The following is a 115,077-nucleotide window of genomic DNA, read 5'->3' on the forward strand; positions in this document are numbered from 1 at the left end:
GATTCTCGCCACATGCTGAGCTTAATCAAGTACCCGGGGCCTCATAGGCGAGGCCCCAGTCTCCACGGATTTGATCAAGAACTCTGAGCACTCTTTAAAAAACTGACAATGAATGCCCTAGCGTTCGCTTAGATTAGCCAGCCGCTTGAGTTCGCTCATGGCAGCTAGGGCAGCGCCGCTAGCGACTTGCAACCAAAGGCGCCTTGAGGCTAACGTTGCTTATCCATAGGGGGATGAGCAATGGAACGCTCGCATTATTTTGTTGATCGCAGCCTATACGGCGATGAAGTGGTAGCTCGAGCAGCTCACCGCTACACGGGCATTTACGACGTAGAAATGCGGGTGGAGGGCGACTCACTCATGGTCGCTTTTTCGAGCAAAGACGACGCCGCTGTTGCACCTGGACTTCATGCTCAGTTTTCTCGTGATCTACTCGATGAGCGTTTGCGCGCGCTGGTCCGCACCGAAACGCAGGGCTTGCAGCAGGAACTAGTCCGTGTCGCATTGAACCAAGCCCAACCGCTGACGCGTTCTAATGTCGAGGTTTAAGCCCAGGCAGGCCTTTGGCCACGCATCCTCATACAAGTTGCTACCACTTCGGTTTCGGCGCCTGCCGTGGGATGAGACCCGCGCGTTCGTGTCATCTATGGCCGGCGACTGGCTCCTCATGGACATGGCCGACCTTCAGCGGTTTGTCTCCCATGAGCTCTCTGCAGACTCTCCTTTGCTCGCAGATCTACAGGCTAGGCACTTGGCGATCGTGGAGACCGACCGCAGCAGCCTATCGCCGCTCCTGAGTCAGATCCGCACCCGGAAGTCCTACATGGTGGGTGGGCCAGCACTTCATATTTTCGTTGTGTCTTTGCGGTGCCACCACACCTGCAGCTATTGCCAAGTGTCCCGCCAAGCAACAACTGCCACCGCCTTTGATATGACTGGCTCGCATGCGGAGCAAGCGGTCGAGCGGCTCTTCGAATGGCCCAGCCAAGAACTCACTATTGAATTCCAAGGTGGGGAGCCCCTGCTCAACTTTGAGCAAGTCATTGGCATCACGAAGCTCATCGTCAAGCGCAACGTTTACGAACGGAGAGACCTACGATTTGTCTTGGCTTCGACTCTTCATGACCTCACCGAAAGCCAACTGGCATTTCTGGCAGAGCACCGCTTTAAGTTATCCACCTCTTTAGACGGTCCAGAGTGGCTCCACAACGCGAATCGCCCGCGACCTGGCCGCGACAGCTATCGTCGCACCCTAAACGGCATCGACCTGGGGCGGCGCTGGCTTGGGGAGGATGGGGTTTCGGCTCTGACAACATTGACCAAGCTGAGCTTGGAAGTCCCAGAAGCGATCATCGATGAGTATCGGAAGGTAGGACTTCACTCCATCTCGTTGAGGCCTCTTAGCCCCTACGGATTCGCGAATCGGACGGCTCGCCGAACCGGCTACTCAACGGAAGACTACCTGGCCTTCTACATACGAGCCTTTGGCCACTTGATAGCGGTCAACCGCTCCGGTTATGCATTAGAAGAGTCGTATGCATCGCTGCTGCTCTCGCAGCTCTTCACTTCGTTTGGTCATGGCTATGTCGATCTCAGGTCGCCATCTGGTGCAGGCCTTGGGGCCGTCATCTATGACCACGACGGGCGGGTCTACCCTTCTGACGAGGCAAGAATGCTCGCAGCAATGGGAGATGACCAGTTCGCGCTTGGAGACGTTTCACAACCGGTGACCGATTGGCTTTCTTCTCCAGTCATGGCGCGACTCTTGGAAGCTGGCGTAGCTGAGGCATTGCCCACCTGCTCCGATTGCGCATTCGTGCCGCTGTGCGGCGCGGACCCGATTGAGCACTACGCACGTCAGGGAGACACCGTCGGACATCGCCCGACTAGCGACTTTTGCAAGAGGAACATGGGCTTGTTCGATCTCTTGTTGGAGCGCTACGAGGCGTCTGACCGGTGGACCCAAGGCCTGATGCGATCCTGGGCGGCTCCCAAGGCAACGGAGGAAGTTTCCAATGTTGCCGCTTGAGACCAAAGCACTGCTTGCGCCATCCACCCGCGCATCCTTACTGAAAGTCGTTGGCTTGGCAGATTTTTCGCAATCCCCACTGCCGTTAGAGCGGATGGCTTTGGATATAAGGGGCTTGGACCTGCATCGGCTGAGCGAATCACTGTTAGGACTGCCCTGGGGCGCTGTCCTTGCACCTGAAGAAGCGGTGTGGTTCGACGCTCTCCCTATCGTTCGTTTCAAGGGATCGCCGGACCTCTGTAAACCAGGCGACGTCATTGAACTCAATCCACTTCAAAGCAAGGTTGCCATTCGCTACCGGCGGGGCGACACAGGAAACGTGCTGTTCGCCACCGAGCGTTGCAACAGCTACTGCCTGATGTGCTCGCAGCCACCGCGTGAGGTAGAAGACGCTTGGCGTGTCCAACATCTGCTGGACTTGATTGACCTAATCGACCCGAACGAGCCCTCTCTCGCTATCAGTGGAGGCGAACCCACGTTGCTGGGAGATGGCTTGGTCCAGGTCACCCAGAAGTGTGCGGATGCGCTGCCGAATACCCACATCCACGTCCTCTCGAATGGACGGCTTCGCGACCCAGCGCTGCCTGCAAAGTTCGCGGGTATCCACCCCAATCTAAGTTGGGGTGTCCCGCTCTATGGCGATCACCACGCCCTGCATGACTATGTCGTTCAGAGCGAAGGCGCCTTCGCCGAAACCTTGCGGGGCTTGTATGCCCTAGAGGCCGCTGGCCAGAGAGTTGAGATCCGCGTCGTGCTGGTGAAGCCAAGCTTCGAGCGACTGGCACAGCTCGCTCGCTACATCTGGCGCAATCTTCCCTTCGTGGAGCACGTGGCGCTGATGGGCATTGAGCCAATCGGATTTGCGAAGGCGCATCAGCAGGAACTATGGGCAGACCCAGCCGATTACGCAGCAGAGCTTGGGGAAGCGGTTGAGACGCTCGCAGAGGGAGGAATTGCCGTTTCACTCTACAACTTGCCGCTTTGCACCCTGGATCGCTCTCTTTGGCCGTATGCAGTTCAGAGCATCTCGACTTGGAAGAACGACTACCTTCCCGCATGTAACGCTTGCTCAGTTCGAGAGCGTTGCGGCGGGTTCTTTTCGTGGGTCACTCCGGCGTGGACCAGTCGCGCCGTATCACCAATATTGGAAGCCTAGACATGTCCAACGCCTTGATGATTATCGGCTCTGCCACTTTTGGCAGCTTGGCCACTGAGCCGCCCAAGGGACAGTCTGATCTCATGATGCTTTCTGAGATGGACGGGAAATACGCCACAGTCCTGAGCACCTCCTTGAACGCCGGACGGCACAACCTCTACGCTGGGCACCGAAGTCACAGCTCCCACCGTTCGCATAGCTCGCATCGGTCACACTCTTCCGGCTCAGGAAGTTCCTATAGATCCTACTCATCCCCACCGGCGACGACCTACACGCCGCCAGCGAGCACCTACGCTCCGTCGTCAACGTCAAAGAGCACCGGCAGCACCTCGGGCGCGTCGTATGGCCAAAGCTTGCAGCCGACTGGCCCATCAACGACTTCAGCAAACCAGAGCATTTCGCAATCGCTCTCGTCGACCTCGACCACCAAGCTTGCCTTGGAGGGTCGGGATGCGGACGCCCTGAAGCTACTCATCATGCGCGTCCAGGCTGCCCTTTACTCGAAGGGCTACGACCCCGGTGCCATTGATGGGACCCTGACGCCTGAGACGAAGTTAGCCCTTCGGCTGTTCCAGCGAGCCTATGGACTCAAGGCGACCGGCACCATGACCACACCGACGCTCGATGCATTAGGAGTTCGGCTATAAATCGCCCCCACTTTTTGATTTCGGCGTCCGCCACGATCCCAAGTTTTGAACCGCAGCGCCCAAACGCAGTTCAGCAAGCGCTTTCCGGCCCGTCGAATGGTGTTGCCCAGCCGCTCCACTTCGAACGTCACGACGCAGAAGCGTAAACGACTGCCGTTCCGCTCTCGCTGGCCTTTTTTACATACCAGAACACCCGCCGGCGAGCTCTGGTGACGCCAACATACGCCAATCGGAGCGCTTCATCGGCGCTGGCGTCGTCATAGGTGTAGCCTGAATACATGCCACTTGCAGCGTAAAACATGTTTCGGATGGGGTAGGAATCTCCTGGAGCGCAGTCGCCCACCATGATGGCAACGTCTGCCTCCAGGCCCTTTGCTTGGTGGTAGGTGCAGACCCTCATGCCTGGGTAGCGGCTTTGCGGAAATGCGCCATTGAGCCTATCGCGCATGTCACCGCTGCGCGTCATGACGATCACCTTTTCCGTTGACTTTAGCTTCATCGCCAAGGCCGACTTGTAAACAGAGCTAATCTCAGGGAACAGGAACTTAACTTCCTCTTCTCTTGACATAATTCCCTCCTTGGTCCCGTATTGCTTCAACAGCACACCATGGTCACCAGACAGTTGAGCCACCTGAGGTTTGCAGCTCTTCACAACCTTGACGCTTACCCGATCAATGAGACGCTGCGCATCCATCACAACCGCAGGAACAGAGCGGAAATTGGCCGTTAGAACGAGCTCAGCTGGCGGTCCAAGCGCTGCGTGTATTGGAAAGTAGGTTGCGAACTTGATGAAGAGCTGCGGCGCGCTGCCCCGCCAACCGTAAATGGATTGCCAGTCGTCACCGATGGCCATGATGCTGACCGGTTTGCTCTGGTTGTCCGAAAGCAGCCGTCTTTGCATCGCTTTCAACCAGTTCGCGATCTGCGGAGAGATGTCTTGGAATTCGTCGACCAATAGGTGGCGCAGGCTACCTAACCTTAAAGAATCAAATCGCACGATGTCTGCCACGCCTGTCAGGGTCAGAAACGCCTGATTGAAGGTATGTAGCTTTTGTCGTTCCATCTCCTTGCGCAGATGCGGCCAGAAAAGACAAAGTGCCGACAGAAAGTGAATGTTGACGTCAATAACCTGTGGTGCCGGTAAGCGGTCAATCATCTGAGTTACTTCCTTGCCCAAGGTCTCTATAAACTCACCTTGAGAAAAGAGTGCTTCGTAGATCAATGCCTCCTTCATCTCCCCGTCTAGCTTCACTGGAAAGACCGGGGCATCAACAGGCAAGCAATCATCGTAGGACTTACCAATAAACTCTTGACGCAGCAAGAATTTCTTCAGATCAGATTCCGACTGTATGAAAATATATGGACGCTCAGCATACCTCGACAGAATCGTCCTCTTCTCCCATTGGGCTTGGCCTAAGGTGAAGTCGGAAACCCCTTTGGCGACCACGGGCAGCTCTCGCTCGCGCTCATCGGAGAACGGTGGAAATCCCAGGACAACCAGTGTACCGGTAGCCTTCTCGACACCGCTTGCATACAGTTTGTGTGTGCCGAGAGAAGCTGGAATTTCAACGGGCCCAGCCTCGATGCCATCAAACGGCCAGCCATGGCTTTCCCAAAGGCGCTCGAGCATCGTCCTAACGACATCATCACGTTTCGCAGCATAGTAGATTCGCCCTTGCTTGAGACCCTCTCCCGACCTATCGGGGCTCACAACGGCAAGCTGCGATCGTAGGATTGCTAAAGTGCTGGAGCGAAAATCTTGGCTCTGGCTAAACAAGGAGCCATAGGCCTCTCTTAGCACAGCTGCTTGCGCATCATTGAGTTGAGAGCCGGTCATGGGGTTGTCTACATCCGCCTCCCCAGCCTCCGACGTCGGGTCCGTCTCCTCACCAAGAAACGTGAATAACTTTCGACCTGGCAACGACGTCTTGGCGAGACCGCAGAGGACTGAATGGAACGTCCTCACACGACGATCTGCCCACTCCTCTGAAATCTCAGAACCTCGCCAGAATCCGAGCACCTTCCTCAGCGACTGCCGCAGATCTTGGCAGGACGCTCGGGTGAAGGAGATGACGGTGATCTCCTCATCCCGCACCCTCAGGTGCTCCAGCATGAAGACCACGCGCAACACTAGGGTTGTGGACTTCCCTGAACCTGCGCCGGCGGATATGCACGTAGCAGGATGATCAGAAAGAATCATCTGCCACTGCTCATCCGTGGGCGGTCGAACGATGTCCGCTGCCACTGCAGCTGCAACTTGGCTGCGCATCATGGCCTCGACTGTCGCTACTGCAAATCGAGCGGGTCCGTAGATCCCAGGATCCAAGGCCTTAGGCGGTTTCGCTGGAGCTTCCTCCACCTTGTATACGAGCTCCCCCTCCCTTAGCCCCTTCGAGAATCCGTCCTCTCGCCCGTCAGCAAAGCCTCTCCTACGACCTTCCTGGAACGCATGATCAGTGACATCCTGAATATGATCTCGTATCAGCAATGCCATGAACTTTACTGCAGTTGACTGTAACCATTCCCAGCTTTTAGCTATTGCAGACGACATCGACCAGAGAACTCCCGAACTTTTGGCCGAGCGTAGCAAATCAAGAATGCGAACCCAATGCCGACAAAATATTGACGCAAGATTGCAAACGAAATGCCCCAGCAGGCGTTGCGGAGTTCGCTTAACGCGGCTGTCAGCAGCCTCAGATGATGCCCCACACTAATTTATCAGAACATTCGCCGATCACAGAGGTCTGTGACAGACTCCAGCTACCGGGCTTTTCCGGCATTGAAAGGAAGCAAACGTGTCCGAAATGAATGCAGACATGGCAGGAGATATCCGCGATGCAGCGCGGTCAAGCGGAAGCATCGTCGAGCTTCGGAAGCACGTGGACGGAGAGATCAAGAATCACGCAAAGCTTGGGCTGAGTGGCTTCGACATGTTTCACTCTCCCGTATATGGAGAGGTCCTTTATACGGCCCTGATTATCCAGCTGAAAGAAGATGGTTTTGGCGTGGAGACCAAGAGCTCAAGCGTCAGCCGGGTCACTTGGTAACTTCCGCTCTTATGTCTGAAAAGAGCCCTGTCTTGACGGGGCTCTTTTCACGTCGATCCTCGCCGAACATGAGCAACTGCTGCGATGCTGATCCCTGCTCGGTTTAGCGGAAGGATCCACTCGTTTTTCCCCACACTATCTTTTGAGCCTTTTGAAACGCGGAGCCCAATGGCGGCGTCCGCCGACGCCACTGCCCGAGCGTGTCCAGATGGACGCCCAGGAATCGAGCCGCTGCCCTGCTGCTTACGGATGGCGTCAGACCGACCTTGGCCCGTTCCAGTTCGCTGTCCAATGCAGCATCGGCCAGCGCGCGGTATTCCTCCTCGCTGCGGAATGTATCAAGTGACACACTCATTACCGCATCTCCCAACCAACCCTAATCCGACTCCCGCAGAGAGAGCACAAAAGAAATTCGCTCAATACCTTCTATGTGACTTTTTTATATAGCCAATTACGATACCCTTCGCATCCACAACAACCACATACCGCGCCCCCCTATCGAAAATGTTAACAATATTAGCCATATCATCACTTTCGCCTGCCAAAACATGGTTATTAGACATTGCAACGGTCTCGACGACCTTCCCCAAAGTCTCATCTCCAAAATCCAATAGGCTCCAGTCCTCGGACAGCCCAACCATGAAACCCCACAGGTCCCCGCCATCAATCACCGCCAGAAAACGATTACTATCATCTAGAACCATGCATGGCACCGTTAGAGGAATAGGCAGATTTTTGAGCAAATCGCCCTTCGATGCCACTGTGAATTTCTTATCACACCGCTCCCCCAATGCTCTAGATTGAGGCGCTCCCTTAGGCGCACTACGCATTGCATTGTGAACGGTGCTATGAGCCTTCAGCCAATCATGCGCAGAGCGAGAGACAAGGCCAAGAATGAAATATATTCGCGCCAACTGCTCTGTAACGTTATCATTCAAAATTGATTCGTGATGCGCAACCCTGTTTCGTAATGCAGTAATACTCTTGAATCTAGCGCACACATCAGAAAAATCAACCTCACCAGGAAATATATTAGAAATATATAAGCGCCAAAGGGAAGTTTCATACTCCGGCCGAAAGAGGTTTGACCAGAAATCAAGGGTCAACATCGGCACAAGATCATTGGTAAGGACAGTGTGTTTGCGCTGCCGCCGCTTAACCGCCCTGTTTAACGTCTCCCTCGACTCGGCTGTAAGCAAATCCAAAAAGGCCGGATTTCTCCACCACGCATCTGAAAAATGGCGAGAGATAACTTCATTAATGCAGTTCCTTAAAGTAACCTCAAATACGTGCAAAGGAAACAGGAGTGACTTTGAAAGCCGCACATTGTATAAATAATATTCGAACGCCAGCTCATCGTTGAAGCCAGCTCTTATCCTAAATGGATTAAACCTCGGGTCAGACAAACACCGCTGCAGCTCAGTGATGTGTTCAGGTTCGTAAGGAAATGGGCGTTGACACTCGGCCATGTTTCACCTATCGTTCGCGTATCAGAAGCGTGATGGATGGGCTGCGGTAGAGCCTGTTATCAGGCAACTGTACTTAGAGCCCCGGGTCAGGCATAGCCTCGCCCGGGGTTTCGCTTTTGGCTGAGGCCTTCTTGAGAAGGCGCGATCTCGGGCCATTGGGAACCGAGTTGAACGTTGTGTTCGCATGACACAGCGATCACCGAACGGCCCCGCCGTCGCAGCTGGCAACTTCGTAGCCTGACTCACTAATGCGCTGTTCTCGAGCCTAAAGCTGGTCGCTGTTGCGCCTCCTGCTGGGCCAACATTTTGACTATCCATAGCTATCCTTTTCTCCGCATCTGAATCAATTAGTCAGTGCGATCCTTCGGTTCCTGGTAGCAAAGATGGCAGCGGGTTCGCCGTTCACCTCGTCCAAGCGCGGCCGATCCGTCCCCTTAAGCAGGTTCCAAACCCTTGGGCTCGTGGCAATCATGCTCTCCTCTACCCGCCCCATGGCCTCCCGGAGCTTGGACCACTCCTGCTCAGTGTAGCGTTCGGAGACCGCAGCCATGCGATCCGTCCCGGGCCCTGGCGTGTGATGGTGAAGCAACTGCGAGACGATCCGGCTTTCGCCAAACAGCAGAGCTGCGTAGCGGCCGAGGGTTCGCCGGAAATCGTGCGGCGTCAGCCCGATGTCATTGTCCTTGCTGAGGTTCAACAGGCCCGCATCGCGCCGGACGTTGGCCACGATGCTCTTGCTGTCTGACTAGTGCCCCGATCGGCTGCGGCTTGAACGTGCAGGGAAGACGTAGCGGGTTCGGTCAAACGTGCGGCGCGCTTTCTCCAACTCCACCTCCAATCCTTGGCTGGCACCCTTGGCTTGGCAGCTCGAAGCAAGCCTTCCGTGGTCGCCACGTCCTTCTTCGCTCCGGTGCTTGGTCATCGTCCACGCAGGCGATGTCATCGGAGGCCCCAAACAAGGGACGTTATGCCTGGTGAATGCGCACCGAGTCCGCCTAGCTTCTCCACCGCTGTGAAATAACGACTATAGGTCGAATGATGCTCGTCATCGAGCTCATGACCAACGATCTGCGCGCGGAGTTCTGAAACCACCCCCGCTCCCTGTAACTCTTGAATGAAAGTCTTACGAAGCGAGTGGAAACCGCGCTTGGCCGGCGCCCAGCCTTTCCCAACCTCGGCCAGGTGTCGACTGAAGGCCTTAGTGATCCAGTTGCCCTGCCCGTTTACCGCCGTTGCTTTAGCTGCAGGGAACAACCTGGTTTCGCCAGCTCCACGCTTGCCATCGACCCACTTGAGAAAACCCATCTTGATTAGCTCTGGATGGAGGGGGACCGTGCGAAGGCTCACCTCAGTCTTCACCTTCTGGTGCTCGCCTTCGTCGGAGATGCGGATGCATGGGATGCCGTCCTCTTCGAACACGTCCTTGACGAGAAGCTGGCCGACCTCAGAGGCCCGGGCACCGGTATAAAGCCCAATGAGCGAGGCCCACCGCGCCGATTCGGATAGTCTGGCCAGCGCCTCAGGCGCGAACAGCGCCTGGATCTGGGCACGGTCATACGCTTTAAATCCCAGCTTCTTCCGGGCCCGCTTCTCGCGCTGGGAGTAGCTCACGTGGCCGCTCGCCGGGTTATCGCCTCGCGGGTAATGGCCCGACGCCATGGCCCATTCGAAAAAGCCTCCTCGCCCGCCGATATAGCTCTGCTTGTTGGTGAGCGTGGGCGTAGATGCCCCTTTCTCGCGCATGTCCTGATACCAGCGAGCCAAGTCCGAGCGCGTGATGGCATGGACCTTCATCGTCGGCCCAAGAAACGCCACGAGCGCCTCGATGGCCGTTTTCTTGATCGTGAATGTCTTAGGCAGTGTCGAACCTTTGAGCGTCGCCAGGAATGCGTCTCGAGCCTTGCCCAGCGTCATCGTTTCGATGGCCGACGCAGATGACTGCCTACTCGGGCCAGCGTGCGTTGAGCCAAACATGGTTGGCACGGCAACCGGGTGGGCCCGAGCCTGCAAGGCAGCGCCGGCCATCGCCTCCAGCTCCATCAGCTGCCTATAGAGCTTTAGGTCTTTGGGACTGTCGATCTGCCACTGCTCTGTCACCGTCCCATCCGGCTGGCGGGTGCGGTTAAGCGTCAGGTCCTGAAGATTTTCTGCGCTCGTCAGACGCGCAATGAGCAGATCCGCGTCCGACTTGCTGAGCTTGGCCACGCGTTGATCCTTCAACTGTGCGAAGAGCCGAGCATATCCCGCGCCCAGCACGACCGCACGCACGTGGGCCTGTGCCAAGTCCTTCGTTTGCAGGGTGCGTTTGATAAGTCTGCAGCCCATCACGGTTTGCAAATTGACGGGCACACGTTGGACGAACGACCAGCGGCCGGTGGACGACCGGCTCAAATGATGAGGGATGCGCATGCGAGTTTTTCCTCTGCATGCTTCCTGCCTCCAATCAATTTGCCTAAAAAATTAGTGATTAAAATCAATAACTTAGACGTGATTGGCGGAGAGAGTGGGATTCGAACCCACGGAAGGTTTGACCCTTCGCCGGTTTTCAAGACCGGTGCCTTCAACCGCTCGGCCATCTCTCCGATGCTGCTTTGATTCTGCTCTGCGTGGTCGCCGATGGCATCGGTGTATCACGCAGGCGCCACGCGCTTTGCGGGTGACGCTGATGGTGACCACCACTTGTGCGGTGTCACCCACCCCCGGGATCGCTCCCGGGCGCGCATTCTCGCATGCCCGGGCGCGCTTTGCTTGGTTGCACCGCACTGCCTTTTGGCTGGCGCAGCCTGCTGCGCCGTCACTCGCGGCAGACCACTGCATGTTACCGGCCGGCCGCGAGCACCCGACCAAGGATGCAACCTGCCGAACGTTGAAGCGAGCTGACTACCGAGAACGAGCGACTGCCGAAACGCGTGTCAGCCGGCCTCGACGACCAGACGCAGCGCTTAGCCCGCTTCGGCCACAACCAGACGCGGTGCAGTGCCGGCCGCGCGCTTGAGTTTTTCAGCCAGCTCCGCGCAGTTGCCGCCGCAATCCAGACGCGAGCGTTCGATCTCGCGCGGCAGGTGCTCGGCCAGGAAGTCGATGAACACGCGCACCGCTGGCAGCAGGCCGCGGCGCGAGGCGAACACCGCGTGGCAGATGCCTTGCGGCAGCGACCAGTGCGGCAGCACCACTTCCAGCTCGCCGCTGCGCACCGCTTGAGCGCACACGGTCTCCGGCAGCATGGTGATGCCGAAGCCGTCGCGCGCCATCGACTGCAGCAGCGGGAAATCGAAACCGGCCAGACGCGGCTGCAGGTCTACGCGGCGCATCTCGCCGTTGGGGCCGTGCAGTTCCCAGCGCTGATGCGCTTCGTCTTCGCTGGTGCTCATGGTGGTGTGGTTGGCCAGCTCGCTCGGGTCCTTGGGGCGCCCGGCACGGTCCAGGTACTTGGGGCTGGCGACCAGCAATTCCTGCACCTGGCCGAAGCTGCGCATCACCAGGCTGCCGTCGTCGTCCAGGCGCGAGCGCACGCGCAGTGCGATGTCATAGCCCTCGTTGATGACGTCGACGCGGCGGTTGCTGATGTTGAGCTGCAGCCGCACCTTGGGGTACTTGGTCAGAAATTCCGGCAACAGTTTGGGCAACTGGATCTGCGCCAGCGACACCGGAACGCTCACGCGCACGAGGCCGCGCGGCTCGGCGCTGAGACGATCCACCACCTCGCGTGCGGCCTGGGCTTCGGCCAGCATGGTCTGGGCATGGCGATGTACGCTGGTGCCGACGTCGGTCACCGCAAAGCGGCGCGTGGAGCGCTGCAGCAGGCGCACGCCCAGGTCGGTTTCAAGCTGGCTGATGCGGCGGCTCAGGCGCGATTTGGGGATCCCGAGCGCACGCTCGGCCGCAGCGAAGCCGCCGTGGTCCACCACCATCGCGAAGTAGTACAGGTCATTCAGGTCGTGCATGGCGCAGGTATCCATGGATAGAACGATAAGTGATATTTAAGCACCTTTATCCCAACAGGGCAACGACCGCGGTCGCATCGGGCTCCCGGTCTGGCGAGCTTCCGGGATATGGAGTGATTGGCGTCGAGGACCTCTCGTCTTGCCGCGAAAGCGCGCAGCGCACCGGCGTTGGCGCCAACTGGGTCGCACCCGCAGGATCCGCAAGGTGGTCTGTACAGACGAAGCGCATGAGCTCGTCACGTAAAAACGCAAACGGGGCCAGTGACGGCCCCGTTTTCTTCAATGTTTTGGAAGCGGCCAGGTCGCGTACATCTGTCGGCTGCACGGTCGTACCGGCAGCGGCACTTGGAGTAGCTAGCAAAACGTAGCGAGCACTCGTCGGTGAGTACGGACATCCCGCTCAAAGTGGCGTGCACGCGTGGCGCTCGCTGCTTCCGAGCAACGGCCGCGCCCGCCTAGCGATGAGCGCAGCCCGCTTTCAGCAGCTTTTGTCAGCCGCGCTTAGCCGATCCGCTCGATCCCGCCCATATACGGGCGCAGCACTTCGGGCACATCGATCGAGCCATCGGCGTTCTGGTAGTTCTCCATCACCGCGATCATTGCGCGGCCCACGGCGGTACCCGAGCCGTTGAGCGTGTGCATCAGCTCCGGCTTGCCGCTGGTCGGATTGCGCCAACGCGCCTGCATACGCCGCGCCTGGAAATCGCCGCAATTGGAACACGACGAAATCTCGCGATAGGTGTCCTGCGAAGGCAGCCACACTTCCAGATCGTAGGTCTTGATCGCAGCAAACCCCATGTCGCCCGTGCACAGCAGCACCTTGCGATACGGCAGGCCGAGTTTTTCCAGCACCACCTCGGCGCAGCGCGTCATGCGCTGATGCTCGGCATCGCTGTCTTCCGGCGCGCAGGCGGTGACCAGCTCCACTTTTTCGAACTGATGCTGGCGGATCATGCCGCGCGTATCGCGGCCGCCGCTGCCGGCTTCGGCGCGGAAGCACATCGAATGCGCGGTCATGCGCAACGGCAAGCGCTCGGCATCGACGATTTCGTCGCGCACGATATTGGTCAGCGGCACTTCCGAGGTGGGGATCAGATAGCGGCGCGACTCGCCCACTTCGGTCTGGAACAAATCGTCCTCGAACTTCGGCAACTGCCCGGTGCCACGCATCGACTCGGCGTTGACCAGCAAGGGCACATTGGTCTCTTCGTAGCCATGTTCGCCGACATGCAGATCGAGCATGAATTGTGCCAGCGCGCGATGCAGACGTGCGATCGGCCCGCGCAATACGGTGAAACGTGCGCCCGACAACTTGGCGGCGGTTTCGCCATCCAGCCAGCCATGCGGCGCGCCGAGTTCCACATGATCCTTGACCGCGAAATCGAACTGGCGCAGCGTGCCCCAACGCGATTGCTCGACGTTCTCGCTCTCGTCTTTACCGTGCGGCACATCGTCGGCCGGCAGATTGGGCAGACCCAGCGCGATGGTTTCGAGTTTGGCGCGGATCGCATCCAGCGCGTCTTCGGAAGCCTTGAGTTCGTCGCCGAACCCGGCCACTTCGGCCATCAGCGCGGTGACATCCTCACCCTTGGCCTTGGCCTGCCCGATCGCCTTGGATTTGGAATTGCGCTGACTCTGCAGCTCCTGCGTGCGCACCTGGATGCGCTTGCGCTCGCCTTCCAGCGACTCCAGTTCCGCGGTGTCAAGGGCGAAACTGCGCGTGCTGCGCAGGCGCTCGGCAAGGTCGGCGGGATGTTGGCGAAGCAGGGCCGGATCTAGCATCGGAAGTCTGTGTGAGTCAGTAGGAAGCGCGAGATTATCGCCTGTTCCGCCACCTGCTGCGATCGATTCACTGCCGCTATGCCAGAATTGGCCCGATCCTTCAGGTGAGCCCTATGCCCGCGCCCCGCCCTGCGTCCGATCGCCAGATCGTTCTACGTCTGCCCCGCCACACCCTGAAAATTGCCGGTATCGCCTTCGTTGCCGGGCTGCTGTTGTTCCTGTTGGTGTGGGCCACCGGCCGCAAGGACGACTTCTACAAAGCCTCGCCGGCCCAGCCGAGCGCAGGTGCGCCAGCCACCGACGATATCCAGCCGCTACCCGCGCCGCTGCCGGCCCAGGACGGCGCCAGCGACATGCCGCAGGCCAAGCCGCCCGAAGAAACCCCGACCCTGGTGGACACTGCGCCGCCTGCCACACCCGCGCCGATGCCCTTGCCCGAAGACGCAGGTGCCGGAGCGCCCGGCACCACAGCACCCACAAATACTGCGGCAGCCGCAGGCGGCGATCGCCCGGTACCGATGCAGGGCCAGATGCCGCCGCCGCGCTATCCCTCGGCCGCGTTGCGTCGTGGCGATGCCGGCGATGTGGTGGTGCGGGTGGACGTGGACGCAGCGGGCAAGCCCGGCGGCGTGACACTGGTGCAGCGTAGCGGTTCGCGCGATCTGGACCGCGCCGCGATGGAAGCGGTGCGTCAGTGGCGCTTCCACCCGGCGCAGCGCAATGGCCAGCCGATTGCCGGCAGCGTGGATATCCCCTTCGAGTTCAAGCCTGCGCAGTAAGACCTGCGGACAGCACCGTCGCAGATGGTCATCAGATGGCCACGCGCAAGGCGTTGACGCATCAGCGCATGCATCGGTATCTGGTCTGCCGGGCACACCAATCCGGCAGCGTCACAGGTGATTTGCCAGTTCGACAAAGCTGAACGCCTGCCGAGTTTTAGCCCTTCATTGGTCCCCTGCCTTAGCTCCCCCTCAGGCAGCGCCGACCAGACTGGCCGTGTCATCCCACAGATGCGCCAGGAGGCCGGCCATGTCCTTCACCTCGAATCCTTCTTCACACCAGACGCAATCGCTGCCGCAACAGGCCGCGCACATGCGTGAGCGTGAGCGTGTGCGCGAAGACGATGCAGATGGCGCATCGCCGTGGTTGTGGGCCACCCTGCTGGCGGTGCTGGTGGTGGTACCGACCTGGTGGTGGACGCGGCATGGCGACGAATCGTTTGCGCAGGACATGCGCCCCTTGCCGGCGGCAAGCCGCCAGATCCTGCCGACCTCCGAAGGCCCGCGTGCGATGACCATGATTGCGCATCAACCGCTGCGTGCGCCGCTCAGCAGCGAAGAAGCCAAGCCGCTGCCGGGCAACGCCATGCCGCGCTATCCGGCCGATATTGCGCAGGCCGGCATCGAAGGCAGCCGCACCGCGCGTCTGCAACTGGATGTGCAGGGCCAGGTGAGCGATGTCACTATCGTCGATCGCAGCGGCAATGACGACCTGCGCCTGGATGCGGCAGTCATGCAGAGCCTGAGTCAGTGGCGCTTCGAACCAGCCACGCGCGACGGCCACGCGGTCGTCAGCAGCGTGCAGGTGCCGGTCGAATTTACCTCCGAACGTTGAGCCCGAACCCGGCGCCCTGCGCCAAGGTATCGAAACCTGGAAACGATGTCGCGACATTGGCGACATCGTTCACCTGCACGGTGCCGGTCGAGAGCTGACCGGCAATGGCGAAGGCCATCGCAATGCGGTGATCGCCGTGGCTTTCGATCACGCCGCTGCCGATGCTGCCGCCGTGAATGGTCGCACCATCCGGCGTTTCGTCGACACGCACGCCCAGGATGCGTAGACCGGTGGCCATGGCCGCCAGACGATCGGATTCCTTGACCCGCAATTCGGCCGCCCCAGTCACAACCGTCTGCCCGTTCGCCGCCGCAGCAGCCACGAACAAGGCCGGGAATTCGTCGATCATGTCCGGCACCAGCGCTTCGGGAATCTGCACGCCCTGCAGCGGCGCGTAGCGTACGCGCAGATCGGCCACTGGCTCGCCACCATGTTCGGCGTGGTTTTCTTCGACGATATTCGCGCCCATCAGCCGCAATGCAGCGAGCAGCCCGGTACGACGCGGATTCAAGCCCACCGCACGCAGCACCACGTCCGAGCCGGGAATGATGCTGGCGGCAACGATGAAGAACGCTGCCGAGGAGAAATCCGCCGGCACCGCGATATCGGTCGCACGCAGACGCTGACCACCGCGCAGACGCGCCTTGCCTGGCGAGAAATCGATCTCCACACCGAATGCGGACAACATGCGTTCGGTGTAATCGCGCGTTGGGTGCGGCTCGGTCACCGAGGTGTCGCCCTTTGCATACAACCCTGCCAACAAAACGGCTGATTTGACCTGAGCGCTGGCGACCGGCGAGACGAAGTCGATGCCATGCAAGGCTTGCGCGCCATGTACGCGCAGCGGCGGCGTGCCGTCTTCTTCGGTGTCGATGCGTGCGCCCATCTGCGCCAGCGGACCGGTCACGCGCCGCATCGGGCGCTTGGACAAGGAGTCGTCGCCCACCAGCACGCTGTCGAAGCGCTGCGCGGCCAGCACGCCGGCGAGCAGGCGCATGCCGGTGCCGGCGTTGCCACAGTCCAGCGCCTCGCTGGGCGGCTGCAAGCCGTCCACGCCCACGCCGTGCACGATGCGCTGCGAGGCCGACGGCGTATCAATGCGCACGCCGAGCTTGGCAAAAATGGCCGCGGTGGAACGGGTGTCTTCGCCTTCGAGAAAGCCATCGATCTGCGAGATGCCGTCGGCCAAGGCGGCGAACATCACTGCACGATGCGAGACCGACTTGTCGCCGGGAATGGCCAGGCTGCCCTGCAATGCGCTGCCGCGCTGCGCGATCCAATGTTGCGTACTGCTGCTCATGCGTGTGATCCGATTGCTGCGGCATCGCCATGCACGGCGCTGCGCTTTGAAGAAGGGTGTGGTTGCGCCGTCGCCTTGCAGATGGCGGCGCGCCAGCTGTTACCGGCTTAGAGGAAAAGCGCTTACGGAATCGCCACCGGATACGAGCCCAGCACCTTGATCTGCGCCGAGTGCGCTTCCAGTTCGGCCAGCGCCTGCTTCATCGCTTCGTCTTCCACGTGGCCGGCCAGATCGATGAAGAAGCCGTACTCCCACTTGGCCTGATGCGAGGGCCGCGACTCGATGCGATTCATGCTGATGCCATGCCGCGCGAACGGGCTGAGCACGTCGAACAATGCGCCCGGCTTGTCGTGGATGAACACCAGCACCGAGGTGCGGTCGTGCCCGGACGAGGGAAAGATCTGACGGCCGATCACCAGAAAGCGCGTGGTGTTGTCGTCGTCGTCTTCGATCGACTTCATGATGACTTTCTTCAAGCCATACACGTGTGCTGCGCTCTCACCACCGATCGCCGCGGCATCTTCGGCATTGCGGGCCCGGCGCGCGCCCTCGGCATTGCTGGAGACGGCGATTTTCTCGACCTTGGGCAGGTGCGAACGCAACCAGCCGGCGGTCTGCGCGAACGATTGCGAGTGCGCGTAGATACGCTCGATATCTTCCAGCCGGCCATTGCGCGAGAGAAGGTACTGGTGCACGCGCAGCTCGACTTCGCCGCAGATCTTCAGGTTGGAGGTCAGGAACATGTCCAGCGTGACCTGGATGGTGCCCTGCCCGGAATTTTCCACCGGCACCACGCCGAAATCGGCGTTGCCGGCTTCTACTTCCTGGAACACTTCTTCGATGGTCGCCATCGGCAGGCCCACTGCCGAACGACCGAAATGCTTGAGCACGGCCTGCTGGCTGAAGGTGCCTTCCGGGCCGAGATAACCGATCTTCAACGGTTCCTGCTGGGCCAGGCACGCAGACATGATTTCGCGGTACACGTGCACCAGCACTTCGTCGCTGAGCGGGCCTTCGTTGCGGTCCACCACCATGCGCAGCACCTGCGCCTCGCGCTCGGGCCGGTAGTAATCCACCGCTGCGGCGAGCTTGCCCTTGGCCTTGCCGACCTGATGGGCGAAGTTGGCGCGCTCGGCAATCAGCTCCTGGATGGTGCGGTCGATCTGGTCGATCTTGGCGCGCACGTCGGCCAGTACCGGTGCGGCGACCGCCGGCTTTGCAAGCTTGCCTGCAACTTTTTCCGCAGATTTCTCTACCGATTTACTCGCCGGCTTGGTCTTGCCGCCAGTCGCGGTGGTGGGCTTGTTGGACTTGGGAGCCATCGCTGGGCATTCCTTGAATAACGGCGCATGCGCCTGCGCGGCAGCTGCCGCGGTCGAAGAGAAGACTCAGCCGTGCCGCTGCTGGAAGTCGTGCATGAAGCTCACCAGCGCCTGCGCGCCTGCCACCGGCATCGCGTTGTAGAGCGAGGCACGCAAGCCACCGACGGCCTTGTGCCCCTTCAATGCCAACAGGCCGGCCGCCTTGGATTCGCTGACGAACAACGCGTCCAGCTGCTCATCGGGCAGAAAGAACGGGATGTTCATGCGCGAACGCACGGCGGGCTTGATCAGGTTGCGATAGAAGCCGCCGGAGCCATCGATGGCGCCATACACCAGCGCGGCTTTTTCGGCATTGCGGCGCGCGAACTCGGCCACCCCGCCCTGCTCCAGCATCCACTTCACGTTGAGGCCAAGCAGATACCAGTTCCAGGTCGGCGGCGTGTTGAGCATCGAATCGCGGGCCGCGTGCGAGGCGTAGTTGAAGATATCCGCGCGCGGCTGGCCGGCACGTTCCAGCAGGTCGCGCCGCACGATCAGCACCGAGATGCCGACCGGCCCAAGATTTTTCTGCGCACCGGCGTAGATCAACCCGTAGCGCGAGATGTCCAGCGGCTCGGAGGCGATCGACGAACTGAAGTCGGCGAACAACGGCAACGTGCCCACATCCGGCGTGTCGCGAAACTCCACGCCATGGATGGTCTCGTTGGCGGTGATGTGCACATAGGCCGAGTGCGGCGACAAGGTCCAGCTGGCCACCGGCGGGATATCGGTGAAGCCTTCCGCCTGGCCGTCGGCAGCGATCCGTGCATCCACATACGGGGCCGCCTGCTTGATCGCGGTCTTGCCCCAGTGCCCACTGATCACGTAATCGGCGGCCTGACCGGGCGCGGCGAAATTCAGCGGCAGCAGCGCCTGGATGGTGGTGGCGCCACCGGCGGTGAACAGCACCGCATAGTCGTCGGGAATCGACAACAGGGTGCGCAGATCGGCTTCGGCCGCGGCCGCCACGGCCATGAAATCGGCGCTGCGGTGGCTGATTTCCACGATCGAGGCGCCGACGCCATTCCACTCGACCATCTCCGCCTGCGCCTGCCGCAGGACCGATTCCGGCAATGTCGCAGGGCCGGCACTGAAATTGAACGCGCGTGTCATGGCACACCTTGTCGAGCTAGCCTTCTAGTATGCCGCAGCGCATCGGCCTTGGCAGCGTTGCAGAAAAGTTGCAGCTGCATCCTTCTCACCGACGCCGACGTATGGTGTTGCAGCGTCCATGGGCAGCACCGTCACCGTGGTCCGTTATTCTCATCTGCAGCCACTGTCAGGAGCGAGCCATGTCCCTTCGCGATGTCTTGAAGACGCCGTCCAGCGAGATCACCGATGAGGCCGTTTACCGCGACCGGCGCCGGCTGCTGCAGCTGTTCGCGCTGACCCCGGCGTTGGGCGTGGCCGGGTGCGCCGAGGCCGACCCGCCGCCTCCGCCCAAGACCGTGGTGACGCCGGCGCAAGCGCGCAGCGGCTTCCGTACCGCCGAAGAACTGACCCGGCTGGAAGACGTCACCAGCTACAACAATTTCTACGAATTCGGCACCGACAAGACCGACCCTTCGAAGGCCGCCAAGACCTTGAAGCTGTCGCCGTGGTCGGTGAAGGTCAGCGGCGAGTGCGAAAAGCCCGGCAGCCTGTCGCTGGACGAATTGCTCAAGGGCATCCCTGCCGAAGAACGCATCTACCGGCTGCGCTGCGTGGAAGGCTGGTCGATGGTGATTCCGTGGACCGGCGTATCGCTGGGCGAGGTGCTCAAGCGCTTTGCGCCGACCTCCAAGGCCAAGTACGTGGCGTTCACCACGCTGGCCGACCCGCAGCAGATGCCCGGCGTACGCTACCGCTCGATCAACTGGCCGTATCGCGAAGGCCTGCGCATCGATGAAGCGATGCATCCGCTGACCTTGCTGGCCACCGGCCTGTACGGCAAGCCGCTGCCGCAGCAGAACGGCGCGCCGTTGCGGCTGGTGGTGCCGTGGAAGTACGGCTTCAAGAGCATCAAGTCGATCGTGGAAATCCGCTTCGTCGAGAAGATGCCCGAGACCGCCTGGCACGATCTGCAGCCGTCCGAATATGGATTCTTTTCCAACGTCAATCCGGCGGTGGACCATCCGCGCTGGAGCCAGAAGACCGAGCGCCGTATCGCCGGCACCGCCAGCAAGTTGTTCGCCGAGCGCATCGCGACCAAGCCGTTCAACGGCTATGCGGATCAGGTCGCTTCGTTGTACGCGGGGATGGATTTGAAGAAGTGGTTCTAGGCAACAAACGATCTGATATCGACCTATCGTAGGAGCACACCTGGGCGCGACGGGCTTTCCTGGTAATGCCCGTCGCGCCCAGGTGCGCTCCTACGATGCATGCATGGCACCCGCGCAGCACGCTCCCCTCTTCGAGATCGCATGGCCAAGACATCCACCTCCCTGATCGCTGCCAAGACGCTGCTGCATGCGGCCGCGTTGGCGCCGATCGCATTGCTCGGCTGGCAGTTCTGGCAGGTGTGGCAAACCGGCAGCGATGCGCTGGGCGCCGATCCGGTCGCCGAGATCGAGCACCGCACCGGGCTATGGGCGCTGCGCTTCCTGTTGATCACCTTGGCAGTCACGCCACTGCGCCAGCTCACCGGCCAGGCGGTACTGATCCGCTTCCGCCGCATGCTCGGGCTGTACGCATTCTTCTACGCCAGCGTGCATCTGGCGGCCTACCTGAGCCTGGATCTGCGCGGCTTCTGGACGCAGATTTTCGAAGAGATCATCAAACGGCCCTATATCACCGTCGGCTTCACCGCCTGGCTGTTGCTGGTGCCGTTGGCGATCACCTCCACCCAGGGCTGGATGCGTCGGCTCAAGCGCAACTGGGGCCGCCTGCACATGCTGATCTACCCGATCGGGCTGTTGGCGGTGCTGCATTTCTGGTGGCTGGTGAAATCCGATATCCGCGAACCGGCGCTGTACGCCGGGATTCTTGCGGTATTGCTGGGCTGGCGGGTCTGGAAAAAACTCAGCGCGCGCCGAACCACAGCAAGGCGCTCAGCGCCGCCGCCAGCAACACCGCGCTGAGCAGCAGCCACGGCCAGCGCGCGACCTTGACCGGCGCACGCGTCGGTTCGGTGGTGGCGCGCGGCGGCGGCAACGGCTCGGTGTCGGGGATATCCCAGGTGGTGCCGTGATGGGTGCGCGGCACCTCGACGACAAACCGGTGGCGGGCATCGAATACGACCTGGTCGCCGGCCTGCAGCCAGCCATCGCGCACCTGCACGCCATTGATCCAGCTGCCTTCTTCCGAGCCCAGATCGCGGATCAGCACGCGGTCGCCGTGGCGTTCCAGGCGCGCATGTTGCGCGGCAAAGGCCGGGTCGTCGATGACGATGTCTGCGGCCGGGTCGCTGCCGACCAGCCGTGAGCGATCCAGCGTGAAGCTGCGCCCGTGATGACGACCACCCAGCCCGCGCAACAACAGGCAGACCTCGCTCAGGCCGGCGTCGTCCTCTGGCACGTCGTTGGCCGGCGCGCTCGAGGGCGCACTGCGCAGCAGCATCTCCACGCCGTCGGCGTAGATCGCATCGCCGGGGCGCAGCAGTGCCATGCGGCGTACCGGGCGTCCGTTGACATGGATGCCGCGGATTCCGTTGGCCACCTGCAGCCATAGGCCGCGCTGGTCCAGGCAGAACTGCGCCAACAGCAACGCGCCCTGGGCATCGTCCACCACCCGCACGCTGCCGGAGGCATGACGGACGATCCGGTGGACGCCGGGCTTGAGAGAATGATCCGGCTGCTGCCGGTGAGTGAAATGAACTTGCAGATCGCGCACCCGCCGTAGCCTAGCAGGTCTGCCCCTTGCAGCGGCCAACAACGTGACCGGCGTCCGCCCAACAGGCGCGGTGTTTGCCAGTCGTTCCTGGTCCGCTGCAAGCATCCGCACTTGGAGCCTGGCCCGCGCATGCGCACAATGCGCGCTCCTTTCGTCTCACCTATCCACGCCATGTCCAGCATCGATATCCGCCACGACCATTCCTTGACGCCAGCCCAGGCCCGCGCAGCGATCGAAGAGGCGGCACGCAAACTGACCGATCGCTACGGCATCGCTTCGCACTGGGAAGGCGACACCTTGCGCATCGCGCGTGCCGGTGTGGACGGGGCGATCGCCTTGTTGCCGCAACAGGTGCATGTCACCGCCGAGCTTGGCTTTCTGTTGTCGGCGGTGCAGCCGATGGTGGAATCGGAAATCCGACGGCTACTGAGCGAAAAACTCGCCTGAGCAGGCCGGTTTGATCGTTCTTGCCCCAAGCGGGCCAGGCCTGGGGCCTGCGAACTTGAGCAGGCCGCGCTGAAGGTGCCGGCCCTTCAGCGCAAGGTCACCCGCATCACGCTGGATGCGCGGATGCTTGAAAACGCGTCTCGCGCACACATGACCTAGATAGACGCCAGCAGGCAATGCTTCACCTGCCCGATGCAGCGTCGGCACTAGGGTGAAGGCAACGTCGCTTTAGCAACCTACAGGAGCATCGCATGACGACCGGATACGATCAGAACGGCAACCGCAACAACGCGGCCCATGGGTTCCAGGCGCAGGCAGAGCAGATTTCGCGCCGGCTTGGCGAATCGGCACAGACGGTGTGGTTGGCCGGGCTCGGCGCGCTGGGTCGCGTCCAGACCGAGGGCGGCAAATTGTTCGACTCCCTGGTTCGCGAGGGCGCGGCCTATGAGCGCACGGGTCAGCAGAAGGCCAGCGAAAGCGTCGACGAACTGCGCGAAGAGGTGGAGACCCAGTTCGAGCAGGCACGCGACACCGCCGTGCGTGGCTGGGACCGGCTGGGCAAGGCCTTCGACGAACGCGTCAAGGGCGTGCTGCGCACCCTCAACATCCCCGAACAGGACGAGCTGGAAAACCTGCGTCGAGAAGTGGAATCGTTGAAAGCCCAGGTGCGCGCCAATACCGCCGCCACCAAGCGTGCCAACCGTACCGCCAATCAAGCGGCGCAGGCTGCCAGTAGCGACACGGCCGGCACTGGATCGTCAACCACACCTGGCAGCGCCTCGACCGGAAACACGGCTGCGTTCGACGACGAATAAGCCTGGCAGCCGGCGAATGTTGCAAAGCAGCATGATTTTCCACACAATCGAGAAGGACCCGCCAGTCCTGTAACACGAAGTCCGTTTGCTCCCCTCCCCTCACGGCTTCGGACTGGCGGGTCTTTCGCTATCTGGATCACGGCTCGTGAGTTCGCCGCGCGCGATCCATTGACGAATCTGCCGCGAGGGATTCTTCTAGGCGCACCATTTCGTTATACGCGCCATAACTTCGTTTGATGCTCATGCCTTCCTGGATTTTGGCGCTGTTGGCCGCCCTCTTGCTGTGGCTGGCGGTGTGCGCTTATGTCTGGCTGGTGCGGCGTCGCGCCGACGAAACCACCGAGGGCGTGCGCGCCCTGGCCGCGATGCACTGGCGTGATTTTTCCGCCCTGGTGCTGCGCGTGCTGCAGGACCAACGCGGTTGGAAACCGACCCGGTTGCCGCAGGACGGGCTGCCCACCGCCGATTTCATGATGCAGACCGACCACGGCACCCGCCTGGTTGCGTGCAAGCACGGGCGCGGTTATCGCATCGGCGTGGCGGCGGTCAACGAGTTGGGCGCGATGGCGCGGCTGGCCGGTGCCGGCGGCGGCGTGATGGTGACCGAGGGCCGCATGGAGCGCGAAGGCATTGCGGCTGCCGACAAGCAATCGATCGAAGTGCTGGATGGCACGCGCCTGTGGCCACTGCTCAAACCCTACCTGCCCGGCGATATGGAAACCGGCGTGGTCGGCATGGCAAGGCGCCGCGCGATCCGCCACAGCGTCATCGCCGGTGTGGCGTTGGCAACCTTGGCGCTGGTCGCTGTGCTGGCACTGCAGCCGGCGCTGCCGGAAGCGGCGCTGACGCAGACTGTAATTGCACCTACCCCACCGGTTGCCGCACCCGTGCGTGCTGCGCCTTCCGCTGCCCCGGCTACTGCTACTGCTACGTCGCAGGCAGCGCCCACAACGGCATCGACCCCGGCAGCCATGCCAGTCGCAAGCGGCAAGGAACCGGATGCAGCGACCATGCAGGGCTATCAACGCGCCGTTTCCAAAACGCTCGCACAGACGCCCGGTCTACTCCGCGGGATCTGGATCACCCAGGCAACGTTGGCGGTGGACCGCACGGTCGAAGATGCCGCCGCATGGCCGCTGATCTGCCGCGAACTGGAACGCTACCCGTACCTGCGCACCGTGCGCGTGCAACTCAACCCGCGCGCAGGCGTGGACGAGCCGGTGCGCTGGCGTCAATGCACGACGATTTGAGTGGGTGATTGGCGCATTGGTGAGCCGCTGCGAATCTCAGCGCATTCCCGGCGCAAACCGCGCCACCAGATCGTACGAGCCGCCGAGGAACCATTGGCGCACGTAGGTAACCGGTTGATCGCCGCGCCAGGTGTGGCGATCGATGACCAGGCACGCAGCGCCATCGTCCACCTGCAGGCGTTCGGCTTGGGCGGCGTCGGCATTGACCGCGCTGATGCGGTGTTCGGCGCGCGTCCACGGCACGTTGCGCAACAGCCAACTGCCCGGCGCGACATCGGTGAACGATTGCAATAACGCCTCCGGCACCGTGGTGGTATCGATCACGCGTTGCTCCAGCGCGAACGGGCTGCCATCGGCCAAGTGCACGCTTTCCAGCGCCAGGACCTTGCCGGTACTGCCCAGGGCGCGTTCCTGCGGCACGCGCTGACGCAGGCTGCGCAGTCGCCGCGACAACAACGAAAACCGATAGGCATGGCCGCGCGTGGTCATCTCCACTTCGATATCCGGGATCGACAGCGCCACCTGTTCCAGATGCGGATGCGGCCGCGCCACGAACGAGCCGGTGCGGCGGCGACGTTCGATCATGCCGGCGTCGGCGAGCAGCCCGAGCACCTTGTTGACCGTCATGCGCGAACAGCCGTACTGCGTCATCAACTCGTGTTCGGGCGGCACGCGGTGACCGGGCGGCCAGTCGCCGCTGTGGATGCGCTGTTCCAGATCCTGACGGATGCGTTGATGCAGGGTGCCGGGCGCGGCGATGGGGTGGGCGGTCAAAGCAGGTCTCCGGTCAGACCCGCATTGTGCGCGCATCCGCTCAGTTGCTCAGCAGCGATCGCAAAACGCCGGCAAAACGCGTGGCAATGCGCGCGCGATCCACATGCTGCCCGTCGCGCACCACCTCTTGCCCGGCGCGCCAGACAGTGCGCACGGCGCTGCCGCGTGCGGCGAACAGCCAACTGTCGAGCAAGGCATCGTCGCTGCGCGCCAGTAGTGCCGGATGGGTGAGATCCAGCTCAAGCAGATCGGCCGATGCGCCGACACGGATGCCGCTGTGCGCAATACCCAAGGCCTGCGCCGCGCCATCGCTGGCTTGGTCGAACAACCATCGCCCGCTGGAAACGCCGCCTTGCGCCAGCACATTGCGCGCCTGCAGGTGCAGGCGCTGGCCGTATTCGAGCAGGCGCAGTTCTTCGGCCGCATCGATCAAGACATTCGAATCCGAACCCACGCCGAAACGCCCGCCTGCGGCGGCAAATGCCTGCATCGGGAACAGCCCGTCGCCCAGATTCGCCTCGGTGATCGGGCATAGCCCGACCACCGCACCGCTATCGACGATCGCCTGCAGTTCGCTCGCATCCACATGCGTGGCGTGCACCAGACACCAGCGCGCATCCACCGACGCGTTGGCCTGCAGCCACTGCACCGGGCGCATGCCCGACCAGGCCAGACACGCATCGACCTCGCGCTGCTGCTCGGCGATATGGATGTGGATCGAGCCATCGGTGAGCGGCACCAGCGCGGCCAGTTGTTCTGGCGTGACCGCGCGCAGGCTGTGCGGCGCCAACCCGAGCACTGCATCGGGCAAGGCTTTGAGGCTGCGCGTGCAGTCGTCCAGCAAGCGTGCGAAACCGTCGATGTCGTGGATCAAACGACGCTGCGCTGTACTCGGCGCGACACCGCCGAAATCCGAATGCGCATAGAACACCGGCAACAGCGTCAACCCGATGCCGGTGTTGGCGGCGGCGGCGGCAATGCGCTCGGACATTTCGCCGGCCTGCGCATACGCAGCGCCGCTGGGGCTGTGGTGCAGATAATGGAATTCGCCGACACGGGTGAAGCCGCTTTCGAGCATTTCCACATAGGCCTGTTCGGCGATCGCCTGCAGGCTGTCCGGGTCCAGCCGATCGACGAAGCGATACATCAACTCGCGCCAGCTCCAGAAACTGTCGCCGCTGCGTCCGCCCACTTCGGTCAGGCCGGCCATGCCGCGCTGGAACGCGTGGCTGTGCAGATTGCCCAGCCCGGGCAGCAGCACCTCGACACGGGTATCGGTGGCGGCCACCGCAGTATCGGTCTGCACCGAGGCGATGCGCCCCTGTGCCAGCGCGATCCGCACACCGCTCGCCCAGCCATCGGGCAAAAGCGCCCGCGCTGCCCACACCGCCTGCACCTGTTGGTCTGCCACTGGACACCCTCGATTGCCGGTTTTATTGTATATACATATCAGACACCACGAGCCTGCGCCATGCATTGCGACGTCCTCTGGCACAACGCGCAACTGATGACCCTGGACGCCGCCGATGGCGGCCTGGGCATCGTGGGCGATGGCGTGATCGCCTGCCAGGACGGCCGCATCACCTATGCCGGCCCAGCCACACAGGCCCCGGCGCTGGAGCCGGACACCACGCACGATTGCCAGCGCCGCTGGATCAGCCCCGGCCTGATCGATTGCCACACCCATCTGGTGTACGCAGGCAACCGCGCCAACGAATTCGAGCAACGCCTGCGCGGCGCCACTTACGCCGAAATCGCAGCAGCCGGCGGCGGCATCGTGGCCACCGTGTGCGCAACCCGCGCGGCCGACGACGCAGCGCTGCTGGCCGCCAGCCTGCCGCGCCTGGACGCCATGCTTGCCGAAGGCGTGACCACGCTGGAAATCAAATCCGGCTACGGGCTCACGCTGGAGGACGAAACCAAGCAGCTGCGTGTGGCACGCCAGCTCGCTGCGCTGCGCAAGGTCGAAGTGGTGCCGACGTTTCTTGGCGCCCACGCGGTGCCACCGGGCGGCGATGCGCAGACCTATATCGACGCGGTCTGCACGCAGATGATTCCGGCAATCGCCGCGCAAGGTCTTGCCGAGGCTGTGGACGTGTTCTGCGAGCATCTGGCGTTCTCGCCCGCGCAGGCTGAACAGGTTTTCATTGCCGCGCAAGCGCACGGCTTGGGCATCAAGATCCATGCCGAGCAACTGAGCAACCAGCACGGCGCAGCACTGGCCGCACGCTATGGCGCGCTGTCGGCCGATCACATCGAATATCTGGACAGCGACGGCGTTGCCGCGATGGCCAGCGCCGGCACGGTGGCGGTGCTGTTGCCGGGCGCGTTCTATTTCACCCGCGACACCCAGCTGCCACCGATCGCCGCGCTGCGCGCCGCCGGCGTGCCGCTTGCCCTGGCCACCGACTGCAATCCAGGCACCTCGCCGCTGACCAGTCCGCTGTTGGCGATGAACATGGCCGCCACCTTGTTCCGCATGACCGTGGACGAATGCATCGCCGGTTTTACCCGCGAGGCGGCACGTGCGCTCGGACGCAGCGAGCGGCTTGGCCGGCTGCGCGCCGGCATGCACTGCGACCTGGCGATCTGGAACATCGACGCGCCGGCCGATCTGGTCTACCGCATGGGCTTCAACCCACTTCATGCCCGCGTCTGGCGCGGGCATTCCTGCTGAATCCGGAGTCGTCATGAGTTCTGTTGTCCTGCAGCCCGGCCAGGTCACCCTGGCGCAATGGCGTGCGTTGTATCGCGGCGCCGAGGTCGTGCTGGACGACGCCTGCGCGGCCGCCGTGCTGCGCAGCGCGCAGACGGTGGAGGCCATCGTTGCGCGCGGCGAGCCGGTCTACGGCGTCAATACCGGCTTCGGCAAGCTGGCCAGCGTGCGCATCGAGCGCGAGGACCTGCAGACCCTGCAACGCAATATCGTGCTGTCGCACGCGGCCGGTGTCGGCGAGCCCACACCCGTACCGGTGGTGCGGCTGATGATGGCGCTCAAGCTCACCAGCCTGGCCCAAGGCGCCTCCGGCGTGCAGCCGCAGACGCTGGCGCTGTTGGACGCGATGTTGCGTCTGGGCATCACGCCGGTGGTGCCGTGCCAGGGCTCGGTCGGCGCCTCCGGCGATCTGGCGCCGTTGTCGCATCTGGCCGCTGTGATGATTGGCGTTGGCGAAGCCTTCGTCGGCGAACAACGTTTGCCTGCCGCCGAGGCGCTTGCACAGGCGCAGTGGCAGCCGCGCGTGCTCGGCGCAAAGGAAGGCCTGGCGCTGCTCAACGGTACCCAGTTTTCCACTGCCTGCGCATTGGCTGGCCTGTTCGAGATCGAAACCGTGCTGCAGGCCGCGCTGGTTACCGGCGCCTTGTCGGTGGAAGCGGCCAAGGGCTCGGATACGCCATTCGATGCGCGGATCCATGCATTGCGCGGGCAGCCTGGGCAGATTGCCACCGCTGCAGCGCTGCGCGCGCTGATGGCCGATTCGAGCATCCGCGAATCGCATCGGCTGGGCGATGTACGCGTGCAGGATCCGTACTGTCTGCGCTGCCAGCCGCAGGTGATGGGCGCGGCGCTGGACATCATGCGCCAGGCTGCACGCACGCTGGAGATCGAGGCCAATGGCGTGTCCGATAATCCGTTGGTGTTCAGCGATACCGGCGAGGCCTTGTCGGGCGGCAACTTCCACGCCGAACCGGTGGCGTTTGCGGCCGACATGCTGGCGATGGCGGTGTGCGAAATCGGCTCGATCAGCGAACGCCGCACCGCGATGCTGGTCGACCCGGCCTTGTCCGGCCTGCCGGCGTTTCTCACCCCGCGCCCGGGCTTGAATTCGGGTTTCATGATTCCGCAGGTCACCGCTGCCGCCTTGGTGTCGGAGAACAAGCAGCGCGCGTATCCGGCCAGTGTCGATTCGATTCCGACCTCGGCCAATCAGGAAGATCATGTGTCGATGGCAGCGCACGGCGCACGTCGCTTGTTGGCGATGGCCGAAAACGCCACGCACGTGATTGGCATCGAGTTGCTGGCTGCGGTGCAAGGCTGCGATTTCCATGCGCCGCTACGCTCAAGCGCCGCGTTGGAAGCCGCACGTGCGTTGCTGCGTGCGCAGGTGCCCATGCTGCAAGACGACCGCTATTTCCATCCCGACATGCTGGCTGCCAGCGCGTTGGTACGCTCGGGCGCACTGGCGCGTGCGGTGGCGATGGCATTGCCGGGCGTGGAGCAGGACGCATGAATCGGCAGGCCGACAAGACGCAATCGCGTTATCAAAACGTCTGGACGATTGCACTGATGCAAGGCACGCAACGATGAGCGCCCTGCCCTGGCTCGAAGTTCACCGCGGCGATGCGCCACTGATCGTCAGCTTCCCGCATACCGGTACCGAGCTGCCGGACGACGTGGCCGATCAATTCGTGTCGCCGTGGCTGGCGCGCCGCGATGCCGATTGGTGGGTGCACCAGCTGTACGACTTCGCGCAATCGCTCGGTGCCACCACTGTGCGTACCGCGATCTCGCGCTCGGTGATCGACGTCAATCGCGACCCGAGCGGCGCATCGTTGTATCCGGGCCAGAACACCACCGGTCTGTGCCCGCTGACCACCTTCGACAATCAGCCGTTGTACGCAGACGGTGACGCACCTGATCAGGCGCAGATCGAGCGACGCCGTACCCGCTGGTTCGATCCTTATCACGCTGCGCTCGATACCGAGATTGCGCGCCTGCGCGCGCAACACCCAAAGATCGTGGTCTACGACGCGCATTCGATCCGCTCGCATATTCCACATCTGTTCGACGGCGAGTTGCCGCAGTTCAATATCGGCAGCAATGACGACCGTAGTTGCGATCCAGACCTAGTCGATGCGGTGGAACGGCTGTGCCGCAGCAGTGGCTCCAGCACCGTGCGCAACGGGCGCTTCAAGGGCGGCTGGATCACCCGCCACTACGCGCAGCCCGAGCGCGGCGTGCATACGCTGCAGATGGAGCTGGCCTGCCGCGGTTATATGCGCGAGCCCGACGACATCACCCCAGACACCTGGCCAACGCCGTGGCAGCCCGCGCACGCAGTGGCATTACGCGCCGTGCTGCGGCACGTGCTGCTGACCTGCCTGCACTTCGCCAACGCAACACCCCCCTCCTCCGACACCGCGCCGCCTGCGGCGCACCGTTGATTGCAAGGAACCCGGCATGACCCGTCACGATGCAACCCGCGTCATCCGCGCCGCCACCGGCACCACGCTCACCGCCAAGAGCTGGCTCACCGAAGCGCCGCTGCGCATGCTGATGAACAACCTCGATCAGGACGTGGCCGAGCGCCCGCAGGAACTGGTGGTGTATGGCGGCATCGGCCGCGCTGCGCGCGATTGGGAATCCTTCGATGCGATCGTCGCCGCACTCACTCGCCTGGACGATGACCAGACCTTGCTGGTGCAATCCGGCAAGCCGGTCGGCGTGTTTCGCACCCATGCCGATGCGCCGCGCGTGCTGATCGCCAACTCCAACCTGGTGCCGCGCTGGGCCACCTGGGACCACTTCAACGAACTCGATAAAAAAGGCCTGGCGATGTACGGCCAGATGACCGCCGGCAGCTGGATCTACATCGGCGCGCAAGGCATCGTGCAAGGCACCTACGAAACGTTCGTGGAGATGGGCCGCCAGCACTACGGCGGCAACCTGGCCGGCAAGTGGCTGTTCACCGGCGGCCTCGGCGGCATGGGTGGCGCGCAGCCGCTGGCCGCAGTGATGGCCGGCGCCTCGTGCCTGGCGGTGGAATGCCGCCGTTCCAGCATCGACATGCGCCTGCGCACCGGTTATCTGGACACCTGGACCGACTCGCTGGACGAAGCGCTGCGCCTGATCGAGGAATCGTGCACGGCGAAGAAGCCGCTGTCGGTCGGCCTGCTCGGTAACGTCGCCGACGTGCTCGACGAGCTGCTGCTACGCGGGATCAAGCCGGACCTGCTGACCGACCAGACCTCCGCGCACGACCCGGTCAACGGCTACCTGCCGCAGAGCTGGAGCGTGGAAGAATGGGACGCAAAGCGCGTGAGCGCGCCCAAGGAAGTGGAAGCCGCCGCGCGCGAGTCGATGGCCAGCCATATCCGCGCCATGCTCACCTTCCACGCGCTGGGCGTGCCCACCGTGGATTACGGCAACAACCTGCGCCAGATGGCACTGGAGGAAGGCGTCGACAACGCGTTCGACTTCCCCGGCTTCGTGCCCGCCTACATCCGGCCACTGTTCTGTCGCGGCGTCGGCCCGTTCCGCTGGGTCGCGCTCAGTGGCGATCCGGAGGACATCGCCAAAACCGATGCCAAGGTCAAGGAACTCATTCCCGCCGATGCGCATCTGCATCGCTGGCTCGATATGGCCGCCGAAAAGATCGCCTTCCAGGGCCTGCCTGCGCGCATCTGTTGGGTCGGCCTGGGCGATCGGCACCGGCTGGGTCTGGCCTTCAACGCGATGGTGCGCAGCGGCGAATTGAAGGCGCCGGTCGTCATCGGGCGCGACCATCTGGATTCCGGCAGCGTCGCCTCGCCCAACCGCGAAACCGAAGCCATGGCCGACGGTTCGGATGCGGTGTCCGACTGGCCGCTGCTCAACGCCCTGCTCAACACCGCCAGCGGCGCCACCTGGGTCTCGCTGCACCACGGCGGCGGCGTCGGCATGGGGTTCTCGCAGCACGCCGGCATGGTGATCGTTTGCGACGGCAGCGAAGCCGCCGACAAGCGGATCGAACGCGTGCTGTGGAACGACCCGGCCACCGGCGTGATGCGCCACGCCGATGCCGGCTATGCCATCGCCACCGATTGCGCGAAGGAAAAAGGGCTGGATTTGCCGGGAATTCTTGGCTGAGTTCGCCCTCCGACAGCGCGGTATACCGCACGCTGTCGGCAGGCTGTGTGCACTGCTCGCACATGCACACCGACCATTTTGATTGGTCCTTGCCTGCCCACCGTCGCGAGACCTTACGCGGCATGGATGCCGCGTAAGAGCCTACATGGATGTACTTGCGGCGTGTCCCGCGGTGGTGGACGGGCAAGGGCCCAACAGCCAAGCTGCAGACATCAGCTCTACAACTGATCTATCCGCCACACTGTTCAACCACTCCAGGGACAACCGAGATTTAGGTCGCGGCGGCGGTTAAACGCAGTCAAAAGCTGGGTCAGTCGAGGGCGCGATGTCCTCACCGCTCGCGGGACACGCCGTGAATCCATCCGTGGAGGCTCGTTGGCGGCATCCATGCCGCCAACGGTCCCGCAATCGGCGAGGACACCGCACCAGACAGTTTGCTGGTTGCTTTGAGAATAGCTATGCACACCGACCATCCTGACGGGTCCTTGCCCGCTCACTGTCGCGGGACCTTACGCGGCATGGATGCCGCGTAAGAGCTTACAAGGACGTACTTGCAGCGTGTCCCGCGATGGTGGGCGGGCAAGGACCCCACAGCCAAGCCACAAATCAACCGCTCTACACGCGTTTTGTTAGCCGCTCTAATCGGCTTTGGTTTCCATCCCTATCTGCTTGCAGGCCGATGCAGCAGCCGCCAGCAATGCGCTGTCATCGAGCAGCGGCACCGCCCCGCTTGCCGGGTAAGAAGCTGCGATCGCCTTCGCCGCGCGATCGGCATCCGCCTGGATATACCACTGCGACGCCATCGGCAACGCACGTCCACGTACCGCGTGTTCGAATCGATACTGTCCCCAGTAAATCGCCAATGGCTCTTCCAGCGCGTTGAGCGGGTTACGCAAGGTGGCCGAACTCGGACACAGCCGCAAGAAGTTCGCAGCGAGCATGCGTTTACGCGCGGATGGCTGCCCCGCAGACAAGTAATGACTCAACTCGTGCAACAGGATCGGTGCCCAGTCCATCGATGCCGTGCCGGTGAGCGCATCGTGCTGCGAATAGAGCAGCATCGTGCGTCCACGCACTTTGGCCTGGGTGGTATCCATCTCCGGCCACCACACGAATCGTGCCTCGAATACCGGAGGTTCCGGCACCGCAAAGAAATCACGCATCTGCAATGCCAGGCGGGAAACGGCCGGTTTGGACAGCTCCTCGCTCAGCACGCGCATCTGTTGCTCGAAACGGGGTGCAACTGCGATCAAACGACTTGCACGCGGAACGAACCGCGCAAAATACGCACGCAACAGTCTCTGATCATCTGCCGACTGCTCTGCAATGGCGGCGTTCGCTGAAGCTTCGAAGTCTTCGCTCCCCAGGAAATGTCGGGAGAACGGATCCGCCTCACGGGTGACGTCTGGCGCAAAGACTCGGTCGACCACCTCCAGATCGTAGTCTTTTGCCAGCCCCGAGATGCGGCGGCGGAAATCCGCATAGGCGGCAAGCGCGGCACGGTCCGCCTGATCCAGCCCGCCATGGGCTTCCATATAGCTGCGGTAGACGGGCACCGTAAAGCCCGGCAACCAGTCCGACAGGTTATCCAGCAGGTTGAACAGATCCGTCGCTTCGCTGTAGCCCACCTGGATGTGCGTCGATGACGTCGATGACGGTGTGGGTGGCGCGGCATGCGCAGTGGCGCACAGCAATATCCAGATCAGTGCGACTGCGCGCATGTTCCGCAGTTTGGTCGGCCAGCAATCACTCCATCTGCGCATGCGGAACTCTGGGCTGGCGAGTACGTTAATTCGAGCATGCAGGAATGCCGCTCGCAACGTGTCTTTCGTCAGGGGTGCGCGGACCTGCACGCCGGCGGCCTGCTTTGACGGCAAAACCACCGTAGCCCGTCACATTCTCGACAATTGCCCTCAAGACTGCCGGGATCAGGCCGACAAGGTATGCAACGTTTCGAGGAGCCTCCATGGGCATCCTGATCTACCTGGTGCCTGCATTCGCACTCTGGGCGCTCATCGCCAGCGGGCTGGCGTTCGTGCGTGGCCGGCAACTGCGTGCCGAGTCCGGCCAGCTTGCGAACACCCAGGACAGTCTTGCCCGCTACCAGGCTGCGCTGTCGCAATTGAAGGCACGCGCGGCCGCCAGCACGCTGGAGCTGGAATCGCTGCAGCGCAGCTACGCGGTGCTCAAACAGTCACTGGAGCAGCAGGAACAGAACGCGGCCGAGCAACAGGCGACCACGGCCCAGGTGATTCCGATGGTGATGGTGCAGCAATTGGACATCGCCAACGAAATCGGCACCTTGTTTGCGCACGTGGCACGCGTTGCGCGCAGCCTGCGTCGCTATAGCGCCTACAGCCGCGGCCATAACGCGCCCGAGCCGAGCACCGCCCGCTACGACCTGCATTGGTTGGCCGATTGCCTGCACAGCTTCGACCAGATCGGCCATGCGCTGGTGCGCGGTAACATCGCCGCGTTGATCACGGCCTGCCAGGACCTGCTGTCAATGTACGACCACTATCTCAAGGACGGTTCCGGCTACAACAGCCGCGACACCTTTCAGCGTCTGAGCAGCGATGTGCCACTGTCCGATGCCACCGACGCCATCCGCTCGATCATCGTCAAGGCCACGCTGGCGCAGGACGCGCAGGATGCGGTGATGGAAGAAGCAGTTGCGGCGAATGTGGCTTGATTCGGGATTCGGGATTCGGGATTCGCAAGAGCGTGGGCGCGGTGTTCTGTTAGATCAACACGTAGATGCATGGCTGTCTGACAGCGTATCGATGAGCATCGTTGGCTGAAACGTACTTGCGACTGCTCATAAAAAAAGCGCACCACTTACGGTGCGCTTTTTTTGTTTCAAGCCTTAGGAACGGCTAACGAACTCTGGCGAGCAGGTTCGAGAACGGCTCAAATCAAGGCGTTTTCTGCGGCAACGCATACGCCACTACCGCATCGCCCGCAGGCGTTTCCATGAAGTGGTGGCCGCCGGCCATGATCACCAGATACTCGCGGCCACCGTAGGCATACACCATCGGGTTGGCCTGACCACCGGCCGGCAACTTGGCGTGCCACAGCTCCTTGCCGGTAGACAGATCGATCGCGCGGATCAGGTCGTCGGTGGCTGCGGCAATGAAGATCAATCCGCTTGCCGTCACTACCGAACCGCCGTTGTTCGGCGTGCCGATCTCGATCGGCAACCCCGAGCGGATACCGAACGGCCCATTGCCGCGCGCACTGCCGAACGGGCGGTCCCATAGCGTCTTGCCGCTGGCCAAATCGATCGCGCGGATGCCGCCATAAGGAGGCTCCTTGCACAGCAACTTGGTGAACGGCAAGCGCCAGCCGGCATTGACGTTGATCGCGTACGGCGTGCCAGCCTGCGGGTCGCCCGCACCTTCCGCACCGCCCGCATCGCCACGCACTTCGTCGCGCGGTGCCCAGCCCAGTTTGTCGGCCTTGGCGCGCGGCACCAGCAGGTTGTAGTTGGGCATGTCGTTGTAGTTGGCCACGATCACGCCGCGCTGCGGATCCACCGCCACGCTGCCCCAATCCGACCCGCCGTTGTAACCGGGATATTCGATCGAATGCCGGTCGGCTTCCGGCGGTGTGTAGATGCCCTTGTAGCTCGCCTTGCGGAACTGGATGCGGCACACCAGTTGATCGATCGGCGTCATCCCCCACATGTCGCGCTCGGTCAGATCCGGCTTGCGCAAGGTGTGATACAGCGAGAACGGCTGGGTCTTGGCGCGTATCTGCGGCTCCACACCGCCGCCAGGCACTGCACGTTCTTCCACGCCCACCAGCGGCTTGCCGGTGCGCCGGTCCAGCACGTACAACTCACCCTGCTTGCTCGGCAACAAGACCGCCGGCACGTTGACCCCGTCCTTGGGGAAATCGATCAAGCTCGGCTGCGACCCCAGATCGTAATCCCAGGCATCGATATGCGTGGTCTGGAAATTCCACACCGGCTTGCCGGTGGTGACATCCAGCGCCACCAGCGAGGTCGCATAGCGATTCTCCTGCGGCGTACGCGCGCTGCTCCAGTAATCGGCGGTGGAATTGCCCATTGGCAGATACACATAGCCCAACTGTTCGTCGGCCGCGGCGGTGGTCCACATATTCGGCGTGCCACGCGTCCAGCTCTGGCCCGCCGGCGGTGCGCCGTTCCAGTCCGGATGGGTCATGTCCCAGGCCCAGCGCAACTTGCCGGTCACCGCATCGAAGCCTTCGATCACACCGGACGGCTCGTAACGCTTCTGTCCATCCAGCACCTGATGCCCGGTGACCACCACCCCGCGCACGATCGCCGGTGGCGAATTGATCGACACATAGCCCGGCGGGGTCTCGCCCATCCCCACGGTGATGTCGACCTGGCCGTTGTTGCCGAAGTCCACGCACGGCTTGCCGCTGCGTGCATCCAGTGCGATCAGGCGGCCATCCAGCGTACCTTCGATGATGCGTGTGCGGCACAGTGCTGAAGCATCCGCTGCCACCGCTCCTGCGCCATCGTTGGCTACCGCCGGCATCTCGTAATACGACACGCCGCGGCAGGCGGCCGTATACGGAATTGCCTCGTCCTTGACCTTGGGATCGTAGCGCCAACGTTGCTTGCCGCTGGATGCATCCAGCGCGATCACCTGATTGCGCGCAGTGCACACATACAGGCTGTCGCCCACTTTCAACGGCGTGGTTTCCGCGCCCCAGCGCTTGCTTGGCAGGTCGCCGGTGTGAAAGAGCCAGGCCTGCTTCAATTGCGCAACGTTATCGCGATTGATCTGCTGCAGCGGCGAATAACGCAGCCCGGCCTGGCTGCGTCCATACGCGGCCCAGTCGTCATCGGCAGGCGCATTTGCCGGCTGTGCGCCAGAGGACGCAAGCGACGCTGGAACGTTGCGATTGACCAGGCTCGCGGCAACACCGGCTGCATGCGCCAACGCGCCATCGGCCTCGGTCACCCCAAACGGCACGAACGCCAGCGCGAAGGCCACCACAAACACCGCCGCCAGTACGCCGGCCACGCTGCGCGACAGCGCGCGCGACACCGGGCGCTCCAACTTGGGCAGCAACAGCGCCAGCACAAACGCCAGGCCGACGATCAAGCCCGCACGCGGCACCCAACGCCAGTAATCGCTGCCCGATTCCCACCATGTCCACAACAACGACGCCACCACCACTGCAGCAAACCACCACGCGCCCGCATTGCGACCGCGAAACAGCAGCACGCCGGCAACCAGCATGGCCGCGCCCGCAGGCGCGTAGTACCAGGAGCCGCCCAGCGCGGCCAACCACACGCCGCCTGCAAGCAGCACAGCACCCAGCACTCCAATCACGCCTCCCAATGTCGCCAGCGCCCAATGGCCGCGACGGGAAGGACGATGCACGATCGTCATCAGTTGTTCCTCTTCGATTCTGCGGCGACGCAACGCCGCCGCACCGCCAACCACCTTCGACCCGCAACGGTGAAAGAGCCGCGTTCTTTGCGGCATCCGTCGAAAAACACTGCGTTGCAGATGTCACCGCGTGCAATAAAAAACGCCGGCTGTGCGCCGGCGTTTTTCTTTAACTGCGTTACTCGCTAAGCGCGATCACGCTTCGGTCGGCGGCAACTCGCTGGTGCTTGGCGCCGGTGCGACGGCTGCGTCGTCCGCCACGTCTTCCACTTCATCCAGCGAGGCATCCAGACGTTCCACCGCCTGCAGCTTTTCGCCCTTGGACAGACGGATCAGCGTAACGCCCTGCGTGTTGCGACCCACGCGCGAGATCTCCGAACCGCGGGTGCGCACCAGCGTACCGCCGTCGGAAATCAGCAGCACTTCGTCGGTGCCGCCCAGCAACACCGCACGCACCAACTTGCCGTTGCGTTCGGTGGTCTGGATGCCGATCACGCCCTGCGTGCCACGTCCCTTGCGCGGATACTCGGCCAGCGGGGTGCGCTTGCCGTAGCCGTTCTCGGTGGCGGTGAGGATGTAGGCCGTGTCGTCGTTTTCGGCGACCTCGATCACTGCCGCATCGGCCACGTCCGTGGTCTCCACAACGTCCTCAACGCCCTCTTCCTCGATATCGCCTTCGACACCGCCGGCACGCTCGGCCACGATCAGGCTGACCACCTCTTCACCCTTGGTCAGACGGATGCCGCGCACGCCGGTGGCAGTACGGCCCATCGAACGCACGGTAGATTCGCCAAAGCGCACGGTCTTGCCGTTGGAAGCGAACAACAGCACGTCGCGATCGCCATCGGTCAACGCCACACCGACCAGCGCATCGCCCTCATCGAGGTTGATGGCGATCTTGCCGCGCGCCAGGCGGAACGCGAATTCGCTCAACGGAGTCTTCTTGACGGTACCGTTGCGCGTGGCGAAGAACACATAGCGGTTATCGGCGTATTCGCGCACCGGCAGCACCGCCTGCACCCGCTCGCCGGGTTCCAGCGGAATCCAGTTAATGATCGGACGGCCGCGCGCATTGGAGCCGGCCTCCGGCAACTGATACACCGGCAGCCAGAACACCTTGCCGCTGCTGGTGAAGGTCAGCAGCGTGTCGTGCGTGTTGACCAGCCACAGCTGATCGATGAAGTCCTCTTCCTTGGTCGCCGCAGCAGAACGACCACGGCCGCCACGGCGCTGCGCGCGGTACGCACTCACCGGCTGGCGCTTGGCATAGCCCGCGTGCGAAAGCGTCACCACCACGTCTTCCGGCGAAATCAGATCGAGAATATCCAGATCTTCTTCGCTGTGACGGATTTCGGTGCGGCGTTCGTCGCCGTACTCTTCGCGGATATTGATCAGCTCGTCGCGGATCACCTGCAGCAGAACGTCGGGATTTTCCAGGATGCGGATCAGGCCCTGGATGACCTCGAGCAACTGCTTGTACTCGTCGGTCAGCTTTTCCTGCTCCAACCCGGTCAGGCGATGCAGACGCATTTCCAGGATCTGCGAGGCCTGCACTTCGGTGAGCTGGTAAAAGCCCTTGATCAGGCCCACGCCCGGCGGCAGATCTTCCGGCTTGGAGGCTTCGGCACCGGCTGCGCCCAGCAAGGCGCCGACCAGACCCGGTTCCCAGGTCTTGGCCAGCATGCGCTCGCGCGCTTCCTGCGGATTGGCCGAGGTCTTGATCAGCTCGATCATCTCGTCGATGTTGGCCAACGCGACGGTCAAACCTTCCAGCACGTGCGCACGCGCACGCGCCTTGCGCAGTTCAAAGATGGTGCGGCGGGTGACCACTTCGCGGCGGTGGCGGATGAACGCCTGCAGCATCTGCTTGAGGTTCATCAACTGCGGGCGGCCGTCGATCAGCGCCACCATGTTGATGCCGAACACCGACTCCATCTGGGTCTGCTGATACAGGTTGTTGAGCACAACCTCGGCCGACTCGCCGCGCTTGACCTCGATGTAGATGCGCATGCCGTCCTTGTCGGACTCGTCGCGCAGCTCGCTGATGCCTTCGAGCTTCTTTTCCTTCACCAGCTCGGCGATCTTTTCGATCAACCGCGCCTTGTTCACCTGATACGGGATCTCGGTGACGATGATCGCTTCACGGCCGTTATCGGCCACTTCCACGTCGGCCTTGGCGCGCATGCGCACCCGGCCACGTCCGGTACGGTAGCCGGCGGCAATGCCGGCGGTGCCGTTGATGATGCCGGCAGTGGGGAAATCCGGGCCCGGGATGTACTCCATCAGGCCTTCGACATCCAGCTCCGGCGTGTCGATCAAGGCGATGCAGGCGTTGATCGCCTCGGTCAGATTGTGTGGCGGGATGTTGGTGGCCATACCCACCGCGATACCGGCCGAGCCGTTGACCAGCAGGCTCGGGAACCGGGTCGGCATGACCGTCGGTTCCAGTTCCTTTTCGTCGTAATTGGGCTGGAAATCGACGGTTTCCTTGTCGATGTCGGCCATCAGCTCATGCGCCAGACGCGACATGCGCGACTCGGTGTAACGCATCGCCGCGGCGGAGTCGCCATCGACCGAACCGAAGTTACCCTGGCCGTCGACCATCATGTAGCGCAGCGAGAATGGCTGCGCCATGCGCACCAACGTGTCGTACACCGACTGGTCGCCGTGCGGGTGGTATTTACCGATGACGTCGCCGACGATACGCGCCGACTTGAAGTACGCCTTGTTGCTGTGCGCGCCCAGCACGTGCATGGCAAACAGCACGCGGCGATGCACAGGTTTGAGGCCATCACGGGCATCGGGGAGTGCGCGGCCCACGATCACGCTCATCGCGTAATCGAGATAGCTCTTGCGCATCTCGTCTTCCAGATTGACCTGGATGATTTCCTTGGCGGTTTCTGCCATTCGGGTTCCGTAATTTTGAGGTGGCGGGCGAGCCGGAAAGCCGCGTCGGGAGCACCCTGTAACAGGCTGCCGGCCCCACGCTCCCGCCGATCGATTCAAGCGCCGGATTGTACCACGAAGGGGCAGCCCGATGCCGCCGGTTTACCAGCCAGAAACAAGCACTTGCAGGGCGTTTGCGCGGTGTTGGCGACGTTATCGCACCGCGCCGGGCTCAGGCGCCGAATGCGGCCTGCATCTGCGCCAGGTCGGGCTGCGCAATCACCCCACGCTCAGTGACGATCGCATCGATCAAGCTGCCGGGGGTGACGTCGAACACCGGGTTCCAGGCATGGATGCCATCGGCCACCGTTCTGACCCCGCCCACCCCGAACAATTCGCCCGGGTCGCGCTGCTCGATCTCGATCTGCTCGCCGCTGGCGGTCGCCATGTCCACCGTGGACGACGGCGCCACCACCATGAACTTGACGCCGTGGTGGCGCGCGGCGATGGCCAGCTGATAGGTGCCGATCTTGTTGGCGGTATCGCCATTGGCGCAGATGCGGTCGGCGCCGACGATCACCCATTGCACCAGGCCGGATTTCATCAGGTGCGAGGCGGCCGAATCGGCGATCAAGGTCGCGTCGATGCCATCCTGCTGCAGCTCCCACACGGTCAGCCGCGCGCCCTGCAACCACGGCCGGGTCTCGCCGGCAAACACCTTGCCGATGCGCTGCTGCGCCATGCCGGCACGGATCACGCCAAGCGCGGTGCCGAAACCGGCGGTGGCCAGCGAGCCGGTATTGCAGTGGGTCAGCACGCCACTACCCGGCGCGATCAGCGCAGCGCCGAGTGCGCCCATGTGCCGATTGGCTGCCAGATCTTCATCGGCGATGGCCTGCGCCTCGCGCGCGATCACCGCGCGCCAGTCGGCGCCGGCAGCGCCCAGCACGCGACGCATGCGCATCAGCGCCCAGGCCAGATTGACCGCGGTCGGACGCGCGGCATTGAGCCGCAACAGCGCCGGTTCGAGCTTCTGCAATGCCGCGCTGCCGTCATCGGCATCGATGTCGCGCGCGGCCAACACCACGCCCCACCCGGCCGCAATCCCGATCGCCGGGGCGCCGCGCACCGCCAGCGAATGGATCGCCTCGGCCACCGCATCGCTGCTCTCGCAACGCACATGCTCCACCACGAAGGGCAGCTTGCGTTGGTCGAGCAATTCCAGGGCATCGCCGGTCCACAGCAGTGGGCGGATGTGGTCGTAGCGGGCGTAATCGATGTGGGCGCTGTCGTTCATGGCGCTATTGTAAGGCGCGCGGGCAGCCCAGTCAGTGGACCTGCCGTGCTCAGCCTGGGGTCAGCGCAACAATGCCTCAAGCGCGTGCTAGGCGAAGGTATTTAGAGCGGCTAAAAAACGTAGCGAGTAGTTTGGATGCAGTCAAAAGCCTGGTTGGTCGAGCGCGCGGTGCCCTCGCCGCTCGCGGGACACGCCGCAAGTACGTCCATGTAGGCTCGGTAGCGGCATCCATGCCGCCACACGGTCCCGCAATCGGCGAGGGCACCGCACCAGAGAGTTAGGTCGGCTATTGGGTGAAAAGCGGCCGTCTAGCGGGTGCTTTAGCGTTCTGGTGCGGGGCATACAACTTCATGAGAGCAAGCCAATAGAAGCAGCTAAAGCATTGCTTGCACCATGCACACCGACCATTTCCACTGGTCCTTGCCCGCCCACCGTCGCGGGACCTTACGCGGCATGGATGCCGCGTAAGAGCCTACACGGACGTACTTGCGGCGTGTCCCGCGATGGTGGGCGGGCAAGGGCCCTGCAGCCAAACCGCAGATCAGCCGCCCTGTGCAGCGAAAGCCAAGATCCACCGCTCTGCAATAGACCAATACGCAGCAGGTTCGTCAGCCGCTCAGTCGACGATGAACTCGGCACGGCAGCCATCGTTCACCCACACCCCATCGCGGCTCCAGCCCCAGGTCTGGCCTTCCACGCATTCTTTTTTGGAGATCTGCCGGCCCACACGCACCTGGCGCTCCACCGACACCCCACAGGTGCGGCGCGAGCTCTTCTTCGATTCGCAGGTGATCATGCGCGGCACGGCCACAAAGCCGGAACCATCTTCGGCACCGACTTCGAACTCGCCATCGCAACCGCGCGAGACCCAGATTTCGTTACGCCGGGTGCCCCACGTGCGGCCCTCCTTGCACGGCCACATCGAGCGCTGACGCAACAACCGCACCGGCGCACCGCGCAGGATCACCGGGCAGGCCACTTTGCCGCCGTTGGAGTCGCAGCGCACCACCCGGCGCATCTGCGGGGAGGCTGACACGCGTGCAGAGGCAAACTCCGCACGGCAGCCCTGCTCGACCCACACGCCGTCGCGTTCCACATCCCACTCGCTGCCGCGAATACAACTGGTTTCGGACAGCTGGCGCACCAGTTGCACGCCGTGTTCGGTATCCATCGCACAGTGTGTGCGCGCCATGTCCTTGGACTCGCAACGCAGCACGCCGGAGGCGCGATCCGAGGCGCGCGCATCGGCGAGCATCAGCAGCGGCAAGCACCACAAACCGCATAAGCTGACCAGCCACTTCATGCCGACACTCCTCACCCAAACACACTCTGCGCCGCGCCCCCGTGGACGTGAGGATGAGAGCATCATCGATGTGAAGAAAGCAATACGGTGCCGATGACAACTGGATGGCACTTCGTGCCTGCGATCCGCCATGGAGTCGGCGGCACAGCCCGAGCAGGCTGCGCCGGCGCTAGGCGCGGGCGAACTCGAACGCGAGCACATCCGCTATCTGCGCGGTGCCACGCAAGGCCATCAACAAGCGGTCGACGCCGACCGCCACACCGGCGCAATCGGGTAGCTGCGACAACACCGCGAGCAAGCGTTCATCCAATGGCAACTGCTGTACCCCGCGCGCGGCACGCACCGCGTTGTCGCGCAGGAAACGTGCACGTTGCTCCTGCGCATCGTTGAGCTCGTGATACCCGTTGGCCACCTCGTAAGCACCCAGATACAGCTCGAAGCGCTCGGCCACCGGCGGGCTGTCGTGGCGGATGCGCGCCAATGCGCACTGGCTGGCCGGCCAGTCGTGCACCACAGTCAAGGTGTCGTCGGCAAAGCTGGGCTGGATGCGATGGGTCATCAGCAGGTCCAGCCAGTCGTCGCGGGTCAGGCCGTGTGGATCGATGGCGATGTCGTGCAACGGCGCGCGTAGCGTTTCGATCGGATCGAGCAACGGGTCGATACCCAACTGCTGCAGAAACAGGTCGCGATAGCTCAGCACCTGCACGCGCGCTTCGCGCTCGACCAACGCAAGCGCCTGCTGCACCAACGCGGTGGTCTCCTGCGCCAAGGCGCGATCGTCCCAGCCCACCCGGTACCACTCGAGCATGCTGAACTCGGGATTGTGGCGGCCGCCGGCTTCGCCATTGCGGAACACCCGCCCCAGCTCGTAGCAATCGCCCACGCCGGCCGCGAGCAGGCGCTTGAGCGGATACTCCGGCGAGGTGCGCAACCAACGTAGCGGTGCGCCGGCATCCACATGCCCGCTGAAGCGCGTGCTGAAACTGTCGATATTCGGCTCGGTGTTGCCGGCCTCCGAGAGCACCGGCGTTTCCACCTCCAGCACGCCACGCTCGGCGAAGAACGCGCGGATCACGGCGTTGAGCCGCGCGCGCAACTGCAACGCGGCCAGATCGATCTGAGCCGCACTCATGGCTGCTGGCCGTGCTCGCCGAGGAAAGCCAGCAAGCGCGCTTCGTCCCAGATCTCCACGCCCAGCGACTGCGCCTTGTCGAGCTTGGAACCGGCTTCTTCGCCAGCCACCAGAAACGCGGTTTTCTTGGAGACGCTGCCGGCGACTTTCGCGTCCAGCGCTTCCAGGCGCTGCTTGGCGGCATCGCGCGTCAATGCGGCCAAGGTGCCGGTGATGACCACGGTCTGGCCGTCGAGCGGGCCGGTCTGCAGCGCATCGGCTTCGGGCAGGCGCGAGAGCACCGTTTCCATCGCCTGTTGCGCTGCGCTGGCCAACGCCGCGTTTTCTGGCCGCTCCAGCCATTGCTGCACCGAAGCGACGACCGCCGCAGGCACGCCGGCCTGCAGCAAGGCATCGGCACCGGCGCCGCGCAACGCATCGAACGAGTCCACCGCCGCGGCCAGTTGCTGCGCACGCACCGGCGTCACCTTGGGGATATCCATGTCTTCCAGCACGCTGGCAAAACTCAGCGCGTCGCGCAGCTTGGGTGAAGGCGGATGTGCATCGCCGATGCGCACGCCACGTTGCAGCAGATCGTCGATGGCCTGCTGATTGCCGGGCTGATCGAGAAAGTGCCCGAGCGAGCGCGCCACTTCGCCACCGATATCGGGCACGCGCTTGAACAGCGGCCACGGCAGGTGGCGGATCAGTTCCAGATCGCCGAACCAGGCCGACAACGCCTTGGCCGTGCTCTCGCCGACATGCTCGATGCCGAGCGCGAACAGGAAGCGCTCCAGCGTGGTATCGCGCGATTGCTCGATCGCCTCGATCAGGTTTTCCGCCCACTTGGTGGCGATCTTCTTGCGGTTCCAGTCGAACGCCGGCAGCCCGGCGCGCAACAGATCGGCCTGCCAGGTTTGCGGCGCCTCGCGCTCGCCGGCCAGGTCCACACCGATGCCGACCACGGTGTTTTCCAGCTGGCCGTACGCACCGCTGGCCAGATGCTCGCGCGCCTCGCGCAGGAACGCGTGCGGACTCTCGGCGGTGCTGATCATGCGCAATTGCAGCAGCTGGTCCACGTTGAGCAGATACAGATCGGCCACGCCCTGCACCACGCCGCTGTCGACCAGCACCTCGATGAATTTTTCGCCCAGGCCATCGACATCCATCGCGCGGCGCGAGACGAAATGCCGGAACGCTTCTTTGCGCTGCGCCGGGCAGGTCAGCTCGCCGGAGCAACGCCATACCGCCTCGCCCTCCTCGCGCACGATCTCCGAGCCGCACACCGGGCATTGCGTGGGCATCTGCCATGGCTGCGTGCCGGGTGGCCGTTGATCGGCGACAACACCAGCCACTTCCGGAATCACATCGCCAGCACGCCGCACGATCACCGTATCGCCCACGCGCACATCCAGCCGCGCGATCTGGTCGGCGTTGTGCAGCGTGGCGTTGGTAACGATCACCCCGGCCACATGCACCGGCTTCAGCCGCGCCACCGGCGTGGCCGCACCCGTGCGGCCGATCTGGATCTCGATCGCCTCCACCGTGGTGGACTGCTCCTGCGCCGGGAATTTATGCGCAATCGCCCAACGCGGCGCGCGCGAGACAAAGCCCATCTCGCGCTGCCCGGCCAGATCGTCGAGCTTGTAGACCACGCCATCGATATCGAATGGCAGCCCGTCGCGCGCGGCACCAATGCGCTGGTAATACGCCAACAGCCCGTCACTGCCCTGCACTACCTCGACCAGGGCGCTGACCGGGAAACCCCATTCGCGCAATTGCGCCAGGATGGCCGAATGCGTCTGCGGTAATGCGCCCTCGCTCACTTCGCCAATGCCGTAGGCAAAGAAACTCAATGGGCGTTGCGCGGTAATACGCGCATCCAGCTGCCGCAGCGAACCAGCGGCGCCGTTGCGCGGGTTGGCCAATACCTTGCCGCCATGCAGCCGCATCTGCGCGTTATAGCTTTCGAATGCGGCGCGCGGCATATACACCTCGCCGCGCACTTCCAGAATTTGTGGCCACCCTTCGCCACGCAGACGCAGCGGAATCGCCTTGACGGTGCGCAGGTTGGCGCTGACATCCTCGCCGGTGGCGCCGTCGCCACGCGTGGCGCCCTGCACGAACTCGCCGTTTTCGTAGCGCAGGCTGATCGCCAGACCATCTAGCTTGGGCTCGGCAGAAAACAGCGGCTGCTTGACCTCGAGCCGCTCGCTGATGCGCCGCACGAACTCGGCCACTTCCTCATCGCTGAAGGCATTGCCCAGCGACAACATCGGCAAGGCATGCCGCACTTCGGCAAAGCGCGAGGCAGCCAGATGGCCGACACGCTGGGTTGGCGAATCGGCACTGGCCAGCTCCGGATGCGCGGCCTCCAACGCCTCCAGTTCGCGCATCAGGCGGTCGTAGTCGACGTCGGCCATCTGCGGCTCGTCGAGCACGTGATAACGGTAGTTGGCGTCCTCGAGACGATGACGCAGGGCGTCGATACGCTGCGCGGGATCCGGGCTGACAGTCATACGATCGCTGGGCTGGCTTGAGGGGCCGCCTATTCTAACGGGCCGTGCCGATGTGCAAGAGCTGGCCCGGCCACTGCCGCGACCACGCAGGCGCCATCGATAGCAAGCCCTACGGGTATTTCCCGATAGGCAGACAAGCACAAACCCGATAGCGTGGCGCCCTCTGCCGCCCACCCGTCTGGAGTTCACCCGTGTCGTTGCCCGTCTCGCGCCGTTCGTTTCTCAGCCTCGCCAGCGTTGGCGTGGCGGTGTCCGCATTGGGACTGGCACCCGCCGCCGAGGCAGCCCGCAAGCGCGCAGCCGCAGCGGCAACGCCCAACGTGGCGCCGGCCGCCGGTGCGGTGTATCTCAACCTCAACGAGCATCCGCTCGGGCCGGCGCCGGCCGCGCTGGATACCGCGACGCGCTCGCTGGCGCGTTCTGGCCGCTACCTGTTCGAGATGGAGCAGGACCTGCGCAATCTGATGACCGGCGAATTGCAGCTGCCGGGCGACCATCTGGCGTTGTTTCCCGGTTCCAGGGACGCATTGAATCGTGCCGGCAGCCTGTTCACCTCGGCGCGTGCCGGGCTGGTGGTGGCCGACCCGAGCTTCGATCCCATCGTCGACAGCGCAAACGCGCGCGGCGTGCCGGTGCGCAAGGTGCCGCTGCGGGCCGATGGCGCGCACGACGTCAAGGCGATGGCCAAGGCCGACCCCACCGCCGGCCTGATCTATCTATGCAACCCCGGCAACGCCACCGGCGCCATCACCCCGCGTGCCGAGATCGAGTGGCTGCTGACCAACAAACCGGCCAGCGCGGTATTGGTGGTCGACGAGGCCTATATCCACTACAGCAACGAACCGTCGGTGGCCGATCTGGTGCGTCAGCGCCAGGACCTGATCGTGTTGCGCAGCTTCTCCAAGCTCTACGGCATGGCCGGCCTGCGCCTGGGCGCTGCGTTGGCGCCGCCGGGGCTGCAGACCAAGCTCGCCAGCTTGGGTAGCAACCCGTTGTCGGTCCCGGCAATGGCCGCCGGCATCGCCAGCCTGCGCGACCCGCAACTGGTGCAGACCCGTCGCGCGGAAAATGCGCGCGTGCGCGACGACACCATCGCCTGGCTCAAGACCAAGGGCTACACCTGCCTGCCCACGCAGGCCAATTGCTTCCTGCTCGACGTCAAGCGCGACGCCAGCGTGTTCGCCGATTCGATGCAGAAACAAGGCGTCATCGTCGGCCGCAGCTGGCCGATCTGGCCCAAGCGCGTGCGCGTAAGCGTCGGCACCGAGGCAGAGATGCTGCGTTTTCGCGAGGCGTTTGCCAAGGCGAAGCGTTGAGCACCAAGCACTGAGTGGCAATCCCTTCTCCCCTCGGGAGAAGGTGCCCCGAAGGGGCGGATGAGGGTGCGAGCGAAGCCTAGTGCCGCCCAGCCGCGCGGGGGCTTCGCCTCCGTACCCTCACCCCAACCCCTCTCCCGCAGGAGAGGGGCTTTGATTCCCTCTCCTGCGGGAGAGGGGAATCACCAGCGCGGCGACTTGGTCAGCGGCGGCGCCTGATGCTGGCGGTCGTAGGCGCGCAGCTCGTCGCGGATATGCGCCACGCGTTGACGGCCCAGCGCATTGCGGCTGTCGTCCAGCACCACGCCATCGAGCAGTTCGGCCATGCGCTGCACGGTCGGCAGCATTTTTTCCCAGGCATCCAGCGCAGTCATCGGCGCCGGCAATGTGAGGAAAAACGCAATCGCCGGGGTCTGCATCTCGCGGATGTTGGCCATGTCGAAACTGCCGGGCTTGAGGATGCTGGCCATGCTGAAGATCGGCCCGCGCTCCGGGTGCCCTTCCACCAACCGGTGGAAGACATTCATGTGGCCGAACACCAACCCGGTCTTCTCTGCAGCCACCACCACGTCTTCGCCACGCAGCACCTGTCCGGCCTTGGCCGCGACGAACAGCGAGACGATCTTGTCGAAGTCCTGGTTGGGACGCTTGCCGACATCGTTGCCGCCGGCCGCATCTGCATCGTCCAGATTGAGTTCGCTCTGCTCGGCACCTTCAGTGCGCTCGAACGGGTCGCCCTCCACGCCCGGCTCGCCGGAAATCACCGGCTCGCGGCGTTCGCGCGGCTGCCCGTCGTCCTTGTCGACCCGGCGCCCTTGCGGCGATTTTTTCGGGCGACCAAACAGAAAGATGGCCGCGACCAGCAGCAGTCCAGCGATCAGGATCCCGATCCGGATCATGGCCATGTCGGACATTCAGCGTGCCTCCGCATAAGAGTGACAGGTGTCGATATTCCGACAAGCATGGCACGTCATGCCGCACCCGCCAAACGTGCGGCTTCTTCCAGGTCAACGCTGACCAGACGGCTGACGCCCGGCTCGCGCATGGTCACGCCGGAGAGCTGACGCGCGGCCTCCATCGTCGCCTTGTTGTGGCTGACGAACAGGAACTGCACTTTCTCGCTCATTTCCCGAACCATGTTGGCCAGGCGGCCGACATTGGCTTCGTCCAGCGGCGCGTCGACCTCGTCGAGCAGGCAGAACGGCGCGGGATTGAGCTGGAAGATCGCAAACACCAGCGCCACCGCGGTCATCGCCTTTTCGCCACCGGACAACAGCGAGATGCTGGACACGCGCTTGCCCGGCGGGCGCGCCATGATGGTCACGCCGGTGTCGAGCAGATCTTCGCCGGTAAGTTCCAGATAGGCATGCCCGCCGCCGAACAGCCGCGGATACAGCGCCTGCACGCCGGAATTGACGCGGTCGAAGGTGTCCTTGAAACGGCCGCGGGTTTCGCGGTCGATCTTGCGGATCGCCTCTTCCAGGGTTTCCAGCGCGGTGTTGAGATCCAGGTTCTGAGCATCGAGATATTCGGAGCGTTGCGCCGCTTCACCATATTCCTGGATCGCGGCCAGGTTGACCGGTTCCAGCCGCCGCATGCGCCCATCGATCTGGCCGACCGCCGCTTCCCACTCGGCCAGATTGGCCGATTCGGGCAAGCCGTTGACCACGTCTTCGAGCACGAAGCCGGCCTTCACCACCGCAGCCTCCAACTGTTCGGCGCTGAGTACCAGGGCTTGCTGATCGAGCTTGCGCTGCGAGATGCGCTCGCGCTGGCCCAGTGCCTGTTCGTCGCGCTGCTGACGGGTCTGTTCGTAGCTGCGCAGTTCGCCGTCAACACTCTCCAGCATGGTGCGCGCTTCGCTCAGTACGCGCTCGGTGCGCACACGCTCGCTCAAGGCGGCCTGATGCTCGTGCTCCAGCGTTTCCACCGGCGAATCGCCTTCGCTGAGCTGGGCGACCAGATCTTCCAGGCGCGTATCGAGCTGGCCACGCTGGCTGTCCATGCGCTCCAGCGTCTGGCTGAGCGAGGTGATTTGCGTGCGTTGCGATTCAAGCGTAAGCGCCAATGCGTGCATCGCATCGCGCACGCCACGTGCGGCGTCACGGGCCTGGTCGCGTGCATCGGTGAGCTGACGGCGTTCGTTTTCCAAAGCCGCACGGGTGCCCTGCAGATCGCCCATGAGGGTCACCGCGTCTTCGAGTTTGGCGCGCGCTTCGCGTGCCTGCTCACGGCTGGTGTCCAGCGTTTCCAGCAGCTGCGACAACTCGTTTTCGATGCGTTCGATGCGCGTGCGTGCGGCATCGACCTTGCCTTGCTGGCTCTGCAATTGACCGGCCAGCTCGGAGACGCTGCGATGCGCCATGTACAACTGACGCTGTGCATCTTCGCGTTGCTGCTCGGCGGCCAGCAGTTGTTCGCGGAAGCTGCCCAGGCGCTGCTCAAGATCGGCTTCGCGCTCCTGCAGCGTTTCAATCTGCGCGCGCAGTTCCTGGATCTCGCGCTCGCGCAACAAGGCGCCCTGCTTGGCGGCGCCGGAACGCGACACGCGCACCCAGCCCTCGCCCAGCCGCTCGCCATTGCGGGTGATGACCGAATCGCCCTCGGGCAGGCTGCGTTGCAGCGTGCGTGCGGCATCCAGATCCTCGGCCGCATGCAGGCGCGCGAGCAGGCGACGGATCGCGATCGGCCCCTGCACCTTGGCCGCAAGCGAGGTCGGTGCGAAGGTGGCGTTGTCGCTGGCACTGGATACCAGCGCGATGCGGCCGTCGCCCAACTCGCCCAGCGCGTCGACCAGTTGCTCCGGCGCATCCACCAGCACGCCTTCGATCAATTGCCCCAACGCACCTTCGACCGCATTTTCCCAGCCGCTTTCGACCGTGATGCGTTCGCCGACACGCGCGGCCGAATCCAGCCCGCGCGATTTCAGCCACGCCACCGCCGCGCCCTGCTCCTGACCGAGCGCGGCCTGCTGCAAGGTTTCCAGCGACGACAGCCGACCACGCGCGGCCTGCGCCTGCTTGCGCACCTCGGCCAGCTCGCCCTGGCTGGCCCGCTGTTGTTCCTGCAGCCCGCCGAGCGCGTGCTTGCGCGCTTCGACCTGCTCGGTCAGCCCGTCCAGCGAGGTCTTCTGCGTTTCATGCCGCAGCTCGATCTGCTCGAACGCTTCTGCCAGCGCATCCAGATCCAGCCCGGCGCGCTCGTTGACCAGTGCTTCGCGGCGGCGGTCGGCTTCCAGCGACTGGCGATCGAGATAATCGACACGCGTGCGCTCCACTTCGCCGGCACGCGAGGCTTCGCCGGTGTCGCGGTTGTGGGTTTCCCAGCGCTGCTGCCAGTCGGCCAGGCGCGCTTCGGCTTCGCGTAGCGATTCCTGGCGGAATTCGTGGTCTTCGCGCAGCTGTTCCAGCTGCGGTTCGGCCGCGTCCACCGCCTCGCGCAGCACCGCCAATCTGGCCGAGTCGCCGCTGATATGCTGGGTCAGTTCCTGCAGCTGGCTCTGCGCCTCATCGCGCGCCTTGTGCAGGCGGTGCGAGAGTTCGCGCTGATGCTGGATCTGCTGCTCGATGCGCGCCAACGCACCACCGACCTGATAGACATCGGCCTGTGCCTTGGCCACCGCTTCGGCGGCTTCCTCGCGACGCACGCGGCCGGTTTCGATCCGCGCTTCGGCATCGCGCTGTTCGGCGATCAGCTGCTGCAGGCGGGTCTCTTCCTGATTCAATTTTTCGCGCAGGCCTTGCAACCGGCCATCCAGGCCGCGGTATTCCAGCGCCTTCCATTCGGCGTCCTTGATCCGACGCTCTTCCTGCAAGGCCTGGTACTGCTCGGCTTGGCGCGCCTGGCGCTGCAGATGCGCCAGCTGCTTGGTGATTTCTTCGCGCAGATCGCCCAGGCGATCGAGATTCTCGCGGGTGTGGCGAATGCGCGTTTCGGTTTCCTTGCGGCGTTCCTTGTACTTGGAAATGCCGGCGGCCTCTTCCAGATACACACGCAGATCTTCCGGGCGCGCCTCGATGATCTGGCTGATCATGCCCTGCTCGATGATCGAGTAGCTGCGCGGCCCCAGACCGGTGCCCAGGAACAGATCGGTGATGTCGCGGCGGCGGCATTTGGTGCCGTTGAGATAGTAGGCGCTGCTGCCGTCGCGGCTGACCAGGCGCTTGACCGAGATCTCGTTGAACGAGGCGAACTCACCGGTGATGGTGTGATCGGAGTTGTCGAAGATCAGCTCCACCGTCGCCTGCGACACCGGCTTGCGCGCCGAGGAGCCGGCGAAGATCACGTCGGTCAGCGAGTCGCCGCGCAGGCGGCTGGCCGAGCTTTCGCCCATCACCCAGCGCACCGCATCGATGATGTTGGACTTGCCGCAACCATTGGGGCCGACGATGCCGGTCATGTTGGTGGGCAGGTGCAACGTGGTCGGGTCGACGAACGACTTGAAACCGGACAGTTTGATCGTGGACAGGCGCATGGGACTGGAGGTTCCGGGCACCGCACGGACGAAGCCGGCAGGCGCTTTTTCCTGTGAAGCCAGTCCCTAAACCCTTGATCCATAAGATCAGCAGGCCGTGGAACCGGCAATGGAGCATGAGTATAACGGGCCGGCCATCGCTGGCGGCGGCGCCATAAAGACGAAGGGCGCCTAACAAGGCGCCCTTCGGGTACAGCATGACGCGTGGATCAGGCGTCGGATTCGACGATGACCTTGACCGAGGTTTCCACATCGGCGTGCAGGTGCAGCACAACGTCGTATTCGCCGACATTGCGGAATGCGCCTTCGCCCAGGATCACTTCGCTCTTTTCCAGCGGCAGGCCGGCGGCGGTGAACGCCTCGGCGATGTCGCGCGGGCCGACCGAACCGTACAGCTTGCCTTCGGTGGACGCATGCGCACCGATGGTGACGCTGGCGCCTTCGAACTTGGTGGCGCGGCTCTGTGCATCGGCCAGGATGCTGTTGGCCTTGGCTTCGTAATCGGCACGCTTGGTTTCGAACGCTTCCACGTTGGCAGCGGTGGCCGGCACGGCCTTACCCTGCGGCACGAGGAAATTGCGGCCGTAACCCGGCTTGACGCTGACCTTGTCGCCCAGGTTGCCCAGGTTGGTCACTTTCTGCAGAAGAATCAGATCCATGGTGGTGCTCCGTTATTCGTTAGCGCCGGCGCTTTGGCCGACGCAACGTTTGCTGTCCGAAAAGACGGGGATTCGGGAATCGGGATTTGGGAATCGCAAGAGCACGATCAACACCGCATCTCGAATGACCGGCCTCTATATTTTAATAACCCGCACATGGATGTGCGGGCTCTTCCGAGGGACTCGGATTAGACGTCGTGATTGTCCGTGTACGGAATCAACGCCAGGAAACGCGAGCGCTTGACGGCCGTCGCCAGCTGACGCTGGTACTTGGACTTGGTACCGGTCACGCGGCTCGGCACGATCTTGCCGTTCTCGGTGAGGTACTGACGCAGGGTGTTGAGATCCTTGTAATCGATCTCTTTCACGCCTTCGGCGGTGAACTTGCAGAACTTGCGACGACGGAAGAACTTGGACATGACAGCGCTCCTTAAGCGGCTTCGGCGTTGTCGCCGTCGGTATCGGTGGCGGCAGGTGCAGCATCGCCCTCATCGTCATCACGACGACGACGCTCGCTACGCTCGGGCTTGTCGCCCTTCTCGTCCTTGCTCTTCATGATCAACGACTGCTCGGTGTCCGGGCCATCGCGCTTGACGACCAGGTGACGCAACACCGCATCGTTGAAGCGGAAGCTTTCCACCAGTTCGCTCAGCACGGCCTGGTCGACTTCGATGTTGAGCAGCACGTAATGCGCCTTCACCAGGTTCTGGATCGGGTAAGCCAGCTGACGACGGCCCCAGTCTTCCAGACGGTGGATGGTGCCGTTACCGCCCTCGATCAGCGACTTGTAGCGCTCGATCATGGCCGGGACCTGCTCGCTCTGATCCGGGTGGACCAGGAACACGACTTCGTAATGACGACTCATGTTTGTTATTACCTTTCGGATGTGGCCACGTGGGCCGGACAGCTCCCCGGTAAACCGCGCAAGGCGGCCGGTGGAGCAAGGGTTCCCGGCCGGAACCGGACAGGAAGCAGGAAAGTATGGCAGTTCAGGTGCTTAGCCGCAACTGGGCCATACCAGCAGCCAAGCTTACGAGCGTGATATCTGCGCGGCGACTGCTTAAGCCCCTCTCCCACCGGGAGAGGGGTTGGGGTGAGGGTACGGGGCAAAGCCGCTGGCAACGTCCGACCGCGCTTGGCTTCGCTCCGTACCCTCATCCGCCCTTCGGGCACCTTCTCCCGAGGGGAGAAGGGATCAACGGTGCTCGGCTGCCGTCGTGAAGCTCTCCCCACACCCGCACTCGGCAGTGGCATTGGGATTGCTGAAGGTAAACGTCTCGCTCAGCCCGTGCTTGCCGAAGTCGATGCAGGTGCCATCGACCAGCGGCAGGCTGGTGGGGTCGACGAAGATGCGCACGCCGTCCTGCTCGAATACCGCGTCGTCATCGCGCTGATCGCGCGCCAGGTCGGTGATGTGGCCCCAGCCGGAGCAACCGGTCTTGGTCACACCGAAGCGCAGGCCCAGCGTCCCCGGGGTCTGCTGCACGAAACGCTGCACGCGCTCCAGCGCGGCGGGGGTGAGGCTGATGGCCATGGGAGGTGCTCCGAAAAACAATGGTGGCAAGTATAGCGAGGCCGCAACACCTTCGGCGGCGCCCTCAGCTGCGGCACCTCCCTCAAATGGGGGCACAGCAGGCCTGCGACAAGCACCTCGACCCGCAAGCGGTTCAGATGCTCGCGCCAGCGCGCCCGCAGCCAGTAAACTCGCAGACCATTCAAAGTCGCTACGGCGAGGACAAGTCATGACGGTGGTCAGCGTTGAACATGCGCTTGCGGGGAAACTCCCCGAAGGCGGCGAAGTCACGGTACGGGGGTGGGTGCGCACGCTGCGCGGATCTGCCGGACTGGCCTTCATCAACGTGACCGATGGCTCGTGCTTCGCTCCGATCCAGGTGGTGGCGAATGACACCCTGCCCAATTTCGACGAGGTCAAGCGCCTGACCAGCGGCTGCTCGCTGATCGCCAAGGGCGTGCTGGTCAAGTCGCAGGGCAAGGGCCAGTCGTTCGAGATCCAGGCCAGCGGTGTCGAGATCGTCGGCTGGGTCGAGGACCCGCTGACCTACCCTATCCAGCCCAAGCCAATGTCGCCGGAATTCCTGCGCGAGGTAGCGCATCTGCGCCCGCGCACCAATCTGTTCGGTGCGGTCACGCGTATCCGCAACTGTCTGGCGCAGGCGGTGCACCGCTTCTTCCATCAGAACGGCTTTAACTGGATCAGCACCCCGATCGTGACCACGTCCGACGCCGAAGGTGCCGGGCAGATGTTCCGCGTCTCGACTCTGGACATGGCCAACCTGCCGCGCAACGACAAAGGCGAGGTCGATTTCAGCCGCGATTTCTTCGGCAAGGAGACCTTCCTAACCGTGTCCGGCCAGCTCAACGTGGAGGCGTATTGCCTGGCGCTGAGCAAGGTCTACACCTTCGGCCCGACCTTCCGCGCCGAGAACAGTCACACCACGCGCCATCTGGCCGAGTTCTGGATGATCGAGCCGGAAATCGCCTTCGCCGATCTGGCCGAAGACGCGCGCCTGGCCGAGCAATTCCTCAAGTACCTGTTCCGCGCGGTGCTGGACGAGCGCGGCGACGATCTGGCCTTCCTGGCCGAGCGCGTGGACAAGAACGCGATCAGCAAGCTGGAAGCCTTCATCAATGCCCCGTTCGAGCAGATCGACTACACCGAGGCGGTGAAGCTACTGCAGAACTCGGGCAAGAAGTTCGATTTCCCGGTCGAATGGGGCCTGGACCTGCAGACCGAGCACGAACGCTGGCTGACCGAAGAGCACATCGGCCGCCCGGTGGTGGTGACCAACTACCCCGAGCACATCAAGGCGTTCTACATGCGCCTGAACGACGACGGCAAGACCGTCGCGGCGATGGACGTGCTGGCGCCGGGCATCGGCGAAATCATCGGCGGCAGCCAGCGCGAAGAGCGTCTGGATGTATTGGATGCACGCATGGCGCAGTTCGGCCTGGATAAGGAGCACTACAGCTGGTACCGCGATTTCCGTCGCTACGGCTCGGTGCCGCATGCCGGTTTCGGCTTGGGGTTCGAGCGCCTGGTGGTGTACGTGTGCGGGCTGAGCAATATCCGCGACGCTATCCCGTATCCGCGCGCACCGGGCAGCGCCGAGTTCTGATGTGACCACTGCTGCGTCCCTGGCGACTAGGCACCGTCCACCAGGGACGCAGACGTTCGTGGCCCACCTCACTGCACGCATCAGCCGCTTCGACGCCCCGCCCCAGGAGCACTCCGCATGACGCTGTTCTTCGCACTGTGTTTTGTCGGTGTCGCAGTGGCCGGGCTCACCGCCTTGCTGATCTTCTGGCCGCTGACGCTGGTGCACATGCGCGACCGTCATCCGGAGGCATTGGCCAGCTTCGGCGACCCGGCCTTCATTAGTACCACGGCGCTGCGCTGGTTGCTGACGCGGCGCTACCGCAGCCACCGCGACAGCGCGCTGTCCGGTCTGGCCACTCCCGCCTGGCTGTCGCTGCTCACCATCTTTTTCGGCCTGGGCATGGCGGCCCTGCTCGGCCTGCTTTCCAAGGTAATGCAATGAACACGTACGAAGACCCTGCCCAGGGCGAACAGGTTTCCTGGTGGCTGGCCACGATCGGCCGCACGCTGATCTGGGCACGCCTGCGCGTCAATGAGGCAGGCACCGCAGAGGTGCTGGACAGCGACGGCAAGACGCTGCCCTACGACAGCGAAGACAGCGCCCGTGCGGCCTTGTTCGATGCCGAATTCGTCTCGCTCGACGGGCTGGACGAAGAAGACGCGCTGATGCGTGGTTTCTCGCTCAACGAAATCTCGCCGCCGCGCGGCGAAGACGATGCGGATCTGCGCGAACGCATGGTCGTGACCCTGGGTGGTCGCGCCTGACATGTACGCCCCAAGCGCGTTTGTGCAGACCGATCTGGCCTTGCTGGACTGGCTGATCGCGCGCGACCCGTTCGTCACCCTGATCAGCCAGGGCGAGGACGGCCAGCCGGCAATCACGCATCTGCCGGTGCTGTACCAACGCGATGCGCAGGCCGTGATCATCGAAGGCCACTGGGCGCGCCCCAACCCGCAGGCACGCCAGTCCGGCGATGCGGTGATGGTGGTGCAGGGACCGCACGCCTACGTGTCGCCCAGCTGGTATCTGGACAAGGAAGCGGCCGCACGCGTGCCGACCTGGAATTACGCGGTGGCGCATCTGCATGGCCGTTGCAGCCAGATCACCAATGAGCGGGAAGTCGGCGATCTGATCGGCCGCATGAGCGCGCATTTCGAACAGCGTGTGGGCAGCGATTGGTTGTTCGAGATGGAGCGCGACAGTCACCGCCGGCAACTGCGCGGCCTGGTCGGTTTTCGCTTCGTGCCCAGCCGCATCGAGCTCACCTTCAAGCTCAGTCAGAACCATCCGGCCGGCAATGTCGCTGCGGTCAGCGCTGCGCTGGAACAACAAGCCTCCAGCGAGTCACGCGAGCTGGCCACGCTGATGCGCGATGCCTTGCGCGCACGCGATGGCGCCGCCTGACCGGCACGGCACACAGTCGATTTCTGCACCACCGCTTTATGGCTCCTCTCTCGAACACACCCTGCCCTCTTTCCTCTGGAATACTGTGCGCATGAACGAGCTCAACCATTTACTCGCAAACAACCAGGCCTGGTCCGAGCGCATCCGTCGCGAAGACCCGGAATTCTTCTCCAAGCTGTCCACCCAGCAGACCCCGGAATATCTGTGGATCGGCTGCTCGGATTCGCGCGTGCCGGCCAACCAGATCATCGACATGGCGCCGGGCGAGGTGTTCGTGCACCGCAATATCGCCAACGTGGTGGTACACACCGATCTGAATTGCCTGTCGGTGATCCAGTTCGCGGTGGACGTGCTCAAGGTCAAGCACGTGTTGGTGGTGGGCCATTACGGCTGCGGCGGCGTCTTCGCCAGCCTCACCCAGAAGCGCATGGGCCTGGTCGACAACTGGATCCGCCACGTCACCGATGTGGCCGACAAGCATGAAGTCTGTCTGCACGATGCCGGTGAATTGCCGGCGCAGCACGCGCGGCTGTGCGAGCTCAATGTGCTCGAGCAGGTGGTCAATGTCTGCCGCACCACCATCGTGCGCGATGCATGGGAGCGCGGCCAGGAGCTGTGCGTGCATGGCTGGGTCTACAGCCTGCGCGATGGCCGCGTGCACGATCTGGGCATGTCGATCGACCGCTCCGAGCTGCTGCAGGAGCGTTACGACACGGCGCTGGCGCAGATTCAGGCCGATCACACCGAACGCTGAGTCGCACCTCGCGCCTCACCCACCATGGCGGCGCCCATCGGCGCCGTCGGTTGGCTATGCTGGACGTCTTCTTTGCCGAGGAACGTCCATGCTGGTCCCGCCGATCAACCTGCATGCCTGGATCGAACAACACCGCCACCTGCTCAAACCGCCGGTGGGCAACAAATGCATCCAGCAGGACGGCTTCATCATCATGATCGTCGGCGGGCCGAATGCGCGCACCGATTATCATTATGACGAAGGCCCGGAGTGGTTCTTCCAGCTCGAAGGCGAGATGGTGCTGAAGGTGCAGGACGAGGGCGTGGCGCGCGACATCCCGATCCGCGCTGGCGAAATCTTTCTACTGCCGCCGAAGGTGCCGCACTCGCCGCAGCGCGCGGCCGGCTCGATCGGCCTGGTGATCGAGCGCGAGCGCTTGCCCAACGAGCAGGACGGCCTGCAATGGTATTGCCCGCAGTGCAATCACAAACTGTACGAGGCGATGTTTCCGCTGCAGAACATCGAAACCGATTTTCCGCCGGTGTTCGATCATTTCTACCGCTCGCTTGCGCTGCGCACCTGCACCCAGTGCGGGCACGTGCATCCGGCGCCCGAGCGTTATGCCGCAACTGAGGCGTAAGTGGCGCAGAGGGTGACGATGCAGAACACGCGAAGCGGGAGACGCTCGACAGCGCTCGAACGACAGTGGCCGTTGCGCGCGCCATGCGGCGAGGTTGCAATGGCAGGCGACGCAGCGACCGCACGCCGGCCAACAACACGCCTGTCTGTCATCCGCGCAACTGTCATCCGCGCACACGCGCGACGTGCATGCGGCTCGAACGCACTGCCAGCGATGCCATGCTGCGCGCACTGATCGACCTCAAACCGCGCGACGTGCCGCTGCGCGTTGCGCTGCGCAATACCGCCGCAGTGGTGCTGCCGCTGGCGGTGGGCGTGGCCACCGGGCATGTCGCTGCGGGTCTGGCGGTGTGCACCGGCGCGCTCAACACCATGTTCACCGACCAGCCCGGCCCGTATCGCGCGCGCTTGCAACGCATGTTGATGGCCGCGCTGGCCGCCGGTGCGGCCGCGTTGCTGGGCATCTGGGTCGGCCACAACACCCCTGCCCTGGTGGTCGCCGGCTTGTTGCTCGGCCTGGGCGGCGGGCTGCTGGTGGCGCTCGGCCCGGTGGCCGCGCGCGTGGGCCTGACCAGCATGATCCTGCTGGTGGTCAGTGCCGATATGCGCTTGCCGATCGCGCAGGCACCGGGCGTGGCCGCGTTGATCTTCGCCGGCGGCCTGCTCCAGGTCGTGCTGGCATTGGCCGCGTGGCCGCTGCAACGCTATCGCCCGGAACGCTTCGCACTGGCCGATCTGATGCGCCAGCTGGCAGGCATCGCACGCCAGCGCCCGGAAGCCAGCGCCGCGCCGCCGGCAACGCAGGAAGTGCTCGATGCGATGGTGATGCTGCACGGCGAACATCGCTCGCGCGCGATCGCCGTGCAGAGCTTTCGCATCATCGCCGAGCTCTGCGATCGGGTACGGCTGGAGCTGCTGTCGCTGGCCGATGCCGACACCCGCCTGACCGACTCGCAGGCGCGCCCGGCCATCGAACGCGTGCTCGAACGTAGTGCCATCGTGCTGGAACAACTCGCACACGCAATGACGGTGGGCGAAGACCCGTTAGCGGCGGATGCCTCGATGACCGGATTCGACGATCTGGTCGCGGCACTGGCGCAGTTTCAGCACGACAACGCCGATACCCGCGAACGCCGGCTGGTGCGTGTGGCGGTGGCGCGCGCGCAAGGCCTGGGCGGCCAGTTGCGTGCCCTGATCCGCAATGCGCACTGGGCCAGCAGCCGTGGCGAGATCCAGGCGCAGTTGGCCGAAGCGCGCTTGCCGGCAGCCTTGCGGCCAGCGGCGACCTTGGCCACCTTGCGCGCAAATCTGGATCTGTCCTCGGTGGCGTTTCGGCATGCATTGCGTTGCGGCGTGTGTCTGGCACTGGCGATCGCCTTCCAGCGTTGGCAGCAGATTCCGCACGGCTTCTGGATTCCGATGACCACCGCCATCGTGCTCAAGCCGGATTTCGGCGGCACTTTCAGCTTCGGCGCCTTGCGCGTGGCAGGTACCTTCGTCGGCTTGTTGGTGGCCACGTTACTCGCACATTTTGCGATGGATGGCGCCAGCATCCGGCTGGCGTTGCTGGCGCTGTTTTGCCTGGGTTTCCGCTTGTTGACGCAGGTGAATTACGGTATCGGCGTCGCGTTTCTGACCGGCATGCTGGTGCTGTTGCTGTCGTTCGAAGGCGTGGCGCCCGGCGACGCCATCGGTGCGCGTCTGCAGGCAACGGTAGCCGGAAGCGCATGGGCGTTGATCGCCTACGCGTTGTGGCCCACGCGCGAACGCCGGCATATCCGCGCATCGCTGGCGCAACTGCTCAGCGCGTATCGCGATCATCTGCGCCATCTGTTGCTTGGCCAGATGGAGGGTTTAAGCGATACCCGCGCCGCCGCACGTGTGGCACGCACCAATGCGCAGGCCTCGATCGAACGGCTGCGCGGCGAGCCACGCAGCCGGCGCAATCTGCACGAACTCAAACTCGCCGAATCGCTGCTGGCCAACGGCAACCGGCTGATCCGCGCCACCTTGTCGCTGGAAGCGGTGCTGCGCGATGGCCACCCCTTACCCACGCTGGCGGCATTGCCCGCATTTGCGGAACAGGCCGATCAGGCGCTGACGGACCTGATCGACTGCCTGATCCACGGCGGCATCCCCGCAGCGGCCACCTTGCGCAGCGCCGAGCGCCGCCTGTCCGATGCGTTGGCCGCACTGCCCGACAGCTCGCCGACCACCGCTGCACTGGCCGACACAGTCGACCGCATCACCGACAGCATCGGCACGTTGACCCATCTGTTGCGCCCAGCCCGACCAGCGTCAGCCGGTGCCTCTGCAGAGGCACCGGCCGTGCATGACGGCGCACCCACTGCCGGCGGGTAAACTGACCTCACCGACCCGCGCTGCGAGCCTTGACGATGACCGACCCGCTGTCCCGCGCCCATGCCGTTGCACTGGACACCGCCGACCCGCTACGCAGCCTGCGCGATGCGTTCGTGTTCCCGCAGCATGGCGGCCAGGATCAGACCTATTTCGTCGGCAATTCGCTGGGCCTGCAGCCGCGCGCAGCGCGCGCGATGGTGGCCGAGGTACTCGACCAATGGGGCGCACTCGCGGTGGAAGGCCACTTCACCGGGCCCACCCAATGGCTGACCTATCACCAGCTGGTGCGCGATGGCCTGGCGCGCGTGGTCGGCGCGCTGCCCGGCGAAGTGGTCGCGATGAACACGCTGAGCGTCAATCTGCATCTGATGATGGCCAGCTTTTACCGTCCCACGCCCGAGCGCGGCGCGATCCTGATCGAAGCCGGTGCTTTTCCGTCCGACCGCCATGCGGTGGAATCGCAACTGCGCCTGCATGGGCTGGATCCGGCCACACACCTGATCGAAGTGGAAGCCGATGAGCCCAACGGTACCTTGTCGATGGCGGCAATTGCCGAAGCCATCGCATTGCATGGCCCGCGGCTTGCGTTAGTGCTGTGGCCCGGCATCCAGTACCGCACCGGCCAGGCCTTCGCGCTGGGCGAGATCGCGCGTTTGGCGCGCGCGCAAGGCGCCGCGGTGGGTTTCGATCTGGCGCATGCGGTCGGCAATATCCCGCTGACGCTGCACGACGATGGCGTGGATTTCGCGGTGTGGTGCCACTACAAATATCTCAACGCAGGGCCCGGTGCGGTGGGAGGTTGTTTCGTGCACGAACGCCATGCCAACAGCGACCTGCCGCGCATGGCCGGTTGGTGGGGGCACGAACAGCAGACCCGCTTCCGCATGGACCCGCAGTTCGTGCCCTCGCCTGGTGCCGAAGGCTGGCAGCTGAGCAATCCGCCGGTACTGGCGCTGGCACCGCTGCGTGCGTCGCTTGATGTGTTCGACCAGGCCGGCATGCCGGCGTTGCGTGCGAAATCCGAACAGCTCACCGGCCATCTGGAACAGTTGATCCACACACGCGTGCCGCAGGTGCTGCAGATCGTCACCCCGGCCGACCCTGCGCAGCGCGGCTGCCAGCTGTCGCTGCGGGTGGCCGGCGGGCGCGCGCAAGGGCGCTCGCTGTTCGAGTATCTGCAGTCGGTCGGCGTGCTTGGCGACTGGCGCGAGCCGGACGTCATCCGCATCGCACCGGTGCCGCTGTACAACCGCTTCTGCGATCTGCACCGGTTGGTCGAGCAGGTGGAAACCTGGGCCGCCGCCTGAGCACGTACGACACAGACTGTGCCATCGAACAGGTGTGCGCGTGAGCCGGAACCGGCACACGCGCACGTACACTCCAAGCCCGCACCTGGCTGACCGGCTTGCGCTGTTGCCAGCCGCTTCATTTTCTCCCTCTCCGCCGGCACCCGCGTCCGGCCGCTGCCGGATACCGCATTGAGCGCAGTCTCTCCTCGTTCCCTGACCCTGATCGGCGCCGGCCTGGCCGGTTGCCTGCTGGCTATCCTGCTGTCGCGTCGCGGCTGGCAGGTCACCGTCTACGAGCGCCGCGGCGATCCGCGCATCAAGGGCTACGAGTCCGGCCGCTCGATCAACCTGGCGCTGGCCGAACGCGGCCGCCACGCGCTACGCCAGGCCGGCGCCGAAGATGCAGTGATGGCCAAGGCGGTGATGATGCGCGGGCGCATGGTGCATCCACTGGTTGACGAGCCGCAGCTGCAACGCTACGGGCGCGACGACAGCGAAGTGATCTGGTCGATCCACCGCGCCGCATTGAACGTCGCATTGCTGGATCTGGCCGAACAGGCAGGTGCACGTGTGCATTTCTACCGCCGCCTGCACACCGTGGACTTCGATGCCGGCTACGCGCGTTTCATCGACGACCGCGACGACCAGCCGCACGAAATCCACTTTCAGAGCCTGATCGGCAGCGATGGCGCCGGCTCGGCGCTGCGCGCGGCGATGCAGCGAAAATCGCCGCTGGGCGAGCGCATCGAATTTCTGGATCACTCGTACAAGGAACTGGAAATTCCGCCGTTACCAGGCGGTGGTTTCCGCATCGAACGCAACGCGCTGCACATCTGGCCACGCGGGCGTTACATGTGCATCGCGCTGCCCAACGATGGCGGCACCTTTACCGTCACGCTGTTTCTGCCCAATAGGGGCGAGCCAAGCTTTGCCACCACGCGTACCGGCGACGAAGCGCTGGCCTTGTTCGCGCGCGATTTCCCGGATGCCTTGCCGCTGATTCCGCAGCTCAAGGAGCACTGGGAAGAACATCCGCCCGGGCTACTCGGCACCTTGACGCTGGACCGCTGGCATCTGGACGGCCGCGCATTGCTGATCGGCGACGCCGCGCATGCGATGGTGCCGTTCCACGGCCAGGGCATGAATTGCGCCTTCGAAGACTGCGTGGCAGTGGCGGAGCAGCTGGACGCGCACGACGATCTCGAAACCGCGTTTGCCGCGTTCGAAGCGGCGCGCCGCGACGATGCGGCAGCGATCCAGCAGATGGCACTGGAAAACTATCTGGAAATGCGCGACCGCGTCGGCGATGCCGCGTTCCTGCTGCAACGCGCGCTGGAACAGGAACTGCAGACACGCTGGCCCACCCGCTTCGTGCCGCACTACACGATGGTGACCTTCCTGCGCACGCGCTATTCGATCGCCCTGGCGCGCAGCGAGATCCAGCGCGAGATCCTGGTCGAAGCCACGCGTGGGCACACCGATCTGTCGCGCATCGACTGGGCGGCGCTGGAAGCGGTCGTGCATGCGCGTCTGCAGCCGCTGGAAGGCGCGCACTGATCGTCGCGCACAGGCCGGCGTCAGCGAGCCGGCGTGCGGATGAGAGATACTAGCCAGCACTGGCGGCGCCCTCCGCAGCGCGCCGCGGATCTGGATTTGATACGGCATGCCTGACAGCTTTCTCTTCTACGACCTGGAAACCTTCGGCCAGGATCCGCGCCGCACGCGCATCGCACAGTTCGCCGCCGTGCGCACCGATGCGCAACTGCGCGTGATCGAAGAACCGATCAGCTTCTTCGTACAGCCGGCCGACGATCTGCTGCCCTCCCCGTACGCGACCATGGTCACCGGCATCACCCCGCAGCACGCGCTGCGCGAAGGCGTTAGCGAGGCCGAGGCGTTTGCGCGCATTTCCGAACAGATGAGCCGGCCGCAGACCTGCACGCTGGGCTACAACTCGATCCGCTTCGACGACGAGTTCGTGCGCTGCGGTCTGTTCCGCAATTTCTACGATCCCTACGAGCGCGAGTGGCGCGGCGGCAATTCGCGTTGGGATCTGCTCGATGTGTTGCGGCTGGTGCATGCCCTGCGCCCGGACGGCATCGTCTGGCCGCAGCGCGAAGACGGCGCCACCTCGTTCAAGCTCGAACACCTGGCCGATGCCAATGCGGTGCGCGAAGGCGATGCGCACGAGGCGCTGTCGGACGTGTACGCCACCATCGGCATGGCGCGCAGATTCCAGCAACATCAACCGAAATTGTGGGAGTACGCGCTGCGTCTGCGCGACAAGCGCTTTGCGGCGACGTTGCTGGATGTCATCGCCATGCAGCCGGTGCTGCATATTTCGCAGCGCTATCCCGCCTCGCGCATGTGCGCCGCCGCAGTGCTGCCACTGACGCGCCATCCGCGCATCGACAGCCGCGTGATCGTGTTCGACCTGGACGGCGACCCGGAGGTGCTGTTGCGCCTGAGCCCGGATGAGATCGCCGACCGGTTGTATATCCGCGCCGCCGACCTGCCCGAAGGCGAGCAGCGCATTCCGCTGAAAGAAGTGCATCTGAACAAGTCGCCGGCGCTGGTGGCCTGGCAACACTTGCGGGAAGCGGATTTCCAGCGCCTAGGCATCGACCACGACGCGGTGCTGGCCAAAGCCGCGCGCCTGCGCGAACTCGGCCCCGAGCTTGCCGAAAAAGTGCGCCAGGTGTACGGCAACGAACGCGCTGCAGCGCCAGCGGTCAACGACGCCGATGCCTCGCTCTACGACGGCTTCCTGGCCGAAGGCGACAAGCGCCTGCTGGCGCAGGTGCGTGTCAGCGCGCCGGCCGAACTGGGCGCGCTGGAATCGCGCTTTCGCGACCCACGCCTGATCGAGTTGCTGTTCCGCTACCGCGCGCGCAACTGGCCGCAAACGCTGTCGTTCGAAGAGCAGGAACGCTGGAACGTGTATCGCCGTCAGCGCCTGCTAGAAGACCGTGGTTTGGGCGAAGTCACGCTCGACCAGTTCCATGCGCAGATCGCGGATTTACGGCTTGCTCACCCCGACGATGCTACCAAGCAAGCCCTACTCGACCAGCTCGCCGCCTGGGGTTCGGACCTCCAACGCACGCTATGACCACCTATTTTTCCGATGCCAGCTTCAAGTTTCTGCGCGCCCTGGCCCGCCACAACGACAAGACCTGGTTCAACGACCACCGGCATCAGTACGAGGCGCACGTGCGCCAGCCGTTTTTGCAGCTCATCACCGACCTGCAGCCGGCGTTGGCCGAGGTCAGCGAACACTATCGCGCCGATCCCAAGACCCAGGGCGGCTCGCTGTTTCGCATCTACCGCGATGCACGGTTTTCCAACGACAAATCGCCGTACAAGAACTGGCAAGGTGCGCGCCTGTTTCATGAGCGCCGCCGCCAGGTGCCGGCGCCATCGTTTTACCTCCATCTGCAGCCGGGCGAGAGCTTTGTCGGTGCGGGGCTGTGGCATCCGGAACCGGATACCCAGCGCAAACTGCGCCAGTTCATTTTCGACAATCCCGCCAACTGGAAAGCGGCCGCATACGAACCCAAACTGCGTCGCAAGTTCGCGCTGGACGACAGCGAAAAACTGGTGCGTGCACCGCGCGGATTTCCAAACGATTTCGAGTTCATCGACGATCTCAAACATCGCAACTGGGCCTATCTGCGGCATCTGGACGACACCATCATGACCGGCCCGCGCCTGCGCCAGACCATCGAAGCGGATCTGGTGGTGCTGGCGCCGTTTGTCGATTATCTGTGCGCCGCCTTGGATCTGGAGTTTTGATGCAGCGTGCGGCGCAGGCAGCGATGCAAGCTGCAGCGGCCATCGGCGTGAGCTGGCGGTTTTCCACTGCGCTGCGTTGTATCTCGCAATCTCGCCTGCCACCACCAGCAATGGACTGCGCACCATGAAAAAACGCTGGTTGCTAGTGCCTGTGCTGGCCGTGCTGCTATTGGCCAGTTACGTGGTGGCAGGCCCGTATCTGGCCATTCGCGGCATCAGTGAGGCAGTCGCCAATCGCGATGCCGGGCAGCTGGAACGCCACGTGGATTTCCCCAGCCTGCGGGTCAACCTCAAGGCGCAACTGGACGATTATCTGATCCGCCAGGCCGGCACCAGCATGCAATCAAGTCTGCTCGGTGGGTTCGCCTTGCAGCTTGCCAGTGGCATCAGCGGCGCCGGCGTGGACACGCTGGTCACCCCGCTCGGCATCGGTGCATTGCTGCAAGGCCATAGCGTGTGGAATCACGTCACTGGCGAGACCGTCAGCCCGGATACGTATGCGGCGCCAGCGCCGGCGCGTCCGCTGCAAGGCGCCGAGCAGCGCTTCGAATCCACCCGCCGCTTCACCGCGACCACGTACACCGCGACCGGAGCGCCGGTGGTCTTCGTGCTGACCCGGCAAGGCTTGCGTTGGCGGCTGACCGATATCCAGTTGCCGCTGGCTGACGCCGGGAATCCGCTCACCCCGTAACGGTGCGCTTGCAGGCGCGCCTGTAGTTTCCTACATCACGCCCGCTTGCAACGAGTGTCAAACCGCCCAGCTAGAGCGGCTTACGCATACCGCCAGGCCCGCTCCATCCATGCCGCCTGCAGCCGCAGCATCGCCGGCCGCAACTGCCGACGCGCCGCCCACGGCAACGACGCCAATGCCTGTTCCGCCGTGCCAGGCGTGCGTTTGCCATTCCAGGCGTACAGCACCTGATTGCGCAGATCCGGCTCGGGCAACAGCAGCACCCGCCCATCGAAGACATCGCGCAGCTTGGCCAGATGCCCGGCAAGCGGCACCTGGAAAAGGTTCAACGCCAGCACACCGCTGGGTGTCAGCGCAGCGCGGCAATCGGCGTAGAACTCGGGCGTGCACAGCGCGGGCGGAATGCCGTCGGCATCGTAAGCATCCAGCAGCAACAGGTCGTAGCGCCCGGCACGCGTGCCGATCCACTGCGCACCATCGCCGTGCGTGACCTCAAGCCGGGCATCGTCGCGCGGCACGGCAAACGCATCGCGCAACGCCAGCACCTGCGCATCGGCGTCCACCGCCTCGATACGCGTGCTGCGCAGATAACGATGGCAGAACTTGGCCTGCGCGCCGCCGCCAAACCCAACAATGCCGATGCACTCGGGGCGCGGCTGCAGCCACAACGCGGCCAGCATGCCGCGCGTGTACGGCAGCATCAGCCGAGACGGCGCCCAGCGCGACATGCGGGTCTGCACGGTGTCGTCGGCGAAATACAGCTCCAACTGACGCCAGCTGGAGCGCAGCGCGGCGCGTGCAGACGGCTTCGATGCGTCGCTCACCTGCTCGGCGGATCGTTGGCCACGCCGTGCGGCACATGACCGGCCGCCACATGCTGATGCTGGCGCGCACTGTCGATGTTGTGCTGCGAATCGTCGAAGAAGATATCTGCGCCAAACGCCTCCAGGAACGGCCCCTTGTGGCGCCCACCCAGGAACAGGGCCTCGTCCAGACGCACGCCCCACTCGCGCAAGGTGCGGATCACCCGCTCATGCGCCGGTGCCGAGCGCGCGGTGACCAGCGCGGTGCGGATCGGCGAGGCCTCGCCGGGCGGAAATGCCGCCTGCAGCGTGTGCAACGCAGACAGAAAATTGCGGAACGGCCCGACCGACAGCGGCTCGCGCGCGCGTTCGCGCTCGTGGCGTCCAAACGCCTCCACGCCCTGCTCGCGCGAGATGCGCTCGCTCTCGTCACCGAAGATCACTGCATCGCCGTCGAAGGCGATACGCAGCTGCGTCGGCAAGCGGCTCTCGTCGTTGTCCACGATCGCCGCTGCGGCTTCGGCGCGTTCGCCCGGCGCGCGCGGCATGATGGTCGCCGCCGCAATGCCATGGGTGAGTGCACGCCGCACCGACTCCGGATTGGCCGACAGAAACAGATCGGTGCCGAACGGCTTCACGTACGGCCAGGTCGGCTGCCCGGAGGTGAAGGTCGCCCGCACGATGCCCAGGTTGTAGTGTTGGATCGAATTGAAGATGCGCAAGCCGGTATCGGCGGAATTACGCGAGAGCAGGATCACCTCCACCCGCGGCGCGTCTTCGGGCACATCGTGGTTGAGCGCCAGCAGCTTGCGCACCACCGGGAATGCCACGCCCGGCTCCAGGATGTCGTCCTCATGCTCACGCTGGAACGCCGAATACGCCTCCACACCATCGGCCTCGAACAGCGCGTGGCCTTCTTCGAGGTCGAATAGCGCGCGCGAGGTGACCGCGACGGTCAGGAGCCTGGGGGAGTTGTCAGTCATTGTGGGGCCGGGATTTGGGATTCGGGATTTGGGATTGGTTTGAAGCAGGAACCGTAGGTCGGGAGTTGATCGCCCATCCGCACAGCATCGTAGCGCGTGCGAGCGATTCCAAAGACGACGTGCCGCGCTGCTGCCGTTGCCAATCCCGAATCCCGAATGCCCAATCCCCGCCCCTCACACCGCAAACTGCTCGCTGAAAATGCGCTCTTCCAGATTGTGTTCGGGATCGAACAGCAGCGTTACCTGGCGCTGGGTGGATTCGCGGATGGTCACTTCGATCACGTCGCGGATCTCGTGCGAGTCGGCGGTGACGCTGACCGGGCGCTTGTACGGGTCCAGCACCCGGAAGCACACTTCAGTATCGGCCTTGAGAATGGCGCCGCGCCAGCGACGCGGGCGATACGGGGCGATCGGCGTCAGCGCCAGCGTGTGCGAGCCCAGCGGCAGAATCGGCCCGTGCGCGGAATAGTTGTACGCGGTGCTGCCGGCTGGCGTGGCGACCATCACCCCGTCGCCGATCAGCTCGGCGATGCGGGTCTGGCCATTGAGATCCACGCTCAGATGCGCGGCCTGGCGGGTCTGTCGCAGCAGCGAGACCTCGTTGTAGGCCAGCGACACCGTGCTGGCACCGGACTCGGTCTGCACCTGCATTTCCAACGGGCGCAGATGCGCCGGCTCGGCACGTTGCAGCCGCGCGAGCAGGTCGTCTTCGTCGTCGCGGTACTGATTCATCAAAAACCCGACCGAGCCCAGCTTCATGCCAAACACGGGCTTGCTGGCCGCGCCATGCCGGTGCAGGGTCTGCAGCATGAAACCGTCGCCGCCCAGGGCGCAGACGATGTCGGCGGTGGCCAGCGGATGATCGCCATAGCGCTGCACAAGATGGGCGCGCGCGGTCACCGCCGGCTCGGCGTGACTGGCGAGAAAGGCGATGCGGGGTGGTGCGGTCATCGTTGACTCCAAAGCATGCGAATCAGCATACCGCAGCGCTGTGCCGGGCTTGTTGCGGCCACGCCCTGCCCTCGCATGCCCGGCCGCGATTGCGCCTGCGTGATCAGGCGCCGCCGCTGGTGCGGCGCACGGCAGCCAGCCGAGCGCCGGCGATACCAGACGCGCAATGCGCACACCGCCCGGTCAGACGCGACCGGGCCACTTCATCACGCCGTCAACCGCCACGCCCGATGGATCCGCGCATGCCGTTCGAAATCCGGGTCGATGGTGCGCGGGCTGATTTCCTCGCACTGCGCAAACTCGGCCACCAGTTCCTCATCCAGCTTGAAGCGGCGGAAGTTGTTGGAGAAATACAGCACCCCGCCCGGCGCCAGACGCGCCACCGCCGCGCGCAACAGCCGCACATGCTCGCGCTGGATATCAAAGTCTTCCGCGCGTGCGGAATTTGAAAAGGTCGGCGGGTCGCAGAAGATCACGTCGAAATGCGCGCGCTCGGCTTCCAGCCAGGCCAGCGCGTCGGCCTGCACCAGCTTGTGCTTGCTGCCGGCCTGGCCGTTCAAGGCCAGGTTGTCGGCGCACCACTGCAGATAGGTACCGGACAGATCCACGCTGGTGGTGGAGCTCGCACCCGCCACCGCCGCCTCCACGCTGGCCACGCCGGTGTAGCAGAACAGATTGAGGAAGCGCCGCCCCTTGGATTGCGTGGCCATGGTGCCGCGCAGCGGGCGATGATCCAAAAACAGGCCGGTGTCCAGGTAGTCGAACAGATTCACCCGCAGCAGCGCACCGTGCTCGCGCACATTGATGACCTCATTGCGCTGCTCGAAGCGGCCGTACTTGCTGCCGCCCTTGCCGCGCTCGCGCGATTTGAGCGCCACGCGCTCGCCCGGCACCTCGAACACCTCGCGTGCAGCGGCCAGCAGTTCGCCCAGACGACGGCGCACATCGGCTTCGGGAATCGTCGCCGGCGCGGCGTATTCCTGCACATGCAGAAACACGCGGCGATCGCCATCGGCTTGCTGATACACGTCGATGGCGGCGGAATATTCCGGCAGATCGGCGTCATAGACGCGGAAGCATTCGATGCCTTCGCGCGCGCGCCACTTCTTGAACTTCTGCAGATTCTTGCGCAAACGATTGGCGACCATCTGCCCGCCTTCGCTGAGCGCGGTCGGTGCGGCCAACGGGGTGCGCCGCGGCACCGCGATCGGGTCGCAGACGATCAACGCGCACTCGATCGCGCCGTTGAACAACTGATACTTCTTGCCCGCACGCAGGCCGGTGGCATACGCGAGCTCCGCGTTGCCGCACAGCAGGCTGGCCCGCCATTGCGGCACGGCGCGCTGCAAGGTATCGCCCAGGCGTCGATACAGCGCCGCATCGGCGGCCAGACGCTCGTCGTAGGGCGGATTGCACACCACCACGCCGGTGGCCTGCGGCGGGGTCTGCAGATCGCCCACCTCGCGCACGCCGAACCAGATCGCCTCGGCGACACCAGCCACCTGCGCATTTTCCTTGGCCGCGCGGATCGCATGCGGGTCCATGTCGCTGCCGTGGATCACCTGCTTGAGCGCGGCGCGGCCGAGGCTGTCGCGCTCGCGCGCTTCGCTCACCAGCTGTTGCCAGCCCTCGCGGTCGAAACCGCGCCAGCGGCTGGGGATATCGCTGCCATAGCGTTGCAGGCCGGGTGCGACATCGGCCGCCATCAGCGCGCCTTCGATCAACAAGGTGCCGCTGCCACACATCGGATCCAGCAGGCCGCCGCCATCGGCGTAGGCGCGCGGCCAACCGGCGCGCAGCAGCACGGCCGCCGCCAGGTTCTCCTTCAACGGCGCTTCGTTCTGCGCCATGCGCCAGCCGCGCCGATGCAGCGGGCCGCCACCCAGATCCACCGAGATGGTGGCGCGGCCCTTGCGCAGCGACAGGTTCAACCGCAGATCCGGGCTCTCCAGATCCACCGACGGGCGCTCCAGGCCCTGCCGGCGCATGGTGTCGACCACCGCGTCCTTGATGCGCTGCGCCGCATAGCGGGCATGCGTGATCGCAGTGCCGGAGACATGCGCATCCACCGACAGCGTATGGCCGACAGACAGATGTTCGTCCCATGGCAACTCGGAAACGCCGGCATACAGCGCGTCCTCGTCCGGGCAATCGAACTCGTTCAACGGCCACAGCACGCGGCTGGCCAGGCGCGACCATAGGACGGCGCGCTGCGCGTCGCGCATGTCGCCTTCGACGTTGACGCCGGAGATGGTGGCAGTGGCCTTGCTGGCACCGAGCGACAGCAGCTCGTCGGCAAGCAGGTATTCCAGGCCCTTGGCACAGGATGCGAAGAATTTCACGTAGGCAGGTATCGATGGAGACGCCGGCCGTGGTGGCGAGCGTGAGAGCAGGACGCTGGGCCGGCGCCGTGGAGGGCAATGCCGTGGCCGCTGCGGGCGGGGCGCAAATGGTCGGCCATCGGCGCCGGCTTTACCAGCCCGGCGGCCGCATCGCCCGCTGCGCGGTTCACCACGGTGCCAGCCGCCACTGCGCTTGCGCGGTATCCAGGCGCTGCTGCAAACCCAGCCGCTGCAGGAAGGCGGCATCGTGCGAGGCGACGACCAGCGCCCCCTGGTAGCTGCGCAGCAGCGCCTCGATCGCCTCTACCGAGGCCAGATCCAGGTGATTGGTCGGCTCGTCCAGCAACAGCAGCTGCGCCGGCTGCGCCCGGTACAGCGCGCAGGCCAGCGCTGCCTTGAGCCGCTGGCCGCCGCTGAGCTGGCCGGTGGGCAGATCGGCACGCGTCTGGTCCAGCCCCAGCAGCGCCAGCCGTAGCCGCTGTGCGTGCGCTGGCGCGCCCGGGTCGGAAGCGTGCAGTTGCGCGGCGGCCGAGCGCGCCGGGTCCAGCAGCCCCAGGTCCTGATCCAGATAGGCCACCGGCACATGCACCTCGCAATGTCCTGCGCTCGGCTGCAGGTGCCCGGCCAGTAGCTGCAGCAACGAGGATTTGCCGCTGCCATTGGGGCCGACCAGGCCAATCCGCGGCTGCCCATGCAACAACAGATCCACCCGTCGCCCGCCCAGCCGCCCGTCGGCCAGTTCCACCTGCTCCAGCGTGGCCAACCGTCGCGATGCGCCGGCTGGCGATGCCGGCGCCAACACGGCGATCTCGGGATCGGCCTCCACCTGCGCTGCGGCCTGCACCACCGCCTCGCTCAGCCGTGCCTGTCCGGCCTGACGCTGCTGCTGCAGCCGCCCGGCGCTGTTTTCGCTGCGTTGCTTCTGCCCGCCGAGCAGGATCGCCGCTTGATTGGCCTGCCCGGCAGCACGCGCGCCGCGTGCCTGGCGTTGTTGCTGACGCTGCTGCTGCTCACGCAGCGCCTGCTCGCCGCGTGTGCGTGCGTGTTTGCGCTCGGCCAGCAGATCGCTGGCCGCCTGCCGTTCCAGCGCGCGTTGCCGGGCATAGAACGTGTAATTGCCGCCATAACTGCGCAGCCCGTGCGGCGACAGTTCCAGGATGCGCTGCATCGCCTCGAGCAAGCTGCGGTCATGGCTGATCACCACCAGGCCACCGCTCCACGCCTGCAGGTGATCCATCAGCCGCTGGCGTTGCGGGCCATCCAGATGATTGCTCGGCTCATCCAGAATCAACAGGTCCGGCTGGGTCAGAAACGCACCGGCCAACGCCACGCGCATCGCTTCGCCGCCGCTGAGTTGCGCCGCCAGTGCATAGGGATCGCGCCCGCCCAAGCCTTGTCGCTCCAGTTCTGCGGCAAATTGCGCATGCGCGCTCCAGCGCTCGCCAACCAGGTCGAAATCGGCTGGCGCCACGCTGCCAGCAGCGATCCTGTCCAGCGCGTCCAGCAGCGGCGCAAGACCCGCCAACTCGGCAATGGTTTGTCCAGGCGCAACGCGCACCCGCTGCGGCAGGTAATGCACGCTACCGCTACGCACGCAGCGCCCGGCACTGGGCAGCAACTCACCGGCCAACAGCCGCCCAAGCACACTCTTGCCCACGCCATTGCGCCCGACCAGGCCAGTGGGGCGCTGGTCGATGTGAATCGTCAGATCGGAAAACAGCGGGCTGCCATCGGGCAGCAGATACGCAACGCTTTCCAGCGTCAGCGACGAACAGGTCATACGTGTCTCCATTGCATGCCAGCACACGCGCCGATCCAACCGGACCAGCAGCGGGTAAGGCCGTCCTCACGACGGCGGCATCAATGGCGCATTGGACCAATCCTCAGACAGTGGACAACGCCGCGGAGTGTAGGTCAGCGCGCCATGCAAACGGAACCCCGGGCAGTTCACGATGTTGCCGACTCATCGACCCAATGGCTTCTGCGCCATCACCGTCGGAAATATGCTGGCGGCGTCGTCGATAAACCGGATATCGGTAAACCCGGCGCTTTCCAGCTGCAGACAGGTGTGTGCATGGGTCCGGAACGAGGCCCAGCGCGCTTGTACGATCTCGGCGAATATCTGGTTCTGCAGGGTCAGTGCCTCCGCGTCGATGTTCTCCAACTTCCACGGCGACTCGGCAGAGATGCTCGGCGGCGGAGTCAGAAAACTTGCGACCAGCACGCCACCTGGCGTCAGTCGATCGAAAAAGGCGCGATACAGCGCGATCACGCGCCCGTCGTCCGGCTCGTAGATATTCAGACCATTGCTCGTCAGCACATCCACCTCATCGCCAGGGCCGGGTGTCCATGCGTCCTCAAGACGCAGCGAAAGCTGCCCCTCCAGCCCATGCTGCCGTGCGAGTTGGAGCGCCCCTTCCAAGGCCTGCGGATCCAGGTCGATGCCGATCAGGCGCACGTCCGGGCACTCACGGTAGTCCAGCGTCAAGAGCTCCCCCATCCATCCACAGGGCACCGATGCCAGCGTCATGCCTGGCCGCAGCAGCCCCTGCAGCTGCTGCCTGAAGATGCCGAACCGTTCGCGGGTAGCCAACGCCGCAGGCGCTTTCTCGAAAATATGGCGTTCCATCGCCGACATCGAATCGTTTGGCTGTGCATCAGGGCGATACGTCACCATCTGATGGGTCCAATAGGCATTCAGCCCACGATTTCTGAGCAGAAACCGACCGAACTCGATCGACCAGAGCGCATCGACCAGACCGATCAAACGTTGAACCACCGCATCGGATCGATCGCCGGTCTGACGCAGACGCGATTTGATCGATGCCAGCAAGTCGGCATCGTCCTGGTGATCGCCACCGTGGGAAATCAGTCGGCCCGCCTGCGCGGCCTGACCCAGGTCTTCATCATCGCGTTGCATCTTCCACCTCGACAGGAGAGCGCCATTGCAGCTCTCGCAATGCTGCGATCACTGCCGGCGTCCTGACGTCTCGATAGCGATGGAAGATGCCGCCGAGCGAACTGCACTGGCGCAGATCTCGGCAACGGGGCGACAGAGGCTCGACTCAACCCAGCCCGAAGGCCGGGTGATAAGACACATCGGCCAGCGGCAGCAACCGATCGCCGAAAGCCAGCGCCTGCAGCTCGGACACAGGGACGTCGGGCAACACCAGGCCCGGTTCCACCGCAAACCCCAGACGCTTGAAAAACGCCGGTTCGCCCAGCGCCAGACAACCGGCCGCACCGCGCTCGCGCAAGTTCGCCAGTGCAGATTGCACCAGGCGCGTACCCAGGCCCTGGTGCTGATGCCCCGGCCCGATCGCCAGCGGACCCAGCGCGTACCAGCCTGGCGAGTCGTCCGACAACGACACCGGCGATACCGCCAGATGCCCGACCACATAGCCGTCGTGGTCGGCCACCAACGACAACGCCAGCGCGCCGTCGTTGCGCAACGCGGCAATCACGTGTTGCTCATCATGGCGGCTGTGGTCGGAGCGCATGAACGCCACCATCGTCAGCAGTTCGATCGCTGCGGCATCGCCGTCGCTCGCTTCGCGGATCAACACATCCATCGGCAACTCCGCACGCAGCACGCAATCAGGTGCGGACGCATCACAGACTCTGCAACAGTTCGGCAAATGCACGCGCCGACGCGTCCACATGCGCCGCCAGCCGATGTTCGTCGTCGACCAGCAACAAGCGCGCATTGCGCGCCTGCGCCCAGGCGATCACATCGGCAGCAGGAATCAATTCATCGCGCCAGGCATGCACGATCGAAATCGGCACGGCCGCCGCATCCAGCGCCGGCAACGGGCCCATCCTGGTCGGCGGCACCATCAAAAACAGCCCGCGCGTTGGCACCTGCAACGACACCTGGGCAGCGATATACGAGCCCAGGCTGGAGCCGACCAACACCAGCGGCCCCTTGTCGGACGCCGCACGCGCGATCTGCAGCAGACGCTGCAACCGGCCTTGCACATCACCGAGCGAGCTCACCTCGCGGCACGCGTCCAGATCGGTGTAATCCGGGCGCTCGTGGGTCCAGCCCAACTGCTCGGCGACGTCGGCCAGTGCGGTGACTTTCAGCGCGTCGGGGCCACTTTCGAACCCGTGCGACAGAATGCAATGCCCGCGGCTCATAGCGCCTGCACCGTATCGCCGATGCGCAGCACGCCGCCACGCAGGATGCGCGCGCACAGCCCGCCATGCCCGCGCATCGCGTTGTAGCCGCCCGCGCCCAGCGCATCTTCCATGCGCGAGCACGGGTCGCAGGGATCGGTGCCTTCCAGCTCGACCTCGCCGATACGAAAGCGCCGCCCTTTCAAGGCGATCAGCGGGATACCGGACACCACCAGATTGCGCCGCAACGTAGCTGGCGCGATTGACGCGTGACCGGCCAGGGCGGCGATCACCGGCAGATGCTCGGCCTGGATCAAGGTCAGCCCACGCTTGCCGCTGCCGCCTTTATAGCGGTCGCCCACCAGGCCAATGCCGGTGGTGGCCTGCGCCGCGTCTACCTCCAGCATGGCCACATCGCGCGCCGGGCGCACGCCGATCCAGGTCACCTGGCCGGTCTGCGGCAGCGTTGCCATCAATTTGCCCAAAGGGCTGTCGGGATTCAAAGCCATCGTCGAATGCTAGCATCCGCTTCATGTCCGATGCCGTCCTGCCGTCTCCGCCGATCACCTACGCGCCGTTGTCCTACGAATCCCGGCTGGCGCGACGCGCGCTCACACAGATCGACATGGTGGTCATCCACTGCACCGAATTGCCCGACATGGCGATGGCGCGCGAATACGGCGAGCGCGTGCTCTACGACAGCGGCACCGGCAACAGCGGCCATTACTACATCGACCGCAACGGCAGCATCCAGCAATACGTGGCGCTCGAGCGCGTGGCACATCATGTGCGCGGCCATAACCCGCATACGCTGGGCATCGAATTGGTCAACACAGGCCGCTATCCGCATTGGCTGGACTCGCGTCATCAGGTCATGACCGAGCCCTATCCCAACGTGCAGATCGTCGCGCTGATCACCCTGCTGCAATGGCTGCAACAGCAGCTGCCATCGATCAGCCGGATTGCCGGCCATCAAGCACTGGACACAACCCAGGAAGCGGCCAGCGACGATCCATCGCGCAAGATCCAACGCAAGCTCGACCCCGGCCCCATGTTTCCATGGCCGCACATCGAAGCGGCCGTGACGTGGTCGCACGCACCCCGCTAAGCGCGGCGCTCAGCGCTCCGGCGCGCGATAGGTTTTCTCGCCTGCATTCACTGCGACATCCAGCCGATTTTCCGGTGGCGCGATCGGGCAGACCACGTGCGGCGTCAATGCGCAGGGCGGATTTTCGGCCAGATTGAAGTCCAGCACGATGCGGCCGTCGCGCGGCGCGGCGGTGTAGAGATAACGCGCACCGCCATAACTTTCCTTGCCGCTGGTGCGGTCGGCGAACAGGAAAAACAGGCCTTCTCCGCCCTCCTGCGCCAGCGCCTGCAAGCGGTACTCGTGGCCATGGCGCGAAAACACCGCCTCGCCCGGTATATCGACCGTGAGCGGGGTGCCGATCGAGGTCAACAAGGTGGTCGTGCGTGGCGTGGAATAGGCCTCCCAGCGCGCCTGGAGGCGCCACCGCGGATCGGTTGGGAAATAGTCCAGCCCATCGACTTGGGTCAGCGCCGGCGCAGCCGGATCGCGAAAACGCCAGCCGAACAGACTGCCGGTCTGCACCAGATAGAACTGCCGGCCCCCCACGTCCAGGCGATCGCCGCCTTGCCCTGCACGCTCCGGTTCCAACATGACGCGATCGATGCGCTGCCCGTTCAATGTCACCGGCGCGCCGGCGGCCGCTTCAAAGTGCACACGGCCATCGGTGTCCAGCGTCAGCTGCCCCAACTGCGCGGGACCGGCCGGCAACACGATGTCGCTCTGCGGATCGCTGCCCACCCGGTACTGGCCAGCACGCACGCGACCGGAGCCGGTGTAGCTCAACCAACCGTCGGGGGCCCGCAACTGCGTCAAACGCTGTGCACGCGCACGTTCAAGCGCAACCTGATACACCGCCTGCTCATCGCTTTGTCCACGACCGGCCAGACGCGCATCGTTGACGCCAGTGGTCGACCCCGCCGAGCACGCAGCCATCGACCACGCCGCGACGCAGAGTGCGCCGATCTGTAACTGCAACCGCATGAGTCACCCAACACTGCGAGAAACTGCGCTCCGCGCAGCGAACCTGCGTCCCCACAGGTCACCGTTCCTGTCGCTATTGTGCCTGCAATCGGTCAGGCAGTGGTCGCGACCGGACGTGCCGGGTCCTGCAACCAGCCGCTCCAGGAGCCGGCGTAGACACGCGCGCCAGACAGACCGGCCACTTCCAATGCCAGCAGCAAATGGCAGGCAGTCACGCCCGATCCGCACATCACCACCGCGTGCTCGGGTGGAGTTGCACCCAGCAGCGCAGACAGCTCCGCACGTAATTCGTCTGCCGGCTTGAAACGGCCATCGCGCAGGCTCACACCCAATGGGCGGCTCACCGCACCAGGCACATGCCCGGCCACCGGATCGACCGGCTCCACCTCGCCGCGAAAACGCTCGCCGGCACGCGCATCCAGCAGCCATCCCGGCGCCTGATCCAGACGCGCCAGAAGTTGCTCGGGCTCGACCACCGCAGCGTTGTCGAAGCTGCCCGGATACGCCGCGCCAGCGTGCAATGCAGGCGGCTCGATACTTTCCGGCAATCCGGCAGCGCGCCACGCGGCCAATCCGCCATCCAGTACCGCCACGCGACGATGCCCCATCAATCGCAGCATCCACCACGCACGCGCGGCGGCCATGCTGCCGTCGGCAGCGTCGTAGACCACCACCTGACTGTCCGGATCGATGCCCCATTCGCCCAGCCGCTTGGCGAAGGCCGCGCTGTGCGGCAGCGGATGCCGGCCTTGACCAGGCCGCGACAGATCGGCCAGATCATCGTTGAGATCCGCGTAATACGCGCCTGGCAGATGTCCCTGCGCATACGCGTTGCGCGCTGCATCCGGGTCCGGCGCAGTCGGCGGTGCGGCGCGGGCGTCCAGCAGCCGTAGCTGTGGATGGTGCAACGCGGCCGCCAAGGTGGCGCTATCGACCAGCGCGGTCCAGTCGGGATTGGCACTCATGCAACCTGCTCCAGGCGACGACGAAGATTGAGAAGAATGGCAGCGGTGGCGCCCCAGATACGCTGGCCCGGCCAATCGTACTCGAGCACACGGCGTGGCCGGCCGCGGAACTCCAGCTCTACGCTGCGCAGATTGTCCGGGTCCATCAGATACGCCAACGGCACTTCAAACACATCGGCCACTTCGTCCGGCTGCGGCACCGCCACAAACGCCGGGTCGATCACCGCAACCACCGGGGTCACGCGAAACCCGCTCACGGTCAAAAACGGATCTAGATAACCCAATGCATGCACTTGATCCGCGCCGAGCGCGATCTCTTCGCAACTCTCGCGCAGCGCCGCAGCCGCCGCATCGGCATCGGAAGGCTCGATCCGCCCACCGGGAAAACTGACCTGCCCGGCGTGATGGCGCAGGCTGTCGGTGCGTCGGGTCAACAGCACCATGCTGCCGTGCTCGCGTGGAATCAGACCGCACAATACCGCCGCTTCGGCAGAGGCGCCGCCTTCGGTCAGATCGATCAATTCGGCATGGTTCCAACCCGGCCCATCGGGCGCGGTGTCCAGCGGATACAACGCACGCTGCAGCTGCGCGCATTCGGGCAGCCGCGCCGCCAATGCGCGCGCAGGCAGAACCGTCTGCAGATATGTCTGGCGTTCGGCGTCGCTCATGCTCATCCAGCGTGCAATTTCATCCAGGCTGCGCAGGCAGCCGACACAGTGCGACTGCGCGTCCAACGAACATACACCGATACATGGGCTGGGCAGACTGCCGCCGTTCGCATCCTTGTCGGTCATCGCTCGCTCCTGCCGCCCCGCATCGTCAAGACCTCCAACCGACTTTTGCGCTCGCGCATGTCCGGTGGACCCAAACGACAACGCCGGCCTGGTGGCCGGCGTTGTCACAGCAACATCAAACGCAATTACTTGACGCTGACCAGCTTGATCTCGAACTGCACGGCCACGTTCGGCGGGAACGGCGTACGCGGGTCGGCACCGTAGGCCTTCTCCGGCGGCAGGGTCACTTCCCACTTCGAGCCAGCCGGCATCTGCAGCAGCGTATCGCGCATGGCCTGCATCTCGACTTCGCTGACCTTGATGGCCGGAATCTGCTGCGCCGGACGTGCCTTCTCGCGATCGCCGAAGGGGAACGGACCGGCCACTTCCAGCTGCACGGTGCTGGCCTGGGTCGGCTTGGCGCCCTTACCGGCTTCGATCACGCGGTACTGCACGCCGCTCGGCAGCGTCTGCACGCCAGCGGTGCCCTTGTTCTTGGCCAGGAACTGGTCGCTCTTGGTCTTGTTGGCAGCGGCAGCCTTGTCGTACTCGGCCTTGGCCTGCTGGGCACGGCCCTGCTCACGCTTCTGGAACGCCTCGACGGCCGGCTTCAGCTGATCGGCAGTGATCGACGGCTGCTTTTTGGCATAGGCGTCTTGCAGCCCCTTCACCACCGCATTGATGTCGAGCTGCTCGCCGCGACCAGTGAGCTCGGCAAGGTTGTTGCCGTAGTCATAGCCGAAGTAGTAGCTCAACTTGCCTTTCTCGGACGTTGTGTCCTGGGCCAGTGCATTGCCCGTCAGGGCCAGGGCCGCCACAGCGACCGCGATAGAACGCAACTTCATCAAACAATTCTCCAGGGTGGTGGCACAGGACGGGTCTGCCGCCTGAGATGACGCGCTAGGATAGCGGCCGCGATACCGAACCGCTACTTATCACGAAAGCTATGACCAGCAAGGCTTTCGGAAGTTCCGTATTTACTAATTTTTTACGTTCGTAAGGATTTCCATGTCCAATCACGTCATTCTGATCGCAGACCACGCCAGTGTACGGACGATCACGGTCAATCGACCGGACAAACTGAACGCCTTGAACCAGGACACGATGCGGGCGCTGGATCAGGCGTTCCAGGATGCCGCCAGCGCGGATGACGTGCGCGTGGTGGTTCTCACCGGCGCGGGCCCAAAGGCCTTCGTGGCCGGCGCGGATATTGCCGAAATGCGCGATCTGTCGGCGATGCAGGGGCGCGAATTCTCGCTGCTCGGCCAGCAGCTGATGCGCCGGATCGAACGCATGCCCAAGCCGGTGATCGCGATGATCAATGGATTTGCGCTGGGCGGCGGACTGGAGCTGGCCATGGCCTGCCATCTACGCATTGCCGCAGCCACCGCGCGCCTGGGCCAGCCGGAAATCAATCTCGGCCTGATCCCCGGCTTCGGCGGCACCCAGCGGCTGTTGCGCCTGACCGGTCGTGCTGCTGCGCTTGAACTGTGTCTGCTTGGCCAGCCGATCGATGCAGCGCGCGCATTGCAGCTGGGCCTGCTCAACCGCGTGGTCGAGCCGGAGGCGCTACAGGAAGAAACACTCGCCTTGGCACAGCGCCTGGCCGCTGCTGCACCGCTCGCATTGCGCGGCATTCTGGATGCGGTGGTGTTCGGCGGCGAATGCGCGATCGAAGAAGGTTTACAGCTGGAAACCGCATAGTTTGCGCTGTTGTTCGCCAGCGACGACATGCGCGAAGGCACCCGCGCCTTTCTCGAAAAACGCCCCGCACACTTTCTCAATCGTTGATCGATTCGCCATGACGTCTGACCCCATACCGGTATCACGTCCCCTGCCGCTGCAACTATTCGACTGCGTGCAAGCCGACGATCTCGACGGCGCGCTGGCGCTCGGCCTGATGGAGTACCTGCCCGATCCACGCGACGACCTGCTGGATGCGGCCTGCCCGCAGGTGCGCGTGGTATTGCTCGCCGCACAACAGCGCCTGCGTGACGCCTGGGCCGCTCGCGAACGCTACCGCGCACGCGCCGCGCGCCTGCAACGCCGCGCTGCCGAACGCGATGCTCGCCGCACGCCCGCACCAGCACCCAGCCAACCCGTCGCTGCCGCATTGCCGCCGTTGGCCGCCGCCATCCTGGCGCGCGCCAAGGCCAAGGCCGCAGGTGGAACACAGCCATGAACGCGATCCGCCCCACCCCGCCGGCACGTCGCGGCAGCATCCTGCGCAAGCCCGAAGTGCAGGAAATGTTCGAGCGCCTGCGCGAACTCAACCCGCACCCGACCACCGAGCTGGAATACACCACCCCGTTCGAGTTGCTGATCGCCGTGCTGCTTTCGGCGCAAGCCACCGATGTCGGCGTCAACAAGGCCACGCGCAAGCTGTATCCGGTCGCCAATACGCCGCGCGACATTCTCGATCTCGGCGAAGAAGGCCTGAAGCGCTACATCGCCACCATCGGTCTGTTCAACGCCAAGGCCAAGAACGTCATTGCCACGTGTCGTATTTTGCTCGAGCAATACGCTGGCGAAGTCCCGCATGATCGCGCGGCGCTGGAAGCATTACCCGGCGTCGGCCGCAAGACTGCCAACGTGGTGCTCAATACCGCGTTCGGCGAGCCCACCATGGCGGTGGATACGCATATCTTCCGCGTAGCCAATCGCACCGGACTTGCGCCGGGCAAGGACGTGCGCGTGGTCGAAGACAAACTGGTGAAGGTCATTCCTGCGGAGTTTCTGCACGACGCGCATCACTGGCTCATCCTGCATGGCCGCTACGTCTGCAAGGCACGCAAGCCGGATTGCCCGGGCTGTGTGATCCATGACCTGTGCCGCTATCGCGACAAGACCGTGGCGTCTGCCGAGCGGCCAGCACCTTTGCGCAGCTGACGCACTCCCACTCAAACGTGGCTGAGACGATCTAGCAAGACCATCCACGACTGCGCAGCGCCCAGCCGCGCCACTTGCACTAGTTGCATCGTATCGGCAACGCAAACCCAGGCTTTTTACGAATCTCCAATCCCAAATCCCGAATCCCGGCCAAAAAAAAATCGCGACCGGATGATGCGTCTTACGGCGCCATGCATCATCCGGCCACGACAGGGGTCACCCGGCGCGAACGCCGGGCGGTTTGCAGCAGGTTTACGCCGCCTTGGCTTGTTCGACGCGCTGTTCGACCAACACGCTTTCCACCGTTGGCTGACCTTCCACGCGTCGATCCAGCTCGTTCCAGTCCACCACCAACTCGCAGCCGCGCGAGGCCGCATTCCGGCTCCAGTCGCGCAGCAACTCGATGCAGGCGTGGTCGACATGGTGCAGCTTGGCCACGTCCAGATGCAGTGCGGTATTGGGCGGCACGCTTTCCAGCGTACGCGCCATCGCCGGCACCTTCAGGAACGTTGCCGAACCCTGCAGCGTCAGATGCATCTCGTCCTTCTTGTGCTCGTGCTCACGCACGTCCACCTTCAGGCGCGAAGAATGCAGGGCCAGACGGAACAGCGACAGACCAAAGCCGATCAACACACCGGTCAGCAGGTCGGTGGCCACGATCGCGAAGGTGGTGGCCAGATAGATCGCCGCGGTGCCACGACCATAGGTCGCCAGCTCCTTGACCTGACCGATCTTGATCATCTTCACGCCCGTGTAGACCAGGATGCCGGCCAGACAGGCCACCGGCGTCATCCGCAACAGCCACGGCAGCAGCATCGCGAACACCAGCAACCAGCCGCCATGCAGCACCGTGGACATGCGCGTGGCTGCACCGGCCTGCACATTGGCCGCACTGCGCACGATCACGCCGGTCATCGGCAATGCGCCGAGGAAGCCGCACAACATATTGCCCACGCCCTGCGCCGCCAGTTCACGGTCGTAGTTGGTGCGTGCGCCCTGATGCATGCGATCCACCGCTGCCGCCGACAGCAAGGTTTCTGCGCTGGCGATGAAGGCAAACGTCACCGCAGACACCAGCAAGGTCGCGTTGAACACGCCGAAGATGTCCGAGATGCTGGGGATGCTGATCGCAGAGAACAGGTTGGTCGGTACATCGACCTTGGCGACGTTCAAACCCTGCAACTGCACTGCAGCCGTGACCGCCACCACCGCGATCAACGCACCCGGCAGGAACCGCAGACGCTGCGGACGCAGCTTGTCCCACGCCAGGATAATGCCGATGGTGGCCAGACCCACGAACAAGGCGGTGCGGCCGGTGCCTTCGCTGATCGCCTGCCACACCACGGCCGGCAGTGCAGCGAAGTTCTCCAGACCGCGCGCCTTGGGTGCGGCATCCATCAACACATGCGCCTGCGAGGCCACGATCAGGATGCCGATACCGGACAACATGCCGGCCACCACGGCCGGCGATGTCATGCGGAACCACACGCCTGCACGGCACAGACCGGCGACCAACTGAATCGCACCGGCCAACAAGATCACCGGCCCGAGCGCGGCGATGCCGTGCTCCCGGACCAGTTCGAACACCAACACAGCCAGGCCGGCGGCAGGCCCACTCACCTGCAACGGAGAACCCGCCACAAAGCCAACGACCAGACCACCGATGATGCCGGTGATCAGACCTGCGGCCGGCGGCATGCCGGATGCGATCGCGATGCCCATACACAACGGGAGCGCGACGAGGAAGACAACGACAGACGCCAATAAATCACGCCCGAACAGTCCCTGACGGAAATATCCGCCGATACCTGATGTGTTCATGATGTGCTCCGTCAGGCCAGTTCAGCGCGCACGACTTGCTGCAGTCGCGGACGTGGGGTGGCTTCGGGGGTGTTTTCCGCCAACAACGGACGGAAGCCACCCTTCTCGGCATCGAAGGCACGGATCTCGCCATGGGCGATGTCATAGATCCAGCCGTGGATACGCAAGGTGCCAGCGGCCAGACGTGCCGCAACTACCGGCTGCGTCCGCAGATGGTCCAGCTGCGAGACCACGTTCTCTTCGGTCATGCAGTCCAGCGCATCCTGACTGTGCGGATCGTGGCCATGATGGGCGGTGACATGGCGCGCCGAATCGGTGTGCTTGAGCCACGCCGCCACGGACGGCACATCTTCCAGCGATTCCGGCTTGAGCACCGCCTTCATGGCGCCGCAATCGGTATGGCCGCAGATCACGATATGACGCACACCCAGCACGGCGATGGCGTACTCGATCGCAGCGACAACGCCGCTGACGTGTTGCGAGTAAGGCGGCACGACGTTGCCGATGTTGCGATAGACGAACAATTCGCCAGGTTGGGCGGAGAAGATCAGCTCCGGCATGACGCGCGAATCGGCGCACGTAATGAACAACGTGTGCGGACTCTGGCCACCGGCCAATTCCTGAAAGCGCGCACTCTGGCGCGGATACACTTCCTTACGGAAATGACGAAAACCATCTAGCAAGCTTTGCATGGGAGATACCTCTAGGCAACGGATGGCAATCCACGGCGCAAACCGCGAAGTGCAAAGACGAACAAATCAAATAAGTCCGGTGCGCAGCACCGGTTGACGCGACAAACGAAGGATCAGGCGCGCAGTGCGTTAGGAGGACGCAGTTGCGGGATCAGGTCGCGTTTTTGAGATGCCGGCGCGTAGTGCGCGTACCAAGAGGGAAAATAGCGTGCGACCACCGGCCATGCTTGGGAGAGCAAGGGGATGTCGTCTGCAGAATGGGTATCGACCTGGGTCTGTGCGTCCCCGTCGTCCTGCAGATCTTCGGCTGCGTCACGTTCTTCGCCAGCATCCACCATCACCGCCAAGCCGTCGCCCACAAGCGCATCGTGGATGCGATCGTGCGCATTGGCTGCCGACCACGCGGTGAGCGCGAGCAGGCAGACCAACAGCAATTGGAGGAATCGAGGAAACATGGCCTCGAAACTAACAATTTAGAACGCGCCTGCGCAAGTGGTGCGACGCACAAAGCGCTTGATTGGCCGGCATTTCACGGCATCGATTCAGGTCGCCATAAGCTTGAGCCCGCCAGCAGCAGGTAAAGGCGCGCTATCGCAACTGTCATAAACCGGCCGTCGTTCAGACTTATGACACACACTGACAAAGTTTAAACACGCGTAAATCTTTGTCTTTATTGGCAAAAATCAAATTGCGATGCAGTCCGAAGTTGTCACATTAACGCAACTTTCACGCCCTAGCCTGCGCTCACTTTCTCGTCAGGTCGCAAGGCACCCATGAAACTTTCTCCTACCCTGCTCGGCTCGGCCTTGTTGCTGGCGCTGGCCGCGCCCGCTGCGCATGCCGAAATCGCCATCGATGTGATCGGCGGCTCCGAAGTCTCGCTGGAAGGCCTGGTCCAGGCCGACGGCAACTGGTTCCACAACGATGTGCAGGACCTCAATGGCCCGATCGGCGCCAACGGCGACAATTCCGAATTCAGCATCCGTCGCGCCGAGCTGGTGCTCAAGGGCAAGGGCCCGGGCAACTTCGAGTGGGTGGCCGGGTATGACCCGAGCGTGCTGAAGGAAGTCACCATCCGCGGCACCACCATCCGCAGCACCGGGCGCTTCCTCGACAACAACATCAAGTACAAGTTCGCCGGCAACGCCAACAACTACCTGCAGATCGGTCAGTTCAAGCAGCCCAACAGCCTGGAAGAACTCTCCAGCACCAAGAACAACGATTTCGTGTCCAAGGCCGCGGTGACCAATACCTACGGCATCTCGCGCCGGCTGGGCGTGGCCTACGGCATGGGCGACAACAACTGGAGCATCACCGCCAGTGCGTTCGGTCGCGAACTGACCCGTAATCAGGCTCATGGCAGCGGCTACGGCGCGCGCGGCACCTGGGCGCCGATCAACGAAAGCGGCAATGTGCTGCACTTCGGCCTCAGCTATCTGGGCTACGACACCGACGACGACACCCTGCGCCTGCGCGCGCGTCCGGACGCCGACCTGACCACCATCCGCCTGATCGACAGCGGCGCCATCACCAACGTGGACAGCGTGGGTGTGGCCGGTGCCGAGGCGATGTGGATCACCGGCCCGTTCAAGCTGCAGAGCGAATTCTTCCAGGAAAACGCCAAGCGCATCGGCAACAACGCCAACGATTACAAGAGCGATGGCTGGTACGTCAGCGGCGTCTGGAACATCACCGGCGAGACCTGGGGCTACAAGGCCGGCGTGCCGACCACCCCGCTGCCGAACGCGCCGGCCTCCGGCCTGTGGCAGCTGGCGGTGCGCTACGACACGCTGGACCTCAACGACGGCCACCTGGTTTCCAATGGCAGCACCCCGTTCGTGGACGGCGTGCTGGGCGGCAAGATGGATGTGTGGACGATCGGCGCCAACTGGTACTGGCGCTCCAACTTCAAGTTCGCGCTGGACTACGCGAAGGTGGAGAGCACCCGTTACAGCAGCGCCACGCGTGGCCTGGTCGACGACAACCCGTCGATCATCGAGGCACGTGCGCAGTTCTATTGGTAAGTGAGCGACGGTTCGGCCGCCGTGGCGCGCTCGGCTGAGCGCGCGGCGGCGGCAACCGCCTTCGCCAGACCCGGCAAAGCGCGCCAGCGCAACGCCGTCATGGTCATGTCATCTCTCCGACATCGCGCGGTCATGCCCCTGCCCTGCAATGGCATGCACGCGGGACGTCCTTATCCCTTCGCTACAGGAGCTGTTCCGTGATCCACTCTTTGAAGACCCGTCTGGCCGTGGGCGTGCTTGCCGCCTCGCTGGCGCTGTGCGCCCAGGCCGCCGATGTCACAGGTGCCGGTGCGTCGTTTATTTACCCGGTGATGTCCAAGTGGTCGGCCGACTACAACGCGGCCACCAAGAAGCAGGTCAACTATCAATCGATCGGTTCGGGTGGCGGCATTGCCCAGATCAAGGCGGCCAGTGTGGACTTCGGCTCGTCCGATGCGCCGCTCAAGCCGGAAGAACTGGCAGCGGCCGGTCTGGCGCAGTTCCCGTCGGTGATCGGCGGCGTGGTGCCGGTGGTCAACGTGGCGGGCATCGCCCCCGGTGCGCTCAAGCTGGATGGCAAGACCCTGGGCGACATCTTCATTGGCAAGGTCAGCACCTGGAACGATCCGGCCATCGCCGCGCTCAACCCGGGCGTGAAGCTGCCCGAGGGCAAGATCACCGTGGTGCATCGCTCGGATGGTTCGGGCACCAGCTTCAACTTCACCAACTACCTGTCCAAGGTCAACCCGGACTGGAAGAGCAAGGTCGGCGAAGGCACGGCGGTGCAGTGGCCGACCGGCATCGGCGGCAAGGGCAACGAGGGCGTGGCCGCCTACGTCAAGCAGATCAAGGGCGGTATCGGCTATGTCGAGCTGTCGTATGCGCTGCAGAACAAGATGGCCTACACCGCGATGAAGAACGCCGCCGGCAAGTTCGTGCAGCCGTCCGATGAGACCTTCGCCGCCGCTGCCAACAGCGCAGACTGGGCCAATAGCAAGGACTTCTATCTAGTGATGACCAACGCCGCCGGCGACAACGCCTGGCCGATCACTGCCACCAACTTCATCCTAGTTCAGAAAAAGCCCAAGAGTCCGGAAGGCCTCAAGAACACGCTGGACTTCTTCCGTTGGGTCTACAGCAAGGGCGATGCGCAGGCCAAGCAGCTGGACTACGTGCCGCTGCCGGACAGCCTGGTGACCCAGATCGAAGGCTACTGGGCCAAGAATCTGCCCAAGTAAAGAGAGAGCCATAGCAACAGGAACGACGCCGTCTCTCTCCCCGGCGTCGGCACCGGGACGCGGCCCTTTCGGGGTCGCGTCTTTTTTGTGATGCCTTCGCCAGAAGGCACTGTCATGCGTGTGTAACAAAAACATCATTTCATAGCGTCGTCTGCCGGACACCCGGCCAATCCAGCCTCGGAGCTTCCATGAAACTGCAGTCGGCCAGCCTGACCGCCCTGTCTCTCACCATCGCCCTCGCCCTGGCCGCGTGTTCGCCCGGCGGCAAGGATGCGCAGTCCGGCGACACCACCAAGGGCGCTCCCAGCGCAGGCGCCACCGCCGGGGACAGCAAGATCGCTGAAATCTCCGGCGCCGGTGCCTCCTTCATCTACCCGCTGGTGTCCAAGTGGTCGGCCGATTACAACGCCGCCACCGGCAACAAGGTCAATTACCAATCGATCGGCTCCGGCGGCGGTATTGCGCAGATCAAGGCCGGCACGGTGGACTTCGGTTCGACCGACAAGCCGCTGGACAGCGCCGAGCTTGCCCAGGCCGGTCTGGGCCAGTTCCCGTCGGCGATCGGCGGCGTGGTGCCGGTGATCAATCTGGAAGGCATCGCCCCGGGCAAGCTGCGTCTGACCGGCGCGCTGCTGGGCGACATCTTCCTGGGCAAGGTCACGATGTGGAACGACGCGGCGATTGTCGCGGCCAACCCGGGCGTGACCCTGCCGGCGACCAAGATCAACCTGGTGCATCGCTCGGATGGCTCGGGCACCACCTTCAACTTCTCCAACTACCTGTCCAAGGTCAGCCCGGAGTGGAAGAGCAAGGTCGGCGAAGGCACCTCCGTGCAGTGGCCGGGCGGCGTCGGCGGCAAGGGCAATGAAGGTGTTGCCTCGTACGTGCAGCAAATCAAGGGTTCGATCGGTTACGTCGAACTGGCCTATGCCCTGCAGAACAAGATGCCCTACGCCTCGCTGCAGAATGCAGCCGGCCAGTGGGTGGAGCCGAATGCGGAAAGCTTCGCCGCCGCAGCCGCCAGCGCCGACTGGGCCAATGCCAAGGACTTCAATCTGGTGATCACCAATGCACCGGGCGAGAAGGCCTGGCCGATCACCGCCACCAACTTCATGCTGATGCACAAGCAGCCCAAGGATGCGGTGCGCAGCAAGGCAACGCTGGAGTTCTTCAAGTGGGCGCTGGAAAACGGCCAGACCCAGGCCAGCGAACTGCATTACGTGCCGCTGCCGCCGGAACTGGTGAAGCAGATCCAGGCCTACTGGGCCAGCGAGTTCAAGTGATGCCCTGCACCCGCTGTTGTGGCGGGTTGCGCTGCGGTGAGGTGCCTGCGGGCGCCTCACCGTTCCTGTTGTCTCACGCTCCCGCGATTGCGCGGGTGACGAGTCCAATCGAATGAATGCCACCGCCATTCCCGAAGCGATGACCGCACCACGCGGCCGCGATCTGCGCGATGCGCGTGCCGATCGCCTGTTCAAGCTTGCGTTGGCCGCCACGGTCGTTTTCGTCCTGCTGGCGCTCGGCAGCGCCGCGCTGTCGATGCTGTGGGGCGGACGCCATGCCTTGCAGATGCAGGGCCTGAGCTTTTTCTATTCCGCCGACTGGAATCCGGTGGAAAACAAATACGGTGCACTGGCGCCGATCTACGGCACCCTGGTCACCGCGTTGATCGCGATGGTGATTGCGGTGCCGGTGAGTTTCGGCATCGCATTCTTCCTCACCGAAGTGGCGCCGCGCTGGTTGCGCGGTCCGGTCGGTACCGCGATCGAATTGCTGGCTGGCATCCCGTCGATCATCTACGGCATGTGGGGCCTGTTCGTGCTGGTGCCGGTGATGACCGAGCACGTGACGCCCTGGCTCAACGATCACATGGGCACGCTGCCGTTGATCGGTCCGTTGTTTCAGGGCCCGCCGCTGGGGATCGGGTTGCTGACTGCAGGCTTCGTGCTGGCGATCATGGTGATTCCGTTTATCTCCTCGGTGATGCGCGAAGTGTTTCTGACCGTGCCCACGCGTTTGAAGGAATCGGCCTACGCGCTGGGCTCGACCAAGTGGGAAGTCAGCTGGGACATCGTGCTGCCGTACACCCGCTCTGCGGTGATTGGCGGCGTGTTTCTGGGCCTGGGCCGGGCGCTGGGCGAAACCATGGCAGTGGCATTCGTGGTCGGCAACACGGTGCGGCTGTCGCCGTCGCTGCTGGAGCCTGGCACCACCATCGCTGCCTTGATCGCCAATGACTTCGGCGAGGCCACCGAAACGTATCGCTCGGCATTGTTGCTGCTCGGCTTCGTCTTGTTCATCGTCACCTTCATCGTGCTGGCGATTGCGCGCTTCATGCTGATGCAGCTGTCGCGTCGGGAGGGCAACTGATGTCCTCGGTCTCGCAATCCCTCTACAACCGCCGCCGCGTGATCAATGTGGTGGCGCTGCTGCTGTCGTGCGTCACTGCGTTGTTCGGTCTGTTCTTCCTGGCCTGGATCCTGTGGACCTTGTTGTCCAAGGGCGTGCCGGGCATCGACCTCAATTTGTTTACCAAGATGACACCGCCGCCGATGCAGGAAGGTGGTTTGCTCAACGCCTTCTTCGGCAGTGCGGTGATGTGCGGCCTGGCGCTGGCGATCGGCACCCCGCTCGGCATTGCCGCCGGTACCTGGCTGGCCGAATACGGCAATGCGCGCAAGACCGGTTTGGTGGTGCGTTTCGTCAACGACATTCTGTTGTCGGCGCCGTCGATCGTGCTCGGCCTGTTCGTCTACACGCTGTACGTGATGCAGACCGGCGGGCGCTTCTCGGCGTTTGCCGGTGCGTTGTCGCTGGCCTTCATCGTGCTGCCGGTGGTGGTGCGGACCACCGACGAAATGTTGCGTCTGGTGCCGGCGCAGATGCGCGAAGCGGCGTTGTCGCTCGGCATCCCGCAGTGGAAGGTCACCGTGCAGGTGCTATATCGCGCCGCCTCGGCCGGCATTCTCACCGGCATCCTGCTGGCGCTGGCACGCATCAGCGGCGAGACCGCGCCACTGCTGTTCACTGCCTTCGGCAATCAATACTGGAACAGCAATATCTTTCAGCCGATGGCCAGCGTGCCGGTGATCATGAATCAGTTCGCCGGCAGCCCCTACGAGACCTGGCAGACCCTGGCCTGGTCCGGCGCACTGGTACTGACCGCGTTCGTGTTGTTGGTGAGCCTGGGCGCACGCGCGCTGCTATTGCGCAACAAGATTTCCAATGACTGACCTTTCCTTCCGGACACCCGACATGAACGATCTCCAAAACGCCAAGCCGATGCATCGCATCGCTGTCCCGGCCGCCAAGGGGGCGCCGACGGCGCAGGCGCCGGTGAAGGTGGCCGCACGCAATCTGGATTTCTATTACGACAAGTACCACGCGCTCAAGAGCATCAACATCGAGATTCCGGAAAAGCGCGTCACCGCGCTGATCGGGCCTTCGGGTTGCGGTAAGTCCACCTTGCTGCGCATCTTCAATCGCATCTATGCGCTGTATCCGAAGATGGAAGCGCGCGGCGAAGTGCTGCTGGACGGTGAAAACATCCTGTCGCCGAAGTACCCGATGAACCGGCTGCGCAGCAAGGTCGGCATGGTGTTTCAGAAGCCGGTGCCGTTTCCGATGACGATTTTCGAAAACGTCGCCTACGGTATTCGTCACCACGAAAAACTGTCCAAGGCCGACATGCAGAACCGCGTCGAGCAGGCGCTGCGTCAAGGTGCGCTGTGGGACGAGGTCAAGGACAAGCTGGGGCAAAGCGCGCTGGGTCTGTCCGGCGGTCAGCAGCAGCGGCTGTGCATCGCACGTGCGGTGGCGCTGCGACCGGATGTGTTGCTGCTGGACGAACCGACCTCGGCGCTGGATCCGATTTCCACCAGCCGTATCGAGCAGCTGGTGGAAGAACTCAAGCGCGAATACACCATCGTGATCGTGACCCACAACATGCAGCAGGCCGCGCGCGTATCGGACTACACCGCTTTCATGTACCTGGGCGACCTGATCGAACACGACCGCACCGAAACGATCTTTTCCCAGCCGTCCAAGCAGCAAACCGAGGATTACATCACCGGTCGTTTCGGTTGATGTAGGGCCAGACATCGCAACGCCGCATTGACGCAGCTCCGCCGCACCGCCCGGCACGACATCAACATCACGTGCGATGTCGCCAAGGTGACGGCGGACATCCACCACTGCCACGAATCGAGATCACGATGAACCAGCACCTCAACGACCATATCGTCAAAAGCTACGACGAGGAGCAGCACCGTCTTGTCGCCGAGATCGTGCGCATGGGCGACACGGCGGTGGCGCAGCTGGAAGCCGCGCTGGATGTGGTGGAGCGTCGCGACGACAACGCCGCACATCGCATCGTGGTCAACGACGAAGCGATCGATGCGCTGGAGCATGCGATCAGCCACGACGTGATGCGCCTGGCGTTGCGTGGTCCGATGGCGCGCGACCTGCGCGAGATCCTGGCCGGCCTGCGTATTCCTGCCGACATCGAACGCATCGGCGATTACGCGGCCAACGTGGCCAAGCGCTCGATCGCGCTCAACTCTGCACCGCCGCTGCCACAGACCGTGGGCCTGCGTGCGCTGGGCCAGATGGCCGCGCATGCCGTGCGCGAAGCCGTGCAGGCCTATCGCAACAAGGATGCCGATGCGGCGATTCGCGTACGCGATGAAGATGCACGCCTGGACGCGCAGTACACCGCGCTGTTTCGCGAATTGCTGACCTACATGATGGAGGATCCGCGCAACATCACTCCCTGCACGCATCTGCTGTTCATGGCCAAGAATCTGGAACGCATCGGCGACCACGCGACCAACATCGCCGAGAACGTGTGGTTCCTGGTGCATGGCGAACAGCCGCTGCCGCCGCGAGTGAAGCGCGACGACACTACCCGCGTCATTTGATTCAAGACGCGTGCCGGCAACAGCCATCGATACGCTGAAACCAGCCGAAACGCTTTATTTCATTACGTATTCAGCTAATCAAGCCTAGTGTGAAATTACACAGGCCGCTCCTGTGACGCAGGAGTACGCAGATGAAACGCATCATTGGATCTCTCATGGCTTTGTCGCTGCTGACCTCCGCTGCAGCGTTCGCTGCGCCTCAGCAACACGACGACCGCGATCATGATCGCGACCACACTGCGCAGCGTCACGATGATCGCGGCAACGACCGCCGCGACGACCATCGTGATGACAGGCACGACGACAAGCGCGACGATCGCCGCAGCACCCACAACGACGATCACCGCAACGACCGCCGCGGCCCGCCTTACCGGCGTGGCGAGCGCCTGGCGCCGGACCATCGCGGCAATCGCGTCGCCGATTACCACAGGCATCATCTGAACAAGCCGCCGCGCGGTCACGAATGGCGCCAGGTGGATAACACCTACGTGCTGATTGCAGTGGCCACCGGCCTGATCGCAAGCGTGGTCGCCGGTCACTAAGCGAACCGTCAGATGCGTCGTCAAACTGGCCCGATCCGCGGCAACGCGGGTCGGGCTTTTGTTTGCCGGAGCGCTGCGCGCGCAGGGCATGTGCGGCCGGCACCTGGCTACGATCGAGCACGGCGTGCGACCTGCTAGGCTATGCCGATGAACGAACCGGTCGACCTGCAGCCTGCCTCCTCCTTCTTGCCCATGTCGCGGCGCTTTCGCGGCTATCTGCCCGTGGTGGTGGATGTGGAAACCGGTGGATTCGACTGGAACAAACACGCGCTGCTGGAAATCGCCTGCGTGCCAATCGAAATGGATGCCGAAGGTCGCTTCTTTCCGGGCGAAACCGCCAGCGCACATCTGGTGCCGGCGCCCGGCCTGGAGATCGACCCGAAGTCGCTGGAAATCACCGGTATCGTGCTCGACCACCCGTTCCGCTTTGCCAAGCAGGAGAAAGACGCGCTGGACCATGTGTTCGCGCCAGTGCGTGCGGCGGTGAAGAAGTACGGCTGCCAGCGCGCGATCCTGGTCGGCCACAACGCGCATTTCGATCTGAACTTCCTCAACGCTGCGGTCGCGCGCGTGGGCCACAAACGCAATCCGTTCCATCCGTTCAGCGTGTTCGACACCGTGACCTTGGCCGGTGTGGCGTACGGGCAGACCGTGCTGGCGCGGGCGGCACAAGCCGCAGGGCTGGACTGGAATGCGGCCGATGCGCATAGCGCGGTGTACGACACCGAGCAGACGGCGCGGCTGTTTTGCAAGATTGCCAATGCCTGGCCGGGGCCTGTTTGAGCCGGAATTAGGGATTAGGGATTCGCAAAAGCATGTGGCCCTTTGCTTGAAAAATTTGCATTTGGCGGCGCCATTGCGTGCGGCCGTACCCTCATCCGCCCCTGCGGGGCACCTTCTCCCGTAGGAGAAGGGAAGCGCTAGTTAGCTCGCTTTTGCGAATCCCTAATCTCCAATCCCGAATCCCGGCCCTAGCCCACGCAGATCCGGTCGCGCCCTGCACTCTTGGCTTCGTACAAGGCGTGGTCGGCGCGTTGCATCAGTGATGAGCCGGTGTCGTCATCGCGCAGCTCGGCCACGCCGGCACTAAAGGTCACTTGCAGGCCGTCCACACCGCCCCAGTCTTGACGCGCATGGAACAGCGCGCGGATACGCAGGCATAGCGCCTGCGCCTCTTCCAGCGAAGTGTCGGCGAGCAGCAGGGCGAATTCTTCGCCGCCCAGCCGGGCCGGCAGATCCGAGGCACGTGCGGCGGCAATCAGTAGCACGCCCACTTCGTGCAGCACCGCATCGCCACTGGCATGCGAGTAATGGTCGTTGATGCGCTTGAAGTGATCGATATCCAGAATCGCCAGTACCAGCGAGCGCCCACTGCGGCGTGCGCGACTGATGTCGCGCGCCAGCGCTTCGTCGAAGTGGCGACGATTGGGGAGCCCGGTCAGTGCGTCTTCGTGCGCCTGGCGCTCGAACACGTCGGACTTGATGCGTAGCCGCGTCAGCAGCTCGCTCTTTTCCTGGTTGGCCTGCAGCAGGCGCTGCGCCTGCAATTGCAGATCTTCGGTGCGTTTGCGCACCAGTTCGGCCAGGCGTGCGTTGTGGGTCTTGTAGCGATGCAGCAGCAACCGGTACAACAAGGCGAGCGCAAGCAGCGCAGCCAGCACTGCCGCAAAACGCACGTCGTGGCGTTGCCACCACAGCGGCAAGACCTCGAACGCCCACACCGCCTCGTGCGGACTCCACGCACCGCCAGGGTGCCGGGCCGCCACATGCAAACGATAGCGGCCGGGCGGCAAGCCGATGAATTCCACGCTGCGCTGCCGGCCACGTTCGGTCCAGTCGCTGTCCAGGCCTTCCAGCCGGGTGCGGTACTCGATCCGCTCAGGCAACAGAAAGCTCATGCCGACGTAGGACACGTTCAAGCGATGCCCGCCGGGCAGCTTTCCCTGCTGCCGCCAGGCCAGCGGGCGGCCATCCTGCTGCACGCTCTCGATCAATGCAGGCGGCGCGCGGCGCTCACGAAAGCGCTGCAACCGCGATGGATCGACCGTGCTGATGCCGCCTGCAGTGACCACCCACACCGAGCCGTCGGCGCGCGCGATCATGCTCGGGCTGGAACTGCCATTGGCCTGCGCGTTGCCCATGCCATCGATCTCGCCATAACGTTCGATGGCGAGCTGGCCGCGTCCATCGGCAACCGCGTCGAGTGTGCCGAGTTCGGTGCGCAGGACGCCGCGATTGCTGCTGATCCACGCGTTGCCGAGACGGTCCTTGACCAGCTGGAACACCGTATCCACCGGCATGCCCTGCGCGTGCCAGCGCGCCCTGGCGCACGCAATACAGGCCGCGGTCGGTCGAGATCCAGACAGCGTTGCCGATGCTCTGAAAACCGAACACGCTGCGGGCGCCGCCAAGTCGCTCCAATCCCAACTGCTGCAGCTTGCCGTCGCGCAGCACTGCGGCGCCATCGACCGACCCGATCCACAGCGCACCATCGATGCGCGCCAGCGCGGTCACCACACCATCGGGCAGGCCGTCGATCGTCAACGCCACTCGCTTGCCGTCCACCAACTTGACCACGCCGCGCTGCGTGGCCAGCCACACCACTGCCTGGTCGACGGCGTGGTCGTCGATCACGATGGCGCGTATATGCCCGCTGGGAATGCCCTCGGCCTCGCCGTAGTGCCGCAGCACGCGCCCGTCGCGCAACACGAAGACGCCATCGGCATAGGTGCCCACCCACAGGTCGCCGTGCCGATCCAGCGCCAGACTCAGCACCGAGAGCTTGCGTCCGGAGGGAGTGGCAACCGGCACCGGCACGATGCTCCCGTCCGGCAGCATGCGATCCAGGCCTGCGGTGCTCGCAATCCATAGACTGCCGTCGCGGTCTTCCAGCACCGCGCGGGCATAGTCGCCACTCAGACCATCGCGCTGGGTGTAGCTGCTGAACAAGGTTTCGCGCAGCCGGAACAGGCCGCCATTGGCGCCGACCCAGATGCTGCCTTCGGCATCCTCGCGCAGGCTGACGATGCGCCCGCTGGGCAGGCTACGGCCGGCTGGCAAATGCTCCACCCCATGACTGCCAATCCGCAGCAACCCCTGGTTTTCACTGCCCAGCCACAGGTCGCCATGGCGATCCTGCAGCATCGCAGTGAAGTGTCCCTGCCCCGGCACGCGATGCACCAGCTCGGCGCGCTCGCCCTGCAGGCGATACAACTGCTCGCCCGCGACGACCCACAGCGTGCCGTCCGGGGCGCGGTACGGCCATGCCAGGCCAGGCGACAGGCCGAACGCCGCAGGTGCGCGATGCATGTGTCCATCCAGTTCGCGGTAGATCAACCCGTCGAGCGTGCCGATCAGCAACCGCCCCTGGTCGTCAAACAGCATGCGCGGAAAGCTGCTCTGCAGCGGCACGCCATCGCGCGGCGGGAAATACTCAAAGCGCCCATCCGGCCACAGGCAACCAAGCCCGTGCCCTTCGAACAACAACCACATGCGACCTTGCGCATCCATGGTCATGGCATGGATCAGCGCTTGCGGCCATTGCCCCCGTCGCTCCCAGCGCCGCCATTGCCCATCGGCGCTGTGACGTACCAGATTGCCGCGTGCATCGCTCAGCCACAGTGCGCCGTCGCGATCGACATACAACGCACCGACGCCGTTATCGGGCAAGCCGGGGCGCGTGCTGCGATCGATGACGCTGAATTCCAGCCCGTTGTAGCGCACCAGTCCTTCCCAGGTGGCGAACCACAGGTAGCCGTCGTGGGTCTGGGCGATATCGCGCAGCGAGTTGTGCGGCAATCCGTTGCGCGAACTCCAGCTATCGATCGCGTAGTCGCGCAATTGCGCCGTTGCAGCGGGTGCGGCAGCCGCGGCGAACGCGCATAACGCCAGCAGCAGGCAGGCTCCGGCATTGAGCCAGCGCTGCCACTGTCTATCTTCTCGTGCCGGCGCCCTGACGGCGCACGTGCTCTGGCCTGTACGACAGGCGCCCACCCCATGATTCATCGGACACAACACGCCGTTTGCTGACGATATGGTAGGCAATAACGCATGCGCGCGTCGGTAATCGATAGGCGTGTTGTCGAAAGTGCTGATGCACAAGCGTTATGTCTGCGATCGGCAACGCATCGCGATCGACATCTGCGCAATCGTGCGCGCAACTGCACGATTGTTGCGCGTGCGTGTTGAACGAGACGGCTTCGGGCTGGCGATCAATCCGCGCGCATATCTCTAGGCGCGAATGCGATTACGCGCCCAGGCGCTGGCGCACGGCTTCGAACAAGGTCACACCAGCCGCCACCGACACGTTGAGACTTTCGATATCGCCCGGCATCGGAATCTTGACCAGGCCATCGCAATGCTCGCGCGTAAGCCGGCGCAGGCCATCGGCCTCGCCACCGAGCACCAGCCCGACATTGCCGCGCAGGTCCACGCTGTACAACGACGCCTCGGCTTCGCCGGCCAGACCGTACAGCCACACGCCCTGCTTCTGCAGATCACGTAGGCACCGCGCCAGATTGGTCACCGCCACCACCGGAATCCGGTCGGCCGCACCGGCCGAGGTCTTGCGCACGGTGGCATTGACGGTGGCCGATTTATCCTTGGGAATCACCACCGCAGTGACGCTGGCGGCGGCAGCGCTGCGCAGGCAGGCGCCGAGATTGTGCGGGTCCTGCACGCCATCCAGGATCAGCAACAGCGCACGTCCTTCGGCGGCCGTCACCAGGGCTTCGAGCTCGTTTTCTGCCCACAGCCGCGCCGCTGCGTACCGCGCGACCACGCCCTGGTGGCGGACCTGCCCACCGACGCCATCGAGCGCCTGCGTGTTGACGCGACGCACCTCGATGCCCTTGCGGCGCGCCTGCTCTTCGATCTCGGTCAGGCGCGGGTTTTTGCTACCGGCCTCGATCAACACCTCGCGCACGTTGTCGGCGTCATTCTCGACCGACGAGGCAACGGCGTTGACGCCGACGATCCACTGATTCTGTTTGCTCATTGCGCGGGCATACGAAGAGATAAAGGGGAATGGTAGGGCCTGCGGCCTGCCACGTCACGGCCGGGGCGCGGATGGCGGTGCCGACGAGGAGCTCGCGGTGGAGCGGATCGCGATGAGCCAAGATCACGCTCGCACCGTGGTGGTGCTGCCGACACCTACGCTCGCTGGCCGTCGCGAACCGGTGCGAGGTGCGCTCATGCCAGCGGGCGCGAACTCACACCGGCCACTGCTCGGTATCGTGATCCGGATGCTGCCTTGACACGAGGTCGGCCAGAAACGCCAATGCAGCCACATCGTCCTCGGTGGTACGCGCCGGCAGATCACCCAATGCATCGACGAAGGGCAGCTTGCGCTCCACACCGTACTGGATCAGCGGTGGCAACCGTTCGGGCGTATCGAACGCACCGGCGGCGATGGCGATGCCATCCGGCGCCTCATAGGTCAGCGGCGTGCCGCATTCGGCACAGAATCCACGCGACACCAGCGAGGAAGAAGCGAAGCGTTTCGGCTCGCCACGTGTCCAGCTGAACTCGCTGCCGCGCACGGAAACCAACGGCGCGTAGTAGGCACCGAAGGCTTTCTGACACATGCGGCAATGGCAGATCGAAGCGTCCGACAACCTGCCGCGCACGCGGAAACGCACAGCGCCGCATTGGCAGCCACCGCTGTACTCGAGTGCTGCGTCCATCGTTGCCTCAGCCCTGTTGAACACGGATGACCGGAGATCGTTGCGAGCTTGTGACTCGCAAGGACCTGTAGCGTCATATCTTGCGATCCGCACGCATCGCGAGCCGCCGCCAGGCAGCAACTCGCGATGGTGTCGTCGCGCTTAGTATTGCTTTTTCTTGCGCTTGGCCGGCTTCTCGCGCTGCGGCAACGGCGCTTCGGGCGCTGCGCCATCTTCGGCCAGACGGAAGTCGATCTTGCGCTCTTCCATGCTCGCCTTGAGCACCAGCACACGCACCGGGTCGCCCAGGCGGAAGGCGCGACCGCGGCGTTCGCCACTGAGCGTCTTGCGGATCGGGTCGAACTGGTAATAGTCCTGCGGCAACTGGGTGACATGCACCAGACCGTTGACCTTGGATTCGTTCAATTCCACAAACAGGCCGAAGCCGGTCACACCGCTGATCACGCCATCGAACTGGCCGCCGACATGCTTTTCCATCCACGCGGCGCGATAACGCTCGTCGACCTCGCGCTCGGCTTCGTCGGCACGCCGTCCGCGCTCGGAGCACTGCAGCGACAATGCCGACATCTGGCGTGGGGTATAGATATATTTTTCCGGGCTGGCGCCGGTCAAGGCATGCTTGATTGCGCGGTGCACCAGCAGATCCGGGTAACGCCGGATCGGCGAGGTGAAGTGCGCATACGCCTCCAATGCCAGACCGAAGTGACCGTTGTTGTCGGGCGAGTACACCGCCAGGCTCTGGCTGCGCAGCAGCACCGATTCCAGCAACGCGGCGTCGGGGCGCGCGCGCACCTTCTTCAGCAGCTTGGTGTAATCGCCGGGGCGCACCTTGCTCCAGGCCGGCAGGCTCAGCTGGAATTCCTTGAGGAACTCCAGCAGGTCTTCGAACTTGCTCTCCGGCGGCCGCTCATGCACGCGGTACGGCGCCGGCACATGCATGCTCAGCAGATAGCGTGCGGCCTCGACGTTAGCCGCGATCATGCATTCTTCGATCAGCTTGTGCGCATCGTTGCGCACCAGCATGCCGGCCTGAGTGACTTCACCGGTGTTGTCGAGCACGAAGCGCACTTCGGAGGTCTCGAACTCGATCGCGCCGCGATGCGTGCGCGCCTTCGACAGCACGTTGTACAGCTGATGCAGACGCTGCACCTGCGGCAGCAACGGGCCGATAAAGGCCTTGGTGTCGGCATCGTCTTCGCCGACCGCCTTCCACACCTGGTTGTAGGTCAGGCGCGCATGCGAGTTCATCACCGCTTCGTAGAAGCGCGAGCCGGTGACTTCGCCATCGCGGCCCACCTGCATGTCGCAGACGAAGCACATGCGGTCGACCTTGGGCATCAGCGAGCAGATGCCGTTGGACAGCGTCTCCGGCAGCATCGGCACCACGAACCCCGGGAAATACACCGAGGTGGCGCGCTTCTGCGCTTCGTCGTCCAGCGGCGTGCCCGGACGCACATAGTTGGAGACGTCGGCGATTGCCACCACCAGACGGAAGCCGTCGGCGTTGGGTTCGCAATACACCGCGTCGTCGAAATCCTTGGCGTCTTCGCCATCGATGGTGACCAGCGGCATCTGCCGCAGGTCCACACGCCCGCCGATCATCTGCGGCTCGACCACCAGCGGCACCGCGGCGGCCTCGTCCAGCACTTCCTGCGAGAACTCGTGCGGCAGCTCGTGGCCGTGGATGGCCATTTCCACCACCAGCGACGGGGTCAGCTTGTCGCCGAGCACCGCGATGATCTTGCCGATCGCGGGACGACGCGCATCCGGCGGCGCGATCAGCTCGCACACCACCAACTGCCCTTCGCGCGCTTCACCGATGCCGTCCGGTGCGATCTGCACATTGCGTTGCACGCGCTTGTCGTCGGGGTCGACGTAGGCCACGCCGTGCTCGTAGAAGAAACGCCCGAGCATGCGCGACATGCGGCGTTCGAGCACGCGTGCAATCGCGCCTTCGCGACGGCCGCGGCGGTCGATGCCGGTGACGTTGGCCAGCGCACGATCGCCGTGCATGACCTTGCGCATTTCGTACGGCGGCAGGAACAGGTCGTCGCCGCCTTCGTCCGGCTTAAGGAAGCCGAAGCCTTCCGGATTAGCGATCACCACGCCGGCGATCAGGCTGGTCTGCTGCACCGGCGCGTAGCCGCCACGGCGGTTCTGCACCAGCTGCGCTTCGCGCACCATCGCGGAAAGGCGCTTGCCCAACGCGTCGATGCGGTCGCTCAGATGCAACTGCTCGGCGATTTCTTCGGCGGTCTGCGGGCCGTCGCAGGCTTCGAGCAGCTGCAGGATGGCCTCGCGGCTGGCGATCGGCTCGGCGTAGCGCAGTGCTTCGCGATCGGCGTGCGGATCCTTGAACTCAGCGGCGGCAGCGGGAGAAGCAGTGACAGCTGCAGGCTGGACGGACTGCAGGCGTTCCGGCGGCGGCGCAGGCGGGCCGCTCTTGCGCGGATGCGGTGCGCGCGGAGCCGGCGGCTCAGGCAGCGGCGGCGCTACTTGCAGCTCTGGCGAGGCTTGCGCGGCTTTATCGGCAGCGCGCTTGTTTGCGGACTTGGTCGAGGCGCCAGCGGCGGCGCGAACCAGGAAGTCAGGCATCCACCCCGGCAACTTCTGTTTTTCGGCGGTGGTGGGCTCGCCAGTGTTGGCGGAATTGCGGCGACTCGGCCGATCGGAATCTGGGGTGTTTTTCTTGGTCATTGCCATCATATTACCCCGTGCAGCCTCGATGTGGGCTGAAAGCCGGCCCGTCCAGGCGTAGATCGCCGTGTTCACCCGTTGACAAGGCCGCCAGGAGCCTGCAAAATTCGCGGCTCACCTTGCCCAGGTGGCGGAATTGGTAGACGCACTAGCTTCAGGTGCTAGCGGGGGCAACTTCGTGGAGGTTCGAGTCCTCTTCTGGGCACCAGTTTAAAAAGACCTCCGAGCGATCGGGGGTCTTCTGGTTTCTGGGGTCTGAAAAATGCTTGAGTGCTGCTACACGGCTTGACCGACAGCAGCCTCATTCGAAGCTGCTGCTGACATTATCGTTACGGCAAGGCCGTAACGCCCGCCTCGCGCAAGGCCTTCGCCCAGATCGCATAACCGGCCTCACTGGGGTGCGTGCCGTCGGGCATCAGCGCCTCGGGCAAGGTCCCGTCGGGTTGTAACAGTTGCTTGCCGATATCGACCAGACGCACTGACGGATCCTTGGCATAGCGCGCGGCCAGCAAGCGGTTGGTCTCGGCGATCGGTGCGCGTTGCGCGTCACCCGCCTGGCGGCCGCGCGGCATGATCGCCATCAGGATCAGCTTGCTGTTGGGCAAGCGGCGATGCACTTCGTTCACCACCGCCTCCACGCCCAGGGCAGCCTCGGCCGGCGTGCTCGCGCGCGACTGCGCGGTGCCGGTGAGGTTATTGGTGCCAAGATGCAGCACCACCCATTGCGGATCCAGACCGTCGAGCTCGCCCTGGTGGATCCGCCACAGCACGTTCTGGGTGCGGTCCCAGCCGAAGCCCAGATTCAGCACCGGCCGCGTGCCGTACAACCACTGCCACGATTGCGCGCCACTCACGCGTGTGGCCTGCGGTGGGCCAGCCCAGAAATGCGTGATCGAGTCGCCGATCATCACCACGTCCGGCTTCAATGTGTGCGCTGCGGCGAGCGCTGCATGGTGGCGGGCGTACCAGTCGTACGAGTCTTGTTCGAGCCAGTCGACCGGAATCAGCGAGGTCGCAAACTCGCGGCCGAGTTCGGCGACCGGCTTGACCGGCGACTCGCCCAGCAATCGGGCCAGGGTCGGTTCGATCGCTTCGGCGAGCATGCGCTGGCCTTGCGTGTCCGGATGCAAGGCGCCGGCTGGCGGCCGGAAGCGCGTGTCGTAAAACAACTCGGTGCGCAGCTTGCCGTCGCGCAGAAAGATCGACCCCACATCCAGATAGGTCACCCGTGGGTTGTCGCCGTAACGCAATGCCAGCCCTTGATTGACCTGCGCATCGCGGCGCGATTTTTCGCTGGAAATATCGCTGGGCAGCACGCTCACCAACAGGATGTGCGTGCGCGGCAGTTTTTGTTCGATCGCCGCGACCACCGCATCGATACCCAGCTGGGTCTGCTCGGCGGTCTGGCCGAGATGGCCGGTGTTGTTGGTGCCGATCAGCACCAGGGCAACCTTGGGTTGCAGCCCGTCGACCTCGCCATTGGCCAGCCGCCACAACACGTTCTCGGTGCCGTCGCCGCTGAAGCCCAGATTGAGCGCGCCGCGGCTGCCGTAGAAGGTCTGCCAGGTCGGCTGGAATTCTTCGTCCGGCGCCTTCGATTTTTCGTAGTTCTGGGTGATCGAATCGCCGATCAACAGCAGCGGCGTGTCGGCGTGCTGTTTGACCTCCTCCAGCACCTGCGCGTGTCGTTGCGCCCACCAGGCTTCCTGCAAGCGGTCGGTAGGCACGATCGAGGGCGGTGGCGTTTGTGCACTTGCCACGCCGCAGACCAGCAACAGCCCCCAGCACACCAGCACGGGCGCAATGGCAGACAGTGGAAGGCGATGAAACACAGCGTGCAAAGAGCGGAGCATGCGCGCACCAGAGGCTGGAGAAGCAGCGATTGTGATCCGCGTGCGCCGCACCCGACAAGCGCGGACGTAGCCATCCGCTCTGTAGCGATGTGAAGTACTTGCCGTCTGCCGGCACCAGGCCACTGACACGGCACACCTGTGATGCCAGGCCGCTCACGCTTGCGTAGGAGCGCGCTTGCGCGCGATGAAGCCTTATCGATAGTGCTTCATCGCGCGCAAGCGCGCTCCTACCCGGCGATGCGAAGCAATCGCCTACACCAACACGTTGCCGGATCGACCACTACACACCTTGGGTCGGTGGCGTTGCCGCATCCAGCGGCAGCGCCGGAGTGTGGCCGGCTTCAGCGCAGGCCGGTCTCGGCGCGCGCAATCACCAGGCGCTGGATTTCCGAGGTGCCTTCGTAGATCTCGGTGATCTTGGCATCGCGGAAGTAGCGCTCCAGCGGCATTTCCTTCGAGTAGCCCATACCGCCATGGATCTGCACCGCCTGATGGGTGATCCACATTGCCGCTTCCGAGGCGGTGAGCTTGGCCACCGCCGCTTCGGTGCCAAACTTCTGGCCCTGCCCCTTCAACCAGGCCGCGCGCAGCGTCAGCAGCAGCGCTGCATCCAGCTTGCACTTCATGTCGGCGATCTTGGCCTGGGTCATCTGGAAGGTGCCGATGGCCGCGCCGAACGCCTTGCGCTCTTTCACGTAAGCCAGCGTGGCCTCGTACGCCGCACGCGCGATGCCCACCGCCTGCGAGGCGATGCCGATGCGCCCGGCGTCGAGCACGCTCATCGCGGTCTTGAAGCCCTCGCCCTCCACGCCCAGTACTTCATCGGGCTGCGCGATGTAATCGGCAAACTCGATCTCGCACGTGGCCGAAGCACGGATGCCGAGCTTGGGTTCGGTCTTGCCGCGATGGAAGCCGGCCCGATCGGCGTCGACCATGAAGGCGGTGATACCGCGCGAGCCCCTGTCCGGCTCGGTCACCGCAAACAGCACGATGTACTTGGCGACCGGGCCGGAGGTGATCCAGCTCTTCTTGCCGTTGATCACGAAGCTGCCATCGGCTTGTTTTACCGCGCGGCAACGCATCGCAGAGGCATCCGAACCGGACTGCGGCTCGGTCAGCGCGAACGCACCGATCTGCGCACCTTCGGCAATCGCACGCACGTACAGCTGCTTCTGCGCCTCGCTGCCGTTCTTCAAAATACCGGTGCAGAACAGCGAATTGTTGACCGACACGATGGTGGAGTGCGCGCCGTCGGCGGCAGCAATTTCGATCATCGCCAGCGCGTAGCTGATCGGGTCCATGCCGGCGCCACCGTACTCGGCCGGTACTTCGATGCCCATCAGGCCGTTTTCGCCGAGCAGGCGGATGTTGTCCAGCGGGAACTCGCCACTGCGGTCGAACTGTTCGGCGCTGGGGGCGATCTTTTCCTGGGCGATGCGGCGCGCCACATCCTGGATCATCAATTGTTCTTCGGTAAAGCTGAAATCCACGTCGCATCCCTCCAGGCCTAGGCTGAGCACCCATTGTAGCCACAACCATTCGCATGCGTATGTAGTTGACCCCACACCCTGCCGGGCCGAAAATATCTCCATATCGCGATATAGAGATATTCATGGATCTGGAAGACTGGTCGGCGCGCCTGAAGGTGTTTGCCGACGCCACCCGAGTGCGCCTGCTGACCTTGCTTGAGCAGGAAGAACTCACCGTGGCCGAGCTGTCGGCCATCACCCGTCTGGCCCAGCCGCGCGTGTCCACCCACCTGGCCAAGCTCAAGGAAGCCGGGCTAGTACGCGACCGCCGCGCCGGCGTGTCGGCCTATTACCGCTTCGACGAGGTGTCGCTGGACCCGGCGCAGCGCGCCTTGTGGCTGGCGCTGAGCACCGGCAGCGACGACCCACTGTTGCGCCAGGACGCTGAGCGCGTGGCCGCCGTGCTGGCCAACCGCGCCGCCGACCAGAACTGGGCCGATTCGGTGGCTGGCGATATGGAGCGGCATTACTCCCCGGGGCGCACATGGGAAGCGCTGGCGCGCACCGCCCTGCCCTTGTTGGAAACCGGCGACGTGCTCGACATCGCCTCCGGCGACGGCGTGCTGGCCGAGTTGGTGGCCCCGCACGCCACCCGCTACATCTGCATCGACACCAGCGCGCGCGTAGTCGCCGCCGCCAGCGAACGCCTGCGCAAGCTGCGCAATGTGGAAGTGCGCGAAGGCGACATGCATGCGCTGCCGTTCCCGGATGCCAGCTTCGACCTGGTGGTGATGATGCATGCGCTCACCTACGCGGCCAAGCCGGCGCAGGCGGTGGCCGAATCCGCGCGCGTGCTGCGCCCCGGTGGCCGCTTGCTGTTGTGCAGCCTGGCCAAGCACGAACATCGCGCCGCGGTGCATGCCTATGGCCACGTCAATCTCGGATTTGCGTCCAAAGAATTGCGCAAGTTCGCCGAGAAAGCCGGGCTGGACGTGTCCAGCCTGGAGACGGTGACGCGCGAGAAGCGCCCCCCGCATTTCGAAGTGATTTCGTTGATTGCGATGAAGCCGGGAGTGGTGAGCCGGGATTCGGGATTGGATGAAAGCAAAAGCATTGACTCGCGGAGAACTGGATCATGACGCCTACGCCAATCCCTAATCCCCAATCCCCACTCTCGTTCTCACTGCCCTGGCTGCATCCCGAGCGCGCCGAAAAACTCAGCGCTGCGTTGCGCGAGCGCATCCTCATCATCGACGGCGCAATGGGCACCATGATCCAGCGCCACGACCTGCAGGAACAGGACTATCGCGGCACGCGCTTTGCCGACGGGTACGACAGCACGCAGGTACACGTGCATGGCCCGGGCTGCGATCACGCGCACGCGCCGCAAGGCCACGACCTGAAAGGCAACAACGACCTGTTGCTGCTGTCCAGCCCCGAGATCATCGCCAGTATCCATCGCGCCTATCTGGATGCCGGTGCTGATCTGCTGGAAACCAATACCTTCAACGCAACTTCGGTGAGCCAGGCGGACTATCACCTGGAGCACCTGGTGTACGAATTGAACAAGGCTGGCGCGCAGGTCGCGCGCACGTGCTGCGACGAGGTCGAAGCGCTCACTCCGCACAAGCCGCGCTTCGTGATCGGCGTGCTCGGCCCCACCAGCCGCACCGCATCGATCAGCCCGGACGTCAATGACCCCGGGTATCGCAACACCAGTTTCGATGCGCTACGCGAAACCTATCGCGAAGCCATCGACGGCCTGATCGACGGCGGCGCCGACACGCTGATGGTGGAAACCATCTTCGACACGCTCAACGCCAAGGCCGCGCTGTATGCGATCGAAGAAGTGTTCGAAGCACGCGGCGGGCGCTTGCCGGTGATGATCTCCGGCACCATCACCGACGCCTCAGGTCGCACCTTGTCTGGCCAAACGGCAGAGGCGTTCTATGCCTCGGTCGCGCACGGGCGGCCGCTGTCGGTGGGCTTGAACTGTGCGCTTGGCGCCAAGGATCTGCGCCCGCATGTGGAAACGCTGTCGCAGATCGCCGATGCCTACGTCAGCGCGCATCCCAATGCCGGCCTGCCGAATGCCTTCGGCGAGTACGACGAAAGCCCGGAAGAAATGGCCGCAACCCTGCGCGAATTTGCGCAAGCCGGCCTGCTCAATCTGGTCGGCGGTTGCTGCGGCACCTCGCCAGATCACATCCGCGCGATTGCCGAAGCGGTGGCCGATCTGCCGCCACGGCAGCTGCCGGGTGCGCAGGAGCTGGCGGCGTGATGCAGCACGTGGGCCCTCATCCGGCGCTGAGTTCCACCTTCTCCCGCTCGCGGAAGAAGAACGGCACATTGCTCGGCACGTGGACGAAAGGTCCCTTCTCCCGCGAGCGGGAGAAGGTGTCCAAAGGGCGGATAAGGGCCATCGCGATCCGCGCCCTGCCGACCACCAATCATCATCGCCTCGCCTGGACATTCGCTACGTCCGACGCCCACCAGAGCATCGCATGAGCACTCCCCGCTACACCCGCCTGTCCGGCCTGGAGCCGTTGGTCATTACGCCGGACCTGCTGTTCGTCAACGTCGGCGAGCGCACCAATGTCACCGGCAGCGCGCAGTTCCGCAAGCTGATCAAGGAAGAGCGTTACGAAGAGGCGGTAGAGGTCGCACGCCAGCAGGTTGCCAGCGGTGCGCAGATCCTAGACGTCAATATGGACGAGGGCCTGATCGATTCCGAAAAAGCGATGACGCGCTTTCTCAACCTGATCATGTCCGAGCCGGATATCGCACGCATTCCGGTGATGGTGGATTCGTCCAAGTGGAGCGTGATCGAAGCCGGTTTGAAGTGCCTGCAGGGCAAGAGCGTGGTCAACTCGATCTCGCTCAAGGAAGGCGAAGCGCAATTCATCGAACAGGCGCGCAAGGTCCTGCGCTATGGCGCAGCCGCAGTGGTGATGGCTTTCGATGAAGTGGGCCAGGCCGACACCTGTGCACGCAAGGTCGAGATCTGCACGCGCGCCTACAAAGTGCTGACCGAGCAGGTAGGTTTTCCGCCGGAAGACATCATTTTCGACCCGAATATCTTTGCCGTCGCCACCGGTATCGAGGAGCACGACAACTACGCGGTGGACTTCATCGAAGCCACCCGGCAGATCAAGCGCACGCTGCCGCACTGCCATATTTCCGGCGGCGTTTCCAATGTGTCGTTCTCGTTCCGCGGCAACGAAATGGTGCGCCAGGCGATCCATTCGGTGTTCCTGTTCCATGCGATCAAGGCCGGCATGGACATGGGCATCGTCAATGCCGGCGGCATGCCGATCTACGACGAACTGGACCCTGAACTGCGCGAGCGTGTGGAGGATGTGATCCTCAACCGCCGCAAGGACGGCACCGAACGCTTGCTGGAAATTGCAGAGCGCTATAAAGGCAGCAAAGGTGCGGCGAAAGTCGAAGACCTCGCCTGGCGCGAGAAGCCGGTGCGCGCACGCCTGGCGCATGCGCTGGTGCATGGCATCGATGCGTTCGTGGAAACCGACACCGAAGAAGCGCGGCAGCAATCCACGCGCCCGCTGGATGTGATCGAAGGTCCGCTGATGGACGGCATGAACGTGGTCGGCGACCTGTTCGGCGCGGGCAAGATGTTCCTGCCCCAGGTGGTCAAATCCGCACGTGTGATGAAGAAAGCGGTGGCGTATCTGTTGCCGTATATCGAAGCGGAAAAACTGCGCACCGGCGATATCGGCAAGTCCAACGGCAAGATCATCATGGCCACCGTCAAGGGCGACGTGCACGACATCGGCAAGAACATCGTCGGGGTGGTGTTGGCGTGCAACAACTTCGACGTGGTGGATCTGGGCGTGATGGTCTCCGCGCAGGTGATCCTGGACCGGGCGCGTGCGGAGAATGCCGATCTGATCGGGCTATCCGGCTTGATCACGCCGTCGCTGGAAGAGATGTCGCATGTTGCGCGCGAGATGCAGCGACAGGGATTCGAGATTCCGTTGTTGATCGGTGGCGCCACCACCTCGCGCGCGCATACTGCACTGAAGATCGACCCGCATTACAAAGCGCCCACCGTGTGGGTGAAGGACGCCTCGCGCGCCGTGGGCGTTGCGCAGTCGCTGATCTCGCGCGATCTGCGTCAGGCCTTCGTGGCCGCCAACGATGCCGACTACGCGGAGATCCGCACCCGCCACAGAAATCGTGGCGATGCAAAACGACTGGTCTCGCTGGAAAAGGCACGCGCGCAGCGTTTCGATGGCGATTGGGACAACTACGTGCCGCCTACCCCGCGTCAGCCGGGCGTGCATGTGTTCGACGACTATCCACTGCAGGAATTGATCGAGCTGATCGACTGGACCCCGTTCTTCCAGGCCTGGGAACTGGCCGGCAAGTTCCCGGCGATTCTCAGCGATGAAGTCGTCGGTCCGCAGGCCAACGAGTTGTATCGCGATGCACGCAGGATGCTGCGCACGATCGTCGCCGAGAAGTGGCTGACCGCGAAGGCCGTGTTCGGGCTGTGGCCGGCCAATAGTGTGGGCGATGATGTGGAAGTGGTCCTGACGGACCACCGGGATTCGGCGATCGGGATTGAGGATTCGCAGCAGCCTAGCCAATCCCACATCCCCGATTCCCAATCCCGGCAGCTCTTGCACTTTCTACGCCAGCAGGTCGACAAACCCGCCGACCGCCCCGACTTCTGTCTGGCCGATTTCATCGCGCCCAAGAGCAGCGGCAAGCAGGACTGGATCGGTGCGTTCGCGGTCACTGCCGGTATTGGTATCGATCGGCATGTGGCGCGTTTCGAAGCGGCGCACGACGACTATAACGCGATCCTGCTCAAGGCCTTGGCCGACCGTCTGGCCGAAGCACTCGCCGAGCGTTTGCATCAGCGTGTGCGCACCGAGTTCTGGGGGTACATCGAAGACGAGGGCTTGGACAACGAGGCACTGATCGCCGAGCGCTATCGCGGCATCCGTCCTGCACCCGGCTACCCTGCATGCCCGGAACACAGTGAAAAACGCACCTTGTTCGATCTGCTCGACGCCGAGCGCAACACCACGATGACGCTGACCGAAAGTTTCGCAATGCTGCCTACTGCGGCGGTTTCGGGTTATTACTTCAGCCACCCGAAAAGCCAGTACTTCGTGGTAGGGCGAGTGGGCAAGGAACAGGTTGCCGATTACGCCAAACGCAAAGGCATCACACTGGCGCTGGCCGAACGCTGGTTGGCATCGAATCTGGATTACGACCCGGAGTGAGGGCGGCTGATCTGCGGCTTGGCTGCAGGGTCCTTGCCGGCCCACCGTCGCGGGACACGCCGCAAGTACGTCCGTGTAGGCTCTTACGCGGCATCCATGCCGCGTAAGGTCCCGCGACGGTGGGCGGGCAAGGGCCAGTCAAGATGGTCGGTGTGCATGGTTTTCAATAAAACAGCCGGCAAACTTTCTGGTGCGGTGTCCTCGCCGCTTGCGGGACCGTGTGGCGGCATGGATGCCGCCACCGAGCCTACACGGATGTACTTGCGGCGTGTCCCGCAAGCGGTGAGGGCACCGCGCCCTCGACCGACCAGGCTTCTAACCTCAGCTTCTGACTGCAGCTAAACGAAGACTCCGAGTCGATATCTCGGCGTCTTGAAGTGATTGTACGGTCGGCACACCTCACCGACCGTGTCGCATCACGCAGCCGGCCGCAACACGTTCAAGACTTCGTAGCACGCACCCATGGTGTGGTAATCGGTCTTGCCGGCCGGGCTCTTCTCGTCGCTGTACTTGCGATTGTCCGCATCCAGAATGCGATACCAGGCGCCATAGCGATGGTCGATCATGTGCTTCCAGGAATAGTCCCAGAGCTTGTCGTACCACTGCCAATAACGCGCTTCGCCGCTGCGCTGCGCCAGCAACGCCGCGGCCGCCAGCGACTCGGCCTGCACCCAAAAATACTTGTCGTCGTCGCAGACCTTGCCATCGGGGTCGAAGCCGTAATACAGCCCGCCACGCTGCGCATCCCATGAGCGCTCTACGGCCACATCGAACAGATGTTGTGCGGTCGGCAACAACCAATCGGTTGGCGCGTAGCGATCCAGCAGCATCAGCAGCTTGGCCCACTCGGTCTGATGACCCGGCTGGAAGCCCCAGGGGCGGAACAGGTGCTTGGGATTGTCGCGGTTGTAGTCCCAGTCGATGTTCCACTGCAGATCGTAATGTTCCCAGACCAGGCCGTCGGCCTTGGCTGCCTGGCGCCGGGTCATGGTGTCGGCCAGCGACAGTGCGCGGTCCAGATAGCGTTGCTCGCCACTGGCTTCGTACGCGGCAATCATCGCCTCGCACATATGCATGTTGGCGTTTTGGCCGCGGTAGCTGGTGAAGTTGAATTGCGCATCGGCTTCGTCGCGATACAACCCGAATTCCGGCTCCCAGAAATGTTTTTCCAGCAGCTGCCAGGTTTCGTCCATCCACGCGCGCGCCTCTTCGATGCCGGCCTTCAGGCCGCACGAATACGCCAGCAGCACGAACGCCACGCCGTAGCAGTGATTCATGTCGTCTTCGACCACGCCATCGCGCAAGGTCCACGCATAGCCGCCGGTGGCCGCATTGCGGTGCACGTTGCGCAGATAATCCAGGCCGTGACGTACCGCTTCCAGATACTGCGCATCGCCGAATTCGCGATAGGCCATCGCGTAGTTGAAGACAAAGCGCGTACTGCTGACCAGATGCCGATGCCCAGCGTCGTAGATCGCACCATCGTCGCGGAAATACTGGAAAAACCCGCCCGCCGGATCGATCGCGCGCGGATGGTAGAACGCCATGGTGTCGGCGATATGCTGACGCAGCACATCGGCCGAGCGGAAATCGGGTGCGGGGGTCGCAGGCAAACGGCTCATGATTGTTCCTGGATCAAAGAATGGACTTCATCGACGCTCGGCATCGCGGCGAACGCGCCTTTGCGCGTTACCGCCAGCGCACCGACCGCCGCGGCAAAACGGATCACCTCGGTGATCGCAGCCGCATCGCCACACAGCTGCTCCAGCGTGGACGCGCGTGCCGCCAGCTGAAACAACAAACCACCGACGAATGCATCGCCAGCTGCGGTGCTGTCGCGCACCTGCACACGGAACGCCGGCACTTGGCCGGAATCGGTGCGCGTCTGCCAATGCACCGGCCCGCCACCATCGGTGACCAGCAACCAGCTGGCCTGGCCCTGCCACAGCTTCTGGGTAACCGTGCTGGCATCGCCATCGAGCGTGCCGGCCAGGTAATCGAGTTCTTCGCGCGAGAGCTTGACCACATCGGCCAGCGCCAACGCCTCCCACAGCAGCGCTGCCGGATCTACATCCTGCGGCCACAACATCGGGCGCAGATTGAGATCCAGGCTGACGATGGCACCATCGGCGCGCGCGGCGCGCATGCCATCGAGCGTGCACTGCGCAATCGCAGGCTCGGTCATGCTGTTGGAGCACACATGCAGCACGGCGGCCTGCTTGAAACCGTCAGCAGCAAAGTGCTCGGGACGGAACAATAGATCCGCCGCAGGCGGGCGATAGAAACTGAAACTGCGCTCGCCGGCTTCATCCAATGCAACGAAGGCCAGCGCAGTCTTGGCCTGATCGGTGCGCACGATGCCATCGGTGGCGACGCCGGCCTGCTGCAGACTCTGCAGCAGAAAATCGCCGAACATATCGCGCCCTAGCATGCCGACAAAATGCGCCGCACCGCCCAGCCGCGCCACCGCAATGGCGACGTTGGCCGGCGCACCGCCGGCGTATTGCGCGAATGTGAGCGCCTCGTCGGGGCCGGCCGGCGGCAGCGCCAGCATGTCGATCAAGGCCTCGCCGAAACAGACCACCCGATTCTTGACAGCACTCATGCGCGCGCCTCCGCCAGTGCACCACGCAGACGCGAGCCCCAGATGCCGTAGAACACGATGTACAGGTAGCACAGCAGCGGCAGAACGAACGATTCGTGCAGACCGATGCTGTCGGCCAGCAAACCTTGCAGATACGGCACGATGGCGCCGCCGACAATCGCCATGATCAACAGGCTCGATGCGCGGCCGGTCAATGGACCAAGGCGCTCGATGCCCAGCGTAAAGATGGTCGGGAACATGATCGAGTTGAACAAGCCGATCGCCACCAATGCATACACCGCCAGCATGCCGCCGCTGGCCATGGTCAGGCCCAGCAGCAGTGCATTGATTGCAGCGAACACCGACAACAACACACGCGGCGACAGCTTGGCCAGCAAGGCCGAACCGATGAAGCGGCCGATCATCGCCAGCGTCCAGTACGCCGACACGTAGTTGGTTGCCTCACGCTCGGTGAAACCACCGATCTGCGGCAACGAGAAGTAGTTGACCATCAAGCTACCGATCGCCACTTCCGCGCCGACGTAAAAAAAGATCGCCAGCACTCCGAAGCGCACATGCGGATGACGCAAGGCATCCAACAGCGAATGCTTGCTCTCGTCCTTCTGCGCGCCGGCATCGGTCAGTGCCGGCAGACGGAACAGAAACACGAAGATCGCCAGCAAGAACAGCACGATGCCAAGGCCAATGTACGGCCCCTGCACGGCCTGCGCTTCCTGCACGCGATAGGCCAGTTGCTCGGCCTCTGGCAGCACCTTGAGCTGGTCGCCGCTCATCACGGTGTTGGACAGGATCAACCAGCCACCGAACAGCGGCGCGATCGCGGTGCCCAACGAATTGAGCGCCTGTGCCAGAGTCAAACGGCTGGACGCACTGCGCTCCGGACCCAGCAACGCGACATACGGATTCGCCGCCACCTGCAGGATGGTGATGCCGGTGGCAAGCACGAACAGCGCGCCGAGAAATGCGCCATAGACGCGTAATTCTGCCGCAGGCCAGAAGCCCAATGCACCGACCGCAGCAACCGCCAGACCGGCAACGATGCCTTGTTTGTAGCCAAGCCTGGCCACCAGCCAACCGGCCGGCAGCGACATCAGGAAATACGCACCGAAGAAGGTGAACTGC

The 115,077-nt window shown here is 63.9% G+C and carries 98 protein-coding genes, 2 tRNA genes and 2 pseudogenes (1 of these 102 running past the window's edge); 49 read left to right on the forward strand and 53 right to left on the reverse strand.

All coding sequences use genetic code 11. From position 1 onward, the window contains the following. Positions 1-240: 240 nt before the first annotated feature. The 4 genes from AC1PLU_RS13875 to hxsA all read left to right on the forward strand — a co-directional run bounded on the left by AC1PLU_RS13875 (position 241) and on the right by hxsA (position 3,832). Complete coding sequence (locus AC1PLU_RS13875) at positions 241-549, forward strand: hypothetical protein (protein WP_074057942.1); 309 nt, start codon at positions 241-243, stop codon at positions 547-549. 97 nt (positions 550-646) lie between these two features. Beyond that, complete coding sequence (gene hxsB, locus AC1PLU_RS13880; RefSeq protein ID WP_481108524.1) at positions 647-2,029, forward strand: His-Xaa-Ser system radical SAM maturase HxsB; 1,383 nt, start codon at positions 647-649, stop codon at positions 2,027-2,029. Further along, complete coding sequence (gene hxsC, locus AC1PLU_RS13885) at positions 2,016-3,185, forward strand: His-Xaa-Ser system radical SAM maturase HxsC (protein WP_481106541.1); 1,170 nt, start codon at positions 2,016-2,018, stop codon at positions 3,183-3,185. The genes hxsB and hxsC overlap by 14 nt, the downstream gene beginning before the upstream one ends. 98 nt (positions 3,186-3,283) lie before the next feature. Beyond that, on the forward strand, positions 3,284-3,832 hold the full coding sequence (gene hxsA, locus AC1PLU_RS13890; protein WP_481108525.1) for a His-Xaa-Ser repeat protein HxsA: 549 nt from the start codon (positions 3,284-3,286) through the stop codon (positions 3,830-3,832). 127 nt (positions 3,833-3,959) lie between these two features. Here hxsA and AC1PLU_RS13895 read toward each other — a convergent pair whose 3' ends face one another. After that, entirely contained in the window at positions 3,960-6,101 is a 2,142-nt protein-coding gene (locus AC1PLU_RS13895) for a UvrD-helicase domain-containing protein (RefSeq protein ID WP_481106542.1), read from the reverse strand. 526 nt (positions 6,102-6,627) lie between these two features. On the opposite strand from AC1PLU_RS13895, the gene AC1PLU_RS13900 reads away from it, so the two are divergent. Then, positions 6,628-6,879 carry a hypothetical protein gene (locus AC1PLU_RS13900; RefSeq protein WP_481106543.1) on the forward strand — a complete coding sequence of 84 codons (252 nt, stop codon included), beginning with the start codon at positions 6,628-6,630 and terminating at the stop codon, positions 6,877-6,879. A 103-nt stretch (positions 6,880-6,982) separates the two neighbouring features. Here the strand turns inward: AC1PLU_RS13900 and AC1PLU_RS13905 are convergent, their stop codons facing one another. The 7 genes from AC1PLU_RS13905 to serS all read right to left on the reverse strand — a co-directional run bounded on the left by AC1PLU_RS13905 (position 6,983) and on the right by serS (position 14,074). After that, on the reverse strand, positions 6,983-7,234 hold the full coding sequence (locus tag AC1PLU_RS13905; protein WP_481106544.1) for a hypothetical protein: 252 nt from the start codon (positions 7,232-7,234) through the stop codon (positions 6,983-6,985). Positions 7,235-7,295: 61 nt separating this feature from the next. Next, complete coding sequence (locus AC1PLU_RS13910; protein ID WP_481106545.1) at positions 7,296-8,348, reverse strand: hypothetical protein; 1,053 nt, start codon at positions 8,346-8,348, stop codon at positions 7,296-7,298. A gap of 343 nt (positions 8,349-8,691) precedes the next feature. Next, positions 8,692-9,075: a hypothetical protein gene (locus AC1PLU_RS13915; RefSeq protein ID WP_481106546.1), complete on the reverse strand. Its 384-nt coding sequence runs from the start codon at positions 9,073-9,075 to the stop codon at positions 8,692-8,694. Positions 9,076-9,287: 212 nt separating this feature from the next. Beyond that, positions 9,288-10,757: a DUF6538 domain-containing protein gene (locus AC1PLU_RS13920; RefSeq protein WP_481106547.1), complete on the reverse strand. Its 1,470-nt coding sequence runs from the start codon at positions 10,755-10,757 to the stop codon at positions 9,288-9,290. An 83-nt stretch (positions 10,758-10,840) separates the two neighbouring features. Further along, a tRNA-Ser gene (locus AC1PLU_RS13925) sits at positions 10,841-10,930 on the reverse strand. 360 nt (positions 10,931-11,290) lie between these two features. Beyond that, positions 11,291-12,307, reverse strand: a complete 1,017-nt coding sequence (locus AC1PLU_RS13930; RefSeq protein ID WP_055828899.1) for a LysR family transcriptional regulator — start codon at positions 12,305-12,307, stop codon at positions 11,291-11,293. Between the two features lie 486 nt (positions 12,308-12,793). Next, positions 12,794-14,074, reverse strand: coding sequence for a serine--tRNA ligase (gene serS, locus AC1PLU_RS13935; protein ID WP_481106548.1), 1,281 nt, complete (start codon positions 14,072-14,074; stop codon positions 12,794-12,796). A gap of 113 nt (positions 14,075-14,187) precedes the next feature. Between serS and AC1PLU_RS13940 the strand changes: the two genes are divergently transcribed. Both AC1PLU_RS13940 and AC1PLU_RS13945 read left to right on the forward strand, forming a co-directional pair. Beyond that, positions 14,188-14,853, forward strand: coding sequence for an energy transducer TonB (locus AC1PLU_RS13940; protein WP_481106549.1), 666 nt, complete (start codon positions 14,188-14,190; stop codon positions 14,851-14,853). Between the two features lie 367 nt (positions 14,854-15,220). Continuing rightward, positions 15,221-15,688: an energy transducer TonB gene (locus AC1PLU_RS13945; protein WP_481108526.1), complete on the forward strand. Its 468-nt coding sequence runs from the start codon at positions 15,221-15,223 to the stop codon at positions 15,686-15,688. Here the strand turns inward: AC1PLU_RS13945 and aroA are convergent. The 3 genes from aroA to serC form a co-directional block, all read right to left on the reverse strand. Then, positions 15,672-16,988, reverse strand: coding sequence for a 3-phosphoshikimate 1-carboxyvinyltransferase (gene aroA, locus AC1PLU_RS13950; RefSeq protein WP_481106550.1), 1,317 nt, complete (start codon positions 16,986-16,988; stop codon positions 15,672-15,674). The two genes, AC1PLU_RS13945 and aroA, sit on opposite strands and share 17 nt — an antisense overlap. Positions 16,989-17,110: 122 nt before the next feature. Beyond that, positions 17,111-18,310, reverse strand: coding sequence for a prephenate dehydratase (gene pheA / locus AC1PLU_RS13955; protein WP_095574583.1), 1,200 nt, complete (start codon positions 18,308-18,310; stop codon positions 17,111-17,113). Between the two features lie 66 nt (positions 18,311-18,376). Further along, positions 18,377-19,462, reverse strand: coding sequence for a 3-phosphoserine/phosphohydroxythreonine transaminase (gene serC, locus AC1PLU_RS13960; protein WP_006451091.1), 1,086 nt, complete (start codon positions 19,460-19,462; stop codon positions 18,377-18,379). 179 nt (positions 19,463-19,641) lie between these two features. Between serC and msrP the strand changes: the two genes are divergently transcribed. Together msrP and msrQ are read left to right on the forward strand one after the other, a co-directional pair. Then, a complete protein-coding gene (msrP, locus tag AC1PLU_RS13965) occupies positions 19,642-20,610 on the forward strand; it encodes a protein-methionine-sulfoxide reductase catalytic subunit MsrP (protein WP_115038562.1) in 969 nt (322 codons plus the stop codon). 141 nt (positions 20,611-20,751) lie between these two features. Continuing rightward, positions 20,752-21,408, forward strand: a complete 657-nt coding sequence (msrQ, locus tag AC1PLU_RS13970; RefSeq protein WP_481094507.1) for a protein-methionine-sulfoxide reductase heme-binding subunit MsrQ — start codon at positions 20,752-20,754, stop codon at positions 21,406-21,408. Here msrQ and AC1PLU_RS13975 read toward each other — a convergent pair. After that, positions 21,350-22,159 carry an FHA domain-containing protein gene (locus tag AC1PLU_RS13975; protein WP_023903666.1) on the reverse strand — a complete coding sequence of 270 codons (810 nt, stop codon included), beginning with the start codon at positions 22,157-22,159 and terminating at the stop codon, positions 21,350-21,352. The genes msrQ and AC1PLU_RS13975 overlap by 59 nt on opposite strands. Positions 22,160-22,330: 171 nt before the next feature. Between AC1PLU_RS13975 and AC1PLU_RS13980 the strand changes: the two genes are divergently transcribed. The 3 genes from AC1PLU_RS13980 (at position 22,331) to AC1PLU_RS13990 (ending at position 24,671) form a co-directional block, all read left to right on the forward strand. Beyond that, positions 22,331-22,606 (forward strand): polyhydroxyalkanoic acid system family protein, encoded by a 276-nt coding sequence (locus tag AC1PLU_RS13980; protein WP_481106551.1) that lies wholly within the window; start codon positions 22,331-22,333, stop codon positions 22,604-22,606. Between the two features lie 251 nt (positions 22,607-22,857). Beyond that, entirely contained in the window at positions 22,858-23,421 is a 564-nt protein-coding gene (locus tag AC1PLU_RS13985) for a phasin family protein (RefSeq protein ID WP_481106552.1), read from the forward strand. A gap of 236 nt (positions 23,422-23,657) precedes the next feature. Next, the gene (locus AC1PLU_RS13990; RefSeq protein ID WP_481106553.1) at positions 23,658-24,671 is read left to right on the forward strand and encodes a restriction endonuclease; all 1,014 of its coding nucleotides are present in this window, start codon (positions 23,658-23,660) and stop codon (positions 24,669-24,671) included. A gap of 36 nt (positions 24,672-24,707) precedes the next feature. Here the strand turns inward: AC1PLU_RS13990 and hutC are convergent, their stop codons facing one another. Together hutC and AC1PLU_RS14000 are read right to left on the reverse strand one after the other, a co-directional pair. Then, positions 24,708-25,481 (reverse strand): histidine utilization repressor, encoded by a 774-nt coding sequence (gene hutC, locus AC1PLU_RS13995; protein WP_481106554.1) that lies wholly within the window; start codon positions 25,479-25,481, stop codon positions 24,708-24,710. Positions 25,482-25,485: 4 nt separating this feature from the next. Further along, positions 25,486-26,856 (reverse strand): formimidoylglutamate deiminase, encoded by a 1,371-nt coding sequence (locus tag AC1PLU_RS14000; RefSeq protein WP_481106555.1) that lies wholly within the window; start codon positions 26,854-26,856, stop codon positions 25,486-25,488. Between the two features lie 60 nt (positions 26,857-26,916). On the opposite strand from AC1PLU_RS14000, the gene hutI reads away from it, so the two are divergent. From hutI to hutU, 4 genes are all read left to right on the forward strand, one after another. After that, positions 26,917-28,122: an imidazolonepropionase gene (gene hutI, locus AC1PLU_RS14005; protein WP_481106556.1), complete on the forward strand. Its 1,206-nt coding sequence runs from the start codon at positions 26,917-26,919 to the stop codon at positions 28,120-28,122. Between the two features lie 13 nt (positions 28,123-28,135). After that, entirely contained in the window at positions 28,136-29,674 is a 1,539-nt protein-coding gene (gene hutH, locus AC1PLU_RS14010; RefSeq protein WP_481106557.1) for a histidine ammonia-lyase, read from the forward strand. 73 nt (positions 29,675-29,747) lie between these two features. Next, positions 29,748-30,608 carry an N-formylglutamate deformylase gene (hutG, locus tag AC1PLU_RS14015; protein WP_481106558.1) on the forward strand — a complete coding sequence of 287 codons (861 nt, stop codon included), beginning with the start codon at positions 29,748-29,750 and terminating at the stop codon, positions 30,606-30,608. 16 nt (positions 30,609-30,624) lie between these two features. After that, positions 30,625-32,292 (forward strand): urocanate hydratase, encoded by a 1,668-nt coding sequence (gene hutU, locus AC1PLU_RS14020; RefSeq protein ID WP_481106559.1) that lies wholly within the window; start codon positions 30,625-30,627, stop codon positions 32,290-32,292. A 638-nt stretch (positions 32,293-32,930) separates the two neighbouring features. Here the strand turns inward: hutU and AC1PLU_RS14025 are convergent. Then, positions 32,931-34,013, reverse strand: a complete 1,083-nt coding sequence (locus AC1PLU_RS14025; protein ID WP_481106560.1) for a hypothetical protein — start codon at positions 34,011-34,013, stop codon at positions 32,931-32,933. A 245-nt stretch (positions 34,014-34,258) separates the two neighbouring features. Between AC1PLU_RS14025 and AC1PLU_RS14030 the strand changes: the two genes are divergently transcribed. Next, positions 34,259-34,984: a hypothetical protein gene (locus AC1PLU_RS14030; RefSeq protein ID WP_481106561.1), complete on the forward strand. Its 726-nt coding sequence runs from the start codon at positions 34,259-34,261 to the stop codon at positions 34,982-34,984. Positions 34,985-35,207: 223 nt separating this feature from the next. Here the strand turns inward: AC1PLU_RS14030 and AC1PLU_RS14035 are convergent, their stop codons facing one another. The 6 genes from AC1PLU_RS14035 to ligA form a co-directional block, all read right to left on the reverse strand. Next, complete coding sequence (locus AC1PLU_RS14035) at positions 35,208-37,685, reverse strand: membrane-bound PQQ-dependent dehydrogenase, glucose/quinate/shikimate family (protein WP_481106562.1); 2,478 nt, start codon at positions 37,683-37,685, stop codon at positions 35,208-35,210. Positions 37,686-37,880: 195 nt separating this feature from the next. Next, positions 37,881-40,592: a DNA gyrase subunit A gene (gene gyrA, locus AC1PLU_RS14040; protein WP_481106563.1), complete on the reverse strand. Its 2,712-nt coding sequence runs from the start codon at positions 40,590-40,592 to the stop codon at positions 37,881-37,883. A 211-nt stretch (positions 40,593-40,803) separates the two neighbouring features. Continuing rightward, positions 40,804-41,868 carry an S-methyl-5-thioribose-1-phosphate isomerase gene (gene mtnA, locus AC1PLU_RS14045; protein WP_074057721.1) on the reverse strand — a complete coding sequence of 355 codons (1,065 nt, stop codon included), beginning with the start codon at positions 41,866-41,868 and terminating at the stop codon, positions 40,804-40,806. Between the two features lie 616 nt (positions 41,869-42,484). Further along, a complete protein-coding gene (locus AC1PLU_RS14050; RefSeq protein WP_481106564.1) occupies positions 42,485-43,171 on the reverse strand; it encodes a DUF3011 domain-containing protein in 687 nt (228 codons plus the stop codon). Between the two features lie 169 nt (positions 43,172-43,340). After that, positions 43,341-44,303 carry an EF-P lysine aminoacylase EpmA gene (epmA, locus tag AC1PLU_RS14055; protein WP_481106565.1) on the reverse strand — a complete coding sequence of 321 codons (963 nt, stop codon included), beginning with the start codon at positions 44,301-44,303 and terminating at the stop codon, positions 43,341-43,343. Continuing rightward, the gene (gene ligA / locus AC1PLU_RS14060; protein WP_481106566.1) at positions 44,300-46,801 is read right to left on the reverse strand and encodes an NAD-dependent DNA ligase LigA; all 2,502 of its coding nucleotides are present in this window, start codon (positions 46,799-46,801) and stop codon (positions 44,300-44,302) included. Before ligA ends, epmA begins: the two co-directional genes overlap by 4 nt. Positions 46,802-46,992: 191 nt before the next feature. Here ligA and AC1PLU_RS14065 point away from each other — a divergent pair, with 191 nt between their 5' ends. After that, positions 46,993-48,117, forward strand: a complete 1,125-nt coding sequence (locus AC1PLU_RS14065) for a pyridoxal phosphate-dependent aminotransferase (protein WP_481106567.1) — start codon at positions 46,993-46,995, stop codon at positions 48,115-48,117. A 182-nt stretch (positions 48,118-48,299) separates the two neighbouring features. On the opposite strand, the gene zipA is transcribed toward AC1PLU_RS14065, so the two are convergent. The 6 genes from zipA to AC1PLU_RS14095 all read right to left on the reverse strand — a co-directional run bounded on the left by zipA (position 48,300) and on the right by AC1PLU_RS14095 (position 54,784). Next, complete coding sequence (zipA, locus tag AC1PLU_RS14070; RefSeq protein ID WP_006451582.1) at positions 48,300-49,031, reverse strand: cell division protein ZipA; 732 nt, start codon at positions 49,029-49,031, stop codon at positions 48,300-48,302. Positions 49,032-49,087: 56 nt separating this feature from the next. Further along, the gene (smc, locus tag AC1PLU_RS14075) at positions 49,088-52,591 is read right to left on the reverse strand and encodes a chromosome segregation protein SMC (RefSeq protein ID WP_481106568.1); all 3,504 of its coding nucleotides are present in this window, start codon (positions 52,589-52,591) and stop codon (positions 49,088-49,090) included. Between the two features lie 209 nt (positions 52,592-52,800). Further along, on the reverse strand, positions 52,801-53,250 hold the full coding sequence (gene rplI, locus AC1PLU_RS14080; protein WP_006451584.1) for a 50S ribosomal protein L9: 450 nt from the start codon (positions 53,248-53,250) through the stop codon (positions 52,801-52,803). Positions 53,251-53,438: 188 nt separating this feature from the next. Beyond that, positions 53,439-53,669 (reverse strand): 30S ribosomal protein S18, encoded by a 231-nt coding sequence (gene rpsR / locus AC1PLU_RS14085; RefSeq protein ID WP_005991243.1) that lies wholly within the window; start codon positions 53,667-53,669, stop codon positions 53,439-53,441. Positions 53,670-53,680: 11 nt separating this feature from the next. Further along, on the reverse strand, positions 53,681-54,115 hold the full coding sequence (gene rpsF / locus AC1PLU_RS14090) for a 30S ribosomal protein S6 (protein WP_006451585.1): 435 nt from the start codon (positions 54,113-54,115) through the stop codon (positions 53,681-53,683). A 330-nt stretch (positions 54,116-54,445) separates the two neighbouring features. Beyond that, positions 54,446-54,784, reverse strand: a complete 339-nt coding sequence (locus tag AC1PLU_RS14095; RefSeq protein WP_006451586.1) for a HesB/IscA family protein — start codon at positions 54,782-54,784, stop codon at positions 54,446-54,448. Positions 54,785-54,992: 208 nt separating this feature from the next. On the opposite strand from AC1PLU_RS14095, the gene asnS reads away from it, so the two are divergent. From asnS to AC1PLU_RS14155, 12 genes are all read left to right on the forward strand, one after another. Next, positions 54,993-56,387 (forward strand): asparagine--tRNA ligase, encoded by a 1,395-nt coding sequence (gene asnS / locus AC1PLU_RS14100; RefSeq protein WP_481094492.1) that lies wholly within the window; start codon positions 54,993-54,995, stop codon positions 56,385-56,387. A 117-nt stretch (positions 56,388-56,504) separates the two neighbouring features. After that, a complete protein-coding gene (locus AC1PLU_RS14105) occupies positions 56,505-56,810 on the forward strand; it encodes a hypothetical protein (protein WP_481094491.1) in 306 nt (101 codons plus the stop codon). Then, the gene (locus AC1PLU_RS14110; protein WP_481094490.1) at positions 56,807-57,133 is read left to right on the forward strand and encodes a hypothetical protein; all 327 of its coding nucleotides are present in this window, start codon (positions 56,807-56,809) and stop codon (positions 57,131-57,133) included. Before AC1PLU_RS14105 ends, AC1PLU_RS14110 begins: the two co-directional genes overlap by 4 nt. A gap of 1 nt (position 57,134) precedes the next feature. Beyond that, positions 57,135-57,773, forward strand: coding sequence for an FMN-binding negative transcriptional regulator (locus AC1PLU_RS14115; RefSeq protein ID WP_481106569.1), 639 nt, complete (start codon positions 57,135-57,137; stop codon positions 57,771-57,773). Positions 57,774-57,864: 91 nt separating this feature from the next. Next, positions 57,865-58,527, forward strand: a complete 663-nt coding sequence (gene can / locus AC1PLU_RS14120) for a carbonate dehydratase (protein WP_481094488.1) — start codon at positions 57,865-57,867, stop codon at positions 58,525-58,527. 88 nt (positions 58,528-58,615) lie between these two features. Beyond that, complete coding sequence (locus tag AC1PLU_RS14125; RefSeq protein ID WP_176341033.1) at positions 58,616-59,146, forward strand: 3-hydroxyanthranilate 3,4-dioxygenase; 531 nt, start codon at positions 58,616-58,618, stop codon at positions 59,144-59,146. Between the two features lie 218 nt (positions 59,147-59,364). Then, positions 59,365-61,506 (forward strand): FUSC family protein, encoded by a 2,142-nt coding sequence (locus AC1PLU_RS14130; RefSeq protein ID WP_481094521.1) that lies wholly within the window; start codon positions 59,365-59,367, stop codon positions 61,504-61,506. Positions 61,507-61,541: 35 nt separating this feature from the next. Beyond that, positions 61,542-62,813 (forward strand): kynureninase, encoded by a 1,272-nt coding sequence (kynU, locus tag AC1PLU_RS14135; RefSeq protein ID WP_481094487.1) that lies wholly within the window; start codon positions 61,542-61,544, stop codon positions 62,811-62,813. A 171-nt stretch (positions 62,814-62,984) separates the two neighbouring features. Beyond that, entirely contained in the window at positions 62,985-64,352 is a 1,368-nt protein-coding gene (locus AC1PLU_RS14140; protein ID WP_481106570.1) for an FAD-dependent oxidoreductase, read from the forward strand. Between the two features lie 106 nt (positions 64,353-64,458). Beyond that, positions 64,459-65,904, forward strand: a complete 1,446-nt coding sequence (sbcB, locus tag AC1PLU_RS14145; protein WP_481094485.1) for an exodeoxyribonuclease I — start codon at positions 64,459-64,461, stop codon at positions 65,902-65,904. Then, a complete protein-coding gene (locus AC1PLU_RS14150) occupies positions 65,901-66,587 on the forward strand; it encodes a DUF2461 domain-containing protein (RefSeq protein ID WP_168958482.1) in 687 nt (228 codons plus the stop codon). The genes sbcB and AC1PLU_RS14150 overlap by 4 nt, the downstream gene beginning before the upstream one ends. Before the next feature lie 124 nt (positions 66,588-66,711). Beyond that, on the forward strand, positions 66,712-67,278 hold the full coding sequence (locus AC1PLU_RS14155; RefSeq protein WP_481094484.1) for a DUF2939 domain-containing protein: 567 nt from the start codon (positions 66,712-66,714) through the stop codon (positions 67,276-67,278). An 80-nt stretch (positions 67,279-67,358) separates the two neighbouring features. Here the strand turns inward: AC1PLU_RS14155 and AC1PLU_RS14160 are convergent, their stop codons facing one another. From AC1PLU_RS14160 to AC1PLU_RS14190, 7 genes are all read right to left on the reverse strand, one after another. Next, positions 67,359-68,102, reverse strand: a complete 744-nt coding sequence (locus tag AC1PLU_RS14160; RefSeq protein ID WP_481106571.1) for a spermine/spermidine synthase domain-containing protein — start codon at positions 68,100-68,102, stop codon at positions 67,359-67,361. Further along, positions 68,099-69,064 (reverse strand): 5'-nucleotidase, encoded by a 966-nt coding sequence (locus tag AC1PLU_RS14165; protein WP_006450285.1) that lies wholly within the window; start codon positions 69,062-69,064, stop codon positions 68,099-68,101. Before AC1PLU_RS14165 ends, AC1PLU_RS14160 begins: the two co-directional genes overlap by 4 nt. 174 nt (positions 69,065-69,238) lie before the next feature. Continuing rightward, positions 69,239-70,015, reverse strand: a complete 777-nt coding sequence (locus AC1PLU_RS14170) for an NAD kinase (protein ID WP_006450286.1) — start codon at positions 70,013-70,015, stop codon at positions 69,239-69,241. Positions 70,016-70,221: 206 nt separating this feature from the next. Then, positions 70,222-72,357 (reverse strand): bifunctional 23S rRNA (guanine(2069)-N(7))-methyltransferase RlmK/23S rRNA (guanine(2445)-N(2))-methyltransferase RlmL, encoded by a 2,136-nt coding sequence (rlmKL, locus tag AC1PLU_RS14175; RefSeq protein ID WP_481106572.1) that lies wholly within the window; start codon positions 72,355-72,357, stop codon positions 70,222-70,224. Beyond that, positions 72,354-72,545 (reverse strand): hypothetical protein, encoded by a 192-nt coding sequence (locus AC1PLU_RS14180; protein ID WP_481106573.1) that lies wholly within the window; start codon positions 72,543-72,545, stop codon positions 72,354-72,356. The genes rlmKL and AC1PLU_RS14180 overlap by 4 nt, the downstream gene beginning before the upstream one ends. Next, positions 72,524-74,137 carry an ABC-F family ATP-binding cassette domain-containing protein gene (locus AC1PLU_RS14185; protein ID WP_481106574.1) on the reverse strand — a complete coding sequence of 538 codons (1,614 nt, stop codon included), beginning with the start codon at positions 74,135-74,137 and terminating at the stop codon, positions 72,524-72,526. The genes AC1PLU_RS14180 and AC1PLU_RS14185 overlap by 22 nt, the downstream gene beginning before the upstream one ends. A gap of 183 nt (positions 74,138-74,320) precedes the next feature. Continuing rightward, positions 74,321-75,124 (reverse strand): cyclopropane-fatty-acyl-phospholipid synthase family protein, encoded by an 804-nt coding sequence (locus AC1PLU_RS14190; RefSeq protein ID WP_481106575.1) that lies wholly within the window; start codon positions 75,122-75,124, stop codon positions 74,321-74,323. A gap of 3 nt (positions 75,125-75,127) precedes the next feature. Between AC1PLU_RS14190 and AC1PLU_RS14195 the strand changes: the two genes are divergently transcribed. Continuing rightward, the gene (locus AC1PLU_RS14195; RefSeq protein WP_481106576.1) at positions 75,128-75,343 is read left to right on the forward strand and encodes a hypothetical protein; all 216 of its coding nucleotides are present in this window, start codon (positions 75,128-75,130) and stop codon (positions 75,341-75,343) included. A 79-nt stretch (positions 75,344-75,422) separates the two neighbouring features. Here the strand turns inward: AC1PLU_RS14195 and AC1PLU_RS14200 are convergent, their stop codons facing one another. From AC1PLU_RS14200 to AC1PLU_RS14210, 3 genes are read right to left on the reverse strand one after another with little or no spacing between them, the layout of a single operon-like run. Then, on the reverse strand, positions 75,423-75,929 hold the full coding sequence (locus tag AC1PLU_RS14200) for a GNAT family N-acetyltransferase (RefSeq protein WP_481106577.1): 507 nt from the start codon (positions 75,927-75,929) through the stop codon (positions 75,423-75,425). 40 nt (positions 75,930-75,969) lie between these two features. Next, positions 75,970-76,497 carry a hypothetical protein gene (locus AC1PLU_RS14205; RefSeq protein WP_481094478.1) on the reverse strand — a complete coding sequence of 176 codons (528 nt, stop codon included), beginning with the start codon at positions 76,495-76,497 and terminating at the stop codon, positions 75,970-75,972. Next, positions 76,494-76,985 (reverse strand): MOSC domain-containing protein, encoded by a 492-nt coding sequence (locus AC1PLU_RS14210; protein WP_481094477.1) that lies wholly within the window; start codon positions 76,983-76,985, stop codon positions 76,494-76,496. The genes AC1PLU_RS14205 and AC1PLU_RS14210 overlap by 4 nt, the downstream gene beginning before the upstream one ends. A gap of 23 nt (positions 76,986-77,008) precedes the next feature. On the opposite strand from AC1PLU_RS14210, the gene AC1PLU_RS14215 reads away from it, so the two are divergent. Then, positions 77,009-77,584: an N-acetylmuramoyl-L-alanine amidase gene (locus AC1PLU_RS14215; protein ID WP_481106578.1), complete on the forward strand. Its 576-nt coding sequence runs from the start codon at positions 77,009-77,011 to the stop codon at positions 77,582-77,584. 9 nt (positions 77,585-77,593) lie between these two features. Here AC1PLU_RS14215 and AC1PLU_RS14220 read toward each other — a convergent pair whose 3' ends face one another. From AC1PLU_RS14220 to AC1PLU_RS14235, 4 genes are all read right to left on the reverse strand, one after another. Further along, a complete protein-coding gene (locus AC1PLU_RS14220) occupies positions 77,594-78,547 on the reverse strand; it encodes a DUF1684 domain-containing protein (protein ID WP_481106579.1) in 954 nt (317 codons plus the stop codon). Between the two features lie 92 nt (positions 78,548-78,639). After that, positions 78,640-79,512, reverse strand: coding sequence for a sulfurtransferase (locus tag AC1PLU_RS14225; RefSeq protein WP_481106580.1), 873 nt, complete (start codon positions 79,510-79,512; stop codon positions 78,640-78,642). Further along, on the reverse strand, positions 79,509-80,306 hold the full coding sequence (locus AC1PLU_RS14230; protein WP_268211929.1) for a CoA pyrophosphatase: 798 nt from the start codon (positions 80,304-80,306) through the stop codon (positions 79,509-79,511). The genes AC1PLU_RS14225 and AC1PLU_RS14230 overlap by 4 nt, the downstream gene beginning before the upstream one ends. A 125-nt stretch (positions 80,307-80,431) precedes the next feature. Continuing rightward, the gene (locus tag AC1PLU_RS14235) at positions 80,432-81,130 is read right to left on the reverse strand and encodes an FKBP-type peptidyl-prolyl cis-trans isomerase N-terminal domain-containing protein (protein ID WP_006450296.1); all 699 of its coding nucleotides are present in this window, start codon (positions 81,128-81,130) and stop codon (positions 80,432-80,434) included. Positions 81,131-81,293: 163 nt separating this feature from the next. Between AC1PLU_RS14235 and AC1PLU_RS14240 the strand changes: the two are divergent. From AC1PLU_RS14240 to nth, 3 genes and pseudogenes are all read left to right on the forward strand, one after another. Beyond that, positions 81,294-82,076: pseudogene (locus tag AC1PLU_RS14240) on the forward strand (enoyl-CoA hydratase-related protein). Between the two features lie 10 nt (positions 82,077-82,086). Continuing rightward, positions 82,087-82,467, forward strand: coding sequence for a hypothetical protein (locus AC1PLU_RS14245; RefSeq protein ID WP_481094472.1), 381 nt, complete (start codon positions 82,087-82,089; stop codon positions 82,465-82,467). Beyond that, positions 82,464-83,174 (forward strand): endonuclease III, encoded by a 711-nt coding sequence (gene nth, locus AC1PLU_RS14250; RefSeq protein WP_481106581.1) that lies wholly within the window; start codon positions 82,464-82,466, stop codon positions 83,172-83,174. Before AC1PLU_RS14245 ends, nth begins: the two co-directional genes overlap by 4 nt. Positions 83,175-83,426: 252 nt before the next feature. On the opposite strand, the gene AC1PLU_RS14255 is transcribed toward nth, so the two are convergent. From AC1PLU_RS14255 to AC1PLU_RS14265, 3 genes are all read right to left on the reverse strand, one after another. Beyond that, the gene (locus AC1PLU_RS14255; protein ID WP_023903595.1) at positions 83,427-84,995 is read right to left on the reverse strand and encodes a SulP family inorganic anion transporter; all 1,569 of its coding nucleotides are present in this window, start codon (positions 84,993-84,995) and stop codon (positions 83,427-83,429) included. Positions 84,996-85,006: 11 nt separating this feature from the next. After that, positions 85,007-85,687 (reverse strand): carbonic anhydrase, encoded by a 681-nt coding sequence (locus tag AC1PLU_RS14260; protein WP_006450301.1) that lies wholly within the window; start codon positions 85,685-85,687, stop codon positions 85,007-85,009. Positions 85,688-85,800: 113 nt separating this feature from the next. Further along, complete coding sequence (locus AC1PLU_RS14265) at positions 85,801-86,121, reverse strand: hypothetical protein (RefSeq protein WP_176341075.1); 321 nt, start codon at positions 86,119-86,121, stop codon at positions 85,801-85,803. 339 nt (positions 86,122-86,460) lie between these two features. On the opposite strand from AC1PLU_RS14265, the gene AC1PLU_RS14270 reads away from it, so the two are divergent. The 9 genes from AC1PLU_RS14270 (at position 86,461) to rnt (ending at position 95,172) form a co-directional block, all read left to right on the forward strand. Continuing rightward, positions 86,461-87,711, forward strand: coding sequence for an OprO/OprP family phosphate-selective porin (locus AC1PLU_RS14270; protein WP_006450303.1), 1,251 nt, complete (start codon positions 86,461-86,463; stop codon positions 87,709-87,711). Between the two features lie 197 nt (positions 87,712-87,908). Continuing rightward, positions 87,909-88,928, forward strand: a complete 1,020-nt coding sequence (gene pstS, locus AC1PLU_RS14275; protein WP_115038108.1) for a phosphate ABC transporter substrate-binding protein PstS — start codon at positions 87,909-87,911, stop codon at positions 88,926-88,928. 188 nt (positions 88,929-89,116) lie between these two features. Further along, positions 89,117-90,211: a phosphate ABC transporter substrate-binding protein PstS gene (pstS, locus tag AC1PLU_RS14280; RefSeq protein WP_481094471.1), complete on the forward strand. Its 1,095-nt coding sequence runs from the start codon at positions 89,117-89,119 to the stop codon at positions 90,209-90,211. A gap of 112 nt (positions 90,212-90,323) precedes the next feature. Continuing rightward, positions 90,324-91,298 carry a phosphate ABC transporter permease subunit PstC gene (pstC, locus tag AC1PLU_RS14285; protein ID WP_481094470.1) on the forward strand — a complete coding sequence of 325 codons (975 nt, stop codon included), beginning with the start codon at positions 90,324-90,326 and terminating at the stop codon, positions 91,296-91,298. Beyond that, positions 91,298-92,161 (forward strand): phosphate ABC transporter permease PstA, encoded by an 864-nt coding sequence (gene pstA, locus AC1PLU_RS14290; protein WP_006450307.1) that lies wholly within the window; start codon positions 91,298-91,300, stop codon positions 92,159-92,161. The genes pstC and pstA overlap by 1 nt, the downstream gene beginning before the upstream one ends. Before the next feature lie 22 nt (positions 92,162-92,183). Next, positions 92,184-93,014, forward strand: a complete 831-nt coding sequence (gene pstB / locus AC1PLU_RS14295) for a phosphate ABC transporter ATP-binding protein PstB (RefSeq protein ID WP_023903589.1) — start codon at positions 92,184-92,186, stop codon at positions 93,012-93,014. Positions 93,015-93,142: 128 nt separating this feature from the next. Continuing rightward, a complete protein-coding gene (phoU, locus tag AC1PLU_RS14300; protein ID WP_023903588.1) occupies positions 93,143-93,847 on the forward strand; it encodes a phosphate signaling complex protein PhoU in 705 nt (234 codons plus the stop codon). 131 nt (positions 93,848-93,978) lie between these two features. Then, a complete protein-coding gene (locus AC1PLU_RS14305; protein WP_481106582.1) occupies positions 93,979-94,389 on the forward strand; it encodes an RcnB family protein in 411 nt (136 codons plus the stop codon). A 141-nt stretch (positions 94,390-94,530) separates the two neighbouring features. Beyond that, positions 94,531-95,172, forward strand: a complete 642-nt coding sequence (rnt, locus tag AC1PLU_RS14310) for a ribonuclease T (RefSeq protein WP_104551111.1) — start codon at positions 94,531-94,533, stop codon at positions 95,170-95,172. 188 nt (positions 95,173-95,360) lie between these two features. Here the strand turns inward: rnt and AC1PLU_RS14315 are convergent. From AC1PLU_RS14315 to rnr, 4 genes and pseudogenes are all read right to left on the reverse strand, one after another. Further along, positions 95,361-98,394, reverse strand: a pseudogene (locus AC1PLU_RS14315) (diguanylate cyclase domain-containing protein). A 241-nt stretch (positions 98,395-98,635) separates the two neighbouring features. Next, positions 98,636-99,385, reverse strand: a complete 750-nt coding sequence (rlmB, locus tag AC1PLU_RS14320; RefSeq protein ID WP_006450313.1) for a 23S rRNA (guanosine(2251)-2'-O)-methyltransferase RlmB — start codon at positions 99,383-99,385, stop codon at positions 98,636-98,638. 214 nt (positions 99,386-99,599) lie between these two features. Further along, on the reverse strand, positions 99,600-100,073 hold the full coding sequence (locus tag AC1PLU_RS14325; RefSeq protein ID WP_481094466.1) for a GFA family protein: 474 nt from the start codon (positions 100,071-100,073) through the stop codon (positions 99,600-99,602). A gap of 141 nt (positions 100,074-100,214) precedes the next feature. After that, positions 100,215-102,770, reverse strand: a complete 2,556-nt coding sequence (gene rnr / locus AC1PLU_RS14330) for a ribonuclease R (RefSeq protein WP_176341008.1) — start codon at positions 102,768-102,770, stop codon at positions 100,215-100,217. Between the two features lie 121 nt (positions 102,771-102,891). On the opposite strand from rnr, the gene AC1PLU_RS14335 reads away from it, so the two are divergent. Further along, positions 102,892-102,978, forward strand: a tRNA-Leu gene (locus tag AC1PLU_RS14335). Between the two features lie 121 nt (positions 102,979-103,099). Here the strand turns inward: AC1PLU_RS14335 and AC1PLU_RS14340 are convergent. Together AC1PLU_RS14340 and AC1PLU_RS14345 are read right to left on the reverse strand one after the other, a co-directional pair. Continuing rightward, positions 103,100-104,623 (reverse strand): platelet-activating factor acetylhydrolase IB subunit, encoded by a 1,524-nt coding sequence (locus tag AC1PLU_RS14340; RefSeq protein WP_481106583.1) that lies wholly within the window; start codon positions 104,621-104,623, stop codon positions 103,100-103,102. 341 nt (positions 104,624-104,964) lie between these two features. Further along, positions 104,965-106,083 (reverse strand): acyl-CoA dehydrogenase family protein, encoded by a 1,119-nt coding sequence (locus AC1PLU_RS14345; protein ID WP_481094519.1) that lies wholly within the window; start codon positions 106,081-106,083, stop codon positions 104,965-104,967. A 152-nt stretch (positions 106,084-106,235) separates the two neighbouring features. Between AC1PLU_RS14345 and AC1PLU_RS14350 the strand changes: the two genes are divergently transcribed. Genes AC1PLU_RS14350 through metH form a run of 4 tightly spaced genes read left to right on the forward strand, consistent with a single transcriptional unit; the run spans position 106,236 to position 111,350 of the window. Beyond that, complete coding sequence (locus tag AC1PLU_RS14350; RefSeq protein WP_481094464.1) at positions 106,236-107,231, forward strand: ArsR/SmtB family transcription factor; 996 nt, start codon at positions 106,236-106,238, stop codon at positions 107,229-107,231. After that, positions 107,228-108,373, forward strand: coding sequence for a homocysteine S-methyltransferase family protein (locus tag AC1PLU_RS14355; RefSeq protein WP_481094463.1), 1,146 nt, complete (start codon positions 107,228-107,230; stop codon positions 108,371-108,373). Before AC1PLU_RS14350 ends, AC1PLU_RS14355 begins: the two co-directional genes overlap by 4 nt. After that, the gene (locus AC1PLU_RS14360; RefSeq protein ID WP_481094462.1) at positions 108,370-108,600 is read left to right on the forward strand and encodes a hypothetical protein; all 231 of its coding nucleotides are present in this window, start codon (positions 108,370-108,372) and stop codon (positions 108,598-108,600) included. The genes AC1PLU_RS14355 and AC1PLU_RS14360 overlap by 4 nt, the downstream gene beginning before the upstream one ends. Beyond that, the gene (gene metH, locus AC1PLU_RS14365) at positions 108,597-111,350 is read left to right on the forward strand and encodes a methionine synthase (RefSeq protein ID WP_481094461.1); all 2,754 of its coding nucleotides are present in this window, start codon (positions 108,597-108,599) and stop codon (positions 111,348-111,350) included. The genes AC1PLU_RS14360 and metH overlap by 4 nt, the downstream gene beginning before the upstream one ends. A 416-nt stretch (positions 111,351-111,766) precedes the next feature. Here metH and AC1PLU_RS14370 read toward each other — a convergent pair whose 3' ends face one another. The 3 genes in view from AC1PLU_RS14370 to fucP are tightly spaced (each overlapping or abutting the next) and all read right to left on the reverse strand, a layout consistent with a single transcriptional unit that may run on beyond the window. Beyond that, positions 111,767-112,972: an AGE family epimerase/isomerase gene (locus tag AC1PLU_RS14370; protein ID WP_481094460.1), complete on the reverse strand. Its 1,206-nt coding sequence runs from the start codon at positions 112,970-112,972 to the stop codon at positions 111,767-111,769. Further along, positions 112,969-113,955 (reverse strand): carbohydrate kinase family protein, encoded by a 987-nt coding sequence (locus AC1PLU_RS14375; protein ID WP_481094459.1) that lies wholly within the window; start codon positions 113,953-113,955, stop codon positions 112,969-112,971. Before AC1PLU_RS14375 ends, AC1PLU_RS14370 begins: the two co-directional genes overlap by 4 nt. Next, positions 113,952-115,077: the 3' portion of an L-fucose:H+ symporter permease gene (gene fucP / locus AC1PLU_RS14380; RefSeq protein WP_006451864.1), read on the reverse strand. Its footprint extends 185 nt past the window's final position; the window shows 1,126 of its 1,311 coding nt (coding positions 186-1,311); the start codon falls outside the window, past its right edge; the stop codon is at positions 113,952-113,954. Before fucP ends, AC1PLU_RS14375 begins: the two co-directional genes overlap by 4 nt.

It is taken from the genome of Xanthomonas sp. NCPPB 2933, assembly GCF_056725225.1.

Excerpts from the sequence above, each read along its gene's own strand:
- AC1PLU_RS13875 (WP_074057942.1), top strand. The coding sequence starts at position 241 with ATGGAACGCTCGCATTATTTTGTTGATCGCAGCCTATACGGCGATGAA.
- hxsB (WP_481108524.1), top strand. The coding sequence starts at position 647 with ATGGCCGGCGACTGGCTCCTCATGGACATGGCCGACCTTCAGCGGTTT.
- hxsC (WP_481106541.1), top strand. The coding sequence starts at position 2,016 with ATGTTGCCGCTTGAGACCAAAGCACTGCTTGCGCCATCCACCCGCGCA.
- hxsA (WP_481108525.1), top strand. The coding sequence starts at position 3,284 with ATGGACGGGAAATACGCCACAGTCCTGAGCACCTCCTTGAACGCCGGA.
- AC1PLU_RS13895 (WP_481106542.1), bottom strand. The coding sequence starts at position 6,101 with ATGCGCAGCCAAGTTGCAGCTGCAGTGGCAGCGGACATCGTTCGACCG.
- AC1PLU_RS13905 (WP_481106544.1), bottom strand. The coding sequence starts at position 7,234 with ATGAGTGTGTCACTTGATACATTCCGCAGCGAGGAGGAATACCGCGCG.
- AC1PLU_RS13910 (WP_481106545.1), bottom strand. The coding sequence starts at position 8,348 with ATGGCCGAGTGTCAACGCCCATTTCCTTACGAACCTGAACACATCACT.
- AC1PLU_RS13920 (WP_481106547.1), bottom strand. The coding sequence starts at position 10,757 with ATGCGCATCCCTCATCATTTGAGCCGGTCGTCCACCGGCCGCTGGTCG.
- AC1PLU_RS13930 (WP_055828899.1), bottom strand. The coding sequence starts at position 12,307 with ATGGATACCTGCGCCATGCACGACCTGAATGACCTGTACTACTTCGCG.
- serS (WP_481106548.1), bottom strand. The coding sequence starts at position 14,074 with ATGCTAGATCCGGCCCTGCTTCGCCAACATCCCGCCGACCTTGCCGAG.
- AC1PLU_RS13940 (WP_481106549.1), top strand. The coding sequence starts at position 14,188 with ATGCCCGCGCCCCGCCCTGCGTCCGATCGCCAGATCGTTCTACGTCTG.
- aroA (WP_481106550.1), bottom strand. The coding sequence starts at position 16,988 with ATGAGCAGCAGTACGCAACATTGGATCGCGCAGCGCGGCAGCGCATTG.
- pheA (WP_095574583.1), bottom strand. The coding sequence starts at position 18,310 with ATGGCTCCCAAGTCCAACAAGCCCACCACCGCGACTGGCGGCAAGACC.
- serC (WP_006451091.1), bottom strand. The coding sequence starts at position 19,462 with ATGACACGCGCGTTCAATTTCAGTGCCGGCCCTGCGACATTGCCGGAA.
- msrP (WP_115038562.1), top strand. The coding sequence starts at position 19,642 with ATGTCCCTTCGCGATGTCTTGAAGACGCCGTCCAGCGAGATCACCGAT.
- msrQ (WP_481094507.1), top strand. The coding sequence starts at position 20,752 with ATGGCCAAGACATCCACCTCCCTGATCGCTGCCAAGACGCTGCTGCAT.
- AC1PLU_RS13980 (WP_481106551.1), top strand. The coding sequence starts at position 22,331 with ATGTCCAGCATCGATATCCGCCACGACCATTCCTTGACGCCAGCCCAG.
- AC1PLU_RS13985 (WP_481106552.1), top strand. The coding sequence starts at position 22,858 with ATGACGACCGGATACGATCAGAACGGCAACCGCAACAACGCGGCCCAT.
- AC1PLU_RS13990 (WP_481106553.1), top strand. The coding sequence starts at position 23,658 with ATGCTCATGCCTTCCTGGATTTTGGCGCTGTTGGCCGCCCTCTTGCTG.
- hutC (WP_481106554.1), bottom strand. The coding sequence starts at position 25,481 with ATGCGCGCACAATGCGGGTCTGACCGGAGACCTGCTTTGACCGCCCAC.
- hutI (WP_481106556.1), top strand. The coding sequence starts at position 26,917 with ATGCATTGCGACGTCCTCTGGCACAACGCGCAACTGATGACCCTGGAC.
- hutH (WP_481106557.1), top strand. The coding sequence starts at position 28,136 with ATGAGTTCTGTTGTCCTGCAGCCCGGCCAGGTCACCCTGGCGCAATGG.
- hutG (WP_481106558.1), top strand. The coding sequence starts at position 29,748 with ATGAGCGCCCTGCCCTGGCTCGAAGTTCACCGCGGCGATGCGCCACTG.
- hutU (WP_481106559.1), top strand. The coding sequence starts at position 30,625 with ATGACCCGTCACGATGCAACCCGCGTCATCCGCGCCGCCACCGGCACC.
- AC1PLU_RS14025 (WP_481106560.1), bottom strand. The coding sequence starts at position 34,013 with ATGCGCGCAGTCGCACTGATCTGGATATTGCTGTGCGCCACTGCGCAT.
- AC1PLU_RS14030 (WP_481106561.1), top strand. The coding sequence starts at position 34,259 with ATGGGCATCCTGATCTACCTGGTGCCTGCATTCGCACTCTGGGCGCTC.
- AC1PLU_RS14035 (WP_481106562.1), bottom strand. The coding sequence starts at position 37,685 with ATGACGATCGTGCATCGTCCTTCCCGTCGCGGCCATTGGGCGCTGGCG.
- gyrA (WP_481106563.1), bottom strand. The coding sequence starts at position 40,592 with ATGGCAGAAACCGCCAAGGAAATCATCCAGGTCAATCTGGAAGACGAG.
- mtnA (WP_074057721.1), bottom strand. The coding sequence starts at position 41,868 with ATGAACGACAGCGCCCACATCGATTACGCCCGCTACGACCACATCCGC.
- AC1PLU_RS14050 (WP_481106564.1), bottom strand. The coding sequence starts at position 43,171 with ATGAAGTGGCTGGTCAGCTTATGCGGTTTGTGGTGCTTGCCGCTGCTG.
- epmA (WP_481106565.1), bottom strand. The coding sequence starts at position 44,303 with ATGAGTGCGGCTCAGATCGATCTGGCCGCGTTGCAGTTGCGCGCGCGG.
- ligA (WP_481106566.1), bottom strand. The coding sequence starts at position 46,801 with ATGACTGTCAGCCCGGATCCCGCGCAGCGTATCGACGCCCTGCGTCAT.
- zipA (WP_006451582.1), bottom strand. The coding sequence starts at position 49,031 with ATGTCCGACATGGCCATGATCCGGATCGGGATCCTGATCGCTGGACTG.
- smc (WP_481106568.1), bottom strand. The coding sequence starts at position 52,591 with ATGCGCCTGTCCACGATCAAACTGTCCGGTTTCAAGTCGTTCGTCGAC.
- rplI (WP_006451584.1), bottom strand. The coding sequence starts at position 53,250 with ATGGATCTGATTCTTCTGCAGAAAGTGACCAACCTGGGCAACCTGGGC.
- rpsR (WP_005991243.1), bottom strand. The coding sequence starts at position 53,669 with ATGTCCAAGTTCTTCCGTCGTCGCAAGTTCTGCAAGTTCACCGCCGAA.
- rpsF (WP_006451585.1), bottom strand. The coding sequence starts at position 54,115 with ATGAGTCGTCATTACGAAGTCGTGTTCCTGGTCCACCCGGATCAGAGC.
- AC1PLU_RS14095 (WP_006451586.1), bottom strand. The coding sequence starts at position 54,784 with ATGGCCATCAGCCTCACCCCCGCCGCGCTGGAGCGCGTGCAGCGTTTC.
- asnS (WP_481094492.1), top strand. The coding sequence starts at position 54,993 with ATGACGGTGGTCAGCGTTGAACATGCGCTTGCGGGGAAACTCCCCGAA.
- AC1PLU_RS14105 (WP_481094491.1), top strand. The coding sequence starts at position 56,505 with ATGACGCTGTTCTTCGCACTGTGTTTTGTCGGTGTCGCAGTGGCCGGG.
- AC1PLU_RS14110 (WP_481094490.1), top strand. The coding sequence starts at position 56,807 with ATGAACACGTACGAAGACCCTGCCCAGGGCGAACAGGTTTCCTGGTGG.
- AC1PLU_RS14115 (WP_481106569.1), top strand. The coding sequence starts at position 57,135 with ATGTACGCCCCAAGCGCGTTTGTGCAGACCGATCTGGCCTTGCTGGAC.
- can (WP_481094488.1), top strand. The coding sequence starts at position 57,865 with ATGAACGAGCTCAACCATTTACTCGCAAACAACCAGGCCTGGTCCGAG.
- AC1PLU_RS14125 (WP_176341033.1), top strand. The coding sequence starts at position 58,616 with ATGCTGGTCCCGCCGATCAACCTGCATGCCTGGATCGAACAACACCGC.
- AC1PLU_RS14130 (WP_481094521.1), top strand. The coding sequence starts at position 59,365 with ATGCTGCGCGCACTGATCGACCTCAAACCGCGCGACGTGCCGCTGCGC.
- kynU (WP_481094487.1), top strand. The coding sequence starts at position 61,542 with ATGACCGACCCGCTGTCCCGCGCCCATGCCGTTGCACTGGACACCGCC.
- sbcB (WP_481094485.1), top strand. The coding sequence starts at position 64,459 with ATGCCTGACAGCTTTCTCTTCTACGACCTGGAAACCTTCGGCCAGGAT.
- AC1PLU_RS14150 (WP_168958482.1), top strand. The coding sequence starts at position 65,901 with ATGACCACCTATTTTTCCGATGCCAGCTTCAAGTTTCTGCGCGCCCTG.
- AC1PLU_RS14155 (WP_481094484.1), top strand. The coding sequence starts at position 66,712 with ATGAAAAAACGCTGGTTGCTAGTGCCTGTGCTGGCCGTGCTGCTATTG.
- AC1PLU_RS14165 (WP_006450285.1), bottom strand. The coding sequence starts at position 69,064 with ATGACTGACAACTCCCCCAGGCTCCTGACCGTCGCGGTCACCTCGCGC.
- AC1PLU_RS14170 (WP_006450286.1), bottom strand. The coding sequence starts at position 70,015 with ATGACCGCACCACCCCGCATCGCCTTTCTCGCCAGTCACGCCGAGCCG.
- AC1PLU_RS14185 (WP_481106574.1), bottom strand. The coding sequence starts at position 74,137 with ATGACCTGTTCGTCGCTGACGCTGGAAAGCGTTGCGTATCTGCTGCCC.
- AC1PLU_RS14200 (WP_481106577.1), bottom strand. The coding sequence starts at position 75,929 with ATGGATGTGTTGATCCGCGAAGCGAGCGACGGCGATGCCGCAGCGATC.
- AC1PLU_RS14205 (WP_481094478.1), bottom strand. The coding sequence starts at position 76,497 with ATGAGCCGCGGGCATTGCATTCTGTCGCACGGGTTCGAAAGTGGCCCC.
- AC1PLU_RS14210 (WP_481094477.1), bottom strand. The coding sequence starts at position 76,985 with ATGGCTTTGAATCCCGACAGCCCTTTGGGCAAATTGATGGCAACGCTG.
- AC1PLU_RS14215 (WP_481106578.1), top strand. The coding sequence starts at position 77,009 with ATGTCCGATGCCGTCCTGCCGTCTCCGCCGATCACCTACGCGCCGTTG.
- AC1PLU_RS14220 (WP_481106579.1), bottom strand. The coding sequence starts at position 78,547 with ATGCGGTTGCAGTTACAGATCGGCGCACTCTGCGTCGCGGCGTGGTCG.
- AC1PLU_RS14225 (WP_481106580.1), bottom strand. The coding sequence starts at position 79,512 with ATGAGTGCCAATCCCGACTGGACCGCGCTGGTCGATAGCGCCACCTTG.
- AC1PLU_RS14230 (WP_268211929.1), bottom strand. The coding sequence starts at position 80,306 with ATGACCGACAAGGATGCGAACGGCGGCAGTCTGCCCAGCCCATGTATC.
- AC1PLU_RS14235 (WP_006450296.1), bottom strand. The coding sequence starts at position 81,130 with ATGAAGTTGCGTTCTATCGCGGTCGCTGTGGCGGCCCTGGCCCTGACG.
- AC1PLU_RS14245 (WP_481094472.1), top strand. The coding sequence starts at position 82,087 with ATGACGTCTGACCCCATACCGGTATCACGTCCCCTGCCGCTGCAACTA.
- nth (WP_481106581.1), top strand. The coding sequence starts at position 82,464 with ATGAACGCGATCCGCCCCACCCCGCCGGCACGTCGCGGCAGCATCCTG.
- AC1PLU_RS14255 (WP_023903595.1), bottom strand. The coding sequence starts at position 84,995 with ATGAACACATCAGGTATCGGCGGATATTTCCGTCAGGGACTGTTCGGG.
- AC1PLU_RS14260 (WP_006450301.1), bottom strand. The coding sequence starts at position 85,687 with ATGCAAAGCTTGCTAGATGGTTTTCGTCATTTCCGTAAGGAAGTGTAT.
- AC1PLU_RS14270 (WP_006450303.1), top strand. The coding sequence starts at position 86,461 with ATGAAACTTTCTCCTACCCTGCTCGGCTCGGCCTTGTTGCTGGCGCTG.
- pstS (WP_481094471.1), top strand. The coding sequence starts at position 89,117 with ATGAAACTGCAGTCGGCCAGCCTGACCGCCCTGTCTCTCACCATCGCC.
- pstC (WP_481094470.1), top strand. The coding sequence starts at position 90,324 with ATGAATGCCACCGCCATTCCCGAAGCGATGACCGCACCACGCGGCCGC.
- pstA (WP_006450307.1), top strand. The coding sequence starts at position 91,298 with ATGTCCTCGGTCTCGCAATCCCTCTACAACCGCCGCCGCGTGATCAAT.
- pstB (WP_023903589.1), top strand. The coding sequence starts at position 92,184 with ATGAACGATCTCCAAAACGCCAAGCCGATGCATCGCATCGCTGTCCCG.
- phoU (WP_023903588.1), top strand. The coding sequence starts at position 93,143 with ATGAACCAGCACCTCAACGACCATATCGTCAAAAGCTACGACGAGGAG.
- AC1PLU_RS14305 (WP_481106582.1), top strand. The coding sequence starts at position 93,979 with ATGAAACGCATCATTGGATCTCTCATGGCTTTGTCGCTGCTGACCTCC.
- rnt (WP_104551111.1), top strand. The coding sequence starts at position 94,531 with ATGCCGATGAACGAACCGGTCGACCTGCAGCCTGCCTCCTCCTTCTTG.
- rlmB (WP_006450313.1), bottom strand. The coding sequence starts at position 99,385 with ATGAGCAAACAGAATCAGTGGATCGTCGGCGTCAACGCCGTTGCCTCG.
- AC1PLU_RS14325 (WP_481094466.1), bottom strand. The coding sequence starts at position 100,073 with ATGGACGCAGCACTCGAGTACAGCGGTGGCTGCCAATGCGGCGCTGTG.
- rnr (WP_176341008.1), bottom strand. The coding sequence starts at position 102,770 with ATGACCAAGAAAAACACCCCAGATTCCGATCGGCCGAGTCGCCGCAAT.
- AC1PLU_RS14340 (WP_481106583.1), bottom strand. The coding sequence starts at position 104,623 with ATGCTCCGCTCTTTGCACGCTGTGTTTCATCGCCTTCCACTGTCTGCC.
- AC1PLU_RS14345 (WP_481094519.1), bottom strand. The coding sequence starts at position 106,083 with ATGATCCAGGATGTGGCGCGCCGCATCGCCCAGGAAAAGATCGCCCCC.
- AC1PLU_RS14350 (WP_481094464.1), top strand. The coding sequence starts at position 106,236 with ATGGATCTGGAAGACTGGTCGGCGCGCCTGAAGGTGTTTGCCGACGCC.
- AC1PLU_RS14355 (WP_481094463.1), top strand. The coding sequence starts at position 107,228 with ATGACGCCTACGCCAATCCCTAATCCCCAATCCCCACTCTCGTTCTCA.
- metH (WP_481094461.1), top strand. The coding sequence starts at position 108,597 with ATGAGCACTCCCCGCTACACCCGCCTGTCCGGCCTGGAGCCGTTGGTC.
- AC1PLU_RS14370 (WP_481094460.1), bottom strand. The coding sequence starts at position 112,972 with ATGAGCCGTTTGCCTGCGACCCCCGCACCCGATTTCCGCTCGGCCGAT.
- AC1PLU_RS14375 (WP_481094459.1), bottom strand. The coding sequence starts at position 113,955 with ATGAGTGCTGTCAAGAATCGGGTGGTCTGTTTCGGCGAGGCCTTGATC.